This window comes from Methanosarcina acetivorans C2A (assembly GCF_000007345.1).
In the GTDB taxonomy this organism is placed as follows: Archaea; Halobacteriota; Methanosarcinia; order Methanosarcinales; family Methanosarcinaceae; genus Methanosarcina; species Methanosarcina acetivorans.
Genome location: NC_003552.1, coordinates 5,304,888 through 5,420,230, shown reverse-complemented (window position 1 = coordinate 5,420,230; position 115,343 = coordinate 5,304,888). Strand labels below are relative to the sequence as shown.

Genomic DNA, 115,343 nt, shown 5'->3' with positions numbered 1-115,343 from the left:
TCTTTTACGAGTTTGTCTTTGGACTTGCCTGCCTGAGGTCTCGGAGCATAGTTCAGTTCAGGAGTTGTGTATCCAGCACCGATCTCGAGGCCAAGCCCTGCCTTTACTGGGTATTTTGAGTTCCCAAAGAGCATGTCATCTGCTTTAGCGTAAGCCATTGAAGTGTATTTCTTTACCATTTTGCTCCCTCCGATTAGTGCTTGTGGAATTCCTCTCTTAATTTCTCGATGTCGTCTCCGCTTGCAATGATTGCATCAGCAATCTTCACAGCGTCTGAAGCTTCTTCACCATAAACTCCGAGGTCATACTGAGCAACGAAGTCCTGGTTCACAGCACCGCCACCACATGCAAAGGGCAGTTTTATTCCCTTTTCAAGGAGCTTGTCGTTGATTTCCTTGAATGCGTACATGGTGGTTGTCATGAGAGCAGTACCTGTCAGCATCATTGGCTTTTCTTTCTCAACGATTTCAATGACTTCGTCAACAGGGACATCTCTGCCAAGGTCAGTTACGTCATAACCGGCAGCTCTCAGGAGGGCAGCAACAATATTCTTTCCGATGTCATGGACGTCACCTTCTGCAACATGGCAGACGACCTTGCCCTTTGGCGCGGGCACTTCGGTGGTCTGGGACTTGCAATATTCAATACCGTTCAGCATTGCGTCTGCAGACATCATCACATTGGGGAGGAAAATGATACCTTCGTCGTAGAGCTGGGATACAACACCCATGCCTATCATAAGGGCATCGTTTATAAGGTCGATTGGCTTCTTGCCTGCATCGATTGCGGCTTTGAGGGCGTCAACAACGTCGTCTTCTTCTCCCTCGTAGATTGCTTTTGCAATTGGGTAGATGAGTTCGTCCTTCGGGTAAAGCTCTTCTGCCGCTTCGTCAGGGGTCATTTCCTTTTCGAGGGCGACGTTATAGCGTACTAATATGCCATCGATGTCTTCCAGTGTCAAATCCAACATATTTTAACCTCCATTTTAATAATGAAGCGATCTCAGATTGCTCAGATCTGAGACCATGCAAGTTGCATCTTCCCTCTCATTCAGATATATTCTTCCTAAATATATCCAAAACAACGTAAACGAATTCGAAAACCTCCAGATCGAATTCTTTTCATTGTGGGGGATATGGATAACCTTTTCTGGTGTACTGGTTGCACGAGTGTGCCGAATTACAGGCCCTTTTTTCCTGTTTTTCAGGCTCCTTATAAATGAGTACTGAATTTCCTGATTACAGGGCTCCAGTTTTTCTTTTTAGGTGCCAATAGCCCTTTTCTTCCCAGTTAACTACTGAAAGGTGTACTCCCTTGCAACTCGGGAATTCACTTGCAGATGACAGTTGGATTTCCTCGCATATACCTTCACCTGTGCTAATTTTTGCGCAGCTATAATTTTATAATTCTAGATCCAATTTTTTCCGCAAATGATTTTATAAAAAAGAGTTGTTTTTTTGTTTCCATTGTTCTGATCAATGGGATCAAAATTTCTCGGGCAATTATTCTGTCCCGGGGGGGATTTTTTTCTTGCGGGCCTTGAAGAGCTGAAGGCTTTAATTCGAGCTATGGAGGTTATCAAGTAGATTTGTTTTATCTGGAATCTTTAATGAGACTAAATCTGATACATTGGGACTTTCTCCTGGAAGCATGAAAGTAAGTTTAACATACTCAATATTTTTCTCCTTTTTTCCGGAACTTCTATTTTCTTTCCAATATATTATGTGAATTTTTAAAGTTCCTGGCTTTAATTTGTCCCTTATTCCGACTAAATCAAATCATTTGCCTTTTTTCGGCCGTTTTTTAAAATATAGGTGAACTTTTTCCCTGGTAGGTTATTGCAGCTCTGTTTTTGATTTTTTCAGAGGCAAAACTTCCGGATATTTTCCATAAACTGTTACAATCCTGAAGCCAGGTTTTTCTGGAAGGCTGAAAGAGCATTTTTTCTCTCTCTACAGGTGACTCTTTCGGGCAAGGAGCGAGGACAATTTTAACCTATATAAAGTTTTTGTGTGTCAGGCCGCAGCTTTCCTCAACCGGAAATATCCTTCCTTCAGAAGTTCTTCTGTTTAAGGATGCTAATCGGAACCTGACTGTAACCGTGATTGCTTTTTTCCACCTTTCTATATGAGAGCTTCCTGTCTTCCAGTTGCCCACTTGCCGTTGTGTCCACGGTTCTGATAAGTTCTTCTCTGGGCACGGATGTCACCGCAGAGAGTATCTTTAGCCTTGAGCTGGGATTCTTTTCTTTTTTGAGGATTTCAATTTCGGGTTTTTCATGTGCTGAAGTCACGCTTCCCTTTACAAAATTCTCTTTGTGTGCAAAGGAAACTTTAATATGTCCTGTAAATTCAGGGTTCAGTTGTGTCATTCTAGTTCTTATGCTGTCCAGAATTTGCCCCGAAACAGAGACCGCCGTTTCAAGAGGTATTTCCTGCGAAGTAATCTCAAACTCGGTTGAGTAAGCCGAAACCCCGGACATTTCAACGGAGTTTCTTTCTTCAATTGGGTTCTTTGCTTTTACTGAATTTCTCACTTCGGAGGCAGTTTTATCCTTGTTGCTTACCCCTATCAGCCCGAAAAATTTGTCAAGACCTTCTCCTCCCTGCCTGGCTGAGAAATGAACAATCCTTGCTCTCGGGTTTAATTTTCGGAGGAGCAGACAGGTCTCCAGAAGTTTTTCCTGCCCTATGAGGTCTACTTTGTTTATGCCCAGGATCTCGGCATCTTCTATCTGATTTCGAACAAAATTCTGCAGGTCTTCTACGTTCGGGCTCAGGCGGGAGGGGTCTACAAGATTTACGATCGGAGTAATACTAATCTCCGGAAGATCCATGCTTTCGATATTGCTTTTTATCTGTCTTGGGAAGGCTATCCCTGTGGGCTCTATTATAATAGTATCCGGACTATAGGTGAGCATAAGGTTTCTCAGGGTCTGCTCCATACTGATTCTCAGGGTACAGCAAATGCATCCGCTTGTAATTTCTCGGGTTTCCACTTCCCCTCCCGAGATAATATCCCCGTCGATTCCTATTTCTCCTATCTCATTGACAATGATTGCCGTTCGCTGCCCCCGGGCTCCAAGGTACTCGACAAGTTTTCTTATTGTTGTCGTTTTTCCACTTCCGAGGAAGCCTCCGATTATCATGCATTTCATGGCTCTGCCCTCTTTTTCATGCCTTCAGGTAAAAATTTAATATCGATAATAATTGAATACCGGTAGGATTGAACGTCACGTAAGGTTAAATCAAATATCAGGTAAGAACCGGACATTATTACCGGAATATCGCTGTCTGTCAGCAGTATTATTATAGTGTTAAATTATTGTGCTAATAGCCTGCCTCATACATCATAAGGGCAGGAATATTACCCCTTTCCTGCCTGGGGTTAGCAGTAGATGGGGCTACCTGTCCTATGCTTCAGGTTTCACATTCTTTCCTTTAAACCCTAAATGGCAAAAGGGTTTGAAAAGGGCCTTTCTCCTGATTTTTTTCTTTGAATTTTTTCCTTTGATACTCTTTTTGAGAGGTGATTCAGGTTTTGAGTATCAAGTCGTTTTTCCGGCTTCTAGGCAGTAATCTCCCGGAAAATGGCAAAACCGGAGTATATCGCCTATTCAGAGTTTTTTCCTGGTTCAGACACCCTTCCGGAAAGGCATTTTGAAATGGCAAATCTGTGCCTTTCCGGAAAAGAGTATTGCAGGTCTAACTTCTTTTTGGTGTATATGACAACAATGCCCTTGGAGAGGGAGTGGCATTGTCATCAGCGTGATATTTTTGAATTTTACCGGCTCCCTTTTCCGGATTTATGCTTCCATGCCTGTTTTACTTCTTAGGCACTATCTCGTCTATCCTGAGTACTTTTTTTGCCGTTTCCGTACCCGCAATAATTGCGAGTTTCTTTACCGTTGCCGAGTCGTAGACTTCAGGTCCCCTGTCCGTTACCTTTCTTGATAGGTCTATCCTTGCCTCCAGTCCTCTTGCATACGAATTCCTCATCTGCGCCATTGCATCTATTTCATTCATTCCTATATTTCTGGCAAGTATCACAGGAATTTTTTCGAGGGCCTCGGCATATGCCTGGACTGCCAGCTGTCTTTTCCCTGTCTGCGTCGCCGCAAAGAGCCTGACCATATGCGCAAGCTCAAACTCAATTGCTCCTCCTCCGTTTACGATTTCCCTGTTTTTCCGGAGGAACGCCGCATTGTTCAGGGCATCATCAACAGCTTCTTCCACTTTGTCAAGCCCGTATTTCACAGGCTCCCGGATCAGGATAGTGGCGATAGCTTTGTCTTTCACGGTAATGAAAACGAAGTTTTCCCCGTTTTTCTTTTCAAGTTTTATACTGCCTGCTCTTCCGAGGTCGCAGGGGCGAATCTCGTCCGGCTGTGCCATCAGGGTCGTACCTGTAGCCTCTGCAAGCTTTTCCAGGTCTTTCATCTTTAGCTTCTTGAAAGCCAGAATATTACTGTCCCTGAGCAGAGTTTCGATATAGGGGTCAATATCTCCTTCGGAAAAGAGGACATTTGCTCCCGAATCAATAATCTTCCGGGCAATTTCCCCGCAGAGCTGCTTTTTCCTCTCCTCAAAAAGGAGTGCAGTCTGCACGGAATCCATTTTGAAGTTGTGCTGGGGGTTTAAGTATCCGCTTTTTATCTTGAGGTCGTAATTTGTAATCAGGACCGCCGGGTTCTGGTAGCTTTTTGGCATATCCTCTCTTGCCGGGTTTTCGTCCATGATCAGACCTTCAATTGCAACAATTTCTGGCCCGCCTTTCTTTTTCAGGATCTTAACGTTTCTGTTAAGGTCGATTCTTCCTGCCTGTTTTTCGGAAAGGTGACTTATAACTTTCAGGGCAATCTCCGTAACGGCCTGTGCCTGCTGCCTTTCAATCCCCTTTCCTGTTGCCGAGCACATTATGGTTGTGCGGATGTCCTCTTCTGAGGCCTGCCTTATGCTGTACTGCAGCATCTCATACGTTTTTTGCATGGCAAGTTCGTACCCTTCAATAATAATTGTCGGGTGTACCCCTGCCCTGATAAGCCTGACCGCGTTTTTAATCAGGTTGCTTGCAAAAATGACTGCCGTTTTTGTACCGTCCCCGCAGGCTTTGTCCATAGATTCCGCGAGCTTTTTGAGGGAGGTCACGATCGGGTGAAGTACATCTATTTCCTTTAAGATGACTTTCCCGTCGCTTGTAACGAAAATATCTCCCACCGGATTTACTATTATCTTATTCATCCCTTTCGGGCCGAGGGATGAGCCAAGAAGTTCGTCAATTTCTATCGCTGCCCTTTCAAGCTGGTCGATCAGCTCTTCTTCCTTTACCGGCTCGTCAATCAGGATCTTATCCCTTATCGTCCGCGCCAGTTTTGCCATTCCGTCCTGGCTTTCAGGGCTCGTGTTGCCCGGTGTTTTCAGTTCGCTTGCCATGTACTCTCCTCAGCCGCTGCGGTTCTTTTTTGATGTTTTGCTGTTTTTGTTGGATCTTGGTGGGTACCGTTTTTGATGTTTTGCCGTTTTTGTTGTTTTTGGTGGGTGCAGTTTGGAGGTTTTGTTGTTTTGATGTTTTACCGTTTTTGTTGTTTTTGGTGGGTGCAGTTTGGAGGTTTTGTTGTTTTTGATGTTTTGCCGTTTTTGTTGTTTTTGATGGGTGCAGTTTGGAGGTTTTGTTGTTTTTGATGTTTTACCGTTTTTGTTGTTTTTGGTGGGTGCAGTTTGGAGGTTTTGTTGTTTTTGATGGGTGCAGTTTGGAGGTTTTGTTGTTTTTGATGTTTTACCGTTTTTGTTGTTTTTGGTGGGTGCAGTTTTTGTCGTTTTTGATGTTTTACCGTTTTTGTTGTTTTTGATGTTTTGCCGTTTTTGTTGTTTTTGATGTTTTGCCGTTTTTGTTGTTTTTGATGTTTTGCCGTTTTTGTCGTTTTTTATTTCATATGGAAATTCTTGCTGCCGAATTACTTTTTCTTAACTGACTGCTGAGTATCCGATGATTCGGAGAGTCTGCCTGCGCATTCAAGGTATGTATCAGGTTCTTCCATTGTGAAGTCTAGTTCGGAAACCTGATAGTAAACTCTGGAATCTGTGCTCACATCTGTATATTTTTCGGCAACAAGGTCGTAAGATCTGGAATCCATGCATATCTCTGTATATTCTATAGATTCTGGGGTTAAGCCCGATTCGTAGCCCACAGTACCCGTTTTAATAACCGAATAGTGGAAGAGGAATCTCTGAGACGAATGGTTCATTCTCAGTTTATAGGTTGCAGGGTGCACAGGACTCGAATAGAACATTTTTTCCTCATGCTCGGGTAATTTCCGATATCTCATCCAGTTTCACCTCTTCATCAGAATATTTGAAAAGGTTCTCTGCCATCCTCTGCGGAAGTTTTTGCGTTTTTCGGCCCAAATGTGTGTATTCGTTTTTTATTTCCGTTTTTTCTCTGTTTTTCTTTCCCAGTGCCTTTTTTTCTCGTTTTTAGTTCGCTTGCATTTTTTTGAGACAGTGGGTGCAGAAACAGCGAGAACCCGGTTTTTTATTTTGATAAATAAGGGGAGGATGGGCCGGAAGCCCATCCAGCATCTGGCAAGCCTGGCTTGCTTCTTTCGTATTTAATGGCTTCAGAAGGTTTACCCGATTATCTTTTTGTAGAGCTCCGGACCCTTTTCTGCCACGGTGTAGGTCTGGGCAGTAATGGAGTCACAGGGTGCTCCTGGTGGGACTTCACAGCCTGTTGAAATCATGTATTTGGACTGCATACCGTTCTCCTTGAGAGTGTTCAGGACGCTCTCCTGAAGGGCAATTGTGTCTGCCTTCATTTTCTGGAGGCCTTCTGGGCTGTTGTCCAGGAAGACAATCGGACTGACTTCTCCACCGAACATGGTTTCTTTGCCATAGTTGTTGATCAGGTACTTGTGATCCTTGGATCCTTTCCCGGCCTCATCAGGGTAGAAGGTATAGCTGTAGTACTCGGTGTTCCATTTGTTTATGAGCTCCCAGTGTGGGGCGTCGGCACAGTTGTGGATAACAACAGGCTTATTGTATTTCTTATACAGAGGAGCAATCCTGTTCTGCATGACCTGACCCTCGGACTTCATGTATTCGTCAGCGCTGAGGATGACGTTGTTTGTCCAGAGGTTAACCATACAGAGGTTGTCAGGCTGGGCCTCTTCGAACATGCCCTTCATGATTTCTTCTACATAGACTGTAGTCTTGTCAAGAGCCTTGAGTACAACATCAGGGTTTGTCCTGAGATCGGAAAGGACACGGGTTGCTCCCATTATCTGGGTCAGAGCGACCATCGGGCCTTCGATCAGGGCCGTCATGGGTGCGTCGAGAGCATGTGCTTTCTCGGTTGCAAGTTTGTTGCCCTGGATCAGGTTGTAGGCACGAGTACCTTCCTTAAGTTCGGGGACTTCAAGTTTCTCGTAGTCTTCAAGGTGGCCGGTTGCGGCGGGTGTGTCCTCTTCAGGGTATCTGATGGTTGCACCGAAGTCAGCTGCATCAACACAGAGGTCGGTCAGGCCAACGAAGGTATCCATATTGAAGTATTTGATGCCTGCTTCGACACAATCCGCATACTTCTCTGCCTTTGTAGAGTAGTCAACATAAGAGCAGGGCACGAACTTTCTGGATACACCGCAGGCGAGAGGTGCTACAGGGAGTCTGTCGACCTTCTTGTCCTGGAAGGCAGCACCAAACCTTTCTGCCTTGGTCATGGTTTCATTGAACTTCGGGACCACGGAGTCGAATTCTGCTATTATTTTCTCTGCAGTTATTCTGCCGATGTCTACCTTTTCCTTGCCGCTTTTCTGTGCGAGAACTTCCTTATACTTCATCTTGCTTGCTGCAATTGCAGAGTCGCTCCAGGAGTCTGAAGGCAGCTCGCTTACAAGGGAGGTAAGAGTCTCGACTGCTGCGCTTGCATCGAGGGCCGTGCCGTCTGCGCCGACACTGTCTGCGAAAGTCTGAGAAATAGGTGCACCACCGACCATTACAATGAGGGAATCTCTGATTCCTTCTTCCTGGAGCTGTTCAATAACAGTCTCCATGCCGCCCATTGTTGTGGTCATAAGTGTGCTCATGGAGATGGCTGCAGCTTTCTTTTCCTTTGCAGTTTCTGCAAACTTGTCAAGGGGTACGTCACAGCCAAGGTCGATCATGTTGAAGCCGGCTGCGGTCATCATGGTCTTAACGAGGTTCTTTCCGATGTCATGCACGTCACCCTCGACAGTACCGATAATGACATTCTTGGGGGCTGCAGTTCCGTCCACTTTCATGTAGGGTGTGAGGATGTCCATCCCGGCATACATAGCGTCTGCTGCGAGCAGAAGGCTGGGGACAAAGGCCTCTCCTCTTTCGTACATATCACTGATGATCTTCATGCCTCTTGCAAGGCCATCAACGATTGCTTCGTAAGCGTCGAGTTCCTCGTCAAGGGCTTTTTGTGCGAATTCTTCTGCAAGTTCGTCGTCACCATCAACGACAGCATCAGCTAAAGTATTCAGAATATCTTCTTTTGCCATTAAAAAATCTCCTTTTTTTATTAGAATCCGGACAACCAGTTTTTTGCCTGTTTTCTCCAGATCTCTATCTGTTTTTGCTTAGGTCTTTAACGGGTTCCACAGCCCGTCAATTCTCTAAATCCACTAATAATACTCCTTAATCCACAAAATGACCATTTTTCCTGAAAATTGATTTTTTTCCCGGAAATCAGCATCTTCAGCCGCGGTACAAACTGGGATTTTTCCCTGAATCCAGTACAGGTTTTTCTTTCTTTCAGGTTTAAATGGTCACTAATGACAGATTGACTCTATGGTATATAGCTTAACCGACAGTGTTTTTTGATTCAGGGGCATTTTTTTCCCTCCCGGAAAAATATAGTTTTCTTTATATTTTGCGTGGAATGGATTTTTACTAGACTTCTAATTTTAGAACCAGGGGGAAATTTGTTGTTTCTTTAGCTTTTGCGTTCTCGGCCTTTTTGCAAGCATGAAGTTTTTATTCGGGGGTTGGAAAACCCCATATCTCTGGGAAAATAGTACCTGCTAATTTTTGAGGGTGGATGTAAAAAATAGAGGGCATTGAAAATTTGAGGGTATTGTTCGGAGAATCGCGGGTTGAAAAGTTACGGTCGTCTCTCTGTCCATTGATCATCTATCAGCCCGCTGATCCATCCTTTTGAATCCATTGAATTTTATATTAGTCAGTGTCAAAACAGGCATTTTGTCTCTCAGTATACGAAAACCGTAAAATATCTCTGACTTTCGTTTTATATCTTTTGATTTCTTGCTTATTATGATAATTTAAATATAATATCTCTCGTTTTTATTATACCGATCAGAATCAAAATTTAAATATAATACTTGTAATATAATTGATATGGTTTTGATCTAAAGAAGTTTTTCACTTTTAGATCCTATTTCATGTTAAGGATGTGTCAAGAACCATTCTTTAATGTAGAGGTACTATCACAAGAGCTGGTTTCAAAACCCTTAATTTCCAGGTCGTATAGTGAATCCTGGCAAAATACTGGATTTATCCATTAATGCTCTTGGCTAAATGTTAAAGCTATCCTTCCCGGAGGACGAGGCGGGTTTTTGGGTAAAACTCCGGAAAACGGTAGTTCGTCTTAACATAACAGATGCATGGTTGGAAGCTGATAAACATGAGTTCCCTTATAGACTTGATTTTCTTCTCTGAAAAAAGAAAGAATCTCCTTATTCAGTTAGCTAATGGGCCGATGTATATTGATGAGATCAAGGATACTCTTAATGTAAAGGCATGTGCGGTGATGCCACAGATAAAAAAACTGAAGGATATGGATATAATCGTGCAGAAAGGAAGTGCCTACGAACTCTCGGATATCGGAGAGGTTATCGTTGAAAAGATGCTCCCGCTTACTTCTCTTCTGAATGTTTTTGATGGAAATAAAGACTACTGGTCAAAACATGACAGATCCCCGATTCCGAGGCACCTGATACAGAAGATAGACATGCTTGGGAAATGTACTCTGGAAGAACCTGATCTGGACCATCTCTTTGAATTCCCAAAGCAATTGCGGGAAAGGCTTTACAGCTCTAAAAACCTTACGTCCTTTTATTCTTATTTCTGCCCCGATTGCCCCGCAATTCAGGCCGATTGTGCAGAAAACGGGGCTGATGTACATCTTATCCTTGATGAAAAGGTCTATAACAGGATGAAAAACGACTTTGAAGACGAATATAATACCTGCTTGAAAAACGGGGTTTCTCTTTACATTTACTCCGGTAAGGTAAGGCCTTCTTCCTTCATGGTTTCGGACAACTTCATGTTATTGAAGCTCTTTGGAAAAGATGGGGAGTTTGACCACAGAAAAATCATGAGTTTCACCCCGAGTGCTCTGGAATGGGGCAGGGAACTTGCCCAGTATTACATTGACCGCTCGGAGAAAATCATCTAAAAAACGTAACGTCATCAGCTCTTGGTATTTCCCAGACTGTTGTTGGAATCCGGATTATGACTGAAATTTTCTGGTTTCGGCAGCCATGCAGAAATTAAAGAAAAAATTAAGGAATAAAATATTCGATAAAGAAGATGCGGGGAAATTTTTAACCCTACGAGATTTTTCTTCCCCTCTTACTTTTTCTCTCTTATTCTTTTTACCTTACTCTTTTCTGCTTTTAATTCCCGTGATTCTCTGTACATGTTCATGCTGTTCATGTTCGTGATGCTCATGTCCGTGATGCTCATGTCCGTGACCATGTCCATTTTCGACTTTATGTACATCCATTCCCTTTTTCTCAAAGGTTTCGTGTACCGAACTGTTCACAGAATCTTTCAGAGCTTCCTTCTCAACGTTTGAAACAGCGGAGAGGATTTTGAATGTCGGGGTAGCACCTTCTTTTGATTTAATTATCTCTTCCTGGGGTTCTTCGTAATAGATAGTAACACTCTGTTTTACGGTTTCCAGCCCGTTGTCCAGGAAGAGTTTGATATGTCCTACAAATTCGGGGTTCAGCTTCAGAACTTTTTCTTTTATTGTGTTCATTAATTCCGCAGTAAGGTTCCTGGCGGCTTCCGTGCTCAGGCTGCCTCCATCCTTAATTTCAAACTCTGCAGCATAGCTGCCAACCCCGGAAGCTTTGATGGAATCCTCGGTTTCCTGAACTTCAGAAGGTACGGGTTTTTCTTTCTGGGTGGTTACCTGAGTTTTTTCCTGATTTTCTTTGATCTCAGGAAGAACAAGCTGCATGAAATTCTCAAACCTTTCTCCCGTATCCTTTCCTGAAAGCAAAACCACCTTGGCTTTGGGGTTCAGCTGCTGCACCGAAGCCTCAATGATCGGGATCCGGATAGGTTCTATCAGGTCCACCTTGTTTATCCCCAGAATTTCGGCATCAATAATCTGCCTCATGGCAAATTCTTTTACCTCTTTCATCAGATTCTTGAAGCGGCTGCCGTCGATCAGGGTCACAAGGGGGGCAACTTTTACCTCTTCTCCAAGATTCATAAGTTCGACTTCAGTCCTGATAACGTTCGGGAACGCAATTCCTGTGGGTTCGATCATCACGATATCGGGCTTGTATTCTTTTGTCAGAAGGTCCATTGTTGTCCTCAGCCCGACTTTCAGGGTACAGCAGATGCATCCGCTTGTAATCTCCTTGGTATCGAACCCGAACCTATTGATCACGTCCCCGTCAATCCCTACTTCGCCTATCTCATTTACAATAATGGCAACTTTTTTTCCTTTTTCTGCCAGGTACTTACCCATATTGATAATGGTGGTTGTCTTCCCGCTTCCCAGGAAACCTCCAACAACAATGACGTCCACTTTCTTTCCTCCGTTTTCTGCTACTTTATTACTATCGTCATTTTTTTGATGTTCATAATATGTAGTGTAAAATCCTGCTTTTAATTCAGAAATATAAGTGTCAACTTTTCTATTCTCAAAGTATATTTTTCTATCTCTATATCCCTCCTTATAAAAAAGTGCTTGCAGATGAAAAAAGGTGATATCCATGTTAAGACGTCATAGATTCGGATTGAACTCTGCGGACGCTCAAAAATAACGTTAAAAAGAGCCTGCAGTTGCAAGCATAATGGGTGCAGCTATTTGGTATGACTATGTTAGTACAGAAAAGCACAAAACATCAAAGAATCCAGGCTTATTACAAGCAGCTATTTGGTGTGACTATGTTAGTACAGAAAAGCACAAAACATCAAAGAATCTAGGCATATTACAAACACTCATATTAGAGATATATGGTGGTTAAGGATATATGGTGGTTCCACGTCAAGGGTCTGGAGAAAGCCTTAATGCGGAAACCACCTGTGTTTTTGGAGGTTAAATCTTAAATACATCGGGTTTCACATGACTGGTAAGCATACCAGTAGTTAAGTTGTAATCCCTCATGGAATTATTTTTTGAAATCAGGCAAAGACTCTGAAGCAAGGCATTGTTTTTCTGAAACGGTGGCGTCGAGAATTATCCCTCAGCCAGATCTTTTTATTTTAATTTATGAGGCTTTTGAGGCTCATAATTTTCGTGTACATAATGCTTATGGTGATCACATTCGTGGCAGCAACAATCATGAACTACATCATGCTCATGTTCTTGTTCTCCATAACCATGCTTCCTTATATGGTCGTGTTTATGGTGATGATCATTCCCGTAGTGCTCGTGTTCTTCGTGGTCATTTTCTTCTTCATGATATTCTTCCTCATCGGCGTGGTGATGCTGCTCACGGTGATGTTTCTGTCCATGATGACAGTCTTCATCTTCCTCATCATGTCCTTGGTGATGATCGTGTCCTTGGTGATGATCGTGTCCATGGTGATGTTCATGATCATGGCTGTGTTTGATCTGCTGAATCTCTATTCCCATTTTTTCAAATGTTTCTTGCACTGAACTGCTTACTGCATTTTTAAGAACTTCTTTTTCGACTTTTGAAACCGCAGAAAGAACTTTAAATGTCGGGGTAGCTCCATCATTCGATTTGAAAAGATCTTCTTGCGGCTCTTCGTTATATATTGTAATGCTCTGTTTCACTGTTTCTGATCCGTTATCGAGGAAGAGCTTAATATGCCCCAAAAATTCCGGATTAAGTTTAAGGGCCTTTTCTTTTATTTTATTCATTATTTCAGTTGTAATGATTCTTGCAGTTTCCTCGCTAAGGTCTCTGCCGCCTTTTAAGGAATACTCTACAGAATAACTGCCAACGGTATGCTTGAAAGAATCGCCATGATTATATGGAACATTTGAGGAGTTCTCTTCAGAACCATCAACTCCACAGGTGTCGTTTGAGTTTTCAAAATCCTGTTGTGTGGGTTCGGTCTCTTCCTCTGTCTTTTTGGTTTTATTTGGAATATCCTTTACTCCTGGAAGAACCAGTTGTATGAAGTTTTCAAACTTTTCTCCGGTGTCTTTTCCTGAAAGTAAGACTACCTTGGCTGTTGGGTTAAGTTGCTGGACTGAAACTTCAAGAATGGGGATCTGAAGTGAGTCTATAAGATCCACCTTGTTTATGCCCAGAATCTCAGCGTCTATGATTTGCCTCATGGCGAAATCCTTTATTTCTTTCATCAGGTGTTTGAAGCGGCTGCCGTCGATCAGAGTTACCAGGGGAGCAACTTTAACTTCTTCACCTAGGTTCATTAGCTTGAATTCGTTTTTAATGGAGTTTGGAAAAGCAATACCTGTAGGTTCGATCATCAGGATATCGGGCTTATACTCTTTCATGAGAGTATCGACTGTTGTTCTCAACCCCATTTTCAGGGTACAGCATATACATCCGCTTGTGATCTCTTTGGTATCAAATCCGAATTTCTTAATTATATCCCCATCAATCCCTATTTCTCCTATCTCATTCACAATGATGGCAATTTTTTTTCCTTTTTCTGCCAGGTATTTACCCATATTAATGACAGTTGTGGTCTTCCCGCTTCCCAGGAAACCACCAACAACAATTACGTCCATTTTTTGTCCTCTTTTTCTTCCATTTTTTACTTGCTGTTTTTTATCTTTATGAGAAACCTAAATCTCCGCAATTTTTTATGGGAAATTTAAACTTTTACTTCTCTATCTTCATAGTATATTTCTTTATCTCTAATTTGGTATGTATAAAAATATTTTTTAACGGCTTAATTATCTTTTTTATTAATATCCCTAATACTTTTTTGGTATAAGGCAAAATTATTGCAACTATTCTGGATTTTTTGTATTATGCAGTTCTTTATGTCAAAATCAACTCCTGATGTATCTGGGTGCTACTCTGTATGATTTATATCTTTTCTCTATTCTCTAATTTTTTTCTCTTCTCTTTCTGTCTACCATTTCATTCTTTCATTCGTGTATTTCTTTCTAATTTTGGTATTAATAAAAAATTTATTGGTATATGCCCAAATATTTCTGTGATACAGATGCTTGGATTCTTAATTATTGTCAAAATGCAGTAAGCTGGATCACATTGCAGTATGTTAGTAAGCACTGAAAAAGAAAAATATCAGGGCTGTAAGTGTATCGATATCCAAGCATGAACTCAAAAGAGCAGAAATAGAAAACAGAACTGAAAAATTAAAACTAGCGAAAATCAAAACTGTAATACGTGGCGCAAATACAATATCCGCAATACTATCCGAAATTTACTCAGGATCAGACTTGATTGGAGCCGGATACTTTGAAAGAGGAATCTTTCTTAAGAACTGCACTCTAATTCTTAAGAACTGCACTCTGAAATGTGAAGCAGAAAGTCCACAAACTTCAGTTCACGGGCTTTCCTCTTTTTTTCGTTTATTAATTGTTTTTATTTTCTATCAGAGTCCTGCAACGGTCAGGTTTTCCCATTTGAATCTGTCGTCAGGGCAGGCATGCAGGCAGCGCTGGCAATTTGCTCCGTCACAGAGGTCGGTCCTTATTTTCACAAGCCCGCTGTCCTCCGTTCTAAGAGCTCCGTTAGGACATACCTTTACACATTTCTTGCAGCCCTGGCAATCCTCAATGACCATGGTAAGGTAGGTCCCGACTTTTTCGAGCACTTCAAGTCCTTCTTCTCCAAGTTCCGGAATATCCCTTTCGACCTGGCGGTCGATTTTCAGGATAGTTGAAGGTTCGCTGATCATCGGGAGTTTTTTCTTTTTCAGGAACTTCTGGAGCATCTTGAATGCCATACCCTCGTTCCAGTAGGCAAGTTCCAGCAGATAAGCTTCCTTAAAGGCTTCGGAGGTTGCAAACATCACATGCGTTCCCACGATTTCCTTTGCAATTGCCTGCAGTTCCCAGAGCCTGTCTTCGGAAAGCAGGATTTCCCTGGCAACGGTCAGGGAGGTGTTTCCGATCTGGGAGACATAATTAGCATTGTACGGGATCATTCCTACCTGGTGGGCTTTTGCAGCATCCATGTAGGTCCCGGCAGCTCCTGACATATGGGCTACCTTGAGGTCTTCCATTTCAATGCCAGCAGCTGCACAGAGCGTAATGTGCCCTGCCCGGAGGGCTCCTATGGCTCTTCCGGCAGCGATAAGGTCTTTTTCGGTGAACTTTATCCCGTTCTGGAGGTAAATAATTTTTTCAGGGGTCTGAATTTTCGGAAGAACTATCAGTTTGTTCCTCATCCCGGCTTCGATTAGGGCAATAACTCCTGTCCCTGTGATGCCTTTTGCAGTGACCTCTCCCTTTTCCACAACCTCTCCGGTCTTAGGGTTTACAAGGTCTCCCATGGTTGTTTTCATGTCTCTGTCGAGCACATAACAGCGCAGGTTCTCTCCTTCAAATTCGACGTCACAGATTGTGTGCGGGGAGGCAATGGATCCGTATTCGATTTCCTGTCCTTCGAGAGCAGGTCCGGCAGCAGCCGATCCGGTGTAAATAATCCCGTTTGATTTCAGGGCCATTTCGGCGTTTGTCCCGTAGTCCGTAGCGATTGCGACTTCATCGCTCTCAACCATGCCTGCCTTAACTATAAGGGCAAGTGCGTCGGCTCCGACCTCGTGTTTAATGGCAGGAGGCACAAACAATTTGCAGTTCTTAAAATCTTCAAATCCCACAATTTCAGCAAGAGGGACTACCCTGGAATCTCTGTTCTGTTCTTCAATGTGATACTTCTGCTTCTTACGCTCGCCTGCGTATGCCAGGTCTTCGATAGGAATTCCCTGGAAGATAGAAAGCTGGATAGGGTTTCCGCAAATTGAGAACTTCTCCATCTCTTCGGGCTCTACTCCGAGTTCCGTAAGGATATTTTTGACCGCTGTTGCTGAGAGTCCATGAGCTTTGTCAAGTCCGTAGTGGATTGCGAAGTCAAGGTGGTCCATTACATTTGCTCCCGGCAGAGGGTTCCGGAGAGTTATCACGGTTTTCTTAATCTCGCCGCTTTCCAGGTCAATTTTCTGGGCCCTGAATCCGCTTGTGCCCAGGTCAATTGCAACTCCTGTTCTCATATCTTAACCTCCTCTAAAAAAGTTTAAGATTTACTCAACTGAACATACTTAGCTTAGTTATCCCAGAATTTGTTAATTTGAATAAATTCAATAAGTGTCGTAATGAATAAGCTGCCCTTATGGGTTTTACTGAATCCCTTGCCCGGATCGAATCTTCTGAACTGACAGCCTGTTAGAGGCCTGGTTTCGGATTTCCTCATCTCTAAGAGGACCCTTCCTGGCAAAGTTAAGGAAAATATGAACAGGGACAGGATATCCCGGAGTCCTGATTACTTTAGAGCTCCGGGATCTGCCCGTAGAAAAATAAAGGGTTTTTATGCGTTTTCAGGCGTAGAATTCGTTTCTTGCTTCGACCATGGCTTTGATGTTCTCGAGAGGGGTCATGGGTGCAATACCACAGCCCGGGGCGAGTACATCTACACCGTCTGCAAGAGCCTGCTTGGATTCGGCTTTGATCTTGTCAACAGGTCCGGGTAGCAGGGTGAAGGGACTGGAAATGTTTCCTATTAACCTTGCTCTGGTTCCGATGACTTCCTTTGCCTTCTTTACGCTGCCGATCTTTTCTTCAACGCTGAGACCTTCAAAACCGCAGTCTGCCATGTAGCTGAGGATTGGGTTTACGTTTCCGCAGACGTGAAGAACAGTTACGCTGCTAACGCTGGAGGAGAATTTCTGTAGTCTGGGCTGGAGGTACTGCTTGAAGGAATCAGGGCTCATAAGGTCAGGGGATGCTACAGGGTCTGCAATAGCAATAATGTCTGCACCGGCTTCTACCATGGCGTTTGCATACGCAATTGAAGCTGCGGTTGCGAGGTCAAGAGACTGTTCGAAGAGATCAGGTTTTTTAATGGACCATTTCATGAAGGATTTTACACTTACAAGGTCGGATGCGACTGTGATAGGACCTTCCATCCCGCCGATGATTGGCACGTCAGGGCCTACTTTTTCCCTGATGATCTTGATTGCTTCGAGTACTGCCGGAATTCTTCCTTTCTGCAGGAGGTCTGCAGGCACGGCTGCACCATCAAGGGCTTTGGGGAAGGGGTGACCGGTAACTGAGGGCTGCCTGTTCTTGGTACCCATGTTGATCTCACAGCCCATGGCTTCGACAAGGACAGTAAGGCAGTAGGGGACCCTTACTGCTTCAAGTCCGCTGAGCTCGTAGTTGGCGAGCGCCAGCTTTGCCATCAGTTCAGGGTTGGTGTGGGCTTCAGGCCAGGGAGCGCCGACTTCGTCCATAAGTTCTACAATTCCGGTCTGGGTCACGGAACAAACAGGTACTTTGTCAACAGGTTCGCCTTTCACGGCGGCTAAAAGTCTTGTTTTGAGTGTGAATTCGCTCATATCGGTCATACCTTTTTTACTTTTATCTTAGTACATATATTTTTATTGCAATTTTATTGTCTACTTGACAATATTATATAGACCTTTTCAATCCAAAATGTTTCATACTCCAGACTAGAGTATCCGGTGTTCAAAACATATTAAAAAACTGTAGTTTTTACGGGTAAATGGGGGCAGATAGTGCCTTCTGTATCACCTTTTTTGTCTCATATGAGCAGGAATGAGAATATTGGCCGTAAAAACAATTCTCAAGTCCCTCAATTGGGATGGGATGCGGATATTTTTTTAGTTATCAAATTATAAAAAATAATTGTCAGGAATTTTTCTTTGCCTTTTTTTTAATAAATCTCTTGATAAATTTTCACCCTATTGTCCAGCGTCCTGTCTCTTCCCGTTCCTTTCCGTCTTCTGTTTTTCTACTATCCTGTTCCGGAACAGGAAAGGTTTTATTAAATCCCTTCCTCAGATAATTGATAATTTCGGATTATTTTTCTGCATTCAACATGCTCGCAACGTTAAGTTTCTTATTCTTGCGTCGCATTGAATTAAAGGGGATTCGATGAAAAAGGAGCTGGATGAAAATAAAAATCAGATATGCTCTCCTCAGGGCGACGAACATTTAATTTCTTACTCTGAATTCCTGCAGAGGTTAGGTGTAAATGAAAACGGGCTCAGTGAACAGGAAGCTGCCCGCAGACTCAAGGAGTGCGGTCCAAATGTCCTTGAAGAAAGCGGAAAAGAAAGTATATTTAAGAGATACATCCGGCAGTTCCGTAACTTTTTCTCCATCCTGCTGACCGTAGGAGCTCTTCTATCTTTTCTTGGCGAATACCTTGACCCGGGGGAGGGAAATCTATATATAGGAATTGCTCTTATCGGGGTCGTTTTCCTTAACGGGACTTTCACGTTTGTGCAGGAGTACCAGGCTGCAAAGACAATGGAAAGTTTCCGACAGCTTCTGCCTCCTCATGCAAAAGTCTTCAGGGACGGAAAGGTGAAGGACATCCTGGCTTCAGAGCTTGTTGTAGGGGACGTCATCTTGCTCGAAGAAGGGGATAAGGTCCCTGCAGATGGGCGTTTGATTGAGACCAATGCCCTGAAAGTGGACAATTCCGCCCTGACCGGTGAGTCAGAGCCGCAGTTGCGCTCTATTGAGTGTACTCATGAAAATATGCTGGAATGCCGGAATATGGTCTTTTCCGGAACTCTTGTACAGAGCGGAAACGGTAAAGCCATTGTTTTCGGAACCGGCCAGGATACGCAGATCGGAAGCCTGGCAACGCTTACGGAGCAGACCACCTCCGTGGACACCCCTATTCGAAAAGAACTCAACCATTTCATAAAGATCATTTCAGCAATTGCGATTTTCCTGGGAATTACTTTTTTCCTGCTCGCATTTTTTCTCCAAGATATCTTTCTCGCAAGCCTCATCTTTGCCATAGGAATCATTGTTGCCAATGTCCCAGAGGGGCTCTTGCCTACAGTTACGCTTGCCCTCAGCCTTGCTTCCAGAAGAATGGCTACCCGGAATGCCCTTATAAAGCAGCTTGAGTCCGTAGAGACCCTGGGCTCGACTACTGTGATCTGTACGGACAAGACCGGAACCCTTACCCAGAACAGGATGGCAGTAAATTCTCTTATCCTGGGGTTTGAAAGTCTGGAACGGGAAAAACCTTCCAGTCCTCAGGAAGGCGGTGAATCGGGTTCAAAAGAACTTACAGGGAATCCCGGCTGGGCTCCGGAAAAAATCCCTCCTGTTTTCATAAGGGTTGCAGGGCTCTGCAATAACGCAAAGCTTTACGAAGCTCCTCCCGGATATACTGGCGACCCGACCGAAGGGGCACTTCTCGTTTTTGCAAACGGTTTCGTAGATGTAAAAGCCCTCCAGCGCGAGTATCCGAGGCAGGAAGAGTTTCCTTTCGATTCTCTTACCCGGAGAATGGAAGTTGTCTGCCGCACTCCCGAAGACAAACTTGAGGTCTACCTTAAAGGCGCTCCTGAAGTTGTTGTGCAGATGTGCGGGTCGATTCTGGAGTCCGGAGAAATCCGAAAACTGGATGAAGCCGGGCAAAAAGAGCTTCTTGGCAGACACCTGAAGCTGGCAGAAAAGGGAGAAAGGATAATTGCCCTCGCCTTCAGGCAGGCCGACGCCCAGAAAGAGTATACCGGAGACTTCATTTTCCTTGGCTTCATCGGGATTATAGATCCTCCGCGTCCTGAAGCCAGAGAAGCTATTGCAAAATGCCACGCAGCAGGGATCAAAGTTGTTATGATAACAGGTGACCACCCGGTTACTGCAGAATCAATAGCGAGAGACGTAGGTCTTGCAGCATTCGGGACACCTGAGATCATTACCGGAGACGAATTGAAATCCCTTTCCCGCACAGAGCTTGCATCGCGGCTCAAAAATCCGAGCATTGTTTTTGCCCGGACCTCCCCTGTACAGAAACTGAAAATTGTACAGCTCTTTCAGGCTGAAGGCGAGATCGTGACCATGACCGGCGATGGGGTAAACGATGCTCCTGCGATAAAAAATGCCGATATGGGGGTCGCAATGGGCAGCGGCACGGATGTGGCCCGCGAAGCTGCCGACATGGTACTTCTTGACGATAATTTTGCTACGATAGTAAACGCTGTAGAAGAGGGCAGGACCGTTTTTGATAACATAAAAAAATTCATTGCTTACATCCTTACAAGTAATATCCCCGAGATCCTGCCGTTCATAGCCTTTGTTCTCCTTTCAATTCCCCTTCCTATGCCTGTCCAGCTTATCCTGGCAATCGATCTCGGGACTGACATCCTACCTGCCATTGCACTGGGGGTGGAGAAAGGGGAGGGAGATATTATGAAGAGACCTCCCAGGCCACGGGATGAAAAATTACTGACCTCTCAGGTGCTTTTGACATCCTACGGGGTGAAGGGACCCATAGAAGCTGCAGCAGGTTTCTTCTGTTATTTTGCCGTACTTTTTGGAGGAGGCTGGACTTACGGCGAGCAGCTTGCAAACAACAATCCTATTTACATGCAGGCAATAACCGCTTTCTTCTCAGCCATAATTATCTGCCAGATTGCTAATGTATTTGTTTCAAGAACCCGGTTCCAGTCTGTCTTTTCAATGGGTTTTTTCAGCAATCGCATGGTCCTCCTGGGAATTGCAAGTGAACTCCTGATTCTTGCCCTCATTATCTGGAACCCGGTTGCTAACCTTATCTTCAATACCGCTCCCATTGACTTCAAGTACATGCTGCTTGCCGTTCCTTTTGCAGTTTTCCTACTCGGGGTCGATGAACTCAGGAAGTATCTCCTGAGAAAAAATGTGAGCTGGGTAGCCAGATTCTTTAAATGGTGATCTGGCTTGAAGGAAGCTGATATAGAATAAACCATGACCCTGGGCTGGAACGGTAGCTCAAGGAGACTAAAGAGAAGGTTAAGGAGAAGGTTAAAGAGAAGGTTAAGGGGAAAACTAAACAAGAAAGCTGAATGGGATAATTGAACGTGAAAAACGAAATAGAAAGCTGAACGAAAAAGACGGAATTGAAAGCTGAACGTGAAAAACGAAATAGAAAGCTGAACGGAAAAGAAGGAATTGAAAGCTGAACGGAAAAGGCGGAATTGAAAGCTGAACGGAAAAGGCGAAATCGAAAATTTATGATTTTGAAAGTAAATTCTGTGTAAAAGTAATTTTGTGTTATAGTTAATATTTTTGGCAAATTATTGTCTTGATTCTTATCGAATGTATTTTTTGGTAATATGCTTTTTTGCTTCTTTTTTTAAGTAATAGAGCTTTATTTTTTCCTTATATATGTCCAATCAGGTTAAATTTTTATACTATGTGTGTGAAGTATTTATATATTTATCATCTTAAGCTTGCCTTCTACAATTATTTTATATCCCTTATTCAGTTTTAACCCCTCCGAGTTTAGAATATGAATGTGAGTAGAAAAATTCTTGTTATTATCTACATAATTTTTGCTCTTCTTACTTCAGTCGTTATTTTTGCATCACAGAACATTCTTGACTCAAGTTTTTCCGGTCTGGAGGAGAAAGAAGCAATTGAAAATGTGGAAAGTGTACATAATGTAATTGATTTCCAAATCATACAGCTGGACGAGACAAGCTCCGCCCTGGTTTCAAGGGAAGATGTCCGGGCTTTCATGGTAAGTGAGAATCCGAAAGATCTTGGCGGAACTTTACTCACCGATCTTTTTACCCTGAGCGGATGCGACTTTGTTTTTTTTGTCAATAGTTCGGGGACTATGATATACTCTCAGGTCTCTGACTCAAAAAATGCCAGTGATGCTTCCAGCGACTTAATTATCACTGAAATAGACCAGAAGATCAATGAGGGAGACCTTCTCTGCAGGGAGAGGCTGAGTCCTTTAAGCGGGATACTCCTGTTGGAAAACGGGCCTGTAATTGTTTCCTGCCGTCCTGTGTCTGCAGCACTCGATAACAGCAAAATGATCGGAACAATTGTCCTGGGAAAGAAGCTGGATTCCGATTTCGTTGATTCAATCCAGAAAATTACGGGAAATCCGGTTTTACTTTATGGGCCTGATAACGCGCCTCCTGAATTTGAGCATGTTTTTTCAGAAAATGGAAGTGAGAATTTCACACAGCTTGTAGATGTAGAAGGGGACAGGTTGGCAGGTTATTTTATCCACAGGGACATTAACGGAAACCCAACCATCATGGTTAGGACGACTGCCGACAGGAATATCTATGAGGAAGGCAGGAAGTCCCTCAGGTATATAGTTCTCTTCCTCCTGTTTTCCGGCCTCATGGTCGGAGCAGGTTGTAAGTTCCTTCTTGACAGGGAGGTCGTATCCCGGCTTGTTGCTATCGATTCTTTTGTAGACAGGGTGGGAAAGGATGAAGATTTCTCGGCACACTGTATTATGGAAGGGGATGACGAACTCTCAAGGTTGACTGAAGGAATAAACCGGATGCTTGACCGCCTGAGGTTGAATTCCGATAAGGTTAAAGCTCAGGAACATGAGAAAAAAGTTATTCTCAACTCTCTCAGCGAACTCGTGATCTTTATGGATCTTGAGTTGAAAATCGTCTGGGCAAACAGGGCTTCTCTTGACTACGCAGGCCTTAAACTCGAAAACATTGTTGGGCACAGCTATGAAAAACTTTCCCCTATTTCCGATGCGGTTTCCGGAAGAGCTCTTGCACAAAAAGCGCTTGAGTCCGGAAATGAGGAAACAGGAGAGGTAGTTACCCCCGACGGAAAAATCTGGACGATCCGTATGAATCTGATAAAGGATGAAGACGGAAAAGTAACCGGGTTCCTGCAAACAGGGCTTGATATTACGGCACACAGGCGTTCCGAAGAGAAACTGCTTCAAGCAAAATTGGAAGCTGAGGCAGCCAGCTGTACAAAGAGCGAGTTCCTTGCCAATATGAGCCATGAACTGCGGACGCCTCTGAATTCCATTATCGGTTTTTCGGACATCCTGATCGAGAGAGTTTTTGGGGAACTGAACGAAAAACAGCTGAAGTATGTTAATAACATCTCTGGAAGTGGAAAACACCTCCTGGGGCTTATAAATGATATTCTTGACCTCTCTAAAGTAGAAGCCGGAAAAATGGACCTGCACTACAGTGAGTTTACTGTTGACTCGGTTTTCGAAGAGGTGAAATCCACGCTCTTCCCTCTTGCCCAGGCTAAATCCCTTGAAATAAACTTTGTGGTAGGGCCGGATTTCGGAGACATTCAGGCCGACAGAAGCCGGCTTATTCAGATCCTCTATAATCTTGTAAGCAATGCGATTAAGTTTACCCCGGAGGGGGGTAGAGTCTCGGTCTACTGCAAAAAGAGCGGAAGCAGGGCTCTTTTTTCCGTAACGGATACAGGAATCGGGATTTCTTCTGAGGACCAGAAAAAACTTTTCCAGCCCTTTACCCAGATCGATTCCTCCTCAGCCAGGCAGTACTGCGGGACTGGGCTCGGGCTTGCTCTGGTGAAGAAAATTGTAAATCTACACAAGGGAGACATCTGGGTTGAGAGTGAACTTGAAAAAGGCAGTACTTTTATGTTCACAATTCCCCTCACAAAGCCTCCCGAGTCCCCAAAGGCCGACACAAAGGGCATTGAGGACGTAATGCTTGAGTTTGAAATGAGTAAAGCAGCTGCCTTCTCCGCTAAAGAGTGTGAGGAAGCTTTAAAGGAAGAACTCGAGCTTCCGGAAATCCTTCTCCCTGAAAATAGGGAAGCTCAGAGTCTTGTGCTTGTAGTCGACGATGACATAAATTCCAATGAACTGATCTCAGTTGTTCTTCGGGAAGCCGGGTACAGTACAGCTTCCCTGCATAATGGAAAAGATGTTTTGGAAGTTGCAAAGAAACTTAAGCCTGATGTTATCACTCTGGATGTTTTACTTCCCGATACCAGTGGCTGGAATGTTCTTAAACAGCTGAAGAGCGATCTCGATACGACAAGCATCCCAGTACTTATTATTTCAGTTACAGATAACAACGAGCTGGGAGTTGCCCTCGGGGCAACTTATTCCTTTACAAAACCGGTAAGAAGAGTCGAACTACTGGACTCCTTAAGAGAAATCACAGGTAAGTTCAGTTTCGACGAACCAAAGGTTCTTATCATTGACGACGATGAGAACGCGGTGGAACTGCTGAGTTCAATGATTGAATCCGAGGGCTTTGAGATAGTAAAGGCTTACAGTGGGCAGGCAGGTCTGGACAAGCTCTTTTCCGAGCAGCAGCCGGATATCCTCATCCTCGACCTGCTGATGCCGGAGATAAGTGGATTTGAGATCATTTCCCGTCTGAGAGACGGGGAACAGACAAAAGATATTCCTTTAATTGTCTGTACTGCAGGCGAGTTTACCGAGAAGAATATTGAAAAACTGAACGGCGAACTTAAGGGTCATCTTATTTCTATTATGAAAAAGGGCACTTTCGGAAGAAAAGAGTTAATTAATAGGATAAAACAATTAGCTATGCTGAAGAGGCGTGAAGATGAAAGAAATTCTTATTGTCGAAGATAACCCTATGAACATGGAATTGATCCTGGACCTTCTGGAGTTTTACGGACACCGTGTAACCGAAGCAGAGGACGGGATAAAGGCTCTTGAGCGCCTTGCTGAGAAAAAGTTCGATATTATCCTCCTCGATATGCAACTTCCTAAAATGGACGGGCTTGAGGTTCTGGACAGAATAAAAAAGAACCCTGCGACTGCGGATATTCCTGTGATAGCTGTCACAGCCCATGCCATGAAAGGAAGCGAAGAACACTTTATCGAAATGGGATGCGTGGATTATATCTCAAAACCCATAGACATCCACAGGTTCAGATCCCTGATCGATAAATATCTGGGAGAATAAAGGGAAGGGTACAGAACCGCGATCGGAAACCATATTTTCAATCTAAAGAGCTTTAAAATCTGGAGAAAATAAAAAATTAGGGAAAGTAAACCAACATTGGAAAATTATTGCGGTCGGAAAGACATTTTTCTATTTCGAGTTGAGTATCCCCCATTCCCGTTTTCATCCAGATTCGATTTCGTCTATCCGGCTAAAGTCTTATGTTTTAAACAGATGCCGCCTCTGTCTTAAACATGTGCTTGCACTACCTGTGGAAAATTATATTTTGTCCAGCCGCCTGGACATATCTTTATAATATAAAAAGAGCTCTTCGCACCATTTTAGTGCGCTTTCATCGAAGCTCATCAAGCGCTGATGGTCAAACTTTCCTTTTTTATCAAAGAGTACAAGAGAGCAGAAGCGTTCCGTTACGACGTCTTTAAGCGTCACATTTTTGTCGCAGATATATACTTCCGTGTTCTTTGATTCCACAAGCATTTTCAGGTCTTCAAAATAATCATTTTTCATTCTGTCAAAGACCGGTTTTGTCAGGATAAGGGACATTTCCGCTTCTTTTCGTACTATCTCGGCATAGAGTTCAATATGGAGGGGATTGAAGTATGAAAGGAACATTTTTATATGTTTTGACTCAAGAAGGTTCTTTCTAAAGTCCTCGGGAACCTCAAAAAGCCGGTTAAGGTCGGCTTCAAGCATGAAGTAATTCCCTAGTTCGTCAATCCGGTTAAGAAGGTGCTCGGGAATTGCACTAAAGTCGTGGTTAATCCAGTAATCGTAGTTTTCCTCAAAGACCCTGACCGTGTCCAGCAGAGGCTCCATCTTCTCGACAACTATTTCTCCCATGTCCGAGAGCTTGTAGGCACTTTTTTCATCCTGAACGATCAGACGCCCTTCCTTTAACTTCTTTATCTGGGGCATAATCGAAGTCGAGTTTACGTTAAGGGCCGTTTTTATTTCGTCGCCTGTCTTGGGCCCTTCTTCCAGAAGGAGCAACAAATCCTTCCTTTTTTCAGATAGAAACGCCAGGTCAATAAGTGATATTTTCATTTCATTCCATCTCCCCTTGAAGCTTCTTCAGTATGCCGGAGAATTTCTCCTTCATTTTTCTGGAAGCAACCTTATTGGCAAAAGTCCTTTTTTTCTCCCAGGAGATAACCGTGAGGGGGACTTAATGCAACACTCATGCGCTACTTTTCAGTTGATACCTTATATTTTTTTCCAAAAATCCCTCCCATTCTTAAAGTTAAACTCCTTTTTTCTTTCTGCCTCTTTTTTCCTCTGTCTATTTTTTCCTCCCTTTTTCCCTTTTTTCTTTCCTTTTTTCCTTTTTTTCCTTTTTATCTGTCTTTTTTTACTTACTATCCTTCTTTTCACTCCTCACCTTCCCTTTTTTCTTTTCTGCCTGCCTGTTTCATATTTTTCTCTATTCCTTTATTCCGGTAGCGAGGACGTAACCTGCATATTTTGAGGTTGACTTTTTTCGGAGCAGGATTTTTTTACCTTCTCCCAGCCTTTTGAACCGGTAACGGATCTTTCTGCTGAACAGGGAGTACTTTCCTATTTTCAACATCAGCTCTGCAAAGTGGAAGGTAAAGTTCCAGATTCCTTCCATTCCCTCTATAAACGTTTTTATTTCTCCGAGACTCGGGGAAGGTCTGAACTTTCGGACATTTATTTCTTTCAGTCCCACTTCTTCAAGTCCTTTTTTCCATTCTTCTGGTGTGGGAAGGGAAAAGGGAAGCCCTGTAATTTCCCTGAATACTTCTTCTGCGTGAGCGATTTCTTCAGCGGTTTTCGGGGGAATCTTCTCCTCTTTATACATTTCGTTGATTCCTATATAGCCTCCCGGTTTCAGGACCCGTGAGAATTCTTTGAAGGCCTTTTTCCTGTCCAGGAACTGGGAAACAGACTCAGTTACCACTGCGTCAAATGTCCCGGCTTCAAAGGGCAGGGCATAGGCGTCTCCCACCCTGAATTTTGCCTTATCCGAAACTCTCTGCCTTCTGGCTCTTTCTTTTGCTTCCTCGATTGAAACTTCCGCAATATCAATTCCCACAACCTCACAGCCTATTTTTCGGGCAAGGTAGCAGGCAGAAAAACCGGTCCCACAGCCTACCATCAGGACTTTTTTATTTGAGTCGATCCGGCATAACTCAGCAAGTTTTCCGGTGGATACGAGACCGCCTGTATGGTAGTAGGGCACTCCCAGGTAACTCATAAAATCGTAATAGCCGAGAGCTTCGGCTTCTTTAACTGAAAGCCACTTTTTGGTGGCAGCTACTTCCTTTCCTGTTTGTGCATCTTGATTTCCCGAACTTTCAGACATGCTTTTTCCATCCGAGCCTACGCTGTTCTGGGAGTTTTTCTTCATAGGAAGGAATCAAAAGTAAGTTTAAACGCTAAAGTGAAGTTTCGATAATAAAAATAATAATTCTCAACATTAAAAAAGAAGTCTCCTCTGCTCGAAGCAGAAGGAGTTCCACAATTATTGGATACTTTTATTTAGAGGCTTTTTTTACAAGGGCTAAAATCCCTTTCAAAATCTCTTTCGGAGAGGGCGGGTTCCCGGGAATTTTCATATCCACGGGCAGGATTTTGTCAACCCCGCTGAGTACGGCATAAGAATCCTTATAAATCCCGCCGTCACAAGCGTCGTCTCCGACTGCTACCACAAACTTAGGGGAGGGCATGGCTTCATAGGTTTTTTTCACGGCTTCCGCCATGTTAAGGGTGACAGCTCCTGTTACTAGCAGGATGTCAGCATGCCTCGGGGAAGCCACAAAAGAGATCCCGAACCTCTCAACATCATAATGAGGGTTCCCGAGGTTTGAGATCTCAATCTCGGTGGAGTTGTCACTGCCTGAATCCAGTTCGCGGATGGCAAGGCTGTGCCCGAAAACTTTCGGGATCTCTTTTTTGATTTCTTCTCCAAGTGCTTCGAGTTCTTCATCCCGGAATTTAAAGGTCTCCGTAACTTTAGGGCGGAGAAAGAGGGAAAGAGGGTTTACCATAATCAGACCTCAATGTGTTTCTTTATTACTCTTTATTACTCCTGGTTCAAAGGTCGGTCCCAGCGTATGAAAGGTTAAGGCTCTTGTTTATCAGGGGGAAATCAGGAACAATGTTTCCGATTACTGCATGTTCTATAGCCTGCCAGTTGCAGTAAGATGCGGTCCTGACCTTATACCTGTCAATAAGCCCGTTTTTCAGGTAGACCCAGTGCAGGTTCTGTCCTCTCGCAGCTTCTACGAGGGCAAGTGAATATCCTGTGACTCCTGAGCTGCCGTTTTTCCCTGAGTTCTGCCCTATATTTTCAGCTTCCTCCCTGTTTTCAGCAAATACGGGTTCCTGCGGAAGGTTTTCTGTAAGTCGAAGGATCAGGTTCACTGATGCCCGGATCTCATCGGCTTTTATCTCAAAGCGTGAGAGCACATCCCCTCTTTTCCTGACTGAAGGTTCCGGGGCAAAGTCCCTGTAGGCTCCATAGGGCCTGTCAATCCGGGTGTCGGCAGGGCAGCCTGAAGCCCTGGCAAGGGGACCTGTAAGGTTAAGTGGGGAGACAAGTTCCTTTTTTATCACACCTGTCGTTGCAAACCTGTCGATAAGGGAAGATGAAGACATCGCTCTGTCATAAGCCGATTCAAATGCCCGCGAAAATTTCTCAAGGAAGGCTGGAAGCTCTTTCAAAGCCGAATCGGGAATATCTTTTTTCAGCCCTCCTAAAACGGTAATCCCGCGCAGGAATCTTGAGCCGGTCAGTTTTTCGTTCTGCCTGAATACCTCTTCCCTCAATATGGAGAAGGGGCTTGCAACAAGCGCGAAACCAACATCAACAGCCATTCCGGCAAGGTCTCCTAACAGGGAATAGATACGTTCGAGCTCAAGCATTATTGCTCGCAAGCGTTCAGCCCTTTCAGGCACGCTTATTCCGCAGGCCTGCTCCACTGCCATGCAGAACCCTGTTGCATTTGCCATGCTCTCATCCCCGCTCACGGCTTCGGCAAGAGCGACGCATTCCGAGGGGCTTTTTCCTTCAGCCAGTTTTTCTATGCCCCTGTGCTTGTAAAAAAGCCGGATTTCAAGGCTGAATATGGGCTCTCCTATCACGCTGAATCTGAAATGCCCGGGTTCGATTATTCCGGCATGCACGGGCCCGACAGGGATCTGGTACACACCTTCGCCTTTAACCTGTCTGAATTTGTATTCCTTGCTAGGAGTTTCAACCGGATGAACCGGCCCGTTTTTGAAAGCCTTTTGCAGGGGATGGAAACCTTCGTGATAGCACTCGTGCAGGAAAAGTCTTCTATTATCAAGGGCTCCGGCGAAGTCCAGCCCGAATCCGTCCCTTATTTCCCGCTCAAACCAGGAGGCTGAAGGGAAAATTCCTGCAACCGAGCTGACTCTTTTTTCTTTTCCCGGCTCCCGGACAAGTACAAGGACAGAGGCTTTTCCTGCCTGTTTGAAAGCATAAAAGAGAGTAAAACCGTCAGTATTTTCAAAAACTTCCGCACAGAAGAGGCCTATTAGGCTGAACTTCCTTTCCGCAAGTGCAGGGGTTATATCTTCAAACCCTGCTTCCGAAATTTTCAGGTATATTTCGTTTTCCCGGGCACTGAGCAGTTCGGGCTCTTCTTCCGCAATGCCCGAAATCGTTGAAAGCAATTCCTTTGTATCCTCATTCATTTTGACATCCATATCTACCGCTCCTTACACATACCCGAGTTCAAGAATTATCGCATCAAGCAGGTTCTTAAGCGCGTCCGGGAAATAGAAGCCGAGGACAAGGGCCAGAGCCAGCATGAAAACCACCGGGACCCTCATCCCTTCCCTCACCATATACCTGGTTGGAAGCCTTCTTTCCTCATTTCCTGCTTTTCCTGCGGAGCTTTCCTTTACGGCTCCTCCTTTTCCTTCAGGAGCCCCTGTTGTGTGGCTGTGCTCTTCTTTTCTATTTTCTCCCTCGATAGTCACCTTTGAGAAAGCTTTCAGGAGGAAGTTTGCAAAGGAAGCGGCTGCAAGGATGAGCATCAGCAGCACCGCAAGGGTCAGGTAGGGCGAAATCTCCGCGCTTTCCAGCAGGATGAAGAATTTTGCCGGAAAGAGGGGGAAAGGCGGCATTCCTATGATTGCAATGCTCCCGAGGATAAGGCCCCAGGCAGCTCTTGGCTGGAGTTTAAAGACGTCTTTCATGTCTTCGCGCATGTTGCTCCTGTACTGCCTGTGCAGGATGCCTGCGGAAAACAGGAGAGTTTCCTTTACTAGGACATGGACGAGCATGTAAAACAAAGTCCAGAAAAGGGCAAGAGGCGTCCCTATCCCTATCCCTATGAGGAGCAGACCCATGTGCTCAACGCTTGAAAAGGCTATCAGTCGCTTTAAGTTCCTCTGCTGGAACATGCTGAAGGACGCAAGTGCAATTGAGAAAACCCCGGCTGCTATCAGGATCAAAGATGCCTGGGAGGCAGCACCGTTTTCCTTGAGCAGGGCGTATATCCTTATTATGCCGTAGATCCCCAGGTTCTGCATCAGCCCTGAGAGAATTGCACTAACCGATGGAGCTCTTGCATAGGCGTCCGGGAGCCAGGTGTGGAAAGGAGCCACTCCTGCTTTTGCCCCGAAGCCTATGAACATGAAGCTAAAGCTTGCAAGGAGGAGGGCAGGTGAAAACTCCGAGGCATGGACTGCCAGCTCCGTCCAGTCAAGGGTACCTTCCCCTAGGGCCTGTTCCGAGAGGGTGAAGAGGAAAATCAGCCCGAGGAAAGCAAAGAGCATGGATCCGGAGACTATGAAGACGTACTTTAAGGCGGCATCGATATTCTCCCTCGCAGAAAGGATTGCAACAAGCATGGCAGCGCAGACCGTTGTGAGTTCTGCAAAGATCCAGAATAGCGCCAGATTGTCCGAAAAGAGCGCAACAGTGGCTGTAATGAGCAGGAGGTTGAAGGCAAGGTAGAAGGTCTTCAGATTTTTGGGGTCAAGCTCTCCGGCTTCCATAAGGCTGTCTGTATATCCTCTGGCATAGAAGGCCGCTGCGGAAAAGCCCAGGGCTGTTATTAGTTCCACGTAAATGTTGAGGTGGTCAAGATAGAGGGTTTCTCCGAGCCTTCCGGGCAGGTCAAAGATAAGCAGGGCAACGCAGCTCATGGCAAGGTGCAGGAGGCCGTTTCCTGCGGCAAGAGCATTCATTAACCTGTGGGACTTCGGAATCAGGCCGAGTGTCAGGAACAGTCCCATTACCAGGAGATAATACCGAATCACTGGGACTCAACTCCTGTCCAGACCTGCAGTTTCCGGAATTTCTGCCGGTACTCCTCAATGCTCGAATCCATCCCCACAGCCAGAATCGTGGTCAGCATGACCAGGATGATAAGGTCGATTATGATCAGGACTTCGATGATAAAGGGAAGTTCGGTAACAAAGAGGCCGAACATCAGGACTCCGTTTTCCATGCTGAGGTAGCCAAGTGCTTTTGTGACGACCTTTTTTCTGCTGAACATCACAAGCATGCCCATCAGGGTCAGGGAAAGCCCGATAACAGCCCCGAAGAAGAAGAGTTTCGAGAGGGGCAGGTCTTCGAAGACCTTTGAAAGGAAGGTATAGGAGAGGAGGATAATCCCTATGCTCAGAAGGAGGGAGGTCGTTGGCTCCAGATATGCAAAGTGGAGGTCTCTTCCGATTTTGATTTTTTCTTCTATCCTGGAGATAAAGTAAGGGATCAGGATTACTTTGCTTGCCAGGGTCAGGCCTGCCAGCAGCAGAAGCTCCCCTTTCCCGTCTATCAGGTAGAGGAGGAAGGATACAGCAGCCAGCAGGAAAGACTGGACGGTATAAGTTGTAAGGACCGAACTCAGGTTGCGGGTTGAGATGATCAGCCCTGCACTGATAAGGACAAAGACGAAAAGGATCTTTATTATGCCTTCAAGGAAGAGCGGGTCAATCATGCAAACACCTCGATAAGGATGGTAAGGGCTGAAAAGAAAAATGCCATCACATAAAATGCAGGAAGCCTGAAGAGCCTCATCTTTGCAACGGATGATTCAAAGAGCCCGATTATTACTGCAAGCAGCCCTGCCTTCAGGAGGAAGAGAAGGGCTGAAACCGCAATTTTTCCGGCATCGATTTCCGTGCTGAGCCCTACCGGAAGGATCGTGTTGATCAATATCCCCATCAACAGGAACTGTTTAAGGGCATGGGCAAGTTCCAGCAGGGCAAGGTTCTTTCCTGTCTGTTCGAGGATCATTGCTTCATTAATCATGGTAAGTTCAAGGTGAGTCGCCGGGTTGTCCACAGGTAGCCTGCCGGTTTCCACTATAAGGATAATGAAAAGCGAGATTGAGACCAGGACAAGGGTCGGGCTTATGGGAAGGACCGTGCCTGCAGTAAGGGCAAACATCCGGTGCAGGTTAAGGCTTTTCAGCACAAAGGCAAGAGCTGCAAAAGAGACCACCATTGTCGGTTCGATTACGGCTGCAAGGCTCATCGACCTTGAACTGCCCATGCCTCCGAAAGCACTCCCGGCGTCAAGTCCTCCCAGGGCGGTAAAGAACCTTTCAAGCGCCAGGAGGTACAGGAAGACAATAATGTTTCCGAGCCCTCCTGCAGGTTCCGGGACAAAGATCAGGGGTACGAAGAGGGAACAGACGAGCAGGGTCGAAAGGTTGAGGTATGGGGTAAAGCGCATGACCCATGACGAAGTCGGAGAATAGACAGCTTCCTTTTGCATGAGTTTTTTTAAGTCGTAATAGACCTGAAAGAGCCTCGGGCCTTTTCTCCACTGGGCATATGCCTTTACCTTCCGGATCAGAGCCATGTACAGAGGAGCTGCCAGCAGGGCAAAAAGCGGATTTAAGAGGGCAAAGAGCAGGAACGAGGTGTTCATACAAAGCCTCCTGTTGCTATTGTCAATACAATGACTGCCAGAAAGGCGTAAAGGACGTAACTGTCAAGTTTTCCGTTCTGCAGTTTTGAAACGTATTTCGAAAAGCCCTCGATTGCCCGTGCAGGAGGGATGTAAAGGTATTCTTCAAAGAAGCGGACCAGGCGGATTTCCACATTCCCATTCTTAACGAGACTTTCCTGCCTGTCGAGGTACTCGGCTCTGTGCACGATCTTTGTCCTATAAACGCTTTTGAAGATCATCACAAGAGGCTCGGAAAAGCCTGCAGAACTGTATTCCATGTAAGGGGCAACGGTCGGAATTCCGCATCTCCAGGTCTCGCTGATCCTTGAAGGGTTCGTTTCTTTTGTACGGGTACGGATCAGCACGAAAAGGGCTGCATATATCAACCCGAGTAGAAATCCTAGCAAAAGCAGGTCCGGAAACTCAATCTTCCAGCCTGCAAGAGAAAGGAGCTGCTTTGAGAAAAGCCCTCCAAGTATGCAGAAGGCTGCCGGCACTGCGGGGCCTATCAGCATGGGTTTCCGGACTTCTTCTGCAAGGCGGCTCTTTTCCGAACGTGGCATGGCAAGGCAGGTGATCCCGAAAAGTTTTACGAAAAGGGCAGCTGCCAGCGCTCCGGTCAGAGCAAAGCTTGAGAGGGCAATTATTAGAAATACGGTAAGAAGGGGGTCGGTTACGGCAAAGGACTGGAAGAAAGCCTGGTAGAGCAGGAGCTCGCCGGCAAAACCGTTTGTTGGGGGCAGGGCTGCAATCGAGACCGAGCCTATCATGAAAAGGGCTGAGGTCGCAGGCATGCTTTTTACAAGTCCCCCGAGGGCTTCGATTTTCCGTGTGCCTGTGGCATGAACCACCGAGCCTGCACAGAGGAAAAGCAGGCTTTTGAAGAGGGCATGGTTAAAGGAGTGGAAACAGGCTCCTACAAGGCTTAACAGGGCAAGGGTTTCAAGTCCTTCAACCCCAAAGATGACATATAGCCCGATTCCCGTGAAAATGATCCCTATGTTTTCAATGCTGCTGTAGGCAAGGAGCCTTTTTATGTCGTTTTCTTTCAGGGCGTAAATTACCCCGAAGAGAGCTGAAAGGCTGCCTGCTGTAAGGATAAGCACTCCCCACCAGAGTTCAGGCGTGGAGATTGAGAGCAGGAAACGCAGGAAACCGTAGACTGCAACCTTCAGCATAACTCCGGACATCAGGGCCGAGACACTTGACGGCGCTGCAGGGTGGGCATAGGGCAGCCACTTGTGGAAAGGCACAAGTCCTGCCTTGACCCCAAAGCCGACAAAAAGGGAGAGGAAGGGAAGAGTCAGCTCACCTGCAGCGTATTCAAGCGGTCCGAACTCCGTAGAGCCTGTAAGCCTGAAGAGGCTTATGAAGCCCAGGAAGAGAAAAGCTGTGCTGATATTTGTCATCACGAAGTAGAAAAAGCCGGCTTTTTTGTTCTCCTCCGAGGAATAGTTATGCAGCACCAGTAGGAGCGAGGAAAGGGACATTATTTCCCAGAAAATCAGGAAGCCTACCATATTGCCTGCAAGTACGACCATCAGCATGGCAAGGATAAAGAGATTTGTCAGGGCTGCCTGCAGGTTTTTCCCGTCCTCGCTTTTTGCGTGTTCTACATATTCGACCGAATATATTGAAACTCCGGGCACGACTGCTGCAATTAAGAGGATAAACCCGGCTGAAAGCCGGTCTGCAGCCAGGGTGAAGTCCAGGCCCGGCAGGAATCCGATGGCCGGAAATACGGGCTCTTTCCCTGTATAAAGGACCGTACCTGCAAAAACCAGGAGCAGGATTGATGAGATAAGAGAAAGGCCAAAAGCAGTCTTTCTTGTGTTTTTACTGCGGTACAGGAGAGGAAGGACAGTTCCGGATACAAGAGCGGCAATTGCGCCGTACACTAAGGTTTCGAGCAATATATTCACTCCTCAAACCGTAATCCGGCAGCTAAAAAAAGCTGAAAACAGTTTTTCAGTCCGGGTAGAGAGTTCTGGCTTTCCAGCCCCTCTTTCGCTTAAAACGAGACTTTCGAAACTGTCCTCTGTGTAGATGATAGGGTTAATTCTATAATTCGTATTGATCGTATTGACATTCCACCGTAAATTTAATCCTGGGGTTGCTTCCCCGGGAATGCTTCTGCCTAATACTCCCTAATATTATATAGGTTTACATTATAAAGTTTATTGTACAGATTGATAATTATTAATCGTGATATATATTTTATCTGGAAAAAATCGACAAAACTCTGAAAAAGAGATGGTAACTTATTTCGGAGTAATGGAAGGGTTTATTTCTTCATTTTTGAAGAAAATCTCTCTTATTTCTCCGATTTATAAAAATATCCTCGAAATACTCTAAATTATAATGGTTTAATATTAATATTATGGTTACTTTTGGAAGGGCTGTTTTAAGGTTTTCTACTTTGTCAGAAATTTAAGTTAAACTCAAAAAATTTCTAAGGTATCGTTAGTTCCTGGTGAGTTCCTCTCCTGTCCTTGCAGGTTGAGCACTTACACATGCCAGTACCTGGATGTCCAACTACTTACTTATTTCCATTCCTAGAGTTGAATACTTACACGTGCCGGTGCTTTCCCTTCCTGAAACATATCCGTAGATCCGGGAAGATTTATCTTTTGTTTCCCTGCTGCGGTTTAAGCCTTTAAAACCCTGTACACCAGATGCACGTACTTCTTTTCCACAATTTCATTTCTTATGAGTTCGAGTTGAATCCCAGCTTTCTCAACGCCTCTGAAAAGGTTTGTCCCGTTTTTCCCCACGATTTCCGGAGTCAGGACCAGGCTTATTTCCTCAACAATCCCCTGTTCGAGCAGAATGCTATTCAGGATTCCCCCACTATCCGAGACTACAAGTTTAAACCCATATTTTTCATTTGCAATTTCAAGGGCTTGCCTGACATCCACGCGTTCGGCTCCTGCCTGGATAAAGTCGTAGTTCCTTTCCTTCAGGTAGTTGAGGTAAGGCTCAGGAGTCTTTTCCGAGACAAGGACGATCACATCTTTACAATACTCAGAACGCCTGAAAACGTGCATCATCCCTTCAAGAATTCCCCGGGAATCCGCGATCATCCAGTATGCCCTAGTGTCTTCAGGCAGAATTTCGGGTTTTTTGAAGTCCGCTTCCTCTTCCGGAGGGATTTTTTCGCAAAAAAATTGTGTGCCCGTCTTTGCGGTGTTTGAGCCGACTATCATGGCATCGGGCTCGTAACTGCCCAGGATTCCATAATGAACATCAAGGTTTGCCGAAAAGCCGATAGTTGAGCCGTCAAGACTTATGGTGTTGTGTATAACCAGTTTAGGTAGCATATTGTCACCTATTCCCCAAAATTAAAATCAGCTATTTACTCAAATTAGAGTCGCTTATTAACTTAACTCCAACATTCAATAAAGTTATTCTATATTGGAATATATTTAATCTGGATGCATGCTCTGGAATTTGAAGGCATATCAAAGTCTTTCGCAGAAAAAAATGTTATAAGAGATATCTCTTTTTCAGTCGAGCAGGGCGAGATCTTCGGACTGCTTGGCCCGAACGGGGCAGGAAAAACCACCCTTATAAGGTTGCTTCTTGACATTATAAAACCGGATTCGGGAGAAATTCGGATCTTTGGGGGTTCTCTGAGCGCTGCTGCAAAAGACAGGATCGGCTACCTCCCTGAAGAAAGAGGGCTGTACAGGAAAACAAAGCTTCTTGATACGCTTGTCTACCTCGCCCGGCTTAAAAACGTCCCCCTGAAAGAGGCTCAGACAAAAGCAGAGGCTCTCCTGAAGTCCCTTGACCTGTATGAACACAGGGGGAAAAAGGTAGAAGAGCTTTCAAAAGGGATGCAGCAAAAAATTCAGTTCCTTTCTGCTGTCGTTCACGAACCCGAACTTATCATCCTTGACGAACCTTTTTCAGGGCTCGACCCCGTGAGCACGAAGGCCGTTAAAGACAAAATTCTCGAGTACAGAAACGAAGGAAAGACCGTAATCCTCTCCACACACATGATGGAACAGGCGCAGAAGCTCTGTGACAGGATCCTTATGCTAAATAAAGGCGAGAGGGTGCTTTACGGCACCGTTGCAGGGATCCGAAAAGAACACGGAAAAAACTCTCTGCTTGTGGAGTTTGCCGAAAAAAGGAGTTTGAGCATTCTTCACGAAATTCCGGGCATCAGAAAAATTACCTGGCGTGAAGGGGCAGTTGAGATCTTACCTGAAGAAAGCACAAATGCACAGGCAATTCTGCAGGAACTTGTACGGAGAGCCGAAATCCTGCGTTTTGAGCAGGCACTTCCTTCCCTGAACGAAATTTTTATTGAGACTGTGGAGAGTGTTTCTGGTGAGTAAATTTTCCGGAAAAACCTTTATCGTTGCCAGGCACGAGTTCCTGAAAACCATAAGGCGTAAAGAGTTTCTCTTCATGACCTTTGCTTTTCCTCTTCTCCTTGCCGGGATTGCTATTATTCCCTCTCTGCTTGCCAGTACCACCTCTGCAGAAGACCAGAGGGTAGGCTACATTGACATGACCGGTTCCTTCGACTTTCCGGAATCTTTTACCAGTGAAGGTTTTTCTGTAGGACCGCTGGGGGCAAAGCCCTCAACTATAGAGTTTGTAGAGTATGAAGGGAGTGCCGAAGCCGGGGAAGCCCTGCAGTCAGGACAGATTTCTTCTTACATTATAGTACCTGCAGATTTCCTTGAGACCGGTGTGATAGAACTTTATGCTTCCGAAAAGGAAATGTCGGTCCCTGGGACTGAACTCTCGGCTGAACTTTCTAATATAGCGATCAATTCTATTCTGGAAGACCAGGTGAACGAGACCGTACTCCAGAGGGTCAAAGACCCGATTAACCTGAAACTCTATAATGTAGGGGATAACGGTGAGTCTTCCGAGAAGGGCCTGGCTGAGATACTGACCAGCTTCGGGCTGCCTTTTCTTATGGCTTTTCTCCTCTTTTTCAGCATATTTTCGGCATCAGGATATCTCCTCCGCGGAGTTGCCGAAGAAAAGGAAAACAGGATTATGGAAGTCCTTCTTTCTTCCGTAACCCCTTCCGAACTTCTTACCGGCAAGGTCGTGGGGCTCGGGGCAGTCGGTCTCCTGCAGATTGTTGTGTGGCTCTCAGTAATCTTTCTGGGCGGCGGCTACGCCCTGCCTGTGGATATCGAGCCGATGCTCCTTTTTATTGCTCTTATCTATTTCCTTCTCGGCTTTCTCTTCTTTGCCAGTATGATGGCAGGAATCGGGGCAGTAACCGGTTCCCTTCAAGAAAGCCAGCAGGTAGCAGGAATCTTCACGTTTGTAGCCGTATTTCCCCTCATATTCATGCAGTTGATCCTTACAAACCCTGACAGTCCGGTCGCAGTTTTTCTTTCCCTCTTTCCTTTCACTTCTCCTGCGTCCATGCTTGCCAGGATGGGGACTTCGGAAGTGCCTATCTATCAGATACTCCTCAGCTTTTTCATCCTCTTTGTCTCAATTCATGGGGTTCTCTTACTTTCCACCCGGCTTTTCAGGACCTATCTGCTCATGTATGGGAAAAGACCCGGGATTAAGGAAATCTGGAAGAATATCCGGGAAGCCGGCAGGTGAGGGATAGTTAAAAAACGATTCTATGACGTGTTAATTTTGGACAAACCAGAACCCCCGTTTAAGATAAAAGAGGTCTACTCGTTTAATAAAAAGCATTCATTCTCTGTTAATATGGGAACTGGTTTAATATATTTAAATTCCATCGTTATGATTTTATAATATTAATTTTATAGTATTAATTGGTTCATGAGGGGATAAGCTATAAGATGGAGCAAATTCAGGACAGTCTGAAAACTGATCCCGAAATCTACTTCATTGATGTGTAAGCTGCAAGATGAAGCAAATTCAGGACGGCTTGAAAACCGATCCAGAAACCTTACTTCATTGACGTGTAAGCTGCAAAGGTGGGGTAAATTCAGGACAGTCTGAATACTGATCCCGAAACCTACTTCATTGATGCGCAAGCTGCAAGATGAAGCAAATTCAGGACGGCTTGAAAACCGATCCAGAAACCTACTTCATTGATGCGGGCCAAACCTTGTGAACCACCTGACTACCTTTCTACTCTGTAATGTTGCTCAAACTACTGTTTTAAGCTACTGTTTTTTCATCTTTTACCGCTTTTTCTCAGCTTTTCGTTCCTGCTGTGAATTTCTGTCATTTCAGAGGCTGACTTCTTGCGTAATAGCTGCATTCTCAAATTTTTCTTTTACCTCTGTTGATGGGTGTACCAAATTTATCCGTGGCAGCTCCCGCAACTGGTACTTTCATTAGCCGAAATATGGGTTTCGGGAATACTGCCGTTTAAAAGAGCCGATTTTGCCTTGAAAACAGCGTCTTCCGGGCCTACAGCATAGATGTCAGCTCCTATCTGGTCAGCCCAGGTCTGGGTGACCAGCGATCCTCCCACGCCTGTTATCACCTTATTCCGGATTCCTGCGGCTTTAAGCTGTTCCTCAATCTGGATTTGCTGGATCATGGTGGTACTCATGGAAGCGGAACTGAATACAAAATCAGCTTCCTTTTCTTTCGCGGTCGTGGCAAAGGTTTCAGCTGAAATTCCAGAACCAAGGTTAATTACTTCAAAACCTTCTTCCTCAAACGCAGCCGCAATACTGTCTTTTCCATAAGTGTGAGAATCTCCTGCAACTGTGGCGATTATGACAGTTCCCACACTTTCATTACTCACGTTTTCATTACCCACACTTACATTACTCACGCTTTCATTACTCACGCTTTCATTTTCCAAACTTTCGTTTTCCTGCCCCCATGAATCCCCGGCTGATACCGGAAAAACTAATTGAGAAACGATCATGCTCAGGACTAACAGAACCAGTAAATTCAAAATATTTGCACGCATATTTTTCTCTCCTTTCTTCATTCACTCTTTCTCCAGGCTGATTTGCTCTTACCACAGTTTTTCCCGCCTTCAGTTTCGGTTTTTTCTTCAGGTTCCTTGAATATGAGGGGGAGATAGTCATATGCCGTTTCCGTTATGTTGTACGGAAGATCCGCAATCAGATCTCCATCTTCATCTGAGGCTGTTTCTGAAAAACCGTCCCCTTCCGGAGAAGCCCATAAATTTCCCCCCAGGTAAGGCCCACCTGCAATATTCACACCAGTGGTTTTTGAGGTGTTCCAGGTGTTAGTTCCGTAGTCTTCGGCGTTCTGAGTGTTATTCAGGTAGTTGTTGTAGATGATATTGTAGTCCGAACTCGTCCCGTCGGTCCAGTTCAGGTTAAGAGATATGCCTACATCGTTTCCTGAAATTCTATTTCCTGAGATTGTATTGTTGCCGCAGCCTTCCGTGTATAATCCGTAAGAGCTGGCTGTGATTGTGTTGTTGTTCAAAATATTTTCTTCACAGGCTCCGTAGAGATAGATTCCTTCATAGGCTTCCGAAAGGATATTCCCTTCAAGAGTATTATTGCAACTTGTATCCCCGAGGTCTATGCAGCACCAGCTGTTTGAAGTAATTATATTTTCTTTCAGGAGATTGTCTACGCTGGTATCACAGAGCCAGATCCCTGCCATATTGTCCAAGGCGTTGTTTTCTTCCACAAGGCAGTTTCTGCAACTGCTTAAGATGAAGGCGTCTCCTTCGTTAGAATTAACAGCATTGCCCCTGAGAGCTGTCAGAGCACAGTTCCCGAGGTAAATCCCATGTTCGCAATTTGAGATGCAGTTTCCTTCAATCCTTGAATTTTGAGTATTGTACAGGTAAATCCCAAAGCTGTTGTTTTCAAGGGCCAGGTCTTTAAGGGTGATGTTTTCACAATTAATGCAGTAGACAACACCTGCGTTGGAATCGGAATCAAGGGTCCGGTCTGAAACCCCCACGAGATAGTATATCGGTTTTCCGTCTACGGTATTGCTTGTATCAATGGTATTGTTCATTTCCCCCGTGTAATGATAGGTGTAAGCCCCGAAATTCCTGCTGTTGCAGGACATTTTATTTTTTCGAAGTATGTTGGAGTTTGAGTCGAGATAGATTCCCCACTGGTTTGAATTTGCTTTGTTTCCTCTCAGGGTACTTCCGTTCGAGCTCCCGAGGTATATCCCGTACATCTTGTTTGAGTTTGCGGTGTTCTTTTCAAGCAGGCTTCCTCCCGAGTCTACGAGGTATATCCCGTAAAAGTTGTTTGATGTTTTCGAAGAAAGCACACAGCAGCCGGAAGAATTTTCCATGTAAATTCCAACCGCTCCTCCGGATGCACGGTTCTTTTGAAGGGTATTATTTTCGGATGCATTCAGGTAAAAACCATAATGTCGGTTACGGGTCGCCCTGTTATTTTTTATTAAATTCTGTTCCGAATGCTCAAGCCAGATTCCGTCATCACTGTCAGATAAGCGGTTGTTTTCCAGAGAGTTCGTGTGCGAATCTCTAAGCATTATGCTTCTCCAGTTTCCCGAAAAATAGTTATTGTAAATATTGTTTCCCGAAACCCCTTCAAGGTATATTCCGTATGAGGAATTTGCTCCTTTCAAAGAAAATCCGCCGATATTTACGGAATCGGAGGTTATGTGTAACACAGGGAGTTCGGGGTCCGGAGCAGTGATTACGGTTTTTTTAGGATTCGAGCTTTCGGAGACGATCTCCAGAGATTTATTTACAAGTACATTTTCGCTGTATCTCCCCTCTCCTACAAGGATCAGGTCTCCATCGGAAGCGGCATTTACAGCTTCCTGAAGGCTCCCGTATGATTCTGTCCCTCCTCCTACCTTTACATGAAAAGTAGCTGCGGAGGCGGAACCTGATAGAAAGATAAGCAGTATGAAAACAGTGGTTAATATAAGTATTCTCTTCCCGTTCAATAGTTATCATCTTCCTCTTGTAAGTAAACCCCCAGGTTCGGTCTTTGCTCATGAGGTCTAAAAAAGGCTGGAGAAGGCTTTTTTTGGTAAACCCTGAGGTTTGGGCAAACTCCAAAAGCTGCCCTAATGGGCAAATATTTAGAATCTGTCGGGTAACCAGTTCAGAAGGACCCGCGTCCAGTTTACCTAAAACCGAGCCTTAAATGGGGTTTCGATCTGTTGCAAAAAAAAGAGTTTTAATTCTACTATTTAGCCCTGATTATCTGGGTAATAATTGTTTCCTTTTACTGCTAATTGGGACTTACAGAGTAAGAACCGAAACTCTGTAGTCCATTTCCTCTGCAGTCCATTTTCGTGAAATTTTTATGACAGATCTGCCTGGATACAGACAGGAGCGATATGGGATACCACCTGGAGGGCAATGCTTTCAAGGAAGTTGCGGATACTCCAGGGGATCTTATCAAGGGTATGGGAGGCAAAATTAAGGCTGCCTATGATTTCGTTGCTATATTTTAGAGGAATTACCGCAACTGCTTTAATCCCTTCTTTGTTTACTGCTTCGGCCATGTTTTCGGAGTAAAAATCCATCGAGTAGATAGGCTTTTCAGCCCAAACCTGTTTTGCTTCGTTTGAGTCTGCCTTATATTTTGAGACCTTTTCTTTGAATTCAGGGGGAATTCCCCGGGCTTCAACAAGATTTATCTGGTCCAGAAGTTCGTCCTTAATGTACACGCCTCCAGCATCTATCCCGTCTATCTGCAGGCAGGCGTCAAGTACCAGGTTAAGAATAGCATGGAGGTTCCAGGTAGTATTAAGGTTCGTTGACAGTTCCCGCTGGATTTCGAGCATTTTCTGGGCTTCTTTTCGCTCGGTGATATCTACAACAAGGCCCTGGAGATGAGTTGCTCTGCCTTCTTCGTCCCTCTGGATAAAGGTTTTTTCATCCACCCAGAGCATTTTTCCGTCTCCTGTGAAGATCCTGTACTCAATACCGAAAGAATCCTGCCCTTCTGAGATGTTGCGTTTGAGGGTTTCAACAACCTTCCCAATGTCATCCCTGTGGATGATGCTTCCGTAAAGGATCTTTCCTGATGTGAAATCTTCTACTGTGTAGCCTAACTGGGTCACATTTTCCGAAACATATTCGGCAGGCAGGTTTTCTTTGTTTTCCCATAGAAAAGCTACTGCTTGGCTGTTGTTGATTATAGTTCTCAGCAGCCTCTGCATTTCAAAAGATTTCCTGAGAGCTTCTTCGTTTTCTTTCCTTTCAGTTACATCCAGGACAAGCCCCTGTAAGTAGGTTACTTCTCCTTCTTCGCTTCGCTGGATAAATGTCCTTTCGTTGACCCAGCGAAGGTCTCCGGCTTTTGTGAATATCCTGTACTCCGCATTGAAGTCAACTTCACCTCTCCGGATGCGCTTTTCAAGTGTTTCTTCAACTTTTTTCAGGTCATCGGGGTGGATGATATCTCCGTAAAGGACCCTGCCCGAAATAAAGTCCTCAACCGTATACCCAAAATGGACAACGTTTTCGGAAACAAACTCCGACGGCCACTTCTCCTCGTTTCTCCACAGGAAAACCACTGCAGGGCTATTGTTTACAACGGTCTTGATTATTTCCTGCATTTTTAAGATCGATAACAGATCCACGATTCCTATCGCTGCAACAACCTTTCCATCCTTTGAGAGGATAGGGCAAACTACCACGTTCCTGCCGAGGTATGTGCCACCCTTAGGGACACCATGCACAGTCTTTCCGGTCTTGAGCACCTCTTCAAGTACGGGTCCCGTATATTCCCTATCAATTATTTCCCCTTTTTCCAGGCGAAGTCCCTTTTTATTGAGGCTGCGGATGGTGGTCGGAAGCCCTACAAGGGAATGTACTGCAATTGCGATTGCCTCAAGTTCCTCAGGTCCTGCATCTTCAGATATCACAGAAGTAATTCTTTAACCCCCAGAAAGATTCTGACATTTCCTAAAATTAAAAAGGTGGAAAGCGTTTCAGCAAGAAAAAATTAAGAACTGAATTCCTTTTTCCGCTTTATTTTTTCCTTATTTCAGTACCTTTTTAATGGTTATATAATTACTCTTGGTTTCTATAATTGAAATTTTCTTTGAATTTTCAGATTTCCAGTCGCCAAGAAACTGCTTTTCTCTGGTTTTTGTTCCTGCTATAAATCAAAGTTACTCTATTGGCCCTGCAATAATTTTATTTCTCTGCCGGCTTTTGGGTTATGGCTTAAAAATTTGAATATGCTGGTTTTCAGGTGAGCAATTCTCCGTAAAACCAGTTCTATTTTTTGAAAATAATTCTGCAGTTAAATGCTGTATCAACGAGTTTCACGTTTCTGCAACTGGTTTCAGGTTAAATCAAAATACTGTTTCAACCTAGATATTGCCGAACTTAAAAAATGGGTCATGGATATTATAACATGAGATGTAAAATTTTGAAAATACAAAATAAAGTAACTGCATTGTTATCTTTACTTTTATTTATTTCCGTGCTTGTTACGTTTACCTTTTTAGCTACTGCTAAATCAATTGAAATTATAAACATTAATGAATTTAATACAGGTGAATTTAATGACAATGAGTGGCTTGAAGAAAACATCAACTTATCTGCAAATGAAAAAATAGAACTGGGAAGTTATGCTATAAGCTATAGCCGTAACTTCCAGGAAAACGGAACCGGTTTTATTGAACTGGTAACATTTGATAAAAAAGTCGGTTTTGAAAGTTCAGAAAAGTTTTACCAACTAAGATCCTTTAGCGGGTCTAAAGAAATTAGAGAACTTAAAGATAAGATCATTTTTTTAAATTCGTCAATTGCCATCAGTGTCAATGATACAGGGCTTGGGAAACTCAAACTAAAAGTCTGGTCAAAAAAGGATCTTTTTTCAGAAATTAATATGTCAACAACTGCCCCTGAATTTCTACTTATATCTCAGAGCGAGACTGTTAATATTCCTTTAAAAATCAACAACAATGGCTGTATAGGTGAGACAGTTTGCCTGGAAGCAAGCGAATCTGAGTTTTATACGCATAAGTTTACTTACGGAGATTATCGAATTAATAAAATAAAATTGAATCCAAAAGAAACAAAAGATGTTAATATTGAGCTAAGAATCGATAAAGATTGCACTCCGGGAGAATATAATTTTTCTGTAAATGCTTCCGGCAGGTCATCAGCTGTTTTAATTTTCCCTTTCATTGTGGAAGAGAATTCCAGCAAATCCATTGAAAAGCTTGCTATCCAGTTATCTAAAATCTATGTTTCAGGCAAGAGCGGATCTGAAATTGTCATACCTGTAAGGATCTTCAATTCCGGTGATGTGGACCTGAAGGATATCGGACTTGATATCAAATCCCCAATGGATAGCTGGGAAATCCATGTTTCAGAGAAAAAAATCGATCTCATAAAGTCAAAAGAATATGAGACCGTAGACCTGACAATCCGTATACCCTCCGAAACCGAAAACGGGGATTATTTTGTGGATCTAAAAGGAGTGGCTGATAATGTAGAGACTGAAGAAACGAAGTTAAGAGTTAACGTAAAATCGCAATCAAATTCAGCCTGGATTGGAATAATAATCATTGTTTTAGTAATCGCAGGTTTGTTTTTCGTATTCAAAAAGTATGGGAGAAGATAAACATGGAGAAAGTTCTTGAGATCGACAATCTCACCAAGAGATATGGGGACCTGACGGCGGTGGACAACGTATCACTTGATATTTACGAAGGTGACCTGATCGGGCTTTTAGGCCATAACGGGGCAGGTAAAACAACGCTTCTTGTAATGCTTGCAGGGCTGACTATGCAGACCTCGGGAAGTATAAAAATTTGTGGTAAGGATATTGAAAAAAATATGATGGATTTAAAAAAGAATATAAGTTTTCTTCCGGACAACACTGTTTATTATGAAAATTTAACCGCAAAACAAAACCTCGAATATTTTTCTGAGCTTGCGGATGCCGATAAATCCAAAGTGCCGGAACTTCTTGAACTTGTCGGTATGGGCAAATGGGCAGATAAGAAGGTTGGTGAATTCTCCAAAGGAATGATACAAAGAATAGGTTTTGCACAGGCTCTTGTTAAAGACCCCAAAGTAATCTTTCTTGACGAGCCTACATCAGGGCTCGACCCCAAAGCCCGAATAGAGATGAACATGCTTTTAAAAAGCTTAAACGACAGGGGAATTGCAATAGTAATCTCTTCTCATGTTTTGTCCGAGATTAAAGGTATCTGCTCGAAAATTGCTATTATGAAGCAGGGGAAATTAGCAGCATATGACACATTTGAGAACCTTTGCAAGCAAGAAAAAAGTAATTGCATACTCCTTGAGACTAAAAACGTTGAAAAAACAGCATCAATTCTCAAATCAAGAAAAGAGATCTCATTTTTTCAACAGGGTAGTGTGTTTAAAATCACGTCTGATACAGACATCAGGGAATCTCTTGATTCTATGATGAATGAAAATAATGTTCCTGTTCTGACTCTTGAGTATGAGAAGGAAGATCTGTACGATATTTTTGAGAAATATTACCAGGTGGCTTAAATGGTAAATAATAAAATCGCTGTAATTGCAAAAAAGGAGTTTTTTGATAGTTTAAAGAGTAAAACATTCCTGATTATATTCGGAATATTTTTGGTGCTGATGCTGGTATCTTCTATTACGGGCATCAATAATTATGACAAACAACTTGACAGGTATCAAAAACTTCAGGCTGACACTCAGGGTCTCGAAGAAAACGATGTTTTCACTTATTTCCCCGAACCTAAGCTGACAGCAGTAGTATTTCGGGAAATGGTGTCAAATATAGGGATAATAGGGGCAATAATGGCGATAATCCTCGGATATAATACAGTTTCAGGAGAAAAAGAAAGAGGTAACTTGAAATTACTTTTGTCCTATCCTCTGTACCGGGAAGATGTTATTAACGGTAAATTTCTTGGGAAGATTGGGGTATTAGTATTAACACTTGCCATCACATCCATACTTTTAATCGCCTGCGCACTAATTATGGGAGTGACCTTAACCGGATCTGACTTTGTTGCTGTAATCTTATTTATGATAATATCAATGCTCTATCTCATTACTTTTTTAGGAATAAGCATATTCTTCTCAACTGTTTCTGAAAACGGAACAAACTCTATACTTTACTCATTCATGTTCTGGGTCTTAAGTACAATGATAATAACTTCCTTTGCAGGCATAGTTTCAGATGCAATGGTTCCAATAGACGATGCGGTGTTTTACGGTAACACAGTTACTTCCGATTCTTTCACCGTTGTAGTTAGCGAAGAAGAAAGCTCATTTGCTAAATATCAAAAAAAATGGAAGATCCAAAATACGATAGAATCTTTCCTATCACCGACTCAAAATTATGAACAGATTTCCAGCGCCATTTTAGGAGACGATCCCCAGGGTGAAACCGATATGTTCGAAATTCTATCGGGCAAGATAAGCAATATTATCTCAATGCTTGTGTGGGCGATAGTTTCGCTTGTAGCAACATATCTGTTTTTCATGAGACAGGATATCAGATGAGTTTAATACAAAAATGAATGGCACTGCAGGCTCTGGAACTATTCAAACTTTGCAGAATTATTATATCTTTTAAGGAGGTGATTAATGGCGAAATATACACAGGTATTTTTTTGATATTTCTTATCGGGCAGATATATATTTTTAACTGATGTATATAATTATAAGAGTTGAGCTTGTTTATAAACCGTTACGACATTTAAAACCTGAGAGATGATTTCGTTATGAAAGCATATAAAACTAGTGCGGTAGTCTTTTTGCTGGCAATATGCATAATTGCTATTGCACTTGGTTATGCAGGTAGTAAAAGCCTTCCTGAGGAAAACAGTACGTTTGTTGTGATAGAAGCAAACCCTACTGGAATGATTATTCCACGGTATCTCATCACCGATGAAGTGGAAAATGTATTGTCGGAGATTAAGCGTGAATATCCTGACAATGTTTTATTTGATGATGAGGTAACACTGATAGGTTCCGAAACAGTAGATTCCTTTGAAAATTCCATAAATGAAAACAACATCGATTTTGATTGGACTTCCGTATATCCATTCTATCAGCTAGAAGCCTCGCTTGTTACGCCTGGTCCCTATATAGTATACTCTTCAGCATCATCTAATTCGGTAACTATCTCGTATGATGAACTGGAAAAGATATTAAACGGCGACAATGAAACGGTTTCATACTACAGAGAACTTTTGAATAACAGTAACCGTGAAAATAACAGCGAATACAGTATTTGTGTAGAAGGCGAGAATGCTTCCGTACTCTCTGTAGTCATAACGGATAAAGATAATTCATCTCTCCGGCATCGCGGAGTTATAGCCATTGGTTCATCGGGGAATTACAGTGAATAAGAAAGAACTGGCATATGCAATAATTCTTGCAGCTTCATTGTTTTCTCTATCTTTACTTCTTTTTTCCCAGGGAATCACAAGTCTTTCTGTTTCTCTGAGCGATGAACAGCCTTTTGCCGTTGCTGTCCCAAAAATGTTCACGATGAATAAAGTAATTATTATGCTTGTTCTAACTTCTATGGGAACTTATAGCCTGACCATGCTCACTACAAGCATGGAAGTAGCTCAAAAAATAACAACCCCGGAAGTTACAGAAACAGTAATCGGAAACCAAATTTCACTTTATCATGATGAAGATTATGCAAATAAAGTAGACTCTAACAGAGTAGACTATAACAAAGTGAACTGTAACAATGCAGTTGGTAATGATATTGCTCAAGAAGAAATTGAAACTCCTGAAGAATCAGAACTTGACTTTGAAAAGGCAGTATCATTGACATATAAAGCTGATAAATTTCCATTTCATGAAACCGGCCAGTTCTCGTTCAATAAAGCCGAACACAAAAGGAAAATTGCGTCTGACCTTCTTGAAGGAGATGAAAAAAAAATATATTTAATCGTTTACGAAAAAAAACAGATACTGCAAAGCGAACTTGTACTTGAGTCCGGTCTTTCAAAAGTAAAGGTAAGCAGATTGTTACAAAAACTGGAAAACAAATCGCTCCTTATAAGAAAACCTTATGGTAATACTAATAAGGTAATAATTATTGAATAAACTTGAACAATAGCAAAGTTTGAAATTTGTATATTGTTGGAAAAATTGGGTGATTGCAAATCATGAAAGTTCTGGTTATCATGGGTAGCCCTCGAAAATGCAATACTTATCAGGCGGCAAAAAAGATAGAAGAGTTCATGCAGCCTATGGGTGGCGTTGAATTCGAGTATCTGATGCTCAAAGATGCAATTTTTTCCCAATGTCGTGGTTGCCTTGTCTGTTTTTCTGAAGGCGAGGATCATTGTCCATGTAAAGACGACACTCCTATTATTGAACAGAAAATGCATGCAGCTGACGGAGTAATCTTTGCTACGCCTGTATATGGCATGAATGTTTCTGCGCTCATGAAAACATTCATCGATCGTTTCTCATATATTTTTCATCGCCCGCGTTTCTTCTATAAAAAATCCCTCTTCTCTCTACTGCCGGAGTTATTATCCTTAAGGAGGTTCTCGATTACCTGGAACTGGTAGCTGGGTTATGGGGTTTTGAGGTATCTTCAAGTGTTGGTATAGTAACTCGAGAACCAATTTCCAAAAAGAAGAAACAGGAGAATAACCGGAAGCTTGAGGAAGCTGCATCTCTTTTTTATAATTCCCTCAAGAAAGAGCGCCGATTCCCGGGACTTCAGGATATACTGATTTTCCGTACTCAGAAGGCAAACTTTGGTGAACTTTCCCAGATTTCCCCTGCTGATTATACATACTGGAAAGAGAGAGGCTGGCTTAGTCCGGGAACAAAATATTACGTGGATATGCCGGTAAATCCTGTTTACAGTGCTATCGGCTGGATGTATGAACAGATATTCAGAAGAAAAATGCGAAAGGAACTGGCTGAAATGTAAAAAATAAGTCTTTTCTACGTCTTAGTTGACCAATTCAAAAAAGTAGTATAGTCCTGAGCGGATTCGAACCGCTGTCCCGGGCTCCAAAGGCCCGAAGGATTGACCACTACCCTACAGGACTGCACGTGAAAGCTTTTACTTATAGCTTAATTCATGTACTTAATTTTTGTGCCATTTTCGGACTTTTTTGTGGTATTTATAGTTCTACTTTCAATTATTTAAAATGTAGTTTGTTGGCATTGAAAAATTTTGCCTGCCTCTATTTTTTGTTTGAGAAGAATTTTTCATATAATTAATTTAAAGTATCTTACATTCTTAGTTATAAGTGGAGCTGGAAGACATAGGGACGATCGAATAGCGAAGTATTAGGCGGATTGTTAAAGAATTGCCCGGAGTTGCCTGTTCCTGCTCTGGTAGTATGTTTGATGGGAATATATTTTCAGAGCTGCTGTGTTGGGGGATGCGGTAAGGGATAAATGGGACACCGGGCTTCTTCTTATGTTCAATATTTGTTTTCAGTGCTTTCGAACATGTTTATGTTCTATTTTTGTATTCAATTTTTGGTCGCTTTCTTCCTATTTTTGCATACTTTCAATCTGTTTTTGCTATTGTCAATACTCATTTGCTTTTCTACGAACACTTTTGCTGAGTATTTCTGGTTAAAAATTAGAATTAGAGAATAATTTATGCTGGCTTTGAAACTTTTTATAACACAAAATACTTTGTAACAGAACAATTTTTGATATAATTAATTTAAAATAATTTCCGCTATTAGTATATACTGGAGTTTGGAAGTAAGATGGGATAATCTACCGATACAATCTGCCACCTAAAAAAACCGCCTGGAGGCGTTGGTTCTGCTCTGAACAGTTATGTTTGGGGGAACATATCTTCAGGGTTGCTGTGTTGAGGGAGCAGCAAACGGACGCAGCATCTCCGGGCTTCTCTGAAACTATTTTTTCTTCCGTCTTTTTCCTCTGTTCTCTACTTCATTTTTTCACTTTTTTTATACTCTTTGTTTCTCTATTTTCTTGTTCTTTGTCGCAGTCTACTGATTTTGAAGGGTGAAGCACAGAGTCTGACAGCTGAATTTTTCTCCTTAAATCTTTATTTTACTTTGAATATTTCAAAGCTAAATTAATTTTTGTTTAAAAACAAAATTTTGGATAATTAATTTAAAATAGCCAATGGTATAATGTTATATTCGTGGAGTTGGGAAGTGAGTAGGGTATAATATAAACAGAAATGCTTGGGGGCCATTGATCCTGCTCTGGATCAATATGCTTGGGGGAGCATATCTTCAGGGCTTGCTGTGTTGGGGGACTCAGCAAAAGTGGATATCAGTGCCTCCGGGCTTCTTCTCACAATGTTTTCACGGCATTTTTTTCTCTCGGAAATCTTTTCCTGCCACTTTAAAAGTTGTCAGAAACGGGCGTTTGATCGGAAGGTCGATGTTCTCTTTTTCTATATGAAGTTCAACTGCTTCTTTCAGGTTCGAAACCGCTTCTTCAATCGTTTTACCCTAACTTGATATTTCCAGTTCCAGGCATGAAGATACGTACTGCTCATTCTCTTTTTTTACCATTGCAGAAAATGTAAACATTTTTGTCATTTTTTGTAATACCCCAGGTTTTTGTCTCATTTTAGTCCAATACTTCGCAGCTATTACTTTTTAACTCGAAAGTTTACAGGATTTCCAGGTAAGAACGGATCTCATTCATTCTGACTTTCTTTCAGTCTTCCTTTATTTCGTCCATTGATTCTTAATCCTGCATGATTCTAATGGGATCTGAAGGAAATAACATAAGGTAAATATTTCGGCATATGGCCGGACTTAAAATATGGTTAAGTAGACGTATTTTCTCATTTCTTATGTATTTTTTTATATTTTTTGAAGATGCTGTTTTAAAATACTCCTGGCTCCTATTTCAGGCTTAAAATCTAAAATTCTGAGTATTGTCTGAGAATTTCTCCGGAGACAACGGAGACGGGCAACTCGATGAAAACAAGTATTTGCTGGATATGACCGATTCTTCAAACTGAAAACAAGTATTTGCTGGATATGACCGATTCTTCAAACCCTGTACTGAGAATCGGGGCTATTTTATGGGGTTGTCTCATCAATGAAGTCTCCAAACGGGTGAAAAAGCCGTATTGAAATTTCAGGAACCCTGAAAAAACGAATTTTTTTCTTTTACTTCTTTTTTATTCATTTTTTTATTCATTTTACTCTTCTTGCCCTCTTTATGGGCTGAATATGGTCGAATTTCTCTCCTCTGGTTTTTTCTTTTTCATGATATCTGGGTGGTATTTATAAAACTACTTTTATAGTGATATCTGGAAGCTTAAAAAAAGGAGATCTCTTATGGAAGCGGAAATGACCTCAAGGGAGCGTTTTATTAACGCACTCGAAGGAAAAGGTGTTGACAGAGTCCCATACGGCTACCTGTGGTTCGGGGCCGGGCATGAGGTACTGGAGCGGATGGGCACAAGCCTCAGGGATGCTTACGGTTCTGCAGAGGGAATTGCAAAGGCGCAGATCCTTGCCCGGGAGATGTACCACCACGACAATGTGATGTCTCCCTGGGGCTGCCTTCTGGTGGAAGCCGAGGCACTCGGGACGAAGGTAACTATAAAGGAAAATGCCTATCCTGCGGTTGAGAAATATGCTCTCAAATCCGCAGCCGAGCATGAACTGATAAACCCCGATAATATCGAGAGGTCCGGGAGAGTGAAGACCATTGCCGGATCGGTTGAAATTCTCTTGAAGGAAATCGGGGATGAGGCACTTATCATTGGGGCAACCATGTCTCCCCTGATGCTCGCATCTCAGGTCATGGGTGGGAGCAGGCTCTGCATTGACATGCTGAAGGACAGGGACAGTTTCCATTCCCTGCTGGAAAAACTCACTGAAAGCTGCATCCTTTTTGCCGATACCCTGCTTGAAGCCGGAGCAGACGGTATTTTTGTTGAAAACGGGGAGAGTACAGGGGATCTTTTCAGTCCTCAAATGGCTGAAGAATTCATGCTGCCCTATACGAAGGAACTCTATGACCATATCAAAGCCGAAGGAGGATACGTAATATCCCATAACTGCGCAGCTCATGCCTTTTATGACCTTGAAATGAAACTTGAACCCCATGCCCTTAACTTTTCCTTCGGGGATGTCAGGCTGCTCGGCAAGAAGTACGGGGTCGAATGTAAAAAGCTCCATAACCACAACAACATCGGGTGCGGGCCGAGGCACTGCTTCAAGGAGTTTAAGGAATTCTCCGATGCCGGTATCTGCCTTATGGGAAACATTATCCCGGATGCCCCTCTCACCGGTTCAAGGGCTGAGATCGAGCACGAAGTAAAAAGCTGCCTCTCCGCAGCCCCGGAAAAAGGTTTTATCCTTGCTACAGGCTGTGAAATCCCTCTGAACACGCCGCTTGAAAAGATGGAAATGCTCTGGGATGCGGTAAAAGCCGGGATTTGAAGCCTTTTTTCAGGCTTTTGTTTTCAGAATTTTTCCGAAAAATAAGCCTTAGCGGCACAAAAGTTAAGTTATTCCGTAGTACGCAATTATTAATAACAGGATTAATTCAGCAACACGGTTGTCCAGTACTACACGGTTATCCGGTGTTGCACAGTTTTTAAAAAGCTCCGGGAAAGTTCTTCTCGGAATTTTTCATTCTATTTTTTCCCCGTTTTCAATGACTTATTTACTTTTTTCACTTATTAATTCTAATGATAGATGAGGGGAGGGATATAGACGGGTATTTTGCCAGATTCAAGATACTGCAAAATAGGGTTATATAGCTGTACTTTTCCAGCATTGTCTATCGTCCAATATATATTTTATATGTGAAAAATTCAAATACAGCTGGCTTCCTCCTCAAATATGAGATCTAAATTCTGAGTATGGCCTGACATGCAAGCCTGCTCTTTAAAATCTGCTCTCAGTTCGAGGAATTTTCATGGAAAGCAAGGAAACAAATATTTTGCTAACTTTTTCCATCATAGGGCTTCTGCTGCTTGGAAACGTCGGTTCTGCAGTAGCTGTGAAAGGCAATTTGAATAACAATGCCGATTTCAACGATTCCGTTAACTGCAAACCTGTTGCAGGGTCGGAAGCCAAAGTAAAAAACGTTATTGTCATGGTCCCCGACGGGTGCTCTCAGAGTGTAGAGACTCTTGCCAGGTGGTATAGCGGAGAACCCCTGCAGCTTGATGAAATGTTAGCAGGAGCGGTATCCACTTACAGCGCCGACTCGGTAATTACGGACTCTTCTTCTGCCGCAACGGCATTTGCTACCGGGTTCAAGACAACTAACGGTTTCGTAAGTGTTGGTCCCAGAAACGATACTCTTCTGACTACACTGGATGAGGAGTCAATGGTTGCACCTTACAGCCCGCTCGCAACAGTCCTTGAGGGCTCAAAACTAGAAGGCAAAGCTACCGGGCTTGTTGCGACCTCCAGGGTGACTCATGCAACACCTGCCGCTTTTGCATCCCACGTTGATAACAGGAACAATGAAAGCGAAATTATGGAACAGATGGTGTACGAAGACATCGATGTGGTCTTCGGCGGCGGTTCGCAGTACCTCCTCCCAAAAGCCGACGGCGGCAAGAGGACTGACGGGGAAAACCTTACTGAAGTCCTTCTCGGCAGAGGTTACCAGTACGTTGACAACGAGACCGAGATGCTCGCCCTGAGTTCCGGGAAGGCATGGGGGCTCTTCGCCGGCAGCCATATGCAGCCGGACATCGACCGCGCTGAGTTTGCCCCGGAGGAACCTTCTCTTTGCAATATGACTGAAAAAGCCATCGAACTTCTATCTGAGGACAAAGATGGCTTTTTCCTGATGGTGGAAGGCAGCCAGGTAGACTGGGCAGGGCATGCCAACGATCCGATTTACGAAGTAACCGATTTCCTGGCCTTTGACGAAGCTGTCAAAGTCGCGGTCGACTTCGCCGAAGCAGACGGGCACACCCTTGTTATTATATTCCCTGACCACAATACCGGCGGGATGACCATAGGGAGTTATTATGACTCGGAATATGATGATACTAGCGTAGAAGACGTGGTAAACCCTCTTGAAGGCATGAATATCACTGCGGCGGGAGTGGCTAATAAAATCGGAGAGGATCTTTCTTCCGATAACATCAAATCCCAGTTGAAAACCTGGTGGGGCATTGATGCCACAGATGAGGACGTAGACGAAATCCTTTCCCTCAAAAACAACGGGACCTCTCTTGACTACGCAATCAGCGAGGTCATTAGCCGGAATTACACCGTAATCGGCTGGACAACCCACGGGCACTGCGGAGAAGACGTCCCTCTCTGGGCTTATGGTCCCGATTCCCCTGCAGGGTACATGGATAATACCGAAATTGCTGAATATATTGCTGACAAACTTAGATTCGACCTGGCCGAGACAAATGAGCAACTCTTTGTTGAGGTTGGAAATGTATTCTCCGCAGATGAGTACCAGCTTAACACAATCGACCCTGAAAACCCTGTGCTCAAGATCGGAGATGCCGAACTTCCGGTAAACAAGAATATTCTTGTCAAGGGCGGCGTAACCCATGAGCTCGAGGGAATAGTTGTCTACGCTCCAGCAACTGATAAGGTCTATATTCCCACTGAAGCGCTTTCGCTGATAAATGAGACAAAAATTAATGGAAAATTAAAATATGACAGTAATGGAAAGTCAAAATATGACCGCAGGTAAGGGTATCAGAAGCTGTCTGATAATATGAAAACCCACAAAAATCAGTAATACACAATTTTCGAAAAGCCCTGGGGAAGTTCTTCTCCCAGGAATTTTTCAACCTCTTTTTTCAGGTTTTCAACGGCTTCTTCTACAGTTTCTCCTCTACAGATTACATCCGCTTCGGGGCAGATTGAAACATAAGAATTCTCTTCCTCCCGGATGGTTGCAGAGAACGGAAACCATATCGTCATATTCTGAAATATTGTTCAGTCCATTTTAAGCGTTTCGTATCCCGCTAGCTGCCTGTCAGGAATGTACTCTCCCTTGCTCCCATGAACTACTTTTTCATGAGCCTGCATGTGCGAGCGCAGGTAATTAATACTTGCAAATATATCACATTTGAAGTTTATACAAATAGAATTTCGAAACTTATGTCGATCAGCTTGCGGGATTTATGGCAGCAGAGTCTTTGATATCCTCTTTGTGTCTTCACCCGACCTTTCGGTGCTCGTCCTCCTTGGTGTCCTCTCCCTTACCGCTCTTCTGCAGGTCGGGTCTTTAAGGCTGCAGACCTGGCAGGTTATGACCCTCGGGGCTCTCCTGGTGCTATTGCTCGGAGAAATCTCGCCTCAGGAAGCTCTCCATCAATTAACCTGGACGTGCTCCTCTTTTTATTCGGGGCCTTTTGTGTGGGGGAAGCGCTTAACAGGAGCGGATATCTTGCCTGGCCTGGGAGCCGGATTGTTTCAAGGGCGAAGAATACGGATCAACTGACCCTGCTTGTGATATTTTCTACAGGGCTGCTCTCCGCAGTCCTCATGAATGACACCCTTGCTATTATGGGTACCCCGCTTGTTCTATGTTTTTCCCGGAAATACGAGGTCTCTCCCAAACTCATGATCTTTGCCCTGGATTTCGGAATAACCACTGGAAGCGTCATGAGCCCTATCGGAAACCCGCAGAACCTTCTGATCGCAATTGACGGAAATCTGGAATCTCCTTTGTGGCTTTTTTGAGCTCACTTGCTCTGCCTACTCTTATAAACCTTGCACTTGCTTACGCAGTACTCAGGTTTTTTTTCAGCCGGGAATTCGGAAAACCTTCCCTGGTCCATTCTGAAGTGGTCATTTTCGATCCCGAACTTGCCGAAATCTCAAAAAAAGCTCTTTCCCTCCTGCTGGCTCTTATTGCCTGTAGTATCCTGCTTGTGGAATTTTTGCCTTCCCGGGATTTCAGTTTGAGCTGGATTGCCCTTCTTTCAGCTTCTCCATTGCTGCTCAGTAAAAGGCGAACCGAAGTTGTAAAGAACATTGACTGGACAACTCTGGTCTTCTTTGTTTCGATGTTCGTGCTTATGGAAAGTGTTTGGATTTCCGGAACCTGCCAGGAACTTCTCGGCAGAATGTCCCCGCAATTAGGCTCGGTTCTTATGATCCTGGCTCTCAGCATAGGACTCAGCCAGCTTATTTCTAATGTACCCTTTGTTGCGCTCTATCTTCCTGCAATGGGAACCGGGGTCTCTCAGGGGCAGCTGATGGCACTTGCCGCTGGAAGTACAATTGCGGGGAATCTTCTAATCCTGGGCGTTGCAAGCAATGTTATAATTCTTCAGAATGCTGAGAAAGAAGGTGAAACATTTTTTTATCAAATTCGCCAGAATTAGCCTTTTAATTTAATTTTCAGATCTTATTATTTACTTTATATTCTTTTAACCTTTAAAAACAATAATATTTCTCCAAATAAAGATAAAACACCTATTATATCTCTAAATATCCTTTCAAATCCTATTAATCCTTAAATAAATCCAGTTCGATAACTCTATCAGTATATAAAGGGTATTCAACCCTCAGATAAACTTGATATACTGAAAGCACATACACTTTTTTCTGGAAGATATCAGATCATGACCCAGAATACTACCGATTCAAATCCCAGGCGCAAACGCGCTAAAGGTACCGTACAGACGAAAACCCTCGGTCCCGTTGATGACCTTGAACCTCATGTCCGATCCGACTGGTGGCAGACTCTTTTTAACTCACTTTACCTCAAGACCGATGCTGATCTTCTGGATGATATGGAAGTTACAAGGAAAGAGGCGGATCTTCTTGTCTCCATTCTCGGACTAGACCCTGAAGACATGGTTCTTGACCTTTGCTGCGGCCAGGGCAGGCATGTCCTGGAACTGGCAAGAAGGGGGTTTTCAAACGTTGAAGGCTATGACAGGTCCCAGTACCTTATCCGGAAAGCCCGAACAAGGGCTCAGAAGGAAAACCTGCAGGTCAGGTTCAGGGAAGGGGACGCCAGAAAACTGCCTTACCCATCTGATACTTTCTCTGTGGTAACCATCCTTGGAAACAGCTTCGGATATTTCGATTCCACTCTGCATGACCGAAAAGTGCTTGAGGAGGTTTTCAGAGTACTGAAGTCCGGGGGCAGGGTTTTTATTGATGCCGTAGATGGGGACCATATGAAAAAGAATTTCCAGCCAAGATCATGGGAATGGCTGGATAGGAAGTACTTCGTATGCAGGGAAAGAGCCCTTTCTTCTGATGGTGACCGCCTTATATGCAGGGAGGTTATATGTCGCAACGACCGGGGAATAATTGCGGATCAGTTTTATGCTGAGAGGCTGTACAACAGGGAAAGCCTTTTTGAGCTGCTTACCGCATCAGGTTTTAGCATCCCGACCTTTCACACAACCTTCAGCCCGGTATCAACAGGGACCCAGGATGCAGGAATGATGGGACAGAGAATCCTGCTTTCGGCAACTGTTGAGAAAGCCTGGCCGTCGCTATCTTCTTCTCTTCAGAATGCTGAGAGTAAAAAGCCCCTTAATGTTGTTGTGGTGCTCGGAGACCCGAGAAAGGAAGACCAGGTCAAGCCTGCGTGCGTATTTGACGATGACGATTTAGAAACCGTTAACAGGATGAAACAGGCACTTTCCGAGATTCCTTACATGAAATTCACTTTCCTGGACAGGCACGAGACCCTGCTCGAAGACCTCAAAAAGAGGGCAGGAAAAACTGACCTTGTACTCAACCTCTGCGATGAAGGTTTTAACAACGACCCCATAAAAGAGCTCCATGTTCCTGCCCTGCTTGAGCAGTTCAACATCCCTTATACGGGGGCGGGGCCTCAGTGCCTTTCTTTCTGCTATGATAAGTCTCTTGTAAGGGGAGCCGCCCGAGAAATGCGGATTCCTGTGGCAAAAGGAGTTCTCGTTACCGGGGATTCTGATGTTTCGAGTTTTTCCCTCTCTTTTCCCTTGCTGGTAAAACCCAACTCAGGAGACTCAAGTTACGGGATCACACAGAAAAGCATTGTCCACAGCAGGGAAGAAATATTCGATATTATGAAGGAGACGAGGGAAAAAATAGGGGCAGACAAGCCTTTCCTGCTGGAAGAGTTCCTTCCCGGGAAAGACATCAGTGTCGGAATCATCGGAAACCCGCCTTTCTGTACCGTGCTGCCTATCACGGAAGAAGACTATTCTGCAGTCCCTGAAGACCTCCCCAGGATCTGCGGGTACGAAGCCAAATGGCTCCCTGACTCTCCCTACTGGAAAATCAAATCAGTGCCGGCCGGCCTTCCTGAAAAGACCGAAAAGGAAATTGTGAGGTGCTGTCTTGCTCTCTTCACAAGGCTGGGCTGCCGTGACTATGCCCGCTTTGACTGGAGGCTTGACGCCGAAGGCAGGCCAAAACTGCTTGAAGTAAACCCGAACCCCGGCTGGTGCTGGGATGGGCACCTCGCAAAAATGGCAGCTTATGCGAATATTTCTTACTCCGGAATGCTGGCAGCTATTCTTGAAGCTGCAAAGAAAAGGTGTGGTATCGGAACGAGTGTAAAGATTGAGCTTCAAAGAAAAGCCTCTGAACGGTCCCCAAGGAAAAGCCCGGATGAATATGCTGCGGAATTCGAGGAGGAAGTCGAAGCTAAGGGTCCGATTGAATCCGAGAACGACAGAAAGAGAAATGTTTTTTCCGGCAATTCGCAAACAATGCAGGCTCTTTAAGAGTGTATAAACTCGAAAAGATCGGCAAAATCAAAAAATTGGCAAAATTAAAAAGATCAGTTAAAAATAGGTTAGATTTGAAAAAAAATAGTTCGAAAAAATCATTTGAATAAAATAGTATTCAAAAAATCGTGTTCAAAAAACCATAGTACGCGAAAGCTTGATTTCTTCCTTTTTCTTTCCTTTCGCTTTCCTTTTTCTTTCCTTTCGCTTTTCTTTTTCTTTTACTTCTGGTGATTACTTACTTCTGGTGATTACTTACTTCTGGTGATTACTTTACTTCTGGCGACCATTTATTTCTGGATAATTATCATAAGGATGTCTTCATCCTCCATGATATGCTCAAGTCCTACTCTCTGCCCGGGGTGTTTTGCAGACGGGCCCCAGACCTGAGCATAACGGAACTTCCTGCGGAAATCACGGTGCAGGCGGTCGCAAATCTGGCCTATGTTTGTCCCGCTCATTACTATAAGAGGCTCTTCCATATCTGCGGGTTGTCCCTGAGGTTTGAGGTAGACCCGGATAAAACCCAGGCAGTCGTAGATTGAGTCCTTGAGATTCTCGATATTAATGCCTTCATGAGCCGAGATAAAAATCGACTTGGGATACAATTTCCGGCATTCTTCTATCAGTTGAGGGTAGGCAAGGTCTACTTTGTTGACCACTGTCAGGGAGCGGACATAACTTCTGTTGCCCAGGACTACATCGATAAGCTGGTCCACAGTGATATTTTCCCTTATAAGGACATGGGCATTGTGGATTTTGTATTCGTCCAGCACGGCTTTTATGGTTTCTTCATCGAGGTCAAGGTCGATTGTCGAGTTTATCTCGATTCCTCCCCTGTCCTTTCTCTTGATGGTGACGTCAGGGGGCACCTCATCCACCCGGATTCCTGCCTGATAAAGTTCGTCCATGAGCACTTCATAGTGCTTGGGCTGGAAAACATCGAGCAAAAAGATAACCATGTCGGAGTTTCTTATGACCGAAATTACTTCTTTCCCGCGGCCGCGCCCGGACGATGCGCCTTTTACAAGTCCTGGAACGTCGAGGAACTGGATGGTTGCGCCTTTGTGTTCAAGCACGCCAGGCACGACGGTAAGGGTGGTGAATTCGTATGCTCCTACCTCTGATTTTGCTCCCGTAACCTTATTCAGAAGGGTAGATTTCCCTACCGAGGGGAAGCCCACGAGAGTTACGGTACCGTCTCCCGATTTCTTGACCGAGTACCCTTCTCCTCCACCCTTTGAAGAGGCTTTCTTCTCAATTTCGTCCCGCATACGGGCTATCTTGGCTTTCAGCCTACCTATATGGTGAGAAGTTGCCTTGTTGTACTGGGTCTTTCGGATTTCGTCTTCTACTTCCTGTATTTGCTCCTGTATGCTGCTCATCTGGAACCTGCCGATTTCGGGACTGAAGAAATGATCTTTTGTATGTGAAAAATAAACCGCACCCAAACGGTCTCTACAAACCTTTTTTGATCCAAAACAGATCCGTTATCTGGATATTTTATCCTGAATAGTTGGATGGAATATATATAACTATGGAATGGTTTTATTTACTGGTTCGGGAATCGGAAAAATATTCCGGTAGAAATATCCTTATATATTTGTATGTCTTTATAATTATAATAATATTTAAAGGTTGTTGAAAAAGAGTTCCTCATGAGTATCGCAAGCAGGACTTACGTGATCGAATTAAGAATGAATAATCTCTCTGAATAATCTCTCTGAATAATCGCTCCCATGCAAACCATGGAATCAAAAATCTATGGTAGGAACTATTGATGGGCAAAGTCCGTGCATAGCAGTGAATTCACTCCGGTTGTTTCCATTTATATAGTCTACTTTATGTTGTCACTTTAGTTTCACGGCTTGCCGGTGTAACGGAAAACCAGCGTACGCTTCGAAGTGGAATATGTCGGTTTCTTCCATCGGTCAATTCCATCCACAGAAGGTCCAGACCAAATCTAACTTCTGTACAATCGAATGACTCATAATAACCATCGATCCACCTAACATTTACTTTAACACTGTCCATATATCGAGTCCCCCTTATCAAATTCTTTTCTCGATTTTTGGTTCCCTTTCTCGATTCTTAGTTCTCTTTTTTGCTGTCTTTCTTCTTTTTTACTGTTTTCTGAACTTTTTCATTCCTCTGGCTGTATTTGTGACTTAACCCTATAACCGGGCAGTACTTCCCTGTAAAGTCAGTGTCCGGTATCCTTCGGAAAAGCCTGTACTCGATTGTTTTTCTTGGATACAACTCCTGAATCCTGCTAATTAAAATTCCGGAGCTTTTTCCGCAATATTTTTTTATAAATTCAATGAATAAAAAGACGGATATATTTTTGGAAATTAAGTTTCTGAGAAAAGGTTTACCATAACCGGGTTTTGCTCCAGGGCAGTTTTATTTTCTTTGAAGTTCTGACAGCCTGCCGGAATTATGATACCTCTGGAATGCAAGGAAGAACATGGGAGTATGTTCTCAAAAAAGAAAGGAATGAACCGGGAAGCCCGTTTAATTTTTAGATTTGGCAGACAGTTCCCTCAGTAGGAAATAATCTCCCCGGTTCTCTCATAGACCTGCAGCCCTGCCGGAAGCTTTGAGGCAAATTCTGCGGAGCTGAGAGTTTTCAGGAATTTTCGCACTTCAGGGACGTCAAGAACCTCTTTTCTGATAAGGAAGTCGTATTCTTCTTCTGCAAATTTCACGAATTTCAGGCCGTTTCTTTCCGCACAGTTCCTTAAGCCCACTCCGGCATCAACCTTTCCTGAAAGCACAGCCTCGCAGACCGAAACTTCGGATTTCGCTCCGGAACCGTATCCAGGGATTGAGTCCGTAAACTCCTTTTTGCTTATCCCTTTTTTCTCTGCCAGTTCCTCTATTTTCAGCTCAAGAAGAGCTCTTGTGCCCGAACCCCTATTTCGATTGATCAGCCTTTTGCCGGGCAGGGCTTCAAGTCCGGAAACCGGGCTGTCCTGCTGAACAAGGAGCCCCATTTCTCGCCTGTATCCTTTGACAAGCACGACTTCCGAAAGCCCCATATTCTCTATCGTCGGAGCATTGTACCGGATTTCACCTGGAAGGCTTTCTCTCCGGTTTTCCGGGCGCTTTGAGGGCATATTCACGCCTGCGATATCTGCCGTGCCTGCGGCAATTGCACTGAAACCCCCGCTTGAGCCGGTGTAAAGGGTCCTGAACCGAAGTCCGCTAAGGTCTTCCAGGACGTCAAGCCCTGGGCAGAACCCTCCTGCTATGAGCAGGTCTGGCTTTTCAACCTCTCCAAAAAGGGTCACTTCCACGGCCGTTCCGGCTTCCATATACTCGGTCTCAGGTGGGATTTCTATAAAGCCGTCGGCTTCGGAAAGAGAGGTTATGGCCCCTGAACCCCGGTCTGCAGGATAAACCCGTCCCCGGACCAGGCCTACGGGAAGGAGCTGCTGCCTCCCTTCGGAGCGGAGGACCGTACCCAGAATCCCAGTTTCCGTTCTTCGTACTCCTGCCTCTGCTCCGAGGGCTTTTCTCAGAAAAGGTGCCACAAATTCATTGAAGATCATTAAGGCAGATGAAGGGTTTCCGGGAAGCCCGATAATCGGGACTCCTTTTATAATGCCTATGACCACGGGTTTTCCCGGTTTTATGTTGATCCCGTGAGCAAGGGTTTCTCCGACTTCGTCTATTATCCGGTACATCACATCCCCTGTCCCGGAGGACGTGCTGCCTGAAGTCAGGATCAGGGCACACTCCGAAACTGCAGTTTCAAGTGCCTTCCTTATCCCGGTTTCGTCGTCCTTCACGACCCCGTAAAGCAGGGAGAAAGCTCCGCATTCCTGAACTCCTGTGTAGAGGGTATAAGAATTTGCGTCGTATACTTTTCCTGGAGCCAGATTTCCTCCAGGACTGACGAGCTCGTTCCCCGTTGAAATTATCCCGACAGGCAGCCTGAGTACGGGGACTTCTTTTTTTCCTATGGAGGCTAGGACACCTATTTCTCTTGTGCCCAGTTTCCTTCCCCTGCGCAGCACTCTTCCTCCTTTCAGGATATCTGAGCCTGCTTTCATGACATTTTCGCCCCCGGCTACAGGTCTGAAGATGAGCACAGTCCCGTTTTCTTCGGAGCTGTACTCGACCATAACCACAGCATCAGCCCCTTCAGGGATCGGGGCTCCTGTCGCAATTTCTACAATTTCTCCTGCCGAGACCTTGAAGCTGACGTCCGAGCCCGCAGGGATATTTCCAAGCAGTTTCAGCTTTACAGGCTCCGTTTCACTGCAGGCATACGTATCTTCTGCCCGGACCGCATAGCCATCCATTGTTGCCCTGGAGAAGGGGGGGACATTAATTTCGGTAACAATATCCTCTGCAAGGATTTTTCCATAAGCGTTTTCAAGGGCCGAGTTTTCTTTCTCAGGCCGGATCTGAAGGCGGTTTATTATTCTCCGCGCCTCCTCCACAGGGACAAGTTCCCGAAATTCTTTGCGTTTCATGAGAGTCAAACCTGTAATCTTATCGGTTTTCAGATGGAATTTTCCCCTTAATAGAATTTTCCGGTGCATATCAATCTGTTCTTGCATCCGCAATCACTCTCACAGTCTGAATTTTTGCCGGAGAGTGCAGGAGAAAAGTGTACGTGGTTGACCGAAAGGTTTGGCCTGAAACATCGAAATAATGGACCATGGTCCTCGAAAGAAATAGATCCCGGTGGGGCTGATTGAGAAAGGTTCTGGTCAAAAAAGATTTTGGCGGGAAATCCCGCAGTTTTCGTTTTTTACCTTGGGTTGCGCTCTTTTCTTGAGCAGACACTTTTATTTATAAATTTGTGTTCCCGTGCTCTGGGTTATTTTCGCAAAGGCTTCAACCATTTTCATTGTGAGAGGCCCGGGTTTGCCTGTACCTATGACTCTTCCGTCAAGTCTGGTCACGGGGGCCGATTCGGCTGCAGTTCCTGTGACAAAGATCTCATCTGCTGTGTAAAGGTCAAACAGGCCGAGGTTTGATTCGATAACCTTGTATCCCATTTCGTCCAGAAGTTCGATGGCTGTGGCCCTTGTTATACCTTTCAGGTTGCTTATTGTGAAGGGGGTCAGGACCCTGTCGTCCTTGACGACGAAGATGTTGTCTCCCGAGCCCTCGCAGACAAACCCGTTATGGTCAAGGAAAATAGCTTCGTCTCCTCCCTTCTCGTTGGCTTCTATCTTTGCGAGGATGTTGTTGAGATAGTTCAGGGACTTGATGTTCGGGGACAGGGCATCCGGGGCATTTCTCCGGACACAGACGCTAACTCCGGTAAGCCCTACTTCGTAAAGGTCTCCGTACATGGCCCCCCAGCCCTGGGCAATAACGATGACACTTGGTTTCCCGCACTTACGGGGGTCAAGCCCGAGGTCGCCGATTCCTCTTGAGACGATGGGACGGATGTAAGCATCTTTGAGGTTGTTTTTCCTGAGGGCCTCAAGGATTATTTCGGTCATTTCCTCTCTTGTGACGGGTATGTCCATTGCGATTGCTTTTGCCGAGTCATAAAGCCTGTCAACGTGCTCCTTTAACTTGAAGACACGTCCGTTGTATGCCCTTATGCCTTCGAACACACCGTCTCCGTAAAGGAAGCCGTGGTCATAGACCGAAACTTTGGCTTCGTCTTTGGGGACAAATTTCCCGTTTAAATAAATCAGTAAATCACTCATTTGCAAATCATCCTTTCAATTTTTGATTGCCTGTTGAATACTTAACTGGCGCTTTCGATCCAGTACAGTCTTTAATCTACAAGCGAATAGCCCATTTTACTTTTTCACTCTTCGCGGTATGTAAGCTCTATACAGAGCATTTAAATATACTCCTAACTCAGGGAGAGTTGCCATACTGAGATTTTTAAAAAACACTCCAAGTAAAGCGGGTAGGTATTGAATATATATTACAATTCCGCTTCCACATAAATATTTTAAGATTTTATACCGCCCCAAGTAATACGTTCATACAAAAGGCTTTTATCTTAGAAGACGCATTTCGTATTCCGCAGTAGAATAAGCAACCAGGGCTCGTGGCTTAGCCAGGATATAGCGCTGGGCTTCTAACCCAGACGTCGGGGGTTCAAATCCCTTCGAGCCCGCTTTATTCCTCTTGCCTACTTTTGACTAATCTTTGGTAAATTAATCCTGACTTTCTTCCTAAAGTTCCTGTACTTTTTATTGAAATTCCCACAACTTTCAATCATATTTGTTCCTTTTTCAGCAATTGTTCCCTTCGTCGCTACCGCTTTTTCCCGAAGTCTGTGCTGCACTTCTCTTTAAAATAATGTCTCTTTAAACAACGTATGCCTTACTGAACCGCCAACGAAAATCATACCTATAGTCCGGCTTATTCTCGTATTTTTATGCTGTCGCCAGGTCAACCCAGGTGGGCTGCTCAGACAAGGAGCTGCTTCAGCCGGGCAAGGCTTAGATTGGAACAGTCCTGCCTCTAAATCCCGGCGGGGTGAAATAGCATACGATAAACCGATGGGAAATTACTCAATACCATGGGAATAAGACTGGCAAATAATAAACAAACACAACCTCCAGGGTGCTTCCGGTATCTTCATAAAGTTATGCCGCTAATAAGCCGATTCCCACAAAAAACCAACTGCGACCGCAATGGTTAATCTCACCATCCAAGAACCCGGCAGTGTCGAAACCTCTACTTATTCACAAAAAGGAAACAAGCAACCCGGCATAAATCAGCAGAGGAAGCAGTGTTCAGACGGGCAATACAAAACGATCCCGGCGCAGTAACATACGGAGAACAACTCCCATACCAGTGAAGTTGCTTTCTTTCATCTTCACCTTGAAGTGCTTCCTTTGATTCATCGCCGTAATGACGCATAGACAATTCTTCCAGGGTAGCTGGCTCCGCTTTCAGGGATTTCAGATCAAAGGGGTCAGGGTGCGTATAACCTTCTCCATAGCACTGGCGCCCACTGAAAATCTCCATTTTTCTCCTTTCTTATATATCGTATACATCAGGCGGCATATACAAATCAATATTTTAATTAGCAAAATCTGCAGTAACCGTAGTTCGGGTTAAATGCCGTAAATCTTCTAATGTTCCTGATTCTACAATTCCTTTTGTTAATAATTCACAGGAAAAGCCTTCATTACAGCCAATTTCATGATTTTTTGGTTATATTCTGAAATTCGGATAGCAGGTAAAGTTATTATGATAATGACGCTAAATTATCAAGGCGTACCCAACAACCCGGCCGTTTTCAAATCAAACATGGAGTCACTTTTGGTTGCATAATAAGCCGATTCCATAATCTTCAATGTCTTTTTTGATTATACTTCATTGTAAAAAACGGTTTTAAAAACGGGTTTCAGAAGTAAGGAAAATCGCGACTGCTGATACTATAAAGGTGGTTAAATATGCGGGTATTTACGAGGATTTTACTGATAATTTCAGGTCTTTTTGTTTTATTGCAAATTGCAATAAGAATTATAAAAAGATTTTATAAACTTTCACCCCCACCATTTATGGGACGTTTCTTAGATAGCGATTTTAGACGAAAATTGCAGTCCCCTGATAAATTGATAGATCGAAGTGGGATAAAAGAAGGAATGCATGTTCTGGAGGTTGGATGCGGAAGTGGAGCGTTTACAACTTTCGTTGCAAGGACTGTTGGAATTAAAGGAGAAGTATATGCTCTTGATATTCAACCAGGAATGTTAATGCAGTTAAAGGAGAAACTATCAAGACCAGAAAACAGAGATATCAGGAACATCAAGCTTATAAAAGGAGATGCGCATAATCTGCCTTTTGATGATAACTCATTCGATCTGGTATATGCAATAACAGTTATTCAGGAAATTCCTGATAAGAATAAGGTTTTAAAGGAGATAAAAAGAGTTCTGAAACCTGGTGGAATTCTTGCAGTAACTGAATTTTTACCTGATCCTGATTACCCTTTAAAGTCTACTACTATCAGGTTAGGCGAAGAAGCTGGCCTTATCCTGGATAAAGTTGAAGGAAACCTCTGGCACTATACTGTCAGATTTAAGACAAAGAAAAAATAATCTGCCGGAACTGAAGATATATAAATTCCCGGCATAATGTAGTCTCTCAAAATGCTGTTTTCCATTCTTTTGTCTGAGTCTTTTCCTTAGCTGCTCTTCCGAGTTTCGGGCACCATCTGAACGCTCTCTTCCGAGGGCATGATTATTGCCAGAATAATATATAGGACGATTCCGATCCCGTTTACAAAGGCAAGGAGCACAAAGAGTAGCCTTACAAAAGTCGGGTCAATCCCGAAGTACTTCCCAAGCCCGCCGCAGACTCCAAAGAGCATGCGGTCGCTCTTACTTTTTGTCAGGCGCTTTTTCATTGTATAAACCGTGCGTTCTTCCTCGCCGGTCTCTTTTCCTGCTTCTTCTCCAGTCTCTTTTCCTGCTTCTTTTTCTTCCTCTGTTTTCTCAGGTTTTTCCCATGATTTCTCCGTATAGCCGGTTTCAAGTTCTCCCGGAGCCTTGAAATCGCTTTCTTTCGGTTCTATTCTTTCCTGGGGAGTAGGCTCTATGCCGGCTTCTTTTTCTTCCATTGTTTTTTCAGGTTTTTCCCATGATTTCTCCGTATAGCCGGTTTCAAGTTCCCCTGGGGCCTTGAAATCACTCTCTTTCGGTTCCTTTTTTTCCTCAAACTCGGGATTTTCCTGCATAATGATATATTCTATTTCTGAGGATTTATATTATTCTGGTACTTATCCTGCATTTTTCATTATTTTCTCTTCGATTTCTTTCCGTTATCTCCTTTTAATGGCATTCTGTACAGCCGCACTCTTGCCCCCTGCGGAAGCTTCCGTACAGCATTAGAGGGAGCAGGAAGGCTGCAAAACCGATCTTGATGCCTTCAGGAAGTAATTCTCCTGCACTTCCCAGCGTTGCAGTTGCACTGACTCCCAGCTTAAGGTAAAGCCAGTCAAGCAGGATTCCTGCTCCAAGGGCGCACAGGGAGATCACTCCGAGGTAGAGGGCTGCCGAGCGTTTTCCGAGGAACCGGACGACCATGGTTATGGTTGCCGCATTGGTTGCAGGGCCTGCAAGGAGGAAAACAAAAGCTGTGCCAGGGCTCATCCCTTTGGCTACGAGGCTTGCGGCAAGAGGGGTCGAAGCTGTAGCGCAGATATAAAGTGGAATGCCCACTACAAGCATGACCAGCATTGACCCTAGCCCTCCCCCCAGGTATTCCTGAATCAGGGTTTCCGGGACAGCATAGGAAATTGTCCCTGCAAGCAGGATTCCAATCAGCATCCACTTCGCGATGTCTCCGGGAAGTTCGATGTAGGCATATTTCAGCCCTCTCAGAACATGCTCTTTTAATGACCTTTTACTTCTTCCCTCAGAGCCTGTTTCCTTTTTCTCCTGCCCGCAGTGTCCGCAGCTGCATAAAGAAGTTTTACTTTCAGGTGCCTGTGTTGCCGGGGAGGGGGTGAGAGGTAGGGCACCCTTCACAGATTCTGCCTTCAATTCCAGAGGCATGGCTTTTGAAGGCACAGTATTCAGGGCAGACAGCTCTTTTTTTCCTGTTACCGGGGCTTCAGCTGCGTTACAGCCACAGGAAGAGGAGCTGCATTTGCTTCCGGCTGCCGATACCCCCACGAGGGTCGAAACTGCAACTATTTCTGTTTTTTTTCCAGCATTTTCCTGTTTTTTGCTTCCTTTTTTCTCGATTTCTTCACCTATCAGGAGATTGTCGGCAAGTCCTGCAAGAAGGGCAGTTATAAGAGTTGCAAGCGGACGAAAAATAGTCATCAGAGGGTCGAGGAGAGCATAGGTGATCGCAATGGAATCCACTCCGGTCTGAGGAGTCGAAATCAGAAAGGACAGGGTTGCGCCTCTGTTTGCTCCCCTTTTCCTTATCGACATGGCTGCAGGGATCACCCCGCAGGAACAGAGGGGAAGGGGTAACCCTGCCAGGGAGGCGTTGATAACGGAACGGACTTTTCCTGCCGAGCTTCCGAGGTAGTCCACAATTTTCTGGTCAGGCACAATTACATTGAGGACTCCTGCAGCGCCGAAACCGAAAATGAGGTAAGGGGCAGCTTCCACAAAAATTTTCCAGGAGGCTATGAGAATTCCCGAAAAAAGGGTAGGGATGACGTTGAGGAATTCGAAGCTCATATTTTTTCCTCCACATGTTCAAGGCACATCTCGATGAGGGTGCGCACATGTTCGTCTGCGATATAGTAAACCGTAAATTTTCCTTCCCGCCTGACTCTCACGAGGTCAAGCTGCCTGAGGGTTCGAAGCCCATGCGAAACTGCAGACTGCGTGACTTCAAGGGCCTGCTCGAGTTCGCAGACGCACATCTCTTTTTGCCTCAGCAAAAAAAGGATTTTCAGACGGGTATCCGATTGCAGCGCCTGAAAAACTGCAGACATCCGGGTAATATATTCGGGATCAGGGACTTTCTGCAGCAGGTTTTCGATCTGCTCGGGGTTGACACGATCGCATTTTTCTTGCATTAATGTATGAACAGTTGTTCATATATTAATCTCTTTCTAAAGACCTATCCGAAAAGTCAATAATGTCATGTTGTAGAAGTTACAATAGGTCATAATATCGAGTATCAGTTAAGTTGTGCATATTGCCAATTGTAAAAGTTACAGCAGGTCACAACACTTTTCGGATAGGCTCTGAGAACTGCTCTGGTCTGCAATGGCGAAATATGAAAGATAATAGCAGGATGAAGTTAGCAGAATAAAGTTAGCAGGGTAAGATTAGCGGGACAAAGTTCGCAGCGTAAGGTTAGCAGGATAAAAAAAGAGGTAGAAAGCGGAAAAGTGCAAAAAAATAAACAGAAAAATGAGCTTCGGACATCTGCAGAGAAAAATTGTTTGAAAAATATTTTCTATGTCTCTACTTTAGCCTTTAATTTATGCCTTTGATTATGTCTTTATTTTCGGTCTTTAAAATTTCAGGATAAAGGCTGCAAAGAATACAAGAGCTAAAAGGGTTGTCCAGTCTCTTTTCTGCATTGACAGCTCATGTATCGAAGTCCTGCGAGTTCCCTGATATCCTCTGCTTTCCATTGCCAGAGCCAGTTCTTCCGCATCTCTTGCCACTCCCCTTATCAGGGGTATGACAAGGGCAGGGATTGAGTGAAAGGGATTTTTCCCGAAATACATGCCTCTTGAAGCCTGAGCAGCTTTCGTCCGCTCAACCCTCTCAAAGAGCAGGGGGAGAAAGGCTATGGAGAGGTTCATCATTGTCGCAAGCTCAAAGGAACTTACTCCCAGCCAGCGGAGGGGCAGAGGGCGCAGTATTCTCTCTATTCCGCAGGTAATTGCCGAGGGGTCAGTGGTGGCTGTCATAAGGGCGGCAAAAAGCAGGAGGAGTATAAACCTTGCAGAAAGCCTGAGCCCGTCTTGAAGCCCCTCGAGACTCGGGTGCAGGACCCAGAACGAAGCCAGCACTCTTCCTTCGGTGAAGAATAGCTGTGCAAGAAAGATAAACGTGATAAACAGTAGCATAGGCCTGACTGCCCGGAAAAATACTATGGCTGGCAGCCCGGAGCACGATGTAAGGGCAAGAAAGAACGCAAAGAGCATTCCAAACCCGAAAAAACTTTCAGTCCTGAAGGTGAGAATGCCCAGCAGCATCACGGCTGCAAGTTTTGTCCTGGGGTCGAGCTTATGCAGAAAGGAAGCCCCTGGAACGTAACTGAAAACAGGTTCTTGCATGCTTTTTTCTCGTTTCTCCTATTTTTTTATTTTTATATTTTTTCAGGATTTTTTAGTCTATTTTCCGGACAACTTTTCAATCTATCTTTCAGATTTTTCCCACTCTATTTTTTCTACTCTATTTTTTTCTCAATCCATTTTTTTTCGATACGTTTTTTAGTCCGTTTCAGACCATTTTTCAGTTTTTTCTTTTTCAAGTCTCGATTTTACTCTCAGGATCTCTTCAAGCGCTTCTTCAACCGTGAATATGGCCGGGTTTACCGGCAAGCCCCTTGCTTTAAGCTCCCGCATCATGGACGTGACTGGGGGGAGGGGCACATTCTTGGCTTCAAGGTACTCTTCTCTGCTGCCTTGAAAACTGATCCTGCCTTCCCGGACAAGCACTATCTTCTCCAGAAGAGGAAAAAACCCTTTAAGATTGTGGGTCACGGTTATAACCGCAGTCCCCTGGTCTTTTATCTTTTTGAGGGTCTCAAGAATTTCTTTTTTCCCGGCAGGGTCCAGCCCTGTTATGGGCTCGTCCAGCACAAGGTAGTCCGGCCTTAGGGCAAGGGCTCCTGCAAGGGCTACTCGTTGCATCTCTCCCCCACTCAGGCTGAAAGGGTCTCGAAGCAGCATTGAGCGGTCGAAGGAAACTGCTTCGAGGGCTTCAAAGACCCTTTCTTCGGTTTCTTTTTTCGAGTACCCGAAGTTCCTGGGTCCGAATGCTATCTCCTCATGCACTGTCCTGCAAAAGAGCTGGTCTGCAGCCTGCTGAAAAAGCATACCCACCTTTCTTTTAACTTCTTTTGAAAAAGGAGAAAGCCCGTCAACAGTTACTTTTCCAGATTCCGGGCGCAGAAGCCCGTTGAACAGTTTTATAAGCGTGGATTTTCCTGCCCCTTTTTCTCCCAGGATCCCTACGAATTCCCCTTTTTCGATGCGCAGGTTCACATCTTTTAAGGCCGCTGTTTCAAGTGGGGTATTTTTCGAGTAGAAGAAACTCACGTTTTCAAGAATAATCGGCATATCTCCTCCGCAAAGCTGGAAGGGGAAGAAGTCTTTTCCCAGGGAACCGCAACTCCGTGGTTTTTCAGGCGCTCTGCAAGTTCTATCAGGGAAGGGGGAGTAAGCCCGAGGTACCTGAGAGAAAGGTCCGAAAGTACGTTTTCGGGTGTCCCTTCAAGCACTATTTTCCCTCTATCCATTACGATAATTCGATCTGCGGCTTGAAGCTCTTCAAGGTTATGTGTGATATATACTATGGTTTTTCCTTTTTCATGCAGCCGTTTTACACGTTCGAGGACAGCTTTTCCAGAATCAGGGTCAAGCATGGATGTTACTTCATCAAAAATAAGGCAATCGGGCTCCATGGTAAGGATCCCTGCAAGAGCCACACACTGTCCCTGCCCCCCGCTAAGGGTCTTTGGGGAACGGTACCTGTATTTTCCAAGCCCTATTTCGGCAAGGGCTCTATCCACCCTCTTACGGATTTCTATCGGGGGCAGGCAGAGGTTTTCGGGCCCGAATGCAAGGTCTTCTTCTACGGTCCTGCCGACAAACTGGGTTTCAGGGTTCTGGAATACGATTCCTACAAGTTTCCTGATCCCCTGGAGCTTTGAAAAATCTCCGGTATCCATGCCCCTTACCAGGACCTTCCCTTTTTGAGGCCTCAGGAGCCCGTTAAGGTGAAGGGCAAGCGTAGATTTGCCGCTTCCATTTTTGCCTGTTATCCCTATGTATTCCCCTTTTTTAATTCCAATATTTATGTTTCGGAGGGCAGGGGTCCCATCAGGGTAATTGTAACTTACATTTTCGAGCCTTATCATGCTGAATCGAATTCTTTTTTTTAAATTTCCATGGAAATTTTAGAGTCTGGGGCTTTAAAGCTTATGACTGATTTAGATTTTATGGTTTGAAGCGATATATGCGGCAGCTGCAGTTTTTACCACTTCTCCCGGCAGGAAGGGAAGGGCTCCGAGGGTAAGAGCTGCCCGTGGTCCCATTTCGGCTACCAGCATCAGCTGGGAAACCCCAAGGGCATATATGACCAGAACTCCTGCTCCCATATTAAGGGCGTTAACTGCAAATCCTGATTTTCCGGCACTCTCCGCCCTTTCGGAAAATTTGCCTATAAGGTAGGCAGCCAGTATGAATCCGAAAATGTACCCTCCGGTGGGTCCGAGAAGCACTCCTATTCCGGAACTGCCCCCTGCAAAGACCGGAAGCCCGGCAACGCCGAGCAGGGTATATACTATCATGCTCAGGCTTCCCCATTTGCTCTTCAACAGGCTTCCTGCAAGCAGGACAAAGAACACCTGCAGGGTGACAGGAACAGGCGAAAAGGGTATGGGAATCTGTATATAGGCCCCCACAGCAGTCAGGGCCGCAAAGAGGGAGGCAAAGACCATTTTTCGGAGTTCGGGAGTATGGAAGGGATAAGAATGATCATGTCTCATGTGCATACTTTTTTCCTTTTTTGGTTTTATCTTTTTACCCGGGTTTCTGTCAGCTTTTTATTGTTTATCGGTATTGTTTATTCGAATTCTTCTGCCTGAAAAAGCGCCAGGTAGCCTTTTTAACGGGGGCGAATGGGAATTAGGCAAATTCAATGCTTCTGAGGGTATATTCAGAGCAAATGCTTCTGAGGGTATATTCAGAGCATCCTGTGTATTGTTAACTTCTTTTTCAGTTAATTTCTGAGGACGAAGTAACTCCTTATGTTCATAAATTCATTGTTAACCTTCTCTGAAGTCATGGTTTACATTTAATTTAAAACTTTCCCGAGGCATCTGTTTATATCTGCGTTTTCTGGCTTCCTGTGCTCCGGAGCGATAATTAAATATATATCTTATGCCGGTATTATGGATACTTCACCTGAAATGCGGTTTTAGCATACTGTTGCATGCTGTATTTCTGAAATTACGTTGTGGGCGCGTGGCCTAGCCCGGATATGGCGGCAGCCTCCTAAGCTGTAAATCGGGGGTTCAAATCCCTTCGCGCCCGTCAATTTCTATCTCTTTTTCACGGCATCTTTTTATCCAAGTTTCATTTTACCGGTTTCATTCTGTCCGCTTCTCTTGATCTGTTTCACTTTGTCTGTTTCATTCTTTCCTCTTCATCTGATCTGTTCCACTTTGTCTGTTTCATTCTTTCCTCTTCACTTTCTCTGTTTCACTTCATTTGTTCTATTCTGCCTGTTTTGTACCTGTTTTGTCTGCAATTTTTGAAAACTTGTTTTGAAAACTTGTTTTGAAAACTTGCCTTATGGGACAGGTCCCAGGTATGGATAATTTCTTATCCAGAAGTACAGTATTGCCTAGTTGGAATGAGGCAAATGCTTATAATTCCGCAGAATTTCTATTGCAAAACATAATTACCGCTTCAGAGGAAACAGGAATTGATCAGAAAAGCCAGGATAAGTGATGTTGTTGAGATGAAACAGATCATCAACACCTACTCTAAGGATGAGCTCATGCTCGCTCGTTCCCTGAGTGAAATCTACGAGAACATAAGGGACTATTATGTCTGCGAGATAGAAGGCGAGATTGTCGGATGTTGTGCCCTGCATGTGGTCTGGGAAGACCTTGCAGAAATCCTTGCTCTCGCAGTCCGGCCCGATTGTGCAAGAAAAGGAGTAGGTTCGAAGCTTGTTTTAGCCTGTCTTGGGGACGCTAAAGAACTAGGCATGAAGGAAGTCTTTGCTCTTACTTACGTGCCCGATTTTTTTGAAACCCTGGAATTCAATATCGTGGATAAAAACAGCCTTCCCCGGAAAATCTGGTCTGGCTGCATCAGATGCCCCAAATTCCCAGACTGTAATGAGATTGCAGTCCTCAGGTCTATCGACACTTGAGCCTTTCAGGAACCTTCAGGACTTCCTGGACTTCAGGACTCCTGAATCCCAGGCTCTTATTACAAGGCTTCCGAATCTGTTATTTTATTTTTTTCATGCCGACATTCGGGGGAGAAAACCCTCTGTTTTTAAACCTTTTTCAATCTGATTTTATTTAAACAGGTAAAAACCAAAAGTTATTTATTTATCGATCATTCTTTTTAGGTTGTCCTAATTATCAGTCCTGAAAAGTTTCGGGCATGTGTTAGCGGGATGGTGTTAATGCATACGGATCGAATTGAAGAGTACTTAGAAACTATTCTTTATCTTATTACGAAAAACCAGGGTCCTGCAAAAACCAAACAAATTGCGGAAGAACTGAATGTATCTTCACCCAGTGTGACGGAAATGATCAAAAAGTTGCATTCTATGGGGTTCGTTGAGTATAAACCCTATCAAGGGGTCGAATTGACCGAAAAGGGGGCTGAAGAAGCTGTCCGAATTAAGAGGAAACACCAGGTGCTTGAGACTTTCCTGGCTGATGTCCTCGATTTTGACAGAAAGGAAGCTCACAGGGAGGCCTGCGAGCTTGAACATGCGGTTTCAGACTCGGTGCTTGAGAGACTTTACGATTTTTTGGGTAATCCGGAGTACTGCCCTGACGGGCACCCGATCAATATCGATAAATGCAACCTGCAGCGCGAAGAAAAATTCATCCCTCTCGATGAAATGAAAGAGGGAAGTTCGGGCACGGTTGCAAGGGTAACCCTCCCGAGGGAAACAAAAGAGCGTTTAACCTCACTTGGCATCCTCACCGGAGAAGATATTGAAGTCCGGCGCAAGCAAAAACAGGGTTGTATCTCTGTAATGGCTGTCGGGTCTGAGATTGCTCTTGGAAGGGATATTGCAAAGAAAATTTTCATCACTCCAAAAGGCAAAGTTGCGTAAATTCGGGAAAATGATGGTACTTTACGGGAAAAACTAACGGAGGCATGATAGGGATTTCCAGCTCATGCTGTACCCCTGGCAATAAAAGTCAAAAAGATTCTCCTTATGATGTGACGCTGGCCTTCATAGGTAATCCGAGCGTCGGAAAAAGTGTTTTTTTCAGCAGGCTTACAGGGGTCGGGGTTGAGGTGTCCAATTACCCCGGCACTACGGTTGCGCTTATAAGAGGAAGTGTAAAAGCCAGGGGAAAAACTGTTGAAGTAGTTGACCTGCCGGGAATTTATTCTCTCGGGGTGGCAAACGAAGACGAAAAAGTAACGAAAAGATTTCTTATTGAAGACCGGCCGGATGTCATAGTCAACATCCTTGATGCAAGCAGGCTTGAGAGAAACCTCTATCTGACCCTGCAGCTTCTGGAACTCGATATCCCTATGGTTATTGCCTTAAACCAGGTGGATCTGGCCGCCGAGCTCGGGATTCTTATTGATGCGGACAGACTTTCAGAACTCCTTGGCCTGCCTGTAGTCCCCACCGTTGCAACGTGGGGGGTAGGGCTTGACGAGGTAATACTCCAGGCGCTCGAAGAGAAAGAAAAAGTCCAGGCGCACCACAGGGTAAAGTACAGCCAGTGGATCCTCCAGGCTCTATCCAGTCTTGACCATGCTTTTCCGGATACATCCCAGAGTGTTAAAATTGCAGCTCTACTGAACGATGCCGAGTTTGTGGAACTCTGCTGCATGCCTCCTGAAGCCAATGCCATTCTCTCTTCTGCCCGGCGCTTGCGACAGAACCTTGAGATTGATCACGGGATTTCGGTCCCGGATACCGTTGCAAGAGACCTGTACGGAGAATCCGGATATATAGTGGATAGTGTGGTCTCGTCGTTTGAGCCGAAAAAAAGGTTTCGTGACAGGGTGGATAGGGTTCTCACCTCCCCTCACTTCGGGATTTTGGTACTCATATCTGCCCTGCTCTTTACTTTTCTTCTCGTCTTCAGGGTAGGGGGCTTCCTTGAGACCTGGATTGTGGACGACCTTTTTGAGCCTCATATAATCCAGCCCGTCGAAGAAATGACTCTTGGCATGTCCCCTCTCTTCAGAAACCTGATCCTTTATTCCCTGAGGGGGGTGGAAGCCGGATTTGCAATTGCAATCCCGTATATTGCAGTTTTCTATGCCATTTTGTCCATATTCGAGGACTCGGGCTACCTGACAAGGGCAGCTTTTCTCCTGGACAACCTGACCCATAAGCTGGGGCTTCACGGGCGAGCCGTTATCCCCCTGGTTCTGGGGTTTGGCTGTAACGTCCCTGCAATTATGGCAGTGCACGCCCTTGGCACCCGAAGGGAAAAGCGGATAGCTTCGGTTCTCATCTCTCTTATCCCCTGCTCTGCAAGGACCGTTATTATTCTGGGACTTGTGGGGACGTTTGTTGGGTTCTGGCCCGCGGTCTCAATCTATGTGATGGAGGTTTTCATCATTGCAGCAATGGGCTGGGTTCTTGGAAGAACCCTTCCGGGCGAGAGGAGCGGCTTTATCATGGAAATGACCCCTCTCCGAAAACCCGAACTGAAATCCACCCTCCGAAAAACCTGGATGAAAAGCCGGGAATTTTTGTACATCGCTTTTCCACTGCTGCTGGTAGGGAGCGCAGCCCTGGGAATTGCCGACGCCCTTGGACTTCTTTCTATCTTCCAGAACTTTGTGGAACCCATATCAGTCGGTCTTCTGGGCCTTCCGGCTTTTGCCGCAACAGCTCTGGTCTTCGGGATTCTCCGAAAGGAAATGGCCCTCCAGATCCTGGCAGTACTTGCAGGTACAGCCAACTTCGCAGCCGTAATGACCCCCCTTCAAATGTACCAGTTTGCAGTAATTACAACTATCTATGTCCCTTGCGTGGCAACGATTGCAGTACTTAAACACGAGCTCGGAACGAAGGATACTGCTGCAATTGTTATCTTTACAATACTCCTTGCTCTTGTGGTCGGGGTCTTGATTCGGGTTTTCGGGCCTCTCTTCCTGTAATGCCCGAATTGCGATTCGGGAGCCCGCAGTCCTTTTCGCTTCGCTCAAGAGGACTAATCTATGTAATCTATGGGTGAGTAACGTTATTTCTTCTCTTCACCAAGGGACTAAATTATTATAGATCTATCTAATCCATACATCGTTATTCGCTGTATCTTGTCGTTTTTGCCCTGCTTGACGCAGGAGAGCGGTCTTTCCCAAAAACAAAAAGGAAGGGAAAAACCCGAAAGTGAAGGCAACTGATGGGCTTGTGAGTTCAAAAGAGAACACACCCGGGCAAAAAAACAGAAACTTTGGTTTTATTTCTCTTTCAAGTCTGTTTTTCTGTCTTTTTTTCAGGGCTTCAAGACAGGCTGGTGAAAGCGTTTTAATTCGATGGATTCTAAATATCGCTCCCTGTATTATGGAAATAATTTATCTGGGTGGATAGCGGTCTCAGCCTTTTACAGTGCAGGGTAAGATCACTGAAATAATCTCTCCTGAATTCCGGAATATGTTTCTCAATTAATCGGGAACCGACATTCTGTTTCTATATTCTTTCTATATACTACACATTTGAGGTCATTAAGGAAGGGGGAGACGCTTGAGTTTCTTTAAATGGGGTAAAAAATGAGTATTTATGGAGAAAATTAATCTATTTATTTGTTTAGTCACTGGATTAAAAAGCAGATAACTTCTTTTTGTTCTGCCTGGCTTTCTCCTGGAAAATCGGGTTCTGTAAGCTGAGCACAATATTTATATATTAATAAACTAGTTTACTACTCTTTCATCTTATTTTTCCGTTCCCGTAAATTATTAATACTACATGCATCCTGTTTATTCCCGATGACTCGGATTACCGATCACTTACACAAAAACGTGTTTAGTGTTATTATGGATATCTTCGAAATGGATCATTTCCGAGAGCCAGAGGTTGAAGAGGTTCAACTTTTCCTCGAAAGCACAGGAACCCATGGTTCTATTGTTAACGAGACCGCTCTGGAGGTGGATTGTAGTACATCCCCCAAAATTCAGGCAAGGCAGAGTGTACTACTCAATTTCGATGAGTCTCTCCCGTCCATTAAGTAACACTTTCCCCTAAAATATTTCCAACCCTCGATTGAAATCCAACTTTTTAACTCTTTTCCCTTGGAGTTAACTTTTGGGTTTCATTATCTATTTTGTAAAAATTCCTGGTTGAATCGCTGTTTTGTATATGTGAGACTTTATCATCGACACTTCCGGCTTTCTGGACTCTTCTCTTATTTTTAGCTCCTTTTTTGTGTTTTTTTCTCCGGCTTCCAGGGAGTGCTTCATTCCGGATGGGGAATTTCGCACAATTCTCTTATTTAAACTTTTTTATACCGATAATTCCAAAAAATATTTATCCTATATTTCAGTCCCTGTGCGCTTCAAGATCTTTCTTGTCTTCAGGGGCTTGCTGAATGCCGGATTTTAGTCTTGCCTGTCTGGAGGTGAGGCATTTTAACATCCGTATAATTCTTTACAGAGAAAACTGTAGCAAACAGTCCCGGCTTTCTCAAAGCATTTTTCCCTCTTCCTCCCCCGTTTTCAGGCTTTTCTCCCGTTTATATCTTCTTCCTTTGGAAATTTCATATTTTATTCAATTTCTTCTGTTATGTTAAATGGTTTCTGAGGCTGTTTTCAGAAAAGTTAATAAAGTAATCTTATTATAATATAATCTAAAGTTATTTCGAGTCGACTGAATACTATCGATTACCATATATATATAAAGTAAGATTACATGTACTCTATACACATTATTTAAATTTGTCAAATCAAATCAAATTATATTATACTGATGTTTCATGCTAGCAAAATTACAGACATAAGGATACCTGGGACCCAAATTTATTGTTAGAGGTATTTTTCATGAGAACTGGACAGAGGGACTTGCACAACACACCTAAAAGGCGACTGTCAATAACTTATGAGGAGCTCGAGACTCTCAAAAAATCAATCAAGATTTCGGTTCTCAATGAACTGCAGGCCGAAATGGAAAACAGTTCTGAGCTGGACTCTTTTAAGGATCAGATCCTTTCCGAAATCAGGGCCGAAATGACGGAGCTTCACGATTCTTCAGCACTCAAAACTTCAATCCTCGGCGAATTGCGAGCCGAAATAAATTCCGGAAAGGAAAATGATTCTACGATGGCAGAACGGCGGCTGAAAGAAATGGCAGGAATTCAAGACGGACTTGTCAGGGAGCTGCTTGACCAGAAAGTGCTTATAAAAAAGCTGGAATCTGATGTTGAAAAGCTCTCGGCGGCTCTGGGAAACATGCAAAATACCGTATCTCCAGCTCCTCCTCCTGTTTCTCTTCCGGTCCTCGAGGACCCCCTTGACCTTCCTCCTCTCTCCAGAAAGCCAAAGAGCAGGTTTGAGTTCAGGAAAGAGAAACCTGCCGGGCGTGAAATGATTGGTTTCAGGGAAGGTCCTGCCTCTCTGCCGGGTACAAATGCAAAAGTCCAGTTGAAGATCAAGGAAGTTGAGCCAAAAGAACTCGACGAACGGGAAATTGTTGAAACAAAGTGTGAATATATCATTGCCGAGAGCGGGGATAGAAAACGATTTAGAGGCAATCCGAGGCAGTCAACTCCTGTAAACCAGACCGGAAAGGCGTCCTCTTTAAGCCTGCGATCTTCTCTAAGGTCCCAATCTCCTGTGAAGGCAGATTCTGTAAAAACCCGGCCTGCTGAAGATTATAAATGCGAGTACATAATCGCCGAAAAGGTCCCGAAAAAACAGATAGTTGATGAATCCGTGGACGTCAGGGATAATGAAGATGCTGAGCTTATAACCTGCAGCCGGAAAGATCCCCGGGCGTAATGAGGCTGAAAAAAAGAATACTTCTTCAAAAACGCAAAACCTCAGAGGCATTCCGTGTACATAAAAGAAATTGAGTTCGTTAATTTCAAATCTTTCGGAAAAAAAGTAAAGATTTCCTTTTACAATGACTTTACCACTATTTCCGGTCCTAATGGGAGTGGGAAGTCGAACATCATAGACGGGATTCTCTTTGCACTCGGGCTTACAAGCTCCAGAACCCTCCGGGCTGAAAAACTCACGGACCTCATTTACAATGGAGACGAGGCAAAAAAGCCCGATTTTGCCCAGGTTACGATCCGTTTTGACAATACTGACCGCAAGTTGCCGTTAGAGCTTGATGAGATTGTGGTCTCAAGAAAGGTCAGGCGTACAAAAAGTGCGTATTACAGCTATTTTTACTTTAACGGAAAAGCCGTGAGTCTGGGAGAAATCCATTCCCAGCTTTCAAAGGCGGGTGTAACACCCGAAGGTTACAATGTGGTGATGCAGGGAGACGTCACCCAGATCATCTCCATGACCTCGGTGGAAAGGCGAAAGATTATTGACGAGATTGCCGGGGTTGCGGAGTTTGACGAACGTAAGCAAAAGGCACTCGGAGAACTGGAGGTCGTCCGGCAGCAGGTCGAACGCGTAGACATCATCCTTGAGGAAGTACGTACCCAGCTTGGAAAACTCTCCGGGGAACGAGACCAGGCTCTGAAATACCAGGCTCTGAAAACTGAAAAAATCAAATTTGAAGGTTATGTCCTGCTCTCCAAGCTCAAGGATGCCAGAACCGAACTGGAAAACGTGGACAAAGAACTTGCAGGCAAAGAAGAGCATCTTGAAAAAGTCCAGGTTCTGCTGGACGAGAGGGTGAAGGAATTAGAAGCCCTTGAACAGGTCCTTGAACAAATTTCCCTTGAAATCAGGAAAAAAGGGGAAGATGAACAGCTCCAGGTCAAAAAGGAAATCGAAGAGACCAAAGGGGAAATTTCCCGCTGTGTGGACAGCATCGAACTTTCGGAATCCGAACTCGAGGACGCTGATGCAAAGCGCAGAAAAGCGTTTGTTGATATCGACGCCACAAAGGGCAAGGTGGCGGAGTTAGAAGAGAAAATCGAAGCTGAAAACGTGAGAAAAGAAAGCATCTCTTCCGAGCTATCCGAGAGAAAAACCGAGCGTATGCTGCTTCAGAGCAGGATTGCGGATGTGGATGCCAAGTTTGCAGCAACAAGAGACGAGCTCATGGCTGCCCGCAAGAAACTTGAGGACGTTAAAAACGAGAAAAACGAGCTTATCCGCAATGAGGATCGGCTTCTTGATACCTTAAGGAGAAAATCTTCGGAACTGAGGGATATCGAAAACCAGATCAAGGATGCCGAAGCTGCAGTTACTGCCTCTGACAGCGATACCCTTTCTGTCCGGTATGAGATCGAGAAACTTACGGGAAATCTGGAGTCCCTTATAAAAGACCGGGATGATATTGAGAGCAGCCATTTCAGGATCAAGGAAGACATAAGGAAACTTGAGAGCAGGTTGCACAGCCTCCAGCAGGAATATGCAATCGCCGAAGCAAGGGTTCGGGCTTCGGAACAGGGAGGCGGATATTCAAGGGCTGTGGAAATGGTAATCGGGGCTTCCGGGCAAAATGAACTTTTCGGAATTCACGGGACGATTGCCCAGCTCGGAAAAGTAGACCGCAGGTATGCGGCTGCCCTTGAGGTCGCTGCAGGGAACAGGATGCAGGCAGTTGTTGTGGACAATGACGGAGATGCTGCCGAAGCAATCGAGTTCCTTAAGAGGAGAAAGGGCGGAAGGGCTACTTTCCTGCCGCTTAACAAAATGAGAGATTCAAGGCGGCTTGGAAGCCTCAGTTATGAAAACGGTGTAATAGGGTACGCAATCGATCTTATTGAATTTGACCCCGAGTTCGAACCCGCTTTCTGGTATGTTTTTCAGGACACCCTTGTTATGGAAGACCTTGCCAGTGCCCGCCGCCTGATGGGGAAGGCAAGAATGGTCACCCTTGAAGGCGAACTCCTTGAAAAGAGCGGGGCAATGGTTGGAGGGTCCCTTTCTTCAAAATCGGGGATCTCTTTTGCAGCCGCAGAAAAAGACAAACTTCTTGAACTTGCAGAAGAGATTAAATCACTTGACGCGAGCCGGAATGCAGCGATCAGTAAACAGGACAGCATTGAAAGCCATGTTTTTGAGCTGAGCCGGAAAATCCGCGACTGTGAAGCCAGTATTTCCAGAAAAGAACTCGAGCTTCAGGAAATTGCCGGCAGGGAAGCCAAACTTGCCGAACTCCTTGAAGCCAAACAGGCAGACCTGAGGGCAATTGAAGAGGCAAGGACGGAACTCAGGGCTGAAATGGACAGGGTAATTGCGGAAAAGGCTGAAAAAGAGGCTGTTGCCTCCGAACTTGAGGATCAGGTTGCCGAACTTGAAGCAAAACTGGCTGATTCTCCTCTCCCCGAGATCAACAAAAAAGCCGAGTTTGTGGACGAGGAAATCCGGAGGCTTGAAGGCAGGATCAGGGATACCGAAGCCAGCCTGAATGCCCTGCAGCTTGAAAAAGAGTATGCTGAACAGAAGATTGCCGAGGCCAAGGAACTTATCAGGGAACTTGATGAAAAGAAAGCTTCAAGGCGGGAAAAAGTGGATTCCCTTAAGGCAAAGATAGCGGAACTTGAAGCACGGCTTGAGGAAAAACAGAACCGGGAACTTCAGCTTTCCGATGAGCTAATAGGGCTCCAGAAAGAAAGGGAAAATGTTCAGGCTGAATACAGTGCGGTAAAGCGCAGGGTCAATACAGCTTCAACCACCCTTGAAAAGGCAAAGCAGCAGGTTCTCACGCTCACAGCTACGAAAAGTGCCCTTTTCGACCAGGAAAAGCAGCTGCTTGAAGAGATAGAGAGGAGAGGCATAGAAGAAAGCTCCGAGGTCCCGAGTTACGAAACCGTTTACATGAGGATTCAGGCAATCGAAGAAGCCATGCGCAGGCTTGAGCCTGTAAACATGCGGGCAATCGATGAGTATAAAGAGGTGGAACTAAGGCTTTCCGACCTGCAGGGCAAACGCGATACGCTCTTTACCGAAAGGGAACAGCTCCTTGAACGCATTGACCAGTACGAACAGCTCAAGCGGGATGCCTTTATGGAGGCTTATATAAGCATAAATTCCAATTTCAAGGAGATTTTTTACGAGCTTTCCGACGGCATGGGCGAACTCTTGCTGGAAAACCCCGACGACCCCTTTGCAGGAGGAATGACCCTCAGGGCTCAGCCAAAAGAAAAGACCCTCCAGCGCATAGAAGCCATGTCCGGAGGAGAAAAGAGTCTTACGGCACTTGCTTTCATCTTTGCAATCCAGCAATATCGCCCTGCTCCTTTCTACGCCTTTGACGAAATCGACATGTTCCTTGACGGCTGGAATGTAGAGAGGGTCTCAAGGAGGGTTAAAACCTCAGGCTCAAAAGTCCAGTTCATCGTTGTTTCCCTAAGAAAACCCATGATTCAGGCTGCAAGCCGGACTATAGGGGTTACAATGCAGGAGAATAATATCACGAGTATTACCGGAGTGAAGCTTAATGGCTGAACTTATAGATCATGCAGATCATGCGGCACTCAACATTTCCGGCCTTCCCTCCTCACGCGAATCCGGGGAAAAGGACTCTCTTTTTTCAGACCCCGACTTTTTCGGGCTTCCGACAACTCTCTCATACCTCGGCGTTGATTGGGCTCTGCTCGACCTTTCGGAGTTTAATACCTATGAGCCCCTGGGTATCCTGGTCGAACTTGCAAAAGACGGGAAGATTGACCCCTGGGATATCGATGTTGTGCAGCTAACCGACAGTTTTCTGCAGAGGGTAGAAGAGCTCCAGAAAATGGACCTGAGGATATCTTCCCGGACCCTCCTTTATTCCGCTATCCTCCTCCGCATGAAATCTTCAGTAATCCTCGAGGTGGAAGAAGAGGAAGCCGAGGATTTTGACCCTGACTTTTTTGATGACGAATATCTCCCCGAACCTGATGAGTTCCCCATCCCGAAGCTGCCTATTCGCCGCCATTCCACAAGACCTGTCACCCTGAATGAACTTATTCTGGAGCTCAAAAAAGCTGAAAGGACATTCTCAAGGAAAAATGAAAAGAAAGCCCGGCTGGCTGCAGAAGAACCTGATATCCCTGATGCTCCCCTGGCTACCGGAGATGCGCTCGGGATCGCCCACGATGAGGCCATAAGTTCGAGGCTTGCCCTAATCTGGGCGAGGCTTGTTGAACTCTTTATGAAGCAGCCTGTGGTTGAGTTTTCCGAACTCCTTCGGATGAGTGAAGACCGGGTCATGGACTACCTCTCCCTCCTCTTTCTTGCTTCGAGCAGAAAGGTCTGGCTTTTCCAGAGTGAAATGTTCGGGGAGCTGTACATTTATCCAGGAGAAGAATCAGGATTTTCTACTGAAGGCAACCCTCCTCTCTTCCATCAGATGAAACAGGGCTTAATAGAAGATGTTTCCGCGCCTGAACTTTCCCGAAGGGAAAAGTTTGCAGGCAGCAAGCCTCAGGTTGAGGGTATGGACAGAGCGCCTGATGAAGCCGTATATCCTGAGGTTCTTTCTTTTGAACCGGAACATATAGATATAAATTCTCCTGTAGACTCTCCTGAAGAAACACGTTAACCCAACCGAAGTATAACCTTATCCTCTTTTCTGGTCGTGAAACTTATGAGTGAGCTTGAAATCATCGAAGCGGCTCTTTTTGCTGCGGGCAGGGCAGTAAGCCTTGAAAAACTTATGAAAATTACCGGAAAGCCAAAAAAGAATGTCTCTCTGGCAGTGCAGGAGCTGATGGAGGTTTACTCTTCGCGGGATTCGGGCATCGAAATCCTGGACCTTGGCGAACGTTATGTTATGCAGGTCAAGCCCGAGTACTCCGAACTCATGCGGGAGGTTGCCCCAAAGGAACTATCAGCTCCCAAACTCCGGACCCTTTCCATGATTGCCTATCACCAGCCCCTGCTCCAGTCCGACCTGATAGAAATGAGGGGCAGTGGAGCTTATGACCACATAAAAGACCTGATTGAGAGGGGTTTTGTCGATTCCGTGCCCTGCGGGAGGAGCAGGCAGCTTTCCACAACCCCGCTGTTTGCGGATTACTTCGGGCTCAAAAGAAACGACCCTGGAGCCATAAAGGAGAAAATAATTGAGCTCTTAAAGTCTCAGGGAGGGCAGAGCGAGATCAACCTCTGGGTAGGGAAAAAGACCATTGCTGTAACTCCAATGTATGAATCCCTTATGGGCATGTGCGGGATTAAGGACTATTTTGTTGCAAATGCCTACCGCCCCTCCAAAGAGGAAATTTCCCGCCTGCTTGAGGCGGATGTGCTTGTGGTAACCGCAGGCTACCTTGATACCGTGAAACAGCACTGTGACGGCGAAATCCTTGAGGTGCGGTCAACGACCTTTGATGACCTTATCGAAGCCGTCTCTCTTCTCGCCGAGGAACTTCCCGATGAAGTAAACCCGAAAACCGTGGAAAAAACTCTACAAAAGATCAGGGAGACTCGGGAAAAGTATGTGTCTTCGGCTTTACTCGTAGAGAGGAAGGTAAAGCCTGCAACTGATATGGTCTCAAGGATCGTAAACGACCTCAATATAAGGATTTCTACGGACGGCGTTCTTGTTGCTCCGGACTACGGGACTTCAGGTAAGGGAGTGACCATCGGTAAAGGGGCAAAAATCCTGGTGCCCACCCATCGCACTGTAGAGGGAGACCTTCTCGAAAGAATCTGTAAAAAATATGATTCCATTCTTGAAGGCTTGAAAAACTTTGAAGAATAAGGTGCCTTAAAGCCGATGCGGAGGCCCAATTCGATTCCAATTTTTTTGAATTTACTGGCGCCCATAATTTAAGCTTTTCTGTTGTATTTATATTCTTTATATATAGTATTTATATAGTATACAAGGCATTTAACTATAGCTTTATATACTGGTTAGAGGATATTACTCTTGCTTTATATACTGAGGGTTGACGAATGAGCGAATCTAGCATTAAAATTGAAAACGTGGTTGCATCCACCAAACTCGCTGAAGAGTTTGATTTAACTGTGATTGAATCCGAGTTCGAAGGCGCCGAGTACAACAAGCAGAAGTTCCCGGGGCTCGTCTATAGAGTTTCGGACCCCAAAGCTGCTTTCCTGGTCTTTACTTCCGGAAAGGTTGTCTGCACAGGAGCAAAGAATGTTGCTGACGTACACACAGTTATCGGCAATATGGCAAAAAAGTTGAACAGTATCGGGATCAAGACAATGGAAAACCCGCAGATTACTGTCCAGAATATAGTTGCCTCAGCAGACCTGCACACCATCCTTAACCTCAATGCAATTGCCATCGGGCTTGGGCTTGAAAATATCGAATATGAACCCGAGCAGTTCCCGGGGCTTGTGTACAGGATCGATGAGCCCAAGGTAGTTGTCCTTATTTTCAGTTCCGGAAAACTGGTAGTTACAGGCGGAAAATCCCCCGAAGACTGTGAGAGGGGTGTGGAAGTAGTCCGTCAGCAGCTTGATAACATGGGACTTTTATAAGAACCCTCAATCTTTCTATCCATTATCTCAATTGTGATCTGTCTCCTGCGGAAAGGGCACGGATAGTACCCGAATAAAAACGGATTCTGCGATATGCGTAGAGGCTCCAACAAAGGATATGTGTGAAACGTGAACAACGCAGATGTTTGTATTCTTATTCCCACACTTAACGAGGCTGCAACGATAGGGGAGCTCATTAAAGATTTCAAAAAAGAAGGCTTTTCCAACATTTTCGTAATCGATGGAAACAGCAGGGATGGGACAGCGCGGATTGCAGAGGCAGAAGGCGCAAAGGTTGTCCTGCAGACCGGAAGAGGCAAAGGACAGGCCATGATCCAGGCTTTCGAGCTTATCGAGAGCCCCTATGTAATAATGGTCGATGGTGACGGGACATATCTTGCCAGAGAAGCTCCTTCTCTTCTTGAGCCTATCCTGGAAGGTAGAGCTGACCATGTTATAGGTAACCGGTTGGAAAAGTATTCTCCCGGAGCTTTCACAAAGCTCAACCTTGTGGGGAACCGCCTTATAAATATTCTTTTTGACATCGCTTATAGTGTACAGTTAAGGGACATTCTCTCAGGCTACCGGGCATTTACTCTCGAAAGTATAAGGGAACTGGAACTCAACAAAACAGGCTTTGAAATTGAGACCGAGGTCTCTGTGGAATGCGTCCTGAAAAAACAGAGAGTCGAAGAGGTTCCTATCACTTATCTCCCCCGAAGCAAACAGGGCGCAACCAAGCTAAACCCTGTAAAAGACGGGATCAAAATCGGATCTACCATTTACAGGCTTGCAAAGGTGCATAATCCTATGTTTTATTTCGGGATCATAGGTTTCGTCTTTATTCTGGCAGGTATGCTTACGGGAACCTATGTGGTAGTTGAGTGGTTCAGTGATATCACCCATGTTCTCCTTTCGGTTCTCACGACCTTGTTTATTATATTCGGACTTCAGATGTTTATCTTCGGGATGCTTAGCGACCTTATAGTAACTCTCCACAGGCAAACTGTAAGCTTGATTCAGGAGAAAAACAGGCAGAATAAATAATCTAAAATCAGAGATTTTTTCTGGTCTCTGCTATTTTTGTCCAGATTCATTTTTGTCCAGATTCATTTTTGTCCAGATTCATTTTTGTCCAGATTCATTTTTGTCCAGATTCATTTTTGTCCTGTTTATTCATTTTAAACTTCATCTTATTTTTCATCTCATTTTTTTCTAATTTTTCAGAAATAACTCTTCTTTAAATCAACTTTACTTGTCTTTTTCTCAATTCAAATTTAAAAGCTCTTTATAAAAATTATATTTTAATTCTTTGTTGTATATTTTCGTCATCTGTAACCACTGAAGTCAAGTAAATTTGATTAAGATTAAAGTTTATTTTTTAAATAGTGTTATATATAATTACTTTCTTTTTATGTTCTAATTCACAATCCCTTTACTTACGTATTAATCCTGCATGATAATCTTACAGACAAATTGAAAGCTTGAGGTAATAAAGATGACAATCGTAGAAGATGCAAAAAAAGGAATTATCACCGAAGAGATGAAGATCGTTGCAAAGGATGAGGGGCTTGACCCTGAATTCATCCGTAGGGGTATTGCAGCCGGTAGAATAGTTATTCCAACCTCCCCCTACAGGCAGGTAAAGATCTGTGGTCTTGGAGAAGGGCTCAGGACCAAGGTCAACGCCTCCATCGGGGTATCCTCGGACATCGTTGATGTAAATATGGAAGTCCAAAAGGCAATCGCTGCAGAAAAAGCAGGTGCTGACACTCTCATGGAGCTCGGAACCGGCGGAGACTTCCTCGGGATCAGGAAGAAAGTCATTGACAGCATCTCCCTTTCAGTCGGTTCGGTGCCTCTTTACCAGGCCTTCATCGAAGCTGCCAGAAAGTACGGTTCAATCGTGCACATGACAGAAGACGAGCTCTTCAACGCAACCGAAGCCCAGGCAAAGCTCGGGACTAACTTTATGGCGATTCATACCGGAATCAACAACATCACCCTTGACAGGCTTAAAGCCCACGGCAGGTATGGCGGGCTCTGCTCCCGCGGCGGCGCTTTCATGAGCTCCTGGATGCTCCACAACGAAAAGGAAAACCCTCTTTACGCAAACTTCGACTACCTCGTTGAAATCCTCAAGGAACACGAAGTCGTCCTTTCTACAGGAAACGGAATGCGTGCAGGTGCGGTCCACGATGCAACCGACCGTGCCCAGATCCAGGAATTGATCATTAACTCCGAAGTGGCTGAGAAGGCACACCAGCAGGGCCTTCAGGTAATTGTCGAAGGTCCGGGTCACGTCCCTCTCGACCAGATCGCAACCAACGTGAAGCTCATGAAGGAAATGAGCGGCCACAAGCCCTTCTACATGCTCGGTCCTCTCGTAACCGACATCGCCCCAGGCTACGACCACATCGTAACCGCAATCGGTGCATCCGTTTCTGCCTCCTACGGCTGTGACTTCCTCTGCTACGTGACTCCTGCAGAACACCTTGCACTCCCGAACCTCGAAGACGTCATCACCGGGGTCAAGACCTCCAGAATTGCAGCCCACGTCGGCGACATGATAAAATACCCCGAAAGAGCAAGACAGTGGGATCTTGACATGGGCAGAGCCAGGAGAGAACTCGATTGGGAAAAGATGTACTCCCTTGCAATCGACCCAGAACACGCAAGAGCAGTCAGGAACAGCAGGGCACCCGAAGACACCGACGCATGCACAATGTGCGGTAACTTCTGCGCTCTAAAGATCGTCAACCAGAACTACAACCTTGCAAAATAAAGTTAAAAAAGTGAAGTAAGGCCTAAGGGCTTTACTTTCTCACCTTTTCTTTCATCTTCACTCTTTCTGTTTTTGTTTGGCCTTTTGTTTTACTCTCTGTTTTTGTTCGGCTTCTTGTTTTTACTCTCTGTTTTTATTCTGTGCTTTTTCCTGTGTCTTTTCCTGTGTCTTTTCCTATGTTTTTTCCGCTAATTTGCGTACCTTGCACATGCAGATTTATACTTCTCAAATCGATTCTGCAATTTTCAGCAATTCGTCTTTTTCGATGTAGGCCAAGATGTTCAGTTCAATGTCCCCTATTTTCCAGCTTAACCGCTTCGTCCCCCTCTCAGGATCTCTCGGCTCTTCAAAATATTTCCCTTCTTTCCCGTTGATAGTGACATTTTCGCCCTCTTCCGGAAGGGATTCCCTTAGTTCTCCTTCGTTCACGGTTTCTGTAAGTACCAGGGGTTTTTCTTCTTCCCAATTAACATATGTCAGGGTGACAATTTCGTAAACCTGCCCGTCAGGTGCTGCTTCCCCCTTATTCCTTGACATTGAATGGCTGAAGGCATAGCCTTCGGGCAGATATTCCGGGACAAGGGGTTCAAAACCGGCATGCTCTTCAATCTCTTCTATGGGAACTTCCCCCGGTTTTTCAAAATCCCCGGGAAGCGTTACCGGGGCCGATTCCATGGTTATTACTTCTGCCCCTTCGGGGACCTCAAATTCAAATTCGGAATCAGGAATCCCGGTATTGATTTTCAGGTCGAGGATTTCGGTTTTCTGAATAAGGTTTCCTTTACTGTCATATGTTTCATATTTTAGAGGCATCCATAGTTCTTTATCCACCCAGATTTTTGTCGGGCCAGGGGATAGCTCTTCATCTTCATCTTCATCATCTTCAGTTGCTTCCCCGCCTCCCAATTTTGGGACTGCCTCAAGGAGGTAAACAGACCTGCCGGCAAGTTCCTCTTCCCTCAGCAGCGTGACCTCTGTCTGATTAAGGAAATACTCTATGACGCTCATGTAGTCGGATTTCGTCTGTTCTTCATACTCCGGGAGTTTTACTTTTGAAACCGTGTTTATTCCAGGCGTGTAACTCCAGCTGAATTCCCCGTCCGAGACCGTAAGCTGTTCACTACCTCCCCCTCCAATATTTTTTGAATGGGTTTTCATCATCCCCGGTTTTTTATACATAATTTCTATCTGGCCTTCCCACTTGTCTTCCCATATCTCTGCTCCGGCGCAGGAAGTGATATACATGGTATACGAGTAATCTTCAATGCCAGCGTCTTTTTCCTGCATCTGTTCCGCGATATCTTCTACATCGAGTTCCTGTTCCTGACATCCGGAAACAAAAAGAGTCAGAGTTATGAGAAGCATTATGACCAGTGATTTTTTGCCTTTCATTTTCTTCATCACCTGACTTTCATGATTTTTTCCTAACTTTCTTATTTTTCAGGGAGTTTTTCAGGCATTTTCCCGTATTGATTCTGCAATTTTCAACAATTCGGCTTTTTCCAGGGAACCGGTAAGACTCAGGTCAGTATTCCCTAACTCCCATCGCAGGGTCTTCATGTCCCCGAAGGCAAGGTATTTTCCATCCTTCCCGTTAATGGTAATATCTTCTGCAGTATTCATTATTGCAACTTCCGGGGCCTGGCCTTCGTATACGGTTTCCGTAATAATTATGCTTTCATCTCCTTTTTCGTAAGTCAGGATGACCGTTTCGGCGGCCTGGTCTTCAGGGGATGTTTCGCTGGTGTTGTAGGCTGTAGCATAGCTGAACTCGTAACCTTCCGGCAGGTACTCTGGGATCAGTACTTCAAACCCGACACGTCCCTCAGCTTCTTCGAGGCTTAACTCTTCAGGGAGTTCGACCTCTCCGGGGTCCATGGTCTTTACAGTCGCCCCCTCAGGGATTTTAAACTCAAATTCGGAGGCCGGAATCCCGGTGTTTACTTTCAGATCCCGGATTTCTACTTTTGAAAGCAGGGTCTCGTTGCTGTCGTACATTTCGTATCCGAGGAACATCCAGGTTTCTTTGTCCACCCGGACTATCATGCTGTATGCAGGGGTATCTTCTCCCGTCTCTTTCGGAGTAGCTTCCAGCAGATAGGCTTCTCTTCCTTCAATCTCTTCTGTTTTCAGAAGGGATACGTTCGTATCGTTGAGGGTAATTCCTATAATGGAGAGATAGTCATCCTCGGTTAACTCCGGGGTTTCGGGGATCTTCGTCTTCATGACCGTGTTTGTCCCCGGGGCATAGGTCCACCTGAATTCCCCATCCGAGAGCACGAGCGTTTCTTCTTCCCCTCCTGGCTCTTCAATGAAGTTCTTTATCATGTGTGGTTTTTTGTAAATCGTCTTAAATTCGTTTTCTACAACCTTTTCCCCGATGTAGTAGGTCATGTGCATTGTGTACGAGTAATCTTCAATGCTGTTCTGCTTCTCCAGCATCCGGGCTGCAATCTCTTCGGCGTTTGGTTGTTTTTCCGTGCAGCCCGATGCGAAAAGAGCCAGAATTACGAGGGCCAGCAGGAATATCACTTTCTTTGTTGCCATATTCATCACCTTTTTCGGTTTCAACTGATATTTAACGAGGTTTTCAGGCAGTTTCCTGCAAGGACTCAGCAATTCTCAACACTTCGTCTTTTTCCAGGGAAGTGGTAAGGATCAGATCTATATCCTCTATCTCCCATCTCAGGATCTTCATGTCCCCGAAGGCAAGGTATTTTCCGTCTATCCCGTTAATGGTAACGTTTTCGGCATAATTTGTGATTGCAGCTTCCGAGTCTTCCGGAATCTCCTTTTCGTATACGGTTTCCGAAAGGGAAATTATATTTCCCTTATCGTTTTCGTATCTCAGGATGACCGTCTCCAGGGTCTGCTCTTCAGGGACTGTCAAGCTTTCGTTGGAGACCATCGAATAGTTGAAGGCATAACCTTCGGGGAGGTATTCCGGGACCAGGAATTCAAATCCCGCAGCTTCTCTTGCCTCTTCGAGGGTAATTTCTTCGGGGAGTTCAAATGAGCCAAGGTCTATGGTCTTTACGGTTGCCCCTTCCGGCACCTCTAATACAAATTCAGAGTCCGGTATGTCTGTATTAATTTCCAGGTCACGGATTTCAAGTTCCATCATCGGGTCTCCGCCGCTGTCATATATTTCATACCTGAGAGGCATCCATGTCTCTTTGTCCACCCATAGTTTCATCCCATCTGTAAACCGGAAACCCTCTTCCTCATCTTTCAGGCTGGTCTCAAGCAGGTATGCGGACCTACCGTCTATTTCCTCCATACCTAGCAAGGAGACGTCCGTTTCGTTCAGCAAATCGCTAATAATTCCTACATAATCTGTTTCCCCCTGTGTTGGGGTTTCCGGCATTTCCATTTTTGTAACCGTATTTGTTTTCGGGTCATAGGTCCAGATAAATTCTCCATCCGAAACCACAATGGTGCCGGCTTCTTCTTCAGGTTTTAGTGTAACTGTTTTCATCTTATCTGGTTTCTTTTGCAGGAACTGGATCTCACTTTCCTGTGTCTGATTTCCAAAGTGTGAAGTCATTTGCATCGTATACGAGTAATCCTGGATGTTGGCTTCTTTTTCCTGCATCTGTTCTGCTATTTCTTCCGCACTGAGGTCCCCGGTACAGCCCGATGCGAAAAGAACCAGAATTATGAAGGTCAGCAGGAATAGAATTTTCTTTGTTGCCATATTCCTCACCTTTTTCGGTTTCAACTGATATTTAACGGGTTTTTCAGGTATTCTCCCGTACGGACTCCGCAATTCTCAGCATTTCGTCTTTCTCAAGGGAAGCGGTAAGGCTCAGGTCGATATCCCCTATCTCCCAGCTCAGGATCTTCATGTCCCCGAAGACAAGGTATTTTCCGTCTCTTCCGTTAATGTCAATGTCTTCTGCAGAGTCCATGATTGCAGCATCCGGGGCCTGGCTTTCATATACGGTTTCCGAAAGGTAAATGCTATCTTCCTCCTCGTTTTCGTATGTCAGGGAAACAGTCTCGAAGGCCTGCCCTTCAGGAGCTATCCAGCTGTTGTTGGAGACCGTCGAATAGTTAAAGGTATACCCTTCGGGGATGTATTCCGGGACCAGGATTTCAAATCCCGCAGATTCTCTGGCTTCTTCAAGGGTCATCTCTTCCGGAAGTTCGAACGAGTCGAGGTCCACAGTCTTTACGGTTGCCCCTTCCGGCACTTCGAATACAAACTCGGAGTCCGGGATGCCTGTATTAATTTCCAGGTTGCGGAGCTCGATTTCCATCACCAGGTCTCCATCGCTGTCATACATTTCATACCTGAGAGGCATCCATGTCTCTTTATCTACCCAGATTTTCATCCCGTCTGCAAGCTTGAATCCTTCTTCCTCCTCTTTCGGGCTGGTCTCAAGCAGGTATGCGGGCCTTCCGTCGATTTCCTTCACACCAAGCAGGGAAACATCCGTTTCGTTCAGGAATTCGTCAATAATTTCGGTGTAATCTATTTCCCCCAATATCGGAGTCTCCGGCATTTCCATTTTCATGACCGTATTTGTTTTCGGGTCATAGGTCCAGATAAATTCTCCATCCGAAACCACAATGGTGCCGGCTTCTTCTTCAGGTTCTATTGAAATGGTTTTTGATTTGTTCGGTTTCTTTTGCAGGACCTGGACCTCACTTTCCTGTGTCTGATTTCCAAGGTGTGAAGTCATTTGCATCGTATACGAATAATCCTGAATGCTATCTTCTTTTTCCTGCATCTGTTCTGCTATTTCTTCCGCACTGAGTTCTTCGGTACAGCCCGATACAAAAAGGACCGGAACCAGCAGAACCAGTAATATAAATGCTGTAAGTGTTTTCCTGGTTGTCATTTTTTCACCGCTCTATTTCCCGGATTTTTCCGAATTCTCCGGTTTCTATCGTTACCCTTTCAGGGATCTGAATTCTTTTTCCGGGATGTTCTCTTCAAACAATAAGTTGAAATGTACAAAAAACTCACATGAAATAAGTTCAAGTGTACTGTACATGAGTAATCTTCGATAGGGCTCTCTTTTGCCGTATCTGTTCCATGATTAAGCTTCATTTCTTCTGCGAAGTCCCGAAGGAGTCTGATTTCTTTCCTTTACTTCTCGCAATATCCTCATTCTCCTTCGCATTCTTACCAGAACTGCATTCGATGTTTTGTTAAAACTTCCACCTGATGGAAGGAATGTAAGTAAACATCTAAATGTTGACTACTTATATCTTTCTCTTCCCGGAATTTCTTTGGAGCTTTTTTGAGAATATTTTTTGTAAGTGGGGGAATCCCGATGTTTTCTCAGGAATTGTTCGATGATCTGGCCATAAAAGATATATGTATGGTTTATACTTACTTCAAATCTGAATATTTATTCTCTATTATAAAATTAAATATTATAACTAGGTGTTATAAAATGAAACGTGGTGATTAAATGAATTGTTAATGCTAAATACGAGAACAATTCAAAAAAACATTGAGTCATGTTTTTTCAAGAACATCTCTCCCAACTGGTGAAAAATTTCTCCAATTACTCGGTCCCAAAATCTTTCGTAGAAATATTTCTCCTTCCAGCCCATGATCACGGAATTCGAACATAAGGCCCATCGGCTCTGTGCTGAAAAAGGCTATGAAAACGGAACTATCAGCGGAGCAGAACTCAACGCCCTCTGGACCGAATTGTATAAAGACTACAGGAGCGACTCCATCGAATACTATGCTGAAGATTCTGCGGAATGGATCTATATCCACCACATCTTCCTGACAAATAACTACTACACCTTCAACTACGCAGTTTCGAAAGCAATAACCCTTTCTCTCTTCAAGCAGTACAGGGCGGATCCGGAGACCTTTAATGAAAACTACATAGCCTACCTTTCAGCAGGTTCCACAATGACGCCCGAAGAAAAGCTCAAGAAATATTTCGGGATTGAGATTAACAGACAAATCTTTGAAGAAGTTATGGCTGTCATGGAGCTCAGGATCCGGCAGCTTGAGGAGCTGGAAAAGGAGAGAAACAGGCCGAAATTTGAGTCTGCCGTAGAAAGCCTGAACATCTATTCAGGTTCCTTCTGGAATACACCTCTGGGGGATTGATCGATCGAAAATTGATCGACCGGAGATTATAGATTGGAGGGTCAATGAATTAAAAACTCCAGGGTACCTGAGACATTTAACTGTCCTCCCCTTCCAATTTCTTTCCGCTATTTTTACCTCTGTCTGTTCCGGTAGACTTAAGCGGGCAAACCAATTTCTATTGGCAAGAGGCATTCAACTTTTTGAAGACAGCGAACTTTCATTCATTTGCCAGTTCAGGAAAAATCCATTTTTAAAAGCGCAGTTTTCAATGGACTAAGCTTATTCTCTATAATATCCCAGACTATTTTGAGATTCACTCCTGAATATTAATGGATCAGAACATTTCTCAAACCTACAATTTTTCTCCATTCAATGTCTGGATATTTTTCCCTCACATCAGGGGGATACGACCTGCAGCCTCCCCGATCATCTCCGGATTGCGCAGGACGGCATCAATCCTCATTTCATCATGAGATAATTCTTCAAACGAAAGGCTTTCTACATACGTTTGAATCTTTTTATGGAAACAAGAATGTCTTCGATAAAAACAGTAAAATCTTCAGGCATACACTGCGTCTCCCATGATATTGTCTTTTATCCCGGGCTTGATCGAGGATTCGATAACCAGGTCAACTTCCCTTTTGAAAAAGTCTTCAAGATAGAATTTGAGATCCATGTAATCATCAAAAGTGATTTTTGTTTCATCAAATTCTACAAGAACGTCAATATCGCTTCCGGCTTTTTCTTCCCCTCTGGCAAAAGACCCGAATATGCCTATATATCCTTTTGACCCCGATTTTTTCTTTAATCAAAATTTCGTGTTCCTTCAGAATTTGAAGCACGCTCATAATTATTAGTTGGTTCCAAAGGTTAGGTTCCAAAGGTTATATTTGTTGTTGCATCTTTTATTGAGTTTGTCGATCCTAATCTCATAAAATTTGGACTTTTCATTAATCTGATATATAAATACCATCTGCTAAAAAGTAGGAGAGAATCGCCAGATTTTTTGCCGAAAGATACAAAACCCCGGGAAATAAGGAAAATTAATGGAAAAACCAGGGAGAGAAAACTATGTATTACGCAATATTCGAATCCCCAATCGGTCCCATACTCCTTGCAGGAGACGAAGAAGGGCTGAAATATGTAAATTTCATGAAAGGCAAAAAGAAAATCGAAGTTCCGGATAGCTGGGTAGAAAATGAGGAGTTTTTCAGGGAAGCTTCCAGGCAGCTTGAAGCTTATTTTGCAGGAGAACTCAAATCCTTTGATGTAAAACTTGCTCCTGAAGGCACGGAGTTTCAGAAATCCGTCTGGAATGCCCTGAAAGAAATCCCTTATGGGGAAACCAGGACTTACGGGGAGATTGCAAAAAACATTGGAAATCCGAAGGCTTCCCGGGCTGTGGGGCTTGCAAATAACCGGAATCCGATTGCAATAATCGTGCCCTGTCACAGGGTCATCGGGGCAAACGGGAAACTTACCGGCTATGCAAGCGGGCTGGATATCAAGGAATTTTTATTGAAACTTGAAGGCAGTTGCTGAAAACTTCTTTTATGGTATTACAATGTATTATAAATAAGAAACGAATTAATATTCTTAACATCTATTATGTCCTGTAGTGTAACAGTCTAAAAGGCAAATAAGTCAAACAAAGTAAGAAATACAAAAAGGCAAAGGATGCCAGAAAGGTAAAATGGTTGCGAATGATACCCAAGGAAGTATAATTTTTCCAGCACTTTAAGACGGCCGGTGATACTCTGGACAAGGCGATAGTTGTTGAAAATTTGTCTAAAAAATATGGTGATTTCGAAGCTGTGAGAAATATTTCTTTCAGTGTCAAAAAAGGGACCATATTCGGACTTCTGGGCCCAAACGGGGCAGGGAAATCCACTACCATTAAGATTCTTACCTGTCAGTTTTCTCCTACTTCAGGATCTGTATATATTGGTGGATTCAACACTGAGGTAGATGCAGCAGAGATTAAAAAGAGAGTAGGGGTTGTTTTTGAGTCACAGAACCTTTATGAAGATTTGACTGTCTATGAAAACCTTCATTTTTTCCGTCAATTATATGGGGTTCCAAAGGAAATAATTTATGAGGTGCTGGGACTTGTGGGTATGAAAGAGTACCAGAAACACAAAATAAAAGCTCTTTCAAAAGGGATGAGGCAGAAGATAATGATCGCCAGGGCCTTAATTAACGATCCCGATATTTTGTTTCTGGATGAACCCGGGAGCGGGCTGGACCCACATTCGGCAAGGGAAATAAGGAAAATGATTCTTGATCTTAAAAATAGGGGTAAAACGATCCTCCTTACAACACATAACATGGAGGAAGCGGATTTTTTATGTGATTGTCTGGCTATCATACATAAAGGCTCCATAATAGCTATGGATACACCTGGGAATCTGAAAAAGAAGTATGGAGCAGACGTTCTCAGGATTGAGACCGTAACAGGAGATATTTACGAATCACCGCTGAATACGCAGGCAAGCAGTGATATGTTTAAAAAACTCTCGGATGATAGTCAAATATTCCTTGTACATTCAAAAGAGGCTACAATTGAAGACGTTTTTATAAAACTAACCGGGGAGAGGTTGACTGATGAATCTTAATGTTATTCTGGCTATTTTCAGAAAGGACTTAATATCCTCGGTTAAAAGCAAAAACATATTGATAATATTACTAACTCCGGTCTTTTTGTCGATCCTTTTTAACTCTACAGTCTCCCTGACTGATAACATCGTAGTCCCCATTGCGGTGTATGATGGAGGTTCCAGCACAGATTTTGTTGAGTATCTCAGCTCTACAGGGAGTTATGATATAATCATTACGGGTTCTGCCGATAAAGCCGAAGAATTGCTTTACACTGAAAAAGTTGCGGCTATGGTGTTTGTTCCGGAAGGCTTCAGTATCGATCTTGAAAATAGTTTCACTCCTTCCCTTAATATTACGGTCAACCCTTATGATGCAAAATCGGTTGTATTTTTACAAACTTACAAAGATGTAATTATGGATTTTGCAGGACAGGATTACCCGGTAGATATTTCTTTAAATACTCTCCCCTCGGACTTGCAGTCCCGGGTTAACGTCCCAATCTGGGTTATGTTTACGGTAATATTTGTTGGGATGATGGTTTTGCCCAACACGCTGACTATCGAGAAAGAGAAAAAAACCCTTGATGCAATACTTGTATCCCCGGCCTCAGTAAAAGATGTGATTTACGGCAAGTCTTTTTTTGGTTTATTCCTTACAATATTCATATCTCTGCTTATAATTTTTATTAATGGTGGATTCGCTGGTAACTTCCCTGTGGTCCTGTTTTTCATAGTCCTTGGTTCTACAGCGTTCACAGGCCTCGGGCTTCTGATTGCTAGCTATACCGAAAATTATTCTTCGGCATCTCTGCTTTCCACTATTTGCATGGCTCCCCTGATTTTACCGGCCCTGCTGGCCGATTTATCTGGAGAGATAAGGTATGCCTCATATCTCGTACCGAGCACCTATGTGCTTAACGGCATAAAAGATGCCATGTTGAATAATTCCGGGGTCTCTGACCTGTATCCTGAGCTTGGAGTTCTTGTTATATTTAATCTGGTGGTGTACGCGCTGGCATCTCATGTTCTCAAAAACAGGATGCATATATAACTTTCAGTCAGGTTTTACAGAAAGTTTTTGTAATACCTGCTTGAAATACCGGTTTTGTCAGCTTTTCTTTAATTTATATAATCTTTAAAAGAAAAGAATAGATTATCATTATAGAAAACTTGAAGAAAACAATTCGAAATAAGAAAATCACAAAGCTTCTATTTCAATTCCCTCTGGAAAACCTGTTTATTTCTCTTTGAATACTGTCAATTTTTTCCGATTGCTCGCTTTGAATGTTGTAAATTTTTCCCAATTTATATACCATTTTCAAAAACAGCAATAGTATTATAATATAAATTACCACAAAAGTGACCATTATTACTTCAGTAGTTCCTATTATCATTACAAATCCCCTCACTTTACTATGATTTTAAACCTATTTGATACTTTGTAAAAATGTTAATTTATCGGAGAAACCAGTATGGAGTTCAAAGACAAGATCGAGAGTATTATCAAAGAAGCAGCCGCAAATCCTGGCACTGAAATCCGATATCGTGAACCTCTTGTTGGCTATGCTTCAGCTGACGACCCTATTTTTGATGAAATGAAAGAAATCATAGGTCCTCACCACTTGCATCCGAAAGAGGTCTTTCCCGGGGCAAAAACCGTGGTATCATTTTTCCTGCCGTTTGACAAAAAACTTGTGGAACTGAACTGGCGGTCTCCAGATCCGATAAAGGAATGGATTCAGGCCAAGAGTGAGACCGATAATCTGATAGGGAAAATCAACGAAAAACTGAAGGCTGCGCTGGCAGAAGAAGGTATAGAGGCAGTTGTGCCCGGTGTTGTTTTTGATTATACGAGTAAGGGCTTTGACGTTGCCTGGTCCCACAAGAGCGCTGCTTATGCTGCGGGCCTGGGCACTTTCGGGGTCCACCAGATGCTTATCACGAAAGCCGGGTGTGCAGGTCGCTTTGGGACTCTTCTGATCTCGGCTGAAATTCCTCCTACTCCGCGTCCGACCGAAGAGTTCTGCCGTTATAAAAAGGGAGAAAAATGCCTTGTCTGTGTGGACCGGTGTCCGGCCGGAGCTCTCAGTATAAGAGGTCTTGATAAAGAAAAGTGCTACAGGCAGCTCCGGGAAAACTCAAAAGCTTTCCCCGAACTTAATCAGTTTGCCTGTGGGAAATGTGCAACCGGACCCTGTGCGTTGAGATCTCGCTGAAGCCGCCGGAGTTTAATTTTTCATTTTCAGTTTTTCATGCTTTCTCCACGCTTTCCCATCTTTTTTGATTTTAGACTTTATCCTCCCCAACATCTTAATTTTATTTTTCAATTCTACATAGTGTAAAATAGCAAAAAAGCCGAATATTATTCATGTCCGTAATTTCCCTTACCACTGATTTTGGAGACCTGTATCCTGCATCCATGAAGGCCGTAATCCTTGGAATTAATCCCGAAGTACGGATAGTTGATATCACTCATTCCATCCGGCAGGCAGGAATCAGGGAAGGCGCTTTTGCTCTCTATTCCCTTGTCCCGTATTTCTCGGCTAAAAGCGTACATGTTGGAGTTATCGATCCCGGAGTCGGGACTTCCCGCCGGGCCCTTGCCGTAAAAGCCGGCAGTAAAGGAGAAGAACAATTTTTCGTGGGCCCTGACAACGGGCTCCTGATTCCTGCCGCCCGCAGGCTGGGGGAGATGGAGGTGTATGAGATCACAAATAAGGACTTGATGCTTAAATCGGGGGTTTCGGCAACCTTCCACGGCAGAGATATTTTCGCACCTGTGGGAGCCCGGCTTTCAAAAGGTATGCCAATAGATGTTGTAGGGAATAGAATCTCGGATTTCGTGGATCTCGATTTCGGGAATTTCGGAGTTGACGGTCCTTTTCTTGTGGGGGAAGTCGTTTTTTCGGACGGTTTCGGAAACGTGATCACAAATATCCCGGAAGATGCCGTTCTGAAATTCTGCACCTTTGGCTCGAAGGTCGAGGTAAACGGGCGGAAAGTCTCCTTCGTCCGGACTTACGGTTTCGTCGGGCAGGAAGAGGCACTTGCCCTTATAGGTAGCCATGGCTTTCTCGAAATTGCGATAAATAAGGGGAACGCAGCTCTGCAGTTCGGGCTTAAAAGCGGAGACCAGGTCGTGATTAAGGTCTTATAACTGCCAGTCTTATAACTGGTAGTGTTATTATTTCCAGGATTTAATTATCCGAACTTATCAGGCGGGCGAATATTTTATATAACAATTTGAATACAAATTGCCTGTTCATATGAAATTAGCTGATTTTAAAACGTACAAACTGGAATTATTTTTCTTTTCTATTCTGGTTGTTCTGAGCTACGCTCTTTTTTCCGGGAATGATTCCGGAACCGGGACCGAAAGTATGAATAACTACTTCTGGGTTCCCTCAACGGTGATGCAGTCGATAGCTGCAGTTTACGCCGTGTTTATTGCCATTTTTGCGCTGTCCCTGCAGAGGAACCTGGACAGCATCCATTCTATTGCGAACCGGCTGAAGCCTCCTCTGAAAATCGTTTCTTACACGGCTGTCGGGAGTATATATCTCAACGGGCTGATGCTGATCATTTTCAGTCTGCATTCTCCCTCGGAATTGAAGATAGAGCTCATGCTTTTTACCTCTCTGCTTTCGTTAGTAGCTTCCCTCATCGCCATCGTTTATCTGTCTATGGAGATGTTAAGTGATGTTTCCGGACTGAAAACCTCCTCCGAGAAATTTACCTACCTCACGAACCTCCTCCGGGAGCTTGAGGGTTGGAGCTCTTCAGGGCAAATGGAGCTCAGCCCCGGGGATATGGAACTCTGCGTTCAGGGACTTGAAGACGAAAAACCTGAGGTCCGGATAGCTGCAGCCCAGCTTCTTGGCTGGCTGGGAGATGAACAGGCAGTAGATGCACTCTTGCGAAAACTGGCCGACAAAAATCCCCGGGTCAGGGAAGCTGCAGTTGAAGCTCTAGGCCGGGTAGGAGACGAAAATATTGTAGCTGAACTCATCGGATGCCTGGAAGACAAAAATAAGGGGCTCAGGCTGCAGGCAGTCCGCGCTCTTTCCAGACTTGGGGATGAAAGGGCAGTTGATCCCCTCGTCAAAAAGCTGGAGGACAAAGCCCCCGAAGTCCAGGCCGCTGCAGCCGAGGCTCTCGGAAACCTGAAAAGCCAGGATTCTATGGACGTCCTTCTCAAAAAACTGGAAGAAAGTCCGATGGCTGGCGCTCCCACAGAATTTCAGGTGCAGGTCCTGACAGCTCTCGGGAAAATCGGGGATGAAAAAGCTCTGGCCGCCATCCTCTCCAGATTGGATTCTCCCTACCCGGACATCCGAAAGCATGCTGCTGAAGCCCTTGGAAACCTCAGGGACGAAAAGGCGGTTCCTCATCTGGTCAAAAAACTGGCTGATATCAGCCCTGAAGTCAGAAACGCCTCTGTATACGCCCTTGGAAATCTTGGGGACGAACGGGCGGTTTCCCCTCTCCTCAGGATGCTTGAAGAACCCGACCCGGAACTCAGGATCACTGCCGTATACGCGCTCGGAAACCTCCGAGCTCCGCAGGCGATAAGTCCGCTTATCAATATGCTTGACGACGACAACCCCTGGGTGAGAAAATGCACAGCTGAAGCCCTCGGAAAAATAGGGGATATAAAAGCAACAGATCCCCTTGTTAAAAATCTGGATGATCCTGACTCGAATGTAAGGTGGGCTGCAGCCGAAGCTTTGAGAATGCTGGATAAACGGGACTTAAGGAAAGATTCCAATGGGAATCTCTAAACCGGAAAAAAGTTTTTAAAGCCCTTAATATAGTATTGCAAAATGCTTCAAACAAGAAATCTGGCTTTGAAAATTCAAATAATATAAAATATCCTTGAAAAACGAAGACTTTTATGAAAAACGGTGAAACCTTAAATTGGGAGGATTTGGGGCTCTCATAAAGAGCCCCTACTTTGTTTCCGCTTCGTTCGATTTATTTCAATGCTCAAGGAAGAGTCCAAGAAATCATTTTTCATACGGTGATGTTTCTGGGTTTGTGAAGTTGACATCGATTTTCAATGTCTTCCATATATCTCTTGATGTGGTAGTTATGCTCCGCGCTTTTCAGGCGGAGATAAACTTATATTCTTTAGGAGGTTTTGGAAGACATAAGCTTAACTTTTGCTCCATTATTTAACCGGAGATTACTGTAAGTTAAACTGGACGACATCTTTACTTCCAACCTCTATTTATCTGAGTCACTTGATATAAATATAACAAAAATGGTAACAAGTTTGAACTTTATAGATAACATTGAATTACAATAACTTTTTTAGAGTGTTGATTGTCTACGTTTGCGGAGGGTGCAGAGGCTATACAAACGTGCAAACCTACTGTTTTAATGCGACTACAGGCGAACCTGTCTGGTCAATTCCTTCAAAGACAGCAGATGATGGAGGAATCAGAGGCTGGACCTGTTCGGTAGCTGTCGCCGACAGGCTCGTTTATTCGGGAAGCGAAGATGACGGGTATTTCGGCTACGGAAGCCTCTATTCTCTGGATGCATTCACAGGTGATGTCGTCTGGTATGTTCCCTATGCCGGTTCATCTCCTGCACTAAAAGGCATCAGGGACCCTTTCCTGAACTCTTCGGGTTTCACAGGCTTTTCAGGCATTACCATAAGTGCTGACGATGTCGAGTTCAGCGGCTTTGAAATTCCGGGACCGAAGATTTGAGAAGCGGTATGATCAGGCAGGGAATTTTTTGGTTTGAGGATTTTCGAACCTTTGAAGGAAGCAGAACATGGCTGGACTTTGTTATTTCTGCATTTTATTTTCACGGATTTTTGAGCTTCCAGGATCAGCCGGTTTGAAGTATTTGGCTTTAAAATTCCGGTGATCAAACAGATGATAACAGCATTTAATAATCCGGAAAAATGTTGAATGAAAAACACGGTTCAAATTGAAAATTGAAAATGAGCTTTAAGTAAAAGGTAATTTATACCTTGTCTCGATTTTTGCTGAAGGGCATACCTGACTTTCAGTTCATATAAAACAAATTTCCGAAATCAATCCGTGTAAGAGCGTGTCTTAAAATTCAATTTGATTATACAATTGGGATAGGACTCATGTATTTGGACTAAAAAACGGTAGAATTGAACCGTTAAATGTCTAAAGTTTAAATTTTAACCATGATGTCTAATGCATTTGATATTATGCATCGAGCTAATATGTTAGATATAATTAATTTACTGAGTGACCTTAAGATCAACAATGCGTACTATCCAAATGTAGAAATGATTTGAATTTTAAGACAGCCTCTAAAGAAAAATAAGTGCTTTTTCTATCTAATTTTTTGAAGACCTCCTATATTTTTATGGGGTTGCCGGTTGGCCCGGGCGGTAGAATCTGGCCTCATTTCAAGTTTGTTGAAAAGGCAGATCAGGTTTCGGACCTTTTGAAACGCCGGACCAACAGGATTTTTTAAAGGTTTATTGGAAGTATGTTTAAAAATATTTAGATAGGAGAAAACAGCTCTATTCGGCTGCCTCCTCCAAGAAGGTTATTGTCTCTTTTTTGTTCCCGGAGCCAGCATAATCAGCTGGATACGAGAACTTTTTCTCTATCTTGCCTTCTTTCATTCTTTTTCCCATATTTTCCTTTCCTCAGATCATTCCAAACATCCGCACTACATCATCAAAGTCTATTCTTCCGTTCCCGTTGAAGTCAAAGTACTCCACCGGCATGTTTTCTTCTATCCAGTCCATATTGTGGAAGTACGCCACTATGTCTACAAAACTGAACTCCCCATTTCCGGTGAGGTCTTCATAGAGTCCGTCTCCGTCAAGGTCCTTAGGAGCATATTCCTGATCAGGAAGAGGAGAAAGCAGGGTTACTTCAATTGTCCCTGCCAGGAGAGCTGGTTCGATAGAGTCTCCGGAATCTTCCTCCAGACGTTTAACCCCTATCGAAAGGTTTGCAGATCCTTTCTCCTTTCCAGAAACAGTGAGAGTAGCAAGCACAACATCTGTTGCCCCTTCCTTAACGGCATCTTCCAGGTCAACAGTCTTCATGTAGATAGAAGTCGCTGGCAGGGTAGAGTTCTCAGAAATCAGAGCCCAGGTCGGGTACGCGATATCAACTATTTCGGCAACAACCGGGTCGTCGATAGCAACGGTCAGGTTGTAGCCTGAAAGGCCTGCAGGGAAATTACTGGCAACGATATTTATTTCAGTAGATTCGTTTTCTGAAACTGAGGAACTTTCAGGGTCGAAATAGAGAGTAACGGTTGATCCGGAAGTTTCGGAAACTTCTATGTAATTCGTTTTTAACTCAAAGTCCATCCCGGCAGCATTTTCCACAGTCAGGTTTACGGTGTAATTTCCGGCTGAAACGTATGTGTGAGAGGGGTTCTGCTCAGTTGAGTTTGCTCCATCCCCGAAGTCCCATGCCCAGGCAGTAGGTGAACCTGTGGACTGGTCAGTGAAATTCACAGTGAGAGGAGCAGTCCCGCCAGTTACATCAGCAGTGAAAGCAGCAACCGGTTCCGGTTCTACAGGTGTAGAAGATACAGTGATGTAATCAGTCTTTAGCTCGGAATCACTTCCCCCGGCATTTGAAACCGTAAGGCTAACTGTGTAGTTACCTGCCGATTCATATGTATGCGAGGGGTTCTGCTCGGTAGAGTCCACGTTTCCGTCGTTATCAAAGTCCCAGGAGTAGGACGAAACAATGCCTTCGGACTGGTCGGTGAAGTTGACTGTTAAAGGTGCATTTCCAGCAGTAGGTGTCGCAGTGAAGTTGGCAACCGGAGCTTCAGGTACTGGTTCGCTAACTACAATGTAATCAGTCTTTAGCTCGGAATCACTTCCTCCGGCATTTGAAACCGTAAGGCTAACTGTGTAGTTACCTGCCGATTCATATGTATACGAGGGGTTCTGCTCAATTGAGTCCACAGTTCCATCGTTATCAAAGTCCCACGAATAAGACGAAACAATGCCTTCGGACTGGTCGGTGAAGTTGACTGTTAACGGTTCCAGACCTGATGTCACGTCTGCGGAGAAATTGGCGACAGGTATTTCCGGAAGCACTGTTATATAACCAGCTTTCACATTTGGTGTCCAGCCATCATATGCTACAACCACATCGTAAGTGCCGGGTTCGGTGTAGGTATGGGTGATGTTGAAATTAGGTGAGTAATCATATGTTCCATCACCATCCACATCCCAGGCCCACATGTTCCAGTAATCAGGAGCCAGACCAGAAACGTTTCCCGTGAACTCTACAGTGAGAGGAACGGTTCCTTCAGTCACATTTGCTATGAAATCCGGAGATGGGTAAACTACACTGATATAATCGATCTTAAGCTCGGAGTCGTTTCCCTCTGAGTTGGTGACCGTAAGTTTCACGGAGTATGTGCCTTCACCAGTATAGATGAATTGTGGGTTCTGCTCCGTGGAATCCACGTTACCGTCATTGTTAAAGTCCCATTCCCAGGCAGTAGGCGAGCCGGTTGAGCTTTCTGTGAACTGCACTGCCAGAGGTCCGACCCCTGAAGTAATGTCTGCAGAGAAATTGGCAACCGGAGCTGAAGGTAGTGGTTCACTTACGGATATGTAATCGGTCTTCACCTCGGAATCGCTTCCAGCTGCATTGGCAACCGTAAGGTTGACCGTGTAATTTCCGGCTGAAGTATAGGTATACGAGGGATTCTGCTCGGTAGAGTTGGTACCGTCCCCGAAGTCCCAGAACCAGGAAGTTGGGGAACCTGTAGAGTCATCTGTGAAATTGACTGTCAGGGGTGAGTTTCCGGAAAGCGGAGCTGCATTGAAATCAGCAACGGGAATTTCGGACCCGTTTTGTACTCCTGCCAGCCCGAAAAGGTATCCTTTATCGTTCCCGTAGTACAGCCATCCCCCGACAAGCGCCACACCCTGAAGAGTGTACTGGTTCTTTGAATCTTCCGGCTGGAAATACCATTCTTCGGACGTCATATTAGTGTTAGTTGCATTGTCCTTCAGGCAGTAGAGCCGTGAGTATCTAGCGTTCGTTGTGAAGTATATGTAAACTTCCCCGTCCCCGTCATCGTAAGCTGTGGACACGACTGGTGAGGACTGGATGCCTCCGTTGGTACCTGTGAAGCGCCAGATCACGGAGAGATCTGTGCTGTTCAGGCAGAAAAAGGGAGATGAAGCCTGGAAATTGCCTGAGCCGAGATAAACTCTGCCGTTGTATATCACGGGTGTGGATGTGGACTGGGCATCAAAGGAAGCGCTTTGAACTTTTGAAGAGTCGTTGAAGGTGCCTTCAGGGTTCATTTCGATGCTGATGCAGTATCCGTTCTTGGTGGAGGTAAAGATGCGGTTGCTTTCTTCATCATAAACAAGGGTAGAGCGGATCTCACCTGCGCCAATATTTATCTCGTCAACTAGGGTACCGTTAACCTTATAGAGCGAGGTCAGGTATCCATCATCGCCTCCGAAAACCAGATAATCCCCTACCACGGTTGCGCCTGCCCAGTAGTAGCCTTTGTTACCATTGGTACAGTCCCTGTTCCAGACTTCGGTTCCGTCTTCTGTGTAGCAGTAGTACTTGCCGGCATAGTTGGCAGGAATCCACTGCCCGAAGTATATCCTTCCGTTGTCGTAGACCACGGGGGTGTTCAGCTGATGATAGAGACTGCTGGATGAAGGTTTATTGCTTTCTACAGAGTCGTTCCAGAGCTCAGTTCCGGTCCAGGCGTCAAAGGCAAAGATCCTCGAATCTGCCGTGGGCACGAATATTTTCCCGTTGCCGTATGCAGGGTTCCCGAGCTGGAAACCGGAACAATCGGGTATGGGAGTTTCCCAGTTGAGAGCGCCCGTGGTCCGGTTGATAGCCCTGACATACCCGTCCGTGGAGACCACATAAACGGACCCGTTCACAACCACAGGCACCGTATCGATGCCCGCCATCCCTGTGCCATGGGTATAAACGTCCCACGAGACTTCTTCATCCGGGGCCGTGATGGGTCCACGATCGGATGTCAGACCGGTATTGTGGATATCTTTCTGGAAAGAGGGCCAGTCTTCCCCGGGTTCTGCAGGTATATAAGATTTAGATACAGTTATATAGTCAGGCTTCATCTCGGAATTGCTTCCGCCGGCACTGGTAACTGTTAAGCTGACGGTATAGTTTCCTTCGGCAACATAGGTGTGGACCGGGTTCTGCTCGGTAGAGTCCACGTTTCCGTCGTTATCAAAGTCCCATGCATAGGAAGAGACAGTACCGGTTGATGCATCGGTGAAGTTCACTGTCAGTGGGGCGTTTCCAGAAGTAGGTGTCGCAGTGAAGTTGGCAACCGGATCTTCAGGAAGTGATTCGCTAACTACAATATATGCGTCCTTTACTTCCGAGTCGCTTCCGCCTGCATTGGTCACGGTGAGGTTGACAGTGTAGTTACCGGCTGCATTATAGGTATACGAGGGGTTCTGCTCGGTAGAGTCCACGTTTCCGTCGTTATCAAAGTCCCAGTCCCAGGCTGTAGGTGAACCCGTAGAAAGGTCGGTGAACTGGACTGCCAGAGGCGCATGTCCTGAAAGTGGGACTGCACTGAAGTTAGCTACAGGTGTATCCTGCGGTTCGTTCGGGTGCAGATAGTTTTCGTAGCCTGCTATCAGCGGTGCGTAGTCAGTGCCGAGGCCGTCGGGTAAGGTATAGGGCGTGTCCCCGATGCCGTCGCCGTCAGCGTCGGTGCCTGTGTAGGCAGAGCCCCAGAAGTTGCCCAGGTGACCGGAGTAGGTTGCACCGTTGTAGGTGTAGTCTATCGGTTCGGTGGAGTTCCAGTAGGTAAGTGCCGGGACTGCCGTGCCGGAAGTTGTCGCGGTCACACCGTTGCCAATGAAGTTGTTGAGATATACCTTATTGCCTTCTCCTGCACTATAGAACTCGATACCGGCATAACCATTGGAGGTAAAGTTATTGTATGCGATTATATTCCCGTCAGCCTGAACGCACACGGTGAACCCTGCACCGGAATTATCTGTAAATGTATTATTCAGAATTGAGCTGTTATGACAATAAATGGACATTGCAGAGTACATCCCGGTTGAATTAATGAGACGATTATTCTCAAAAAGACAGTTGTCTGCGCCATCTGTCATCAGGGTGCCATCAGAATAAGTCATCCCATCAAACACACAATCCCTGACGGTATGGTTTGATGTATCTAAACGTATACCGAATTTGCTGTTTACAACTTTAACCCCTTCAACAACACATCCTGTATAAATGGACACTGCAATTCCAGCATTCTTGTTATTGCAATCTATGGTTACAACATCTGCCCCTTCTCCTACCAGCATAGTATTCGATTTATAAAACTGAACAATATCATTACTTTCATTATTATATGTTCCATTGTAAACAAATACTTCGTCTCCGACTGATGTAGCATGTAAGGCAGCATTTATAGTCGTGAAGTCATAGCCGCCATCATCGTCAACATAGTAGGTCGTAGCCGAAGCCGGTATCACTACCAGTACTGCACTCAGCAGTACGATCAGAATATAATTTATTTTCCTCATGTATATACCACCATTGTCTTATCCACCCGCTATTAGCCATACCGCCTGCGGGAGATATGGATCTCATATTTTGTTGACACCGTTACACGCAGGTGGTTTCCCGCGTAAAAGTGTCCAAAAAAAAGAAAAAAGGATTATGTTATGGTGTTACCACCAGTTTGACATAATCCGTTGCGATATGGGATGCTTTACCATCTCTGCTATGCTCACCCTTCTGCACAACCAGTACGGTTACGACTCCTGAATTGATGTAATTGCCCGTGCTGGAGATGATCTCACCGCTCAGGGTAGCATCCGTCCCGATACTGTTGTTGGCCAATTCCTCATATGCTCCGGAATTGGAATTCCAGATGTAAAGGTATGTTCCGTTATTGGAACCGGTGTCATGCCATCCTTTGCCGTTCCATGAAACGTTCAGCTTGCCCGGCGATGTCTCATCAATGCTGAAGTTGAAGCGCTGGGCTGCATATTTTCCTGAAGTTGTCGTAGAATAGTCTTCGTATGAGCCGTCGTCAGCAGTGATGGCGGAACTTGAGGGTATGTTGGTTGTCGGGACAGTACAGTCTGGCGAAGAGTCTATCTCTCCTTCATACGCAAAGTGGTCGGTCCCGGCCCCGATGGTGAAGTCGTACGTCTTCTTTCCAAAGGCGTATACTTTGCCGTCGTCTCCGATGGTGAAGACCATGCCGTCTGCAACGATAGGGGAACAGCCTCCGCCTTCATAGCTCCAGATGATATTGCCGTTGGATGCGTTCAGGGCGTATGTGCCGTCACATCCCATGGCGTAATACGGTGCTCCCCACGGTCCCCATTCGGTAGTGGGCTTTCCTACGAACACCTTACCATCTGCAACAGCAACTGAACAGGTCCAGTCGCCGATCTGGTCCGAAGCCGTGGTGTTCCACATCTTGGTCCCGTTCGGAGCGAAACAGTATGTCATCATATCGCTGTATCCGCGGCATCCTCCGCAAACATAGATGTATCCATTATCATCGATTGCAGGCGTAGAATCCGTCCTCATAATGGACCTGTTCCAGTACTCGGTCCCATTGTCCATGTACAGGGCGTAAAGGTCCCCATCGTCGCCGAAGTTGTAGGTGGTCACGTAAAGGATTCCGCTAGAGGTGTTAAGGCTCGCTGAGCCGCAGCAATCGAGCGGAATATCCTTATGCCATTTCTGTGTGCCGTTGTTCACATACACACAATACACATGACCGTTACCTGAACCGTTGTAGGCATAGCCCCAGCTCGTCAGATAGACTTCGCCGCCATAATAAGCCGGTGTTCCCTGTGCATACCCGCTTACCGTAAAATTCCAGAATTCGTCGGAGGTATCTTCGCCATGGTTATAACCGCTTTCATTGTAGCAATAATAATGATTACCGTCCCAGTCGCTCTGGAAGATCTTTCCATCCGCTGCCATGGGGCCGCCGTTACAGGCGTCCGTTCTTGCGCGATATACGCTTCCGTTGTAGTAACACGGAGATGCCCATGAATCAAGGCCGTTATCGCCGGGTCCATTTACTTTAAGTCCTTCGTTTTTCCCGGTGTACATATTCAGGGCAGTTACATTTTCATTGCCACAGTTGACATAGATCAGACCATCAGCAACCACAAGCGATGAACTCGGCTGTGCACCTATATACTCGCTTATCCATGCTGTAAAGTTCGTATCCGGAGCTGTGGAGTCCGAATATCCGGTATGCTGAGCGTTCATGTGGAACTGTGCCCAGTCAGAACCCAGCGCCGGCTGAGCAGCCGCCATCAGGAGCAAGGTTATAAAAATAAACAATATTTTCAGTGTATATTTATTCATATTTTCATTTCTCCTATTTTGTCATAGGGGTTCAGTCCACCTGCGCGGAAATGTCCGGCCTCCCAAAAATTTGAGAAGCGGTTTGATAGGACTGGAAATTGTTTTTGGTTCAAAGATTTTCGGACCTTTGAAGAAGGCAGGAAACGACTGGATTTTGTTTTTCTGTTTTTTATTCTCAAGGATTTTTGAGATTCTATGATCAGCCGGGTTTGAAATATTTGCTCTGGAAGTTTCCGGTGATCGAACAGAGGATAACGGCATCCAAAAATCCGGAAAAATGCTGAATGAAAAACACGGTTCGAATTGAAAATTAAAAATGAGCCCTTAAGTAAAGATACTTCTATACTCATCTAAATTTTCGCTGAAGGGCATACCTGAGTTTCCAGTTTTAAGGAACAAATTCAGGCATCGAACCGTGTAAAGAAAAACAAGCGCTGTCAGACCTAATATTTTTTATAACCTCCTGTATTTTCATAGGGTTGCCGGTTGGTCTGAGCGGAAGAGTCTGTCTGCATTTCGAATTGTATAATGCAGTAAGATCAGGTTTCGGACCTTTTTGAAGTGTCAGAACAACTGGAGTTTTAAAAGTTTATCCGGAACATATGCTGCGGAAATTTTGATATTTCCTGAAATAATTGATTGAACTAATTGTATCTGATTGAACTAATTGATTATTTTTGAGTTCTACAGATAAAAATCTTTGGCTAATTATTCTTATCCCATTGACTAACAATTCCCCTCTTCCCTCTTTTAGTATAAATTCTGGACTTTTTTGTCCTGAAGTTTAATCCAAAAAAGAAGGAAGGAAAACAGCCTTATTAGGCTGCCTCCACCCGGAAGATTATTGTCCCTTTTTTGTTTCCGGAACCAGCATAATCAGCTAAATATGAGAACGTTTTTCTCTATTTAGTCTTCTTTAATTCTTTTTTCTCTACTTTACTATTTTTTTCTTCCTTTTTCTCATATCATTGCAAACATATCCACTACATCATCAAAGTCTATCCTTCCGTTTCCGTTGAAGTCGAAGTACTCCACCGGCATGTTTTCCTCTATCCAGTCCATGTTGTGGAAGTACGCCACTATATCTACAAAACTGAACTCCCCGTTCCCGGTAAGGTCTTCATAGAGTCCGTCTCCGTCAAGGTCCTTAGGAGCATATTCCTGATCAGGAAGAGGAGAAAGCAGGGTCACTTCAATTTTCCCTGTCAAAAGAGCTGGCCCGATGACATTTCCTGAATCATCATCCAGACGGTCAACTCCTATGGATAGGTTCGCAGATCCTTTCTCCTTTCCAGAAACCGTAAGAGTTGCAAGTACAACATCTACTGCTCCTGCCTGCACGGTATCTTCCCCGTCAACAGCCTTCAGGTAGATAGAAGTCCCTGGCAGGGTAGAGTTCTCAGTAATCAGAGCCCAGGAAGGATACTCAATATCCACGATCTCGGCAACAGTCGGGTCGTCAAAAGCAACGGTCAGGTTGTAGCCTGAGAACCCTGCAGGGAAATTACTGGCAACGATATTTATTTCAGTAGATTCGTTTTCTGCAACTGAGGAACTTTCAGGGTCGAAGTATAAAGTAACGGTTGACCCTGAAGTTTCGGAAACTTTTATGTAATCCGTTTTTAACTCGAAATCCATGCCAGCTTCATTTTCCACAGTCAGATTTACGGTGTAATTTCCGGCTGCATTATAAGTGTAGCTCGGGTTCTGTTCGCTTGAGTCCACGTTTCCGTCATTGTCAAAGTCCCATTCCCAGGCAGTAGGTGTGCCTGTTGACTGGTCAGTGAAATTCACAGTGAGAGGAGCAGTCCCGCCAGTTACATCAGCAGTGAAAGCAGCAACCGGTTCAGGTTCTACAGGTGTAGAAGATACAGTGATGTAATCAGTCTTTAGCTCGGAATCGCTTCCTTCTGCATTTGCAACCGTAAGGTTGACAGTATAAGTACCGGCTGAAGTATAGGTATGCGAGGGATTCTGTTCAGTTGAGTCCACAGTTCCGTCGGAATCAAAGTCCCACGCATAGGACGAAGCAGTGCCTGTGGAAATGTCAGTAAAGTTGACAGTTAACGGAGCATTGCCTGAAGTAATGTCTGCAGAGAAGTTAGCAACAGGCGAAGTGAGGGAGTCCTTGAAGGCATAGACTTTCTGGTCCGCTCCTATGCTGAAAAGCATACCCTCCGAAATTGCCGGGGTCGATCCCGCATGGGGGATGTGCCAGACCACTTCTCCCGTAAAGGCGTCCAGGGCATAGAGGTCATTGTAACCGAAATATCCGTTGCCTTCGGTCCCGACGTAGGCAAGCCCGTCAGCTACCGCAACCGAACATGTCCAGCCTCCTATTCCCCCGTCCTCTCCTGTCAGGGAAGGGGTTTCCCAGACTTTTTCTCCTGTACTTGCGTTGAAACAGTAGGTCTGCACATTGGAAAAGCCTTCGCAGCCTCCGCAAACATAGATGTTTCCGTAGGCAAAAGCCGGAGTTGAATCCGTCCTCTGGATGGTCTGCTGCCAGATTATGCTCCCGTCAGCGGCGTCCAGGGCAAGAAGGTCTCCGTCTCCGTAGAAGTTGTAGGTTGTCAGGTAGAGAACCCCGTCTTTATATGCAGGGGACCCGCAGAAGTTCTGTTCGATATTATTAATGTGCCAGACCTGCTCCCCTGTTACTGCGTCCACGCAGTAAGCATGTCCTGCATAAGATGACCCATAGCCCCAGCTTGTCAGGTAGAACTTTCCGTCCGCGTAGGCGGGTACGGACTGGCCGTCTCCTACAACTTCAAAACTCCAGAGCAGGTACCCTGTGTCCTCGTCAAGACAGTAATAATGGCTTCCGTCCCAATCGCTAAATATTACCATACCATCCGCAATAGCAGGTCCGCTGTTAACCGCACCCTGACTTCCCACAGTATCATTGAAACACCAGATTTTTTCTCCTGTTTCGGCGTCGTAACATCCAAGTTCGGGGCCTGTGGCCGTAAAGACCATGCCGTTATCATAAGCAGGGGAAGCCCAGGAACCGTATACGGCTTTCGGAATGCTGACGTTCCAGATTATGTCTCCGTTAAATTCGTCCAGGGCTACTAGCTGGGGAATATCATCCGTGCTCTCTTCCATTCCTCCGGCCCCGC

At 44.6% G+C, this 115,343-nt stretch carries 81 protein-coding genes, 3 tRNA genes and 2 pseudogenes (2 of these 86 cut by a window edge); 40 read left to right on the top strand and 46 right to left on the bottom strand.

All coding sequences use genetic code 11. The features are described 5' to 3' along the window. From mtaB to MA_RS22925, 6 genes are all read right to left on the bottom strand, one after another. A protein-coding gene (mtaB, locus tag MA_RS22960; protein WP_011024271.1) for a methanol--corrinoid protein co-methyltransferase MtaB crosses the window boundary here: on the bottom strand, positions 1-179 show its 5' end (the start). 1,207 nt of this gene lie to the left of the window's left edge; only the first 179 of its 1,386 coding nucleotides appear in the window; its start codon is at positions 177-179; its stop codon lies beyond the left edge, outside the window. A 14-nt stretch (positions 180-193) separates the two neighbouring features. Beyond that, positions 194-970, bottom strand: coding sequence for a methanol--corrinoid protein MtaC (gene mtaC, locus MA_RS22955; protein ID WP_011024270.1), 777 nt, complete (start codon positions 968-970; stop codon positions 194-196). A 1,083-nt stretch (positions 971-2,053) separates the two neighbouring features. Next, a complete protein-coding gene (locus tag MA_RS22945; RefSeq protein ID WP_011024268.1) occupies positions 2,054-3,157 on the bottom strand; it encodes a CobW family GTP-binding protein in 1,104 nt (367 codons plus the stop codon). A 667-nt stretch (positions 3,158-3,824) separates the two neighbouring features. Then, the gene (locus MA_RS22935; protein WP_011024265.1) at positions 3,825-5,432 is read right to left on the bottom strand and encodes a TCP-1/cpn60 chaperonin family protein; all 1,608 of its coding nucleotides are present in this window, start codon (positions 5,430-5,432) and stop codon (positions 3,825-3,827) included. 521 nt (positions 5,433-5,953) lie between these two features. Then, on the bottom strand, positions 5,954-6,325 hold the full coding sequence (locus tag MA_RS22930; protein WP_011024264.1) for a hypothetical protein: 372 nt from the start codon (positions 6,323-6,325) through the stop codon (positions 5,954-5,956). 300 nt (positions 6,326-6,625) lie between these two features. Continuing rightward, positions 6,626-8,521: a uroporphyrinogen decarboxylase family protein gene (locus MA_RS22925; RefSeq protein WP_011024263.1), complete on the bottom strand. Its 1,896-nt coding sequence runs from the start codon at positions 8,519-8,521 to the stop codon at positions 6,626-6,628. Between the two features lie 1,217 nt (positions 8,522-9,738). On the opposite strand from MA_RS22925, the gene MA_RS22920 reads away from it, so the two are divergent. Next, positions 9,739-10,437, top strand: coding sequence for a helix-turn-helix transcriptional regulator (locus MA_RS22920; protein WP_226990699.1), 699 nt, complete (start codon positions 9,739-9,741; stop codon positions 10,435-10,437). A gap of 204 nt (positions 10,438-10,641) precedes the next feature. Here MA_RS22920 and MA_RS22915 read toward each other — a convergent pair whose 3' ends face one another. From MA_RS22915 to mtaA, 4 genes are all read right to left on the bottom strand, one after another. Further along, complete coding sequence (locus MA_RS22915; protein WP_048066591.1) at positions 10,642-11,808, bottom strand: GTP-binding protein; 1,167 nt, start codon at positions 11,806-11,808, stop codon at positions 10,642-10,644. 675 nt (positions 11,809-12,483) lie between these two features. Beyond that, the gene (locus tag MA_RS22910) at positions 12,484-13,953 is read right to left on the bottom strand and encodes a GTP-binding protein (protein WP_011024260.1); all 1,470 of its coding nucleotides are present in this window, start codon (positions 13,951-13,953) and stop codon (positions 12,484-12,486) included. An 836-nt stretch (positions 13,954-14,789) separates the two neighbouring features. Beyond that, the gene (locus tag MA_RS22905; RefSeq protein WP_011024259.1) at positions 14,790-16,409 is read right to left on the bottom strand and encodes a methylamine methyltransferase corrinoid protein reductive activase; all 1,620 of its coding nucleotides are present in this window, start codon (positions 16,407-16,409) and stop codon (positions 14,790-14,792) included. Positions 16,410-16,733: 324 nt separating this feature from the next. Continuing rightward, complete coding sequence (gene mtaA, locus MA_RS22900) at positions 16,734-17,753, bottom strand: methylcobamide:CoM methyltransferase MtaA (RefSeq protein WP_193589539.1); 1,020 nt, start codon at positions 17,751-17,753, stop codon at positions 16,734-16,736. A gap of 559 nt (positions 17,754-18,312) precedes the next feature. Here mtaA and MA_RS22895 point away from each other — a divergent pair. The 3 genes from MA_RS22895 to MA_RS22885 all read left to right on the top strand — a co-directional run bounded on the left by MA_RS22895 (position 18,313) and on the right by MA_RS22885 (position 25,103). Further along, complete coding sequence (locus MA_RS22895; protein WP_011024257.1) at positions 18,313-21,102, top strand: cation-translocating P-type ATPase; 2,790 nt, start codon at positions 18,313-18,315, stop codon at positions 21,100-21,102. Between the two features lie 577 nt (positions 21,103-21,679). Beyond that, on the top strand, positions 21,680-24,766 hold the full coding sequence (locus MA_RS22890) for a response regulator (protein ID WP_011024256.1): 3,087 nt from the start codon (positions 21,680-21,682) through the stop codon (positions 24,764-24,766). Then, on the top strand, positions 24,738-25,103 hold the full coding sequence (locus MA_RS22885) for a response regulator (protein ID WP_048065974.1): 366 nt from the start codon (positions 24,738-24,740) through the stop codon (positions 25,101-25,103). Before MA_RS22890 ends, MA_RS22885 begins: the two co-directional genes overlap by 29 nt. Positions 25,104-25,361: 258 nt before the next feature. Here the strand turns inward: MA_RS22885 and MA_RS22880 are convergent, their stop codons facing one another. The 10 genes from MA_RS22880 to MA_RS22840 all read right to left on the bottom strand — a co-directional run bounded on the left by MA_RS22880 (position 25,362) and on the right by MA_RS22840 (position 36,320). Beyond that, positions 25,362-26,147 carry a helix-turn-helix transcriptional regulator gene (locus MA_RS22880; RefSeq protein WP_011024254.1) on the bottom strand — a complete coding sequence of 262 codons (786 nt, stop codon included), beginning with the start codon at positions 26,145-26,147 and terminating at the stop codon, positions 25,362-25,364. A 159-nt stretch (positions 26,148-26,306) separates the two neighbouring features. Then, positions 26,307-26,474 carry a hypothetical protein gene (locus MA_RS27750; RefSeq protein WP_157860396.1) on the bottom strand — a complete coding sequence of 56 codons (168 nt, stop codon included), beginning with the start codon at positions 26,472-26,474 and terminating at the stop codon, positions 26,307-26,309. Between the two features lie 49 nt (positions 26,475-26,523). After that, positions 26,524-27,426, bottom strand: coding sequence for a class I SAM-dependent methyltransferase (locus MA_RS22875; protein WP_157860395.1), 903 nt, complete (start codon positions 27,424-27,426; stop codon positions 26,524-26,526). Between the two features lie 172 nt (positions 27,427-27,598). Beyond that, complete coding sequence (locus tag MA_RS22870) at positions 27,599-28,111, bottom strand: NADH-quinone oxidoreductase subunit B family protein (RefSeq protein WP_011024252.1); 513 nt, start codon at positions 28,109-28,111, stop codon at positions 27,599-27,601. A 46-nt stretch (positions 28,112-28,157) separates the two neighbouring features. Continuing rightward, complete coding sequence (locus tag MA_RS22865; protein WP_011024251.1) at positions 28,158-29,795, bottom strand: NADH-quinone oxidoreductase subunit C; 1,638 nt, start codon at positions 29,793-29,795, stop codon at positions 28,158-28,160. A 12-nt stretch (positions 29,796-29,807) separates the two neighbouring features. After that, positions 29,808-31,358 carry a proton-conducting transporter membrane subunit gene (locus MA_RS22860; protein ID WP_011024250.1) on the bottom strand — a complete coding sequence of 517 codons (1,551 nt, stop codon included), beginning with the start codon at positions 31,356-31,358 and terminating at the stop codon, positions 29,808-29,810. Continuing rightward, on the bottom strand, positions 31,355-32,041 hold the full coding sequence (locus tag MA_RS22855) for a hypothetical protein (protein WP_011024249.1): 687 nt from the start codon (positions 32,039-32,041) through the stop codon (positions 31,355-31,357). Before MA_RS22855 ends, MA_RS22860 begins: the two co-directional genes overlap by 4 nt. Further along, positions 32,038-32,979, bottom strand: coding sequence for a respiratory chain complex I subunit 1 family protein (locus MA_RS22850; protein WP_011024248.1), 942 nt, complete (start codon positions 32,977-32,979; stop codon positions 32,038-32,040). Before MA_RS22850 ends, MA_RS22855 begins: the two co-directional genes overlap by 4 nt. Next, entirely contained in the window at positions 32,976-34,922 is a 1,947-nt protein-coding gene (locus MA_RS22845; protein ID WP_011024247.1) for a proton-conducting transporter membrane subunit, read from the bottom strand. Before MA_RS22845 ends, MA_RS22850 begins: the two co-directional genes overlap by 4 nt. Positions 34,923-35,648: 726 nt before the next feature. Next, complete coding sequence (locus tag MA_RS22840) at positions 35,649-36,320, bottom strand: dihydrofolate reductase family protein (RefSeq protein WP_011024246.1); 672 nt, start codon at positions 36,318-36,320, stop codon at positions 35,649-35,651. A 114-nt stretch (positions 36,321-36,434) separates the two neighbouring features. Between MA_RS22840 and MA_RS22835 the strand changes: the two genes are divergently transcribed. Next, positions 36,435-37,346, top strand: coding sequence for an ABC transporter ATP-binding protein (locus MA_RS22835; RefSeq protein WP_011024245.1), 912 nt, complete (start codon positions 36,435-36,437; stop codon positions 37,344-37,346). Next, entirely contained in the window at positions 37,339-38,592 is a 1,254-nt protein-coding gene (locus MA_RS22830) for an ABC transporter permease (protein WP_226990698.1), read from the top strand. The genes MA_RS22835 and MA_RS22830 overlap by 8 nt, the downstream gene beginning before the upstream one ends. Positions 38,593-39,268: 676 nt before the next feature. Here MA_RS22830 and MA_RS22825 read toward each other — a convergent pair. The 3 genes from MA_RS22825 to MA_RS22815 all read right to left on the bottom strand — a co-directional run bounded on the left by MA_RS22825 (position 39,269) and on the right by MA_RS22815 (position 43,782). After that, the gene (locus MA_RS22825) at positions 39,269-39,913 is read right to left on the bottom strand and encodes a cobalamin B12-binding domain-containing protein (protein ID WP_011024243.1); all 645 of its coding nucleotides are present in this window, start codon (positions 39,911-39,913) and stop codon (positions 39,269-39,271) included. Continuing rightward, entirely contained in the window at positions 39,910-41,847 is a 1,938-nt protein-coding gene (locus tag MA_RS22820) for a NosD domain-containing protein (RefSeq protein ID WP_011024242.1), read from the bottom strand. Before MA_RS22820 ends, MA_RS22825 begins: the two co-directional genes overlap by 4 nt. A gap of 363 nt (positions 41,848-42,210) precedes the next feature. Continuing rightward, positions 42,211-43,782, bottom strand: a complete 1,572-nt coding sequence (locus MA_RS22815; RefSeq protein WP_011024241.1) for a PAS domain-containing protein — start codon at positions 43,780-43,782, stop codon at positions 42,211-42,213. Between the two features lie 497 nt (positions 43,783-44,279). Between MA_RS22815 and MA_RS22810 the strand changes: the two genes are divergently transcribed. The 6 genes from MA_RS22810 (at position 44,280) to MA_RS29100 (ending at position 49,434) form a co-directional block, all read left to right on the top strand. After that, complete coding sequence (locus MA_RS22810; protein WP_048065972.1) at positions 44,280-45,497, top strand: COG1470 family protein; 1,218 nt, start codon at positions 44,280-44,282, stop codon at positions 45,495-45,497. A 2-nt stretch (positions 45,498-45,499) separates the two neighbouring features. Further along, positions 45,500-46,402 (top strand): ABC transporter ATP-binding protein, encoded by a 903-nt coding sequence (locus MA_RS22805; RefSeq protein WP_011024239.1) that lies wholly within the window; start codon positions 45,500-45,502, stop codon positions 46,400-46,402. After that, positions 46,403-47,395 (top strand): ABC transporter permease, encoded by a 993-nt coding sequence (locus tag MA_RS22800; RefSeq protein ID WP_011024238.1) that lies wholly within the window; start codon positions 46,403-46,405, stop codon positions 47,393-47,395. Between the two features lie 221 nt (positions 47,396-47,616). Next, complete coding sequence (locus tag MA_RS22795; RefSeq protein WP_011024237.1) at positions 47,617-48,246, top strand: hypothetical protein; 630 nt, start codon at positions 47,617-47,619, stop codon at positions 48,244-48,246. Further along, positions 48,239-48,961, top strand: a complete 723-nt coding sequence (locus tag MA_RS22790; protein ID WP_048065971.1) for a helix-turn-helix transcriptional regulator — start codon at positions 48,239-48,241, stop codon at positions 48,959-48,961. The genes MA_RS22795 and MA_RS22790 overlap by 8 nt, the downstream gene beginning before the upstream one ends. A 62-nt stretch (positions 48,962-49,023) precedes the next feature. After that, on the top strand, positions 49,024-49,434 hold the full coding sequence (locus tag MA_RS29100; protein ID WP_011024235.1) for a flavodoxin family protein: 411 nt from the start codon (positions 49,024-49,026) through the stop codon (positions 49,432-49,434). A 419-nt stretch (positions 49,435-49,853) separates the two neighbouring features. On the opposite strand, the gene MA_RS22780 is transcribed toward MA_RS29100, so the two are convergent. Continuing rightward, a tRNA-Gln gene (locus MA_RS22780) sits at positions 49,854-49,926 on the bottom strand. Between the two features lie 2,244 nt (positions 49,927-52,170). Here MA_RS22780 and MA_RS22770 point away from each other — a divergent pair. Both MA_RS22770 and MA_RS22765 read left to right on the top strand, forming a co-directional pair. Further along, on the top strand, positions 52,171-53,283 hold the full coding sequence (locus MA_RS22770) for a methylcobamide--CoM methyltransferase (RefSeq protein WP_011024234.1): 1,113 nt from the start codon (positions 52,171-52,173) through the stop codon (positions 53,281-53,283). 481 nt (positions 53,284-53,764) lie between these two features. Beyond that, positions 53,765-55,522: an alkaline phosphatase gene (locus tag MA_RS22765; RefSeq protein WP_011024233.1), complete on the top strand. Its 1,758-nt coding sequence runs from the start codon at positions 53,765-53,767 to the stop codon at positions 55,520-55,522. 41 nt (positions 55,523-55,563) lie between these two features. Here the strand turns inward: MA_RS22765 and MA_RS22760 are convergent, their stop codons facing one another. After that, positions 55,564-55,755 carry a type II toxin-antitoxin system HicB family antitoxin gene (locus tag MA_RS22760; protein WP_048065969.1) on the bottom strand — a complete coding sequence of 64 codons (192 nt, stop codon included), beginning with the start codon at positions 55,753-55,755 and terminating at the stop codon, positions 55,564-55,566. Positions 55,756-55,987: 232 nt separating this feature from the next. Between MA_RS22760 and MA_RS29095 the strand changes: the two genes are divergently transcribed. The 4 genes from MA_RS29095 (at position 55,988) to MA_RS22750 (ending at position 59,519) form a co-directional block, all read left to right on the top strand. Beyond that, a complete protein-coding gene (locus MA_RS29095; RefSeq protein ID WP_226990927.1) occupies positions 55,988-56,278 on the top strand; it encodes a hypothetical protein in 291 nt (96 codons plus the stop codon). Continuing rightward, the gene (locus tag MA_RS29090) at positions 56,194-56,520 is read left to right on the top strand and encodes an SLC13 family permease (RefSeq protein ID WP_248698064.1); all 327 of its coding nucleotides are present in this window, start codon (positions 56,194-56,196) and stop codon (positions 56,518-56,520) included. Before MA_RS29095 ends, MA_RS29090 begins: the two co-directional genes overlap by 85 nt. After that, positions 56,517-57,167, top strand: a complete 651-nt coding sequence (locus MA_RS29085) for an SLC13 family permease (RefSeq protein ID WP_226990696.1) — start codon at positions 56,517-56,519, stop codon at positions 57,165-57,167. The genes MA_RS29090 and MA_RS29085 overlap by 4 nt, the downstream gene beginning before the upstream one ends. Positions 57,168-57,407: 240 nt before the next feature. Continuing rightward, a complete protein-coding gene (locus MA_RS22750; RefSeq protein WP_011024232.1) occupies positions 57,408-59,519 on the top strand; it encodes a methyltransferase domain-containing protein in 2,112 nt (703 codons plus the stop codon). Positions 59,520-59,812: 293 nt separating this feature from the next. Here MA_RS22750 and MA_RS22745 read toward each other — a convergent pair whose 3' ends face one another. From MA_RS22745 to ilvE, 4 genes are all read right to left on the bottom strand, one after another. Next, entirely contained in the window at positions 59,813-60,907 is a 1,095-nt protein-coding gene (locus MA_RS22745; protein WP_011024231.1) for an OBG GTPase family GTP-binding protein, read from the bottom strand. Between the two features lie 706 nt (positions 60,908-61,613). Next, positions 61,614-61,781 (bottom strand): hypothetical protein, encoded by a 168-nt coding sequence (locus tag MA_RS27745; protein ID WP_157860394.1) that lies wholly within the window; start codon positions 61,779-61,781, stop codon positions 61,614-61,616. Between the two features lie 284 nt (positions 61,782-62,065). Beyond that, complete coding sequence (locus MA_RS22740) at positions 62,066-64,006, bottom strand: molybdopterin biosynthesis protein (protein ID WP_011024230.1); 1,941 nt, start codon at positions 64,004-64,006, stop codon at positions 62,066-62,068. A gap of 318 nt (positions 64,007-64,324) precedes the next feature. Further along, a complete protein-coding gene (gene ilvE / locus MA_RS22735; RefSeq protein WP_048065968.1) occupies positions 64,325-65,203 on the bottom strand; it encodes a branched-chain-amino-acid transaminase in 879 nt (292 codons plus the stop codon). A gap of 347 nt (positions 65,204-65,550) precedes the next feature. On the opposite strand from ilvE, the gene MA_RS22730 reads away from it, so the two are divergent. Together MA_RS22730 and MA_RS22720 are read left to right on the top strand one after the other, a co-directional pair. Beyond that, a tRNA-Arg gene (locus MA_RS22730) sits at positions 65,551-65,625 on the top strand. A gap of 1,291 nt (positions 65,626-66,916) precedes the next feature. Next, positions 66,917-67,564, top strand: a complete 648-nt coding sequence (locus MA_RS22720) for a class I SAM-dependent methyltransferase (RefSeq protein WP_226990695.1) — start codon at positions 66,917-66,919, stop codon at positions 67,562-67,564. Between the two features lie 86 nt (positions 67,565-67,650). Here MA_RS22720 and MA_RS22715 read toward each other — a convergent pair whose 3' ends face one another. The 7 genes from MA_RS22715 to MA_RS22685 form a co-directional block, all read right to left on the bottom strand. After that, positions 67,651-68,202, bottom strand: coding sequence for a PspC domain-containing protein (locus MA_RS22715; RefSeq protein ID WP_011024226.1), 552 nt, complete (start codon positions 68,200-68,202; stop codon positions 67,651-67,653). A gap of 94 nt (positions 68,203-68,296) precedes the next feature. Further along, positions 68,297-69,664: an SO_0444 family Cu/Zn efflux transporter gene (locus MA_RS22710; protein ID WP_011024225.1), complete on the bottom strand. Its 1,368-nt coding sequence runs from the start codon at positions 69,662-69,664 to the stop codon at positions 68,297-68,299. Further along, the gene (locus tag MA_RS22705; protein WP_011024224.1) at positions 69,661-70,008 is read right to left on the bottom strand and encodes an ArsR/SmtB family transcription factor; all 348 of its coding nucleotides are present in this window, start codon (positions 70,006-70,008) and stop codon (positions 69,661-69,663) included. The genes MA_RS22710 and MA_RS22705 overlap by 4 nt, the downstream gene beginning before the upstream one ends. A 444-nt stretch (positions 70,009-70,452) precedes the next feature. Next, on the bottom strand, positions 70,453-71,226 hold the full coding sequence (locus MA_RS22700; protein WP_011024223.1) for an energy-coupling factor transporter transmembrane component T family protein: 774 nt from the start codon (positions 71,224-71,226) through the stop codon (positions 70,453-70,455). Positions 71,227-71,382: 156 nt separating this feature from the next. Continuing rightward, positions 71,383-72,234 (bottom strand): energy-coupling factor transporter ATPase, encoded by an 852-nt coding sequence (locus MA_RS22695; protein ID WP_011024222.1) that lies wholly within the window; start codon positions 72,232-72,234, stop codon positions 71,383-71,385. After that, complete coding sequence (locus MA_RS22690) at positions 72,210-73,034, bottom strand: energy-coupling factor transporter ATPase (protein WP_011024221.1); 825 nt, start codon at positions 73,032-73,034, stop codon at positions 72,210-72,212. The genes MA_RS22695 and MA_RS22690 overlap by 25 nt, the downstream gene beginning before the upstream one ends. 72 nt (positions 73,035-73,106) lie before the next feature. Further along, on the bottom strand, positions 73,107-73,670 hold the full coding sequence (locus MA_RS22685) for a biotin transporter BioY (protein ID WP_011024220.1): 564 nt from the start codon (positions 73,668-73,670) through the stop codon (positions 73,107-73,109). Between the two features lie 466 nt (positions 73,671-74,136). Here MA_RS22685 and MA_RS22675 point away from each other — a divergent pair. The 12 genes from MA_RS22675 (at position 74,137) to thiC (ending at position 90,193) form a co-directional block, all read left to right on the top strand. Further along, positions 74,137-74,211 (top strand) — tRNA-Arg (locus MA_RS22675). A 394-nt stretch (positions 74,212-74,605) separates the two neighbouring features. Beyond that, positions 74,606-75,061, top strand: coding sequence for an N-acetyltransferase (locus MA_RS22670; RefSeq protein WP_011024219.1), 456 nt, complete (start codon positions 74,606-74,608; stop codon positions 75,059-75,061). A gap of 261 nt (positions 75,062-75,322) precedes the next feature. Beyond that, on the top strand, positions 75,323-75,988 hold the full coding sequence (locus tag MA_RS22665) for a DtxR family transcriptional regulator (protein WP_048065966.1): 666 nt from the start codon (positions 75,323-75,325) through the stop codon (positions 75,986-75,988). Between the two features lie 44 nt (positions 75,989-76,032). Beyond that, positions 76,033-78,012 (top strand): ferrous iron transport protein B, encoded by a 1,980-nt coding sequence (gene feoB, locus MA_RS22660; RefSeq protein WP_011024217.1) that lies wholly within the window; start codon positions 76,033-76,035, stop codon positions 78,010-78,012. 888 nt (positions 78,013-78,900) lie between these two features. After that, positions 78,901-79,080, top strand: coding sequence for a hypothetical protein (locus MA_RS22650; RefSeq protein WP_226990694.1), 180 nt, complete (start codon positions 78,901-78,903; stop codon positions 79,078-79,080). A gap of 804 nt (positions 79,081-79,884) precedes the next feature. Continuing rightward, complete coding sequence (locus MA_RS22640; protein WP_048065963.1) at positions 79,885-80,841, top strand: hypothetical protein; 957 nt, start codon at positions 79,885-79,887, stop codon at positions 80,839-80,841. A gap of 54 nt (positions 80,842-80,895) precedes the next feature. After that, positions 80,896-84,423, top strand: a complete 3,528-nt coding sequence (gene smc / locus MA_RS22635) for a chromosome segregation protein SMC (RefSeq protein WP_011024214.1) — start codon at positions 80,896-80,898, stop codon at positions 84,421-84,423. Then, complete coding sequence (locus tag MA_RS22630) at positions 84,416-85,501, top strand: segregation and condensation protein A (protein WP_011024213.1); 1,086 nt, start codon at positions 84,416-84,418, stop codon at positions 85,499-85,501. The genes smc and MA_RS22630 overlap by 8 nt, the downstream gene beginning before the upstream one ends. A gap of 45 nt (positions 85,502-85,546) precedes the next feature. Then, positions 85,547-86,662 carry an SMC-Scp complex subunit ScpB gene (gene scpB, locus MA_RS22625; RefSeq protein ID WP_048065962.1) on the top strand — a complete coding sequence of 372 codons (1,116 nt, stop codon included), beginning with the start codon at positions 85,547-85,549 and terminating at the stop codon, positions 86,660-86,662. Positions 86,663-86,856: 194 nt separating this feature from the next. After that, positions 86,857-87,408 carry a TATA-box-binding protein gene (locus MA_RS22620; protein WP_011024211.1) on the top strand — a complete coding sequence of 184 codons (552 nt, stop codon included), beginning with the start codon at positions 86,857-86,859 and terminating at the stop codon, positions 87,406-87,408. A 129-nt stretch (positions 87,409-87,537) separates the two neighbouring features. Further along, positions 87,538-88,455, top strand: a complete 918-nt coding sequence (aglJ, locus tag MA_RS22615; RefSeq protein ID WP_011024210.1) for an S-layer glycoprotein N-glycosyltransferase AglJ — start codon at positions 87,538-87,540, stop codon at positions 88,453-88,455. Between the two features lie 451 nt (positions 88,456-88,906). Beyond that, positions 88,907-90,193 (top strand): phosphomethylpyrimidine synthase ThiC, encoded by a 1,287-nt coding sequence (gene thiC / locus MA_RS22610; RefSeq protein WP_011024209.1) that lies wholly within the window; start codon positions 88,907-88,909, stop codon positions 90,191-90,193. Positions 90,194-90,418: 225 nt separating this feature from the next. Here thiC and MA_RS22605 read toward each other — a convergent pair whose 3' ends face one another. Genes MA_RS22605 through MA_RS22590 form a run of 4 tightly spaced genes read right to left on the bottom strand, consistent with a single transcriptional unit; the run spans position 90,419 to position 95,040 of the window. After that, entirely contained in the window at positions 90,419-91,594 is a 1,176-nt protein-coding gene (locus tag MA_RS22605) for an outer membrane lipoprotein-sorting protein (RefSeq protein ID WP_048065961.1), read from the bottom strand. Between the two features lie 51 nt (positions 91,595-91,645). Continuing rightward, entirely contained in the window at positions 91,646-92,740 is a 1,095-nt protein-coding gene (locus MA_RS22600; protein ID WP_226990693.1) for a DUF4367 domain-containing protein, read from the bottom strand. A 43-nt stretch (positions 92,741-92,783) separates the two neighbouring features. Then, a complete protein-coding gene (locus MA_RS22595; RefSeq protein WP_083755970.1) occupies positions 92,784-93,890 on the bottom strand; it encodes an outer membrane lipoprotein-sorting protein in 1,107 nt (368 codons plus the stop codon). A gap of 43 nt (positions 93,891-93,933) precedes the next feature. Further along, complete coding sequence (locus tag MA_RS22590) at positions 93,934-95,040, bottom strand: outer membrane lipoprotein-sorting protein (RefSeq protein WP_011024205.1); 1,107 nt, start codon at positions 95,038-95,040, stop codon at positions 93,934-93,936. A 722-nt stretch (positions 95,041-95,762) separates the two neighbouring features. Here MA_RS22590 and MA_RS22585 point away from each other — a divergent pair. After that, positions 95,763-96,281 (top strand): M3 family metallopeptidase, encoded by a 519-nt coding sequence (locus MA_RS22585; protein WP_011024204.1) that lies wholly within the window; start codon positions 95,763-95,765, stop codon positions 96,279-96,281. A 308-nt stretch (positions 96,282-96,589) separates the two neighbouring features. Here the strand turns inward: MA_RS22585 and MA_RS29875 are convergent. Further along, positions 96,590-96,777, bottom strand: a pseudogene (locus MA_RS29875) (DUF86 domain-containing protein). A gap of 45 nt (positions 96,778-96,822) precedes the next feature. Next, positions 96,823-97,035 carry a nucleotidyltransferase family protein gene (locus tag MA_RS26125; protein WP_248698122.1) on the bottom strand — a complete coding sequence of 71 codons (213 nt, stop codon included), beginning with the start codon at positions 97,033-97,035 and terminating at the stop codon, positions 96,823-96,825. A 299-nt stretch (positions 97,036-97,334) separates the two neighbouring features. Between MA_RS26125 and MA_RS22575 the strand changes: the two genes are divergently transcribed. From MA_RS22575 to MA_RS22565, 3 genes are all read left to right on the top strand, one after another. Beyond that, positions 97,335-97,805 (top strand): methylated-DNA--[protein]-cysteine S-methyltransferase, encoded by a 471-nt coding sequence (locus MA_RS22575; RefSeq protein WP_011024203.1) that lies wholly within the window; start codon positions 97,335-97,337, stop codon positions 97,803-97,805. A 272-nt stretch (positions 97,806-98,077) separates the two neighbouring features. After that, positions 98,078-98,878 (top strand): ABC transporter ATP-binding protein, encoded by an 801-nt coding sequence (locus MA_RS22570; protein ID WP_226990692.1) that lies wholly within the window; start codon positions 98,078-98,080, stop codon positions 98,876-98,878. Beyond that, the gene (locus MA_RS22565) at positions 98,868-99,911 is read left to right on the top strand and encodes an ABC transporter permease (protein ID WP_011024201.1); all 1,044 of its coding nucleotides are present in this window, start codon (positions 98,868-98,870) and stop codon (positions 99,909-99,911) included. The genes MA_RS22570 and MA_RS22565 overlap by 11 nt, the downstream gene beginning before the upstream one ends. Positions 99,912-100,074: 163 nt before the next feature. Here MA_RS22565 and MA_RS29075 read toward each other — a convergent pair whose 3' ends face one another. Then, on the bottom strand, positions 100,075-100,254 hold the full coding sequence (locus MA_RS29075) for a hypothetical protein (protein WP_048065959.1): 180 nt from the start codon (positions 100,252-100,254) through the stop codon (positions 100,075-100,077). Between the two features lie 78 nt (positions 100,255-100,332). On the opposite strand from MA_RS29075, the gene MA_RS22555 reads away from it, so the two are divergent. From MA_RS22555 to MA_RS22540, 4 genes and pseudogenes are all read left to right on the top strand, one after another. After that, the gene (locus MA_RS22555) at positions 100,333-101,076 is read left to right on the top strand and encodes an epoxyqueuosine reductase (RefSeq protein WP_011024200.1); all 744 of its coding nucleotides are present in this window, start codon (positions 100,333-100,335) and stop codon (positions 101,074-101,076) included. 152 nt (positions 101,077-101,228) lie between these two features. Further along, positions 101,229-102,017 (top strand): SAM hydrolase/SAM-dependent halogenase family protein, encoded by a 789-nt coding sequence (locus MA_RS22550; protein WP_011024199.1) that lies wholly within the window; start codon positions 101,229-101,231, stop codon positions 102,015-102,017. Positions 102,018-102,126: 109 nt separating this feature from the next. Beyond that, on the top strand, positions 102,127-103,641 hold the full coding sequence (locus MA_RS22545) for a HEAT repeat domain-containing protein (protein WP_157860393.1): 1,515 nt from the start codon (positions 102,127-102,129) through the stop codon (positions 103,639-103,641). Positions 103,642-104,187: 546 nt separating this feature from the next. Beyond that, positions 104,188-104,565, top strand: a pseudogene (locus MA_RS22540) (PQQ-binding-like beta-propeller repeat protein); the annotation flags it as partial. A gap of 941 nt (positions 104,566-105,506) precedes the next feature. On the opposite strand, the gene MA_RS24845 reads toward MA_RS22540, so the two are convergent. From MA_RS24845 to MA_RS22520, 3 genes are all read right to left on the bottom strand, one after another. Beyond that, positions 105,507-110,405: a PKD domain-containing protein gene (locus MA_RS24845; protein WP_011024196.1), complete on the bottom strand. Its 4,899-nt coding sequence runs from the start codon at positions 110,403-110,405 to the stop codon at positions 105,507-105,509. Positions 110,406-110,544: 139 nt separating this feature from the next. Then, entirely contained in the window at positions 110,545-112,221 is a 1,677-nt protein-coding gene (locus tag MA_RS22530; RefSeq protein WP_011024195.1) for a PQQ-binding-like beta-propeller repeat protein, read from the bottom strand. A gap of 960 nt (positions 112,222-113,181) precedes the next feature. Beyond that, a protein-coding gene (locus MA_RS22520; RefSeq protein ID WP_011024193.1) for a PKD domain-containing protein crosses the window boundary here: on the bottom strand, positions 113,182-115,343 show its 3' end. It continues 3,928 nt past the right edge of the window; the window shows 2,162 of its 6,090 coding nt (coding positions 3,929-6,090); its start codon lies off the right edge, out of view — the gene reads right to left on this strand; its stop codon occupies positions 113,182-113,184.

Excerpts from the sequence above, each read along its gene's own strand:
- MA_RS22550 (WP_011024199.1), top strand. The coding sequence starts at position 101,229 with ATGTCCGTAATTTCCCTTACCACTGATTTTGGAGACCTGTATCCTGCA.
- MA_RS22630 (WP_011024213.1), top strand. The coding sequence starts at position 84,416 with ATGGCTGAACTTATAGATCATGCAGATCATGCGGCACTCAACATTTCC.
- MA_RS22810 (WP_048065972.1), top strand. The coding sequence starts at position 44,280 with ATGAGATGTAAAATTTTGAAAATACAAAATAAAGTAACTGCATTGTTA.
- MA_RS22665 (WP_048065966.1), top strand. The coding sequence starts at position 75,323 with ATGCATACGGATCGAATTGAAGAGTACTTAGAAACTATTCTTTATCTT.
- ilvE (WP_048065968.1), bottom strand. The coding sequence starts at position 65,203 with ATGAGTGATTTACTGATTTATTTAAACGGGAAATTTGTCCCCAAAGAC.
- MA_RS22885 (WP_048065974.1), top strand. The coding sequence starts at position 24,738 with ATGAAAGAAATTCTTATTGTCGAAGATAACCCTATGAACATGGAATTG.
- MA_RS22745 (WP_011024231.1), bottom strand. The coding sequence starts at position 60,907 with ATGAGCAGCATACAGGAGCAAATACAGGAAGTAGAAGACGAAATCCGA.
- MA_RS22605 (WP_048065961.1), bottom strand. The coding sequence starts at position 91,594 with ATGAAGAAAATGAAAGGCAAAAAATCACTGGTCATAATGCTTCTCATA.
- MA_RS22905 (WP_011024259.1), bottom strand. The coding sequence starts at position 16,409 with ATGAGAACAGGAGTTGCAATTGACCTGGGCACAAGCGGATTCAGGGCC.
- MA_RS22840 (WP_011024246.1), bottom strand. The coding sequence starts at position 36,320 with ATGCTACCTAAACTGGTTATACACAACACCATAAGTCTTGACGGCTCA.
- MA_RS22555 (WP_011024200.1), top strand. The coding sequence starts at position 100,333 with ATGGAGTTCAAAGACAAGATCGAGAGTATTATCAAAGAAGCAGCCGCA.
- MA_RS22650 (WP_226990694.1), top strand. The coding sequence starts at position 78,901 with ATGGATCATTTCCGAGAGCCAGAGGTTGAAGAGGTTCAACTTTTCCTC.
- MA_RS22935 (WP_011024265.1), bottom strand. The coding sequence starts at position 5,432 with ATGGCAAGCGAACTGAAAACACCGGGCAACACGAGCCCTGAAAGCCAG.
- MA_RS22750 (WP_011024232.1), top strand. The coding sequence starts at position 57,408 with ATGACCCAGAATACTACCGATTCAAATCCCAGGCGCAAACGCGCTAAA.
- MA_RS22640 (WP_048065963.1), top strand. The coding sequence starts at position 79,885 with ATGAGAACTGGACAGAGGGACTTGCACAACACACCTAAAAGGCGACTG.
- MA_RS22890 (WP_011024256.1), top strand. The coding sequence starts at position 21,680 with ATGAATGTGAGTAGAAAAATTCTTGTTATTATCTACATAATTTTTGCT.
- MA_RS22770 (WP_011024234.1), top strand. The coding sequence starts at position 52,171 with ATGGAAGCGGAAATGACCTCAAGGGAGCGTTTTATTAACGCACTCGAA.
- MA_RS22865 (WP_011024251.1), bottom strand. The coding sequence starts at position 29,795 with ATGGATGTCAAAATGAATGAGGATACAAAGGAATTGCTTTCAACGATT.
- feoB (WP_011024217.1), top strand. The coding sequence starts at position 76,033 with ATGATAGGGATTTCCAGCTCATGCTGTACCCCTGGCAATAAAAGTCAA.
- MA_RS29075 (WP_048065959.1), bottom strand. The coding sequence starts at position 100,254 with ATGATAATAGGAACTACTGAAGTAATAATGGTCACTTTTGTGGTAATT.
- MA_RS22585 (WP_011024204.1), top strand. The coding sequence starts at position 95,763 with ATGATCACGGAATTCGAACATAAGGCCCATCGGCTCTGTGCTGAAAAA.
- MA_RS22595 (WP_083755970.1), bottom strand. The coding sequence starts at position 93,890 with ATGGCAACAAAGAAAATTCTATTCCTGCTGACCTTCATAATTCTGGTT.
- MA_RS22720 (WP_226990695.1), top strand. The coding sequence starts at position 66,917 with ATGCGGGTATTTACGAGGATTTTACTGATAATTTCAGGTCTTTTTGTT.
- MA_RS22805 (WP_011024239.1), top strand. The coding sequence starts at position 45,500 with ATGGAGAAAGTTCTTGAGATCGACAATCTCACCAAGAGATATGGGGAC.
- MA_RS22760 (WP_048065969.1), bottom strand. The coding sequence starts at position 55,755 with ATGACGATATGGTTTCCGTTCTCTGCAACCATCCGGGAGGAAGAGAAT.
- MA_RS22620 (WP_011024211.1), top strand. The coding sequence starts at position 86,857 with ATGAGCGAATCTAGCATTAAAATTGAAAACGTGGTTGCATCCACCAAA.
- MA_RS22545 (WP_157860393.1), top strand. The coding sequence starts at position 102,127 with ATGAAATTAGCTGATTTTAAAACGTACAAACTGGAATTATTTTTCTTT.
- MA_RS22835 (WP_011024245.1), top strand. The coding sequence starts at position 36,435 with ATGCATGCTCTGGAATTTGAAGGCATATCAAAGTCTTTCGCAGAAAAA.
- MA_RS22925 (WP_011024263.1), bottom strand. The coding sequence starts at position 8,521 with ATGGCAAAAGAAGATATTCTGAATACTTTAGCTGATGCTGTCGTTGAT.
- thiC (WP_011024209.1), top strand. The coding sequence starts at position 88,907 with ATGACAATCGTAGAAGATGCAAAAAAAGGAATTATCACCGAAGAGATG.
- MA_RS22850 (WP_011024248.1), bottom strand. The coding sequence starts at position 32,979 with ATGAACACCTCGTTCCTGCTCTTTGCCCTCTTAAATCCGCTTTTTGCC.
- MA_RS22715 (WP_011024226.1), bottom strand. The coding sequence starts at position 68,202 with ATGCAGGAAAATCCCGAGTTTGAGGAAAAAAAGGAACCGAAAGAGAGT.
- MA_RS22800 (WP_011024238.1), top strand. The coding sequence starts at position 46,403 with ATGGTAAATAATAAAATCGCTGTAATTGCAAAAAAGGAGTTTTTTGAT.
- MA_RS22710 (WP_011024225.1), bottom strand. The coding sequence starts at position 69,664 with ATGAGCTTCGAATTCCTCAACGTCATCCCTACCCTTTTTTCGGGAATT.
- MA_RS22600 (WP_226990693.1), bottom strand. The coding sequence starts at position 92,740 with ATGGCAACAAAGAAAGTGATATTCCTGCTGGCCCTCGTAATTCTGGCT.
- MA_RS22700 (WP_011024223.1), bottom strand. The coding sequence starts at position 71,226 with ATGCAAGAACCTGTTTTCAGTTACGTTCCAGGGGCTTCCTTTCTGCAT.
- MA_RS22930 (WP_011024264.1), bottom strand. The coding sequence starts at position 6,325 with ATGAGATATCGGAAATTACCCGAGCATGAGGAAAAAATGTTCTATTCG.
- MA_RS22765 (WP_011024233.1), top strand. The coding sequence starts at position 53,765 with ATGGAAAGCAAGGAAACAAATATTTTGCTAACTTTTTCCATCATAGGG.
- MA_RS22695 (WP_011024222.1), bottom strand. The coding sequence starts at position 72,234 with ATGCCGATTATTCTTGAAAACGTGAGTTTCTTCTACTCGAAAAATACC.
- MA_RS22685 (WP_011024220.1), bottom strand. The coding sequence starts at position 73,670 with ATGCACATGAGACATGATCATTCTTATCCCTTCCATACTCCCGAACTC.
- MA_RS22795 (WP_011024237.1), top strand. The coding sequence starts at position 47,617 with ATGAAAGCATATAAAACTAGTGCGGTAGTCTTTTTGCTGGCAATATGC.
- MA_RS22945 (WP_011024268.1), bottom strand. The coding sequence starts at position 3,157 with ATGAAATGCATGATAATCGGAGGCTTCCTCGGAAGTGGAAAAACGACA.
- MA_RS22895 (WP_011024257.1), top strand. The coding sequence starts at position 18,313 with ATGAAAAAGGAGCTGGATGAAAATAAAAATCAGATATGCTCTCCTCAG.
- MA_RS22825 (WP_011024243.1), bottom strand. The coding sequence starts at position 39,913 with ATGAAGAAAGGAGAGAAAAATATGCGTGCAAATATTTTGAATTTACTG.
- MA_RS22910 (WP_011024260.1), bottom strand. The coding sequence starts at position 13,953 with ATGGACGTAATTGTTGTTGGTGGTTTCCTGGGAAGCGGGAAGACCACA.
- scpB (WP_048065962.1), top strand. The coding sequence starts at position 85,547 with ATGAGTGAGCTTGAAATCATCGAAGCGGCTCTTTTTGCTGCGGGCAGG.
- MA_RS22530 (WP_011024195.1), bottom strand. The coding sequence starts at position 112,221 with ATGAATAAATATACACTGAAAATATTGTTTATTTTTATAACCTTGCTC.
- MA_RS22565 (WP_011024201.1), top strand. The coding sequence starts at position 98,868 with ATGAATCTTAATGTTATTCTGGCTATTTTCAGAAAGGACTTAATATCC.
- MA_RS22880 (WP_011024254.1), bottom strand. The coding sequence starts at position 26,147 with ATGAAAATATCACTTATTGACCTGGCGTTTCTATCTGAAAAAAGGAAG.
- MA_RS22870 (WP_011024252.1), bottom strand. The coding sequence starts at position 28,111 with ATGGTAAACCCTCTTTCCCTCTTTCTCCGCCCTAAAGTTACGGAGACC.
- MA_RS29100 (WP_011024235.1), top strand. The coding sequence starts at position 49,024 with ATGAAAGTTCTGGTTATCATGGGTAGCCCTCGAAAATGCAATACTTAT.
- MA_RS22855 (WP_011024249.1), bottom strand. The coding sequence starts at position 32,041 with ATGATTGACCCGCTCTTCCTTGAAGGCATAATAAAGATCCTTTTCGTC.
- MA_RS22740 (WP_011024230.1), bottom strand. The coding sequence starts at position 64,006 with ATGAAACGCAAAGAATTTCGGGAACTTGTCCCTGTGGAGGAGGCGCGG.
- MA_RS22875 (WP_157860395.1), bottom strand. The coding sequence starts at position 27,426 with ATGTCTGAAAGTTCGGGAAATCAAGATGCACAAACAGGAAAGGAAGTA.
- mtaA (WP_193589539.1), bottom strand. The coding sequence starts at position 17,753 with ATGAGCGAATTCACACTCAAAACAAGACTTTTAGCCGCCGTGAAAGGC.
- mtaC (WP_011024270.1), bottom strand. The coding sequence starts at position 970 with ATGTTGGATTTGACACTGGAAGACATCGATGGCATATTAGTACGCTAT.
- MA_RS22575 (WP_011024203.1), top strand. The coding sequence starts at position 97,335 with ATGTATTACGCAATATTCGAATCCCCAATCGGTCCCATACTCCTTGCA.
- MA_RS22705 (WP_011024224.1), bottom strand. The coding sequence starts at position 70,008 with ATGCAAGAAAAATGCGATCGTGTCAACCCCGAGCAGATCGAAAACCTG.
- MA_RS22920 (WP_226990699.1), top strand. The coding sequence starts at position 9,739 with ATGTATATTGATGAGATCAAGGATACTCTTAATGTAAAGGCATGTGCG.
- MA_RS24845 (WP_011024196.1), bottom strand. The coding sequence starts at position 110,405 with ATGAGGAAAATAAATTATATTCTGATCGTACTGCTGAGTGCAGTACTG.
- MA_RS22690 (WP_011024221.1), bottom strand. The coding sequence starts at position 73,034 with ATGATAAGGCTCGAAAATGTAAGTTACAATTACCCTGATGGGACCCCT.
- MA_RS22590 (WP_011024205.1), bottom strand. The coding sequence starts at position 95,040 with ATGACAACCAGGAAAACACTTACAGCATTTATATTACTGGTTCTGCTG.